This window comes from Cupriavidus sp. FW305-F7, assembly GCF_058782875.1.
Genome location: NZ_JBYSYC010000002.1, coordinates 1 through 113,049 on the forward strand (window position 1 = coordinate 1; position 113,049 = coordinate 113,049).

Consider the following 113,049-nt stretch of genomic DNA (forward strand, 5'->3'; position numbering starts at 1 on the left):
ACGCCCTGGGCGATCTCGCGCTCTTCATCGGTGAGGAAGGGCACGTCGAGGAACTTGGCGCCGAGCGATTCGATCTGTTCCTTGACCGCTGGGCGCACATCGGAGGCCTCGATCACCGCACCGAGCCGCTTGGCCGTGGCGATGGCCTGCAGGCCGGCGACGCCCGCGCCCAGGATCAGCACGCGCGCGGCCTTGACGGTGCCGGCGGCGGTCATCAGCATCGGCATGAAGCGCTGGTAGTGGTGCGCGGCCACCAGCACGGCCTTGTAGCCGGCGATGTTGGCCTGCGACGACAGCACGTCCATGCTCTGCGCGCGCGTGGTGCGCGGCGCGGCTTCCAGGGCAAAGGCGGTGATGTTCGCAGCGGACATGCGCGCGTTGTTCTCGGCGTCGAAGGGATTGAGCATGCCGACCAGTACGGCGCCTGGCTTCATCTGCGCCAGTTCGGCGGCGTCCGGCGCGCGCACCTTCAAAACCAGTTGCGCGCCCAGTGCTTCGGCTGCGGTGCCGATGGTGGCGCCGACCGCCTCATACGCGCCGTCGGGCTGGCTGGCGCTTACGCCGGCGCCGGCCTGCACGACCACCTTGTGGCCCTGGGCGACGTACTTCTTGACTGTCTCCGGGGTGGCGGCGACGCGAGTCTCGCCGGCCCGCGTCTCCTGCGGGATGCCGATGTACATCGTCAATTTCTCCTTTAGCTGGCGTCTTGTCTGGTTGGGCGGACCGACGGCTGGCCCGTGCGCGCCGCAGGCTTAAGCCGCAGCGCAACAATTTTTTCGCAGCTTACAGGAATCTGACGTTCAACGGTGACCGGCCGGTCGGCTTTTGCGGCGACCGCCAAAGGGTAGTTGCAGCCGGCAATTCAGCACCAGGCGGGCTCATCGGCCGGGGGCCATGGCGGGTCGGCGGCGCTGCACGATGGGCCCGCAACCGGTAGAATGCGGGATTGCCTAAAAATTGAGCATCATGTCAAGTGACTGGAATGCCAGCGTGACCGTTGCCGCCGTGATCGAGCGCGGTGGACGCTTTCTGCTGGTCGAAGAGGAAACCGCCGACGGGCTGCGCCTGAACCAGCCCGCCGGGCACCTGGACCCGGGCGAGAGCCTGATCCGCGCCGTGATCCGCGAAACCCTGGAAGAGACCGCGCACACCTTTGAGCCGCGCGCGCTGCTGGGCTGCTACATGGGCCGTTCGCTGTCGTCGCGCACCGGCACCGATGTGACCTATGTGCGCTTTGCCTTTACCGGCGACCTCGGCTCGCTCGACGCCGGCCGCCAGCTCGATACCGGCATCGTGCGCACGGTCTGGATGAGCGCGGAAGAACTGCGCGCCTGCCCGGAGCGTCACCGTTCGCCGCTGGTGATGGCCTGCGTCAACGACTACCTGGCCGGCAAGCGCTTTGCGCTGGACGCCTTGTACACGCACCCGTCGGCGCTGGCCGCGGCCGTCCCGCTGGGAGTGCAGCTGTGAGTGGTGCGGGAAAACGTGTCGTCGTGGGCATGTCGGGCGGGGTCGATTCATCGGTGACCGCGTGGCTGCTCAAGCAGCAGGGCTACGAGGTCATCGGCCTGTTCATGAAGAACTGGGAAGACGATGACGACAGCGAGTACTGCTCCACGCGCCAGGACTGGCTGGACGTGGTGTCGGTGGCCGACCTGATCGGCGTTGACGTGGAGGCGGTCAACTTTGCCGCCGAGTACAAGGACCGGGTCTTTGCCGACTTCCTGCGCGAATACTCCGCCGGGCGCACGCCCAACCCGGACGTGTTGTGCAATGCCGAGATCAAGTTCAAGGCCTTCCTCGACCATGCCATGTCGCTGGGGGCGGAAACCATCGCCACCGGCCACTATGCGCGCGTGCGGCAGAACGCGGCCGGCCGGTTCGAGCTGCTCAAGGCGCTCGACCATACCAAGGACCAGAGCTACTTCCTGCACCGGCTGAACCAGGCGCAGCTGTCGCGCACGCTGTTCCCGCTGGGCGAGATCCCCAAGACGCGCGTGCGCGAGATTGCCGCCGAGATCGGCCTGCCGAACGCGAAAAAGAAGGACTCCACCGGCATCTGCTTTATCGGCGAGCGCCCGTTCCGCGATTTCCTGAACCGCTACCTGCCGACCAAGCCGGGCCCGATGAAGACGCCCGAGGGCAAGGTCGTGGGCGAGCATATCGGCCTGGCCTTCTACACGCTGGGCCAGCGCAAGGGCATTGGCCTGGGCGGCAGCCGCGACGGCAACGGCGATGCCTGGTATGTGGCGCGCAAGGATATGGCGAACAATACGCTTTACGTGGTGCAGGGCCACGACCACCCGTGGCTGCTGACGCCGGTGCTGACCGCGTCGGACCTGTCCTGGGTGGCCGGCGAGCCGCCTGCCGCGGGCGCGCCGATGGCGGCCAAGACGCGCTACCGCCAGAGCGATGCCGCCTGCACGGTGCAGGCGGTGGACGGCGACGCGCTGACGCTCGGGTTTGCCGAGGCGCAATGGGCGGTTACGCCCGGCCAGTCGGCGGTGCTGTATGACGGCGACATCTGTCTGGGCGGCGGCATCATCCAGTAAGCGCTGCCGCTGCACGAAAAAACACCCGCTCGAGGCGGGTGTTTTCTTGTCGGCCGCTGCGGATCAGCCGCGCGGCGGCTCCGTATCGATAAACGACTGGCGTTTGGACAGCTTTTCCTCCAGCGCCGCCAGGTTGGGATGGCTCTCGCGCCAGGCGATCTCGGGGAAGCGGAAGTCCAGGTAGGACAGCGCGCAGCCCACCGCCACGTCGGCCAGCGAATAGTGCGTGCCAGTGCAGAAGGGGCGGTCGGCCAGGCCGTGCGCCATGGCCACCAGCGCCGCGTCGATCTTGCCGCGCTGGCGTTGCACCCAGCGCTCGCTGCGCTCGTGCGGCTCGCGCTGGGTTGCCTCCAGGCGCACCAGCAGCGCAGCGTCTAGCAGGCCGTCGGCGAGCGCCTCCCAGCAGCGGACTTCCAGGCGCTCGCGCCCGCCCTGCGGGATCATCCGGCCGACCGGCGTCAAGGTGTCGACATATTCGACGATCACGCGCGAATCGAAGATCGCGCCGCCGTCTTCCATGACCAGGCAAGGCACTTTGCCGAGCGGGTTGAACTGGCCGATCCTGGTCTCGGGCGACCAGACATCCTCTTCGATGAGCTGGCACTCGATCTTTTTCTCGGCCATCACCACGCGCACCTTGCGCGCGTAGGGACTGGTCCGGGACGCATACAGCTTCATGTTCTCCCCTTGAGCTTGTTATGAAGTGCATCGTCGCTCTGCGGCAGCGGCGGTGGGGCACGCGGCTTGCCCGATGCACTTCATAACAGGCTACTGGAACGGCGTGCGCGAGTATACCCGCGGTGCGTGGCGAATGCGGGCTTGCGCACCGATGCCCCGCGGCGGCGCTTTACCGCTGCCCGGAGCCGGGGCAGGGGTGGTAAAATCCCGCGTTGCGCAGCGCCGGCGGGCCTGCCGGCATTGCGTTTTGGACGCATCCGGCCGCATAAAGTCGCTTTTTCGATCCCTCCCGCCGCCAACGCTGACAGCGCCAGCCCCCGCGGCGCGCCTTGTTCGTCGCCTTCTTCCATTGCCTCCCTTTTCCCGGTTTCCAGCATGACCTCCTCTTCGCTTTCGCCGCTCACCGCCCTGTCCCCGATCGATGGCCGTTACGCCGCCAAGGCCGATGCGCTGCGCGAATGGCTGTCCGAGGCCGCTTTCATGCGCAACCGCGTCAAGGTCGAGGTGCACTGGCTGATCGCGCTGGCGCAGGCCGGCCTGCCCGACATGCCGAAGTTTTCGGCCGCCTCCGAGGCCGCGCTGCTGGCGCTGGTGGACAAGTTCAGCGAGGCCGATGCCGCCCGCATCAAGGAAATCGAAGCCGTCACCAACCATGACGTGAAGGCGGTCGAGTACTGGCTCAAGGAACAGGTCAAGGGCAACGCCGAGCTGGAAGCCGCCAGCGAGTTCATCCACTTCGCCTGCACCTCGGAAGACATCAACAACACCTCGCACGGCATGATGCTCAAGGGCGCCCGCGAGGGCGTGGTGGTGCCGGCGCTCAAGCGCGTGCACGCCCGCCTGGTCGAGCTGGCCAGGCTCAATGCCGCGCAGCCGATGCTGTCGCGCACTCACGGCCAGCCGGCCAGCCCGACCACGCTGGGCAAGGAAATGGCCAACGTGGCCGCGCGCCTGGCGCGCGCGATCCAGCGCATCGAGCAGGTCGAGCTGCTGGGCAAGATGAACGGCGCGGTGGGCAACTACAACGCCCACCTGTCGGCCTACCCGACCTTCGACTGGGAAGCCTTCTCGAAGCAGGTGATCGAGACCCGCCTGGGCCTGGCCTTCAACCCCTACACCATCCAGATCGAGCCGCACGACTACATGGCCGAGCTGTTTGACGCGATCGCCCGCGCCAACACCATCCTGCTCGACCTGAACCGCGACGTCTGGGGCTATATCTCGCTGGGCTATTTCAAGCAGAAGACCAAGGCCGGCGAAATCGGCTCGTCGACCATGCCGCACAAGGTCAACCCGATCGACTTCGAGAACTCCGAAGGCAACCTGGGCCTGGCCAACGCGGTCCTGCGCCACTTGTCCGAGAAGCTGCCGCTGTCGCGCTGGCAGCGCGACCTGACCGATTCGACCGTGCTGCGCAATATCGGCGTGGCCTTCGGCTACAGCCTGCTGGCCTATGAGGCCTGCCTGCGCGGCCTGGGCAAGCTGGAAACCAACCCCGAGCGCCTGGACGAAGACCTGGACAACTGCTGGGAGGTGCTGGCCGAGCCGGTGCAGACCGTGATGCGCCGCTTCGGCGTGCCCAACCCGTACGAGCAGCTCAAGGAGCTGACCCGCGGCAAGGGCATCTCGCGCGAGGCGCTGCAGACCTTCATCAACGGCCTGGCGATCCCCGACGACGCCAAGAAGCTGCTACTGGACATGACGCCCGCCAGCTATATCGGCAAGGCCGTGGTGCTGGCCGAGCGCATCTGACGCCACATTCCGCCCCCGAATCGGGGCGACGTGCTGCAAAAGCCATCCGTGAGGATGGCTTTTTGCTTTTCTGGCGCAGCGCGGCCGGCAGGTCGCTGCGGCTTTGTGCCGCTTGCGACAGAATGTCACTTCAAAGCATTTGAATAACTTAATGAAGGACTGTCCTTCATCGGCGCACAGCCCGCCGCAATAATGCGAGAATCGTAAGCGCACGGGCGGGTCCGCCCTCGCCGGTGCCTTCCCCAAAATTGTGAAACGCTCCTGCGCGAGCGAGAGGAATCCGATGCGTTCTACCGCCAATGCCCCCACCGGCTACGGTGCCACCGCGATCGCCTTGCACTGGGTCATTGCGCTGGCGATCTTCGCCGCGTTCGGGCTCGGCCTGTACATGACGGGCATTCCGGGACTGACGCCGACCAAGCTCAAGCTCTACTCCTGGCACAAGTGGCTGGGCGTGACGATCTTCGCGGTTGCCGTGCTGCGCGTGCTGTGGCGTGCAACCCATGCGGCACCGCCGGTGGCGCCCGGCACGCCGGCCTGGCAGGCCAGGGCTGCGGCCGGCGCCCATCACCTGCTGTACCTGCTGATCGTGATCGTGCCGATCAGCGGCTACCTCTACAGCTCGGCCGCGGGCGTGCCGGTGGTCTACCTGGGCCTGTGGAAGATGCCGGCGCTGCTGGAAAAGAACGACGAACTGAAAGAAGTACTGAAATTTGTCCATATCTGGCTGAACTACCTGATGGCGGCTGTGGTCGTTGTCCATGCAGCGGCGGCGGTCAAGCACCAGTTCGTCGACCGCGACGGCACGCTGGGCCGGATGCTGCCGTTCCTGCGCTGAGGCGCCGCCCCGGCCAACTTTTTCCGTACCGCGGCGCGCTGCGCCGACCCTGACAGGAGTTTTTTGAGATGAAACGCAATTCCCGCCGCGGCTCGCTCGTCATCGCCGCCGTCCTGGCCGCCTCCGGCATTGCCGCCAACCTGGCCTGGGCGCAGGTTGACGCCGCCAAGAGCTCGGTGACCGCGGTCGCGCGCCAGATTGGCGTGCCGATGGAAGGCAAGTTCAAGAAGTTCGATGCCGCGGTCAGCTTCGACCCGGCCAAGCTGGCGACCTCGTCGGCCAAGGTCGAGATCGATGTGTCCAGCTTCGAGATCGGCGACGCCGAGACCACCAAGGAAGTGAAGGGCAAGGACTGGTTTGACGCCGCCAAGTACCCCAAGGCCGTGTTCCAGTCCACCAGCATCAAGAACGGCACGCCGGGCAAGTACGACGTGGCCGGCAAGCTGACCATCAAGGGCAAGACCGTGGACGTGGTGGTGCCCGCCACCTACCGCCAGGAAGGCGCGGTCCAGGTGTTCGAGGGCGCGCTGCCGATCAAGCGCACGGTCTTCAATATCGGCGACGGCGAATGGAAGGACACTTCCGTGGTGGCCGACGACGTGCAGATCAAATTCCGTATCGTGCTGGCCAAGAAGTAGGAAGCAAGGCCGGTATTCCGCTGACGTACCCAATCGACGTTCCTGAGAACGTTCCGCCCCAACCTGATTTGTCGGGAGATTTCATGAAACTGCGTTTCCTCGTTGCCGCCGTCGCGGCCATTTCCGCAACTGCCGCTTTCGGCGTGGCTTCGGCCAATACCGTGACGTACAACCTCGATCCGACCCACACCTACCCGAGCTTCGAGGCCGACCACCTGGGCGGCCTGTCGACCTGGCGCGGCAAGTTCGACAAGTCCAGCGGCGTGGTCACGCTGGACCGTGCCGCCAAGGCGGGCTCGGTCGAGGTCAAGATCGACCCGGCTTCGATCGATTTCGGCAATGCCAAGCTGAACCAGCACGCCAAGGGCCCGGACATGTTCGACGTGGAAGCCTTCCCCGAGGCCGTCTACAAGGGCAAGTTCTCCAAGTTCAAGGGCGACGTGCCGACCGAGGTTGACGGCATGCTGACGCTGCGCGGCGTGTCCAAGCCGGTTAAGCTGGAAATCCGCGACTTCAAGTGCATCCAGCACCCGATGCTCAAGCGCGAAGCCTGCGGCGCCGACGCCGTGGGCCATTTCAACCGTGCCGACTTCGGCCTGGACTATGGCGTGAAAATGGGCTTCAAGCCCGAGGTCAAGCTCGCCATCCAGGTGGAAGGCGTGCGCGCGGACTGAGCGTGCCAGCCCGCTGCGCCGGGCTTCCAGGCAGTCAAGGCCGGCCATGCCGGCCTTTTTTGTTGTCCGGCATCATTCAGGCGCCTGCCAGGGCACTTGGTTGTACGACCCCCGACGGGCACAGTACAATGGCCCGCGGCAATTCCTCCTTGATCGGGGCAATGCTACTCCTGCCAAGGCGGGGGCAGCCATGCCCGCAACCGGCTAAAGCGCATCACTATGAGCATTCGCTGCATGTCCCGATACCGGTAGCCATCCCCGCGACCTCCTCGCCCCTCATGCTGTACCTGGCCGTTCCGCCTTGCCTGTACGGTCCGCAGCGTTTCTCGGTTTTCCCTGGCGCAATACCGTGTATTCCAAAACGCAAATCGATCCGGTAGTTGGTTTCCGCAACTCGCAGGGCGAGCAGGTGCGGGGCACGATCATCAATCTCCAGAGAAAGTCTCTGGTGATGGAAATCTACAATCCGTATTCGATCGTGCAGGTCAGCGAGGTGCTGAGCGAACTCAGCGTCCGCATGGGGGCCAAGAACGCCTACCTCGGCAAGGCCGTGGTGATGAGCCTGGTGAACACCGGCCTGACCGCCGTGGTGTCGCTGACGCTGATCGACGAGTGGCGCGAACTGACGGACCTGACCAACGAGCCCAAGTCAGTCGCGCGCGAAGCCGAGCTTTTTGTGCAGGACTGGGACACGCGCTTCAATATCCGGCGCGACTACCAGATCGTGGTCAACGAGATGCGCGCGTTCCTGTCCGAAGTGTCGCGCTGGGTCGAGCAGGTCGACATGACCGAATCGCTGCCAAAGATTGAAGGCAAGCTCCGCGAGGACGTCTTCTACGAGCTGGCCACGCCCATCATGGTCAAGACAAAGACCTACCTGGATTGGCTTGAGGGCGAGGCCCAGCGCGTGGATCCGGAGATCGCGCCGGTGCACCGCACTTACGCGCAGTCGGCGCTGCACCCGCTCTTGCTGCGGGCGCCGTTCGTATACCGCACCTTCACCAAGCCGCTCGGCTATGCCGGCGACTACGAGATGGTGAACCAGATCCTGAACGACCCGCAGCAGGGTCCCACCACCTATTTCCAGATCGTCAACACCGCCTTCCTCAAGGCGGCGGTGGCGACCGCGCACCGCAACCGCATCGAACTGCTGATCGATTTCCTGACGCGCCAAGCCGATCGCGCGCGCGCCGCTGGCCGGCCGTTCCGCGTGCTCAACGTGGGCTGCGGCCCTGCCTTCGAGATCCAGCGCTTCGTGCGCGAATACCCCAACCCCGAACTGCTGTCGTTCCAGTTGGTCGACTTCAGCGAAGAGACGCTGGAGTTCACGCGTAGCACGATCGAACGCTCGGCCACCAGCGCCGGGAGCAAGGTTGCCGTCGAGATGGTGCACCAGTCCGTGCATGAACTGCTCAAGCGGCGCATCTCGCCGGACGATACCAGTGCAAGGGAGTTCGACGCGGTCTATTGTGCGGGCCTGTTCGACTACCTGTCCGACAAGGTGTGTACGCGGCTACTCTCGTATTTCGCCTCCCGCTCGCGGCACGGAGGGCAGATTCTGGTAACCAACGTCCACGTCGACAATCCTGAGAAATTCGGCATGGAACACCTGCTGGAGTGGTACCTGATCTACCGCGACGACGCGGGCATGGCGCAGCTACTGCCTGAAAATTCGCACTCGCACCGCATTTACGGCGATGCCACCGGCGTCAACGTATTTGCGGAAGCCACCATTGACTGAAGCAGTCCTTGCGGGGCACGCCATGAGCACCAACCAACTCTACGCCGGCTACCAGTCCGAGCTGGCTGACTTTCGCCTGGCATTCAGCCGTGGCGGCGCCTATACCGCGATCGCGCTGGTTCTGCTCGGCGTCGGACTCGATTACGGCCAGTATCCGCAGCAGCAGCTTGCCTTCGGGGTGGCGCGCGTGCTGGTGTCGCTGTTGATCGCGGGCGTGGTGGTGGTGCTGTACAGCGCTGCGGGGCGCCGCTTCGCGCCATGGCTGACGCTGACGTGGCTGCTGCTGCCACAGATCATGATTGCGTGGATGATCTGGCAGACTGAAGGGGCGCAGTCGCCATACTACGTCGGGCTTAACCTCGCGATCTTCGCGTCGGGCATCGCGCTGCCGTTCGGCTTGTGGCAGAACCTGGTGTTCGGCGTGCTCTCGTACCTGCTGTACGTACTGGCATGCCTGTTCCACCCCGGCGGCATCGAGCCGGTGGGCGCTTTTATCGCCAATTCACTGTTCCTGCTGTTCGCCGCGGCGGCCAGCGGGGTCTATACCTTCTTCAACGAGCGGGCGCGCTTCATGTTGTTCCGTCTGAAGGACGAGGTCGCCGAGAAGAATACTGAGCTCGAGGTGATCAACCGCCGGCTGGCCGACATCAAGGGCCAGATGCTGCAGCAGGAGAAGATGGCCGCCATCGGTACGCTGGCGGCCGGGCTGCTGCACGAGGTGAACAACCCGGTCAACTTCTGCCTGATGGCGATCGAGGTGGCGATGGAAGAGCCGCAGGCCAAGGAGAACCCTTCGCTGGAAGAGTGCCTGGTCGACGCCAAGCAGGGGATGCAGCGCATCCAGCATATCGTCTCCGACCTCAAGACCTTTGCCTACCGCAAGCCGGGCGCCGAGGTGGAAGGCACGCCGTTCCTGTTCGAGAAGGCGCTCGATTCGTCGATCCGGCTGACCGCGCATGAGCTGCGCGGCGTCAGCCTCAGCCGCGAACTGCCTGCCGACACCCTGGTGCTGGGCGACGAGGCGGCCATCATCGGCGTGCTGATCAACCTGTTCTCGAATGCCGCGCTGGCCATGCGCAAGGCGGGCACGGCCGCGCCGGCGATCCATACCACGGCCCGGTGGGACAACCACCGCCTGCACATCATGGTGCGCGACAACGGCCCTGGCATCCCCCAGGAAAACCTGGCGCGCGTGTTCGAGCCGTTCTTCACCACGCGCGAGGTGGGGCAGGGGCTTGGCCTGGGCCTGTCGATCAGCTACGCGGTGGTGGAGCGCCACGGCGGGCAGCTGTATGCCGAGAGCGAACTGGGCCAGTGGACCGCGTTCAGCTTCGACCTGCCGCGTGCGGAGTAACCAGCCATGAGCGAAGTGAAGCAGGCACGGCTTGCCGTTCTCTATGTCGACGACGAGGAGATGGCGCGCAAGTATTTCGCCCGGGCCGCCGGCGGCGACTATGAGGTGCTGGTGGCAGACGGCGCCGACGAGGCTCTGGCAGTGCTGCGCGCGGACCCTGCCCGCGTGGCGGTGCTGGTGACCGACTTCCGCATGCCCGGGCGCGACGGCGGCCAGCTGCTGCGCCAGGTGGCGCAGGAATACCCGCAGATCGTGCGCATCCTGGTCACGGCCTATGCCGACAAGGATGTGCTGCTGGAAACGGTCAACAGCGGCGAAGTCTTCCGCATCCTGGAAAAGCCGCTGAGCGTGGCCGACCTGCGCGAGGTGCTGGCACGCGCCGCCGAGCGCCACCGCGAGCGCACCCTGCGCCAGCACCGGCTGATGGCGATCGACGAGACCCTGGCCTTTCTGGCGCACGAACTGAACACGCCGCTGGCGGCCATCGCCAACTTTGCCCACGGCATCCGCGGCCGTGTCGCCGGCGAATACAGCGCTGGCCGCCAGGCCGAGATCGGCCAGGCGGCCAGCGCCATGTACGACAACGCCCAGTATTGCCTGGCGGTGCTGTCATCGTTCCTGCAATCAGTGCGCAACAGTGCCGGCAGCATGCCGGCCCGGTCCGATGCCGGTACCGAGGTCAGCGCCGGCACGCTGGTCACTTCGCTGCTGGACAGCTACCCGTTCGCGGGCGACCAGCGCAGCTGGGTGCAGGTGGAGATGCACGGCGATTTCCCGGTGCAGACGCTGCCCAACTGCGTGGCGCTGGTGCTCTCCTCGGTGATGAGCAACGCGCTGCGGGCGCTGCGCAGTGTCGGCACGCCGGCGTTGCGCTTTGTGGTGGTGGCGCAGCCGCGCCCGGAAATCCGCATCTGCGACAACGGGCCGGGCATTCCGCCGGAAGTGATGGAGCGGCTGCTGGTCGATCCTGTCACCACCCACGCCAGTGCCGGCGGCAGCGGGCTGGGCATGATTTTTTGCAACCGCGTCATGCAGTCGTTTGGCGGCGGCATCCGGATCGAATCCGCATCCGGTGCCGGCACCACGGTGACGCTGGACTTTCCAAGTTTCAAGAGTCGAAAGCATAGGAGTGACCGATGACCGAACCGAATGCCACGCAGGCACCACCCCCGGCGATTCTGTTCGTCGATGACGAAGCGACTGCAGTCAAGTATTTCCAGCGTGCCATCGGGGCGCTGGCACCGGTGGCCACCGGCGGCTCCGTTGAAGAGGGCAAGGCATTGCTCGACGCCCACGCAGGCAGCCTGGCGGTGCTGGTGTCCGACCAGCGCATGCCGGGCGAGTATGGCAACGAACTGCTGCGCTACGCGCGCGAGCGCTACCCGCATATCGTGCGCATCCTGACCACCGCGTATTCGGAGCTCGACCAGACCGTCGAAGCGGTCAACCAGGGGCAGATCCACCGCTACATCAAGAAGCCGTGGGACATCACCGCGCTGCGCATGGAGCTGAAGCAGGCGCTGGAACTGGCCGGCCTGCGCAAGGAACGCGACCAGCTGCTGCGCGAGAAGCTGTCCGTGCTGCAGACCCAGACCGTGGCCTCGCGCATCGGCATGGTGCATGCGCTGTGTGCCAGCCTGATCGGGCCGGGCCGTTTCCAGCCGGTGGAGACCTACCTCGCGGCGGTCGACCTCGCCGGCGCGGGCAGCGTCGAGCCGGACTGGCAGCGCATGGACTACGCCGACCTGGTGCGCGCAGAGGCCGAGCGCAGCGGCAGCTTCGGCCATGCCGTGGCCACGCGCCTGGCGGGCCTGCGCAGCGCCAATGCCGGCCGGGGCGCTGCCGATGCCGCCGCGGTGATTGTCGATGCGCTGGGCAGCGAGGTGGTGCGCCGCGACGGCGACACCGTGGTGTGGACCGCTCCGGCCACGCTGGCGGAGTTCCTCGCGCAGCCGATCGGCGCACCCGTGTCCGCGCAGCACGCGGCCTGGCTGGCCAGCCTGCTGTGGCTGGAAGAGGCTGGCGGCGCGCTGCAGTTTGCGCGCGACGGCAACACCGTGGTGTGCCGCGCATGCCCGCGCAGCGAGGCCTTCGCGGCCGACCGGCTGGCCGCGTGGATCGAGCGGTTCTCGATGCCGGCCTGAATTTCCCAGACCTTGCAGCCATAAAAAAACGGCGCCCCGCGGGGCGCCGTTCTGTTTTACCGCAGGGCAGGGGTCAGGCCTGCGCGCCGTAGTTGGGGTCGTTGCGGTCGGTCGAGTCGGACTTCTTTTCACCCTTGACCAGGTCCTCGCGCTTGACGCCCAGCCACATCGCCAGCGCCGCGGCCACGAACACCGACGAGTAGATGCCGAACAAGATGCCGACCGTCAGTGCCAGGGCAAAGTAGTGCAGCGTGGGGCCGCCGAAGAAGAACATCGACAGCACCATCATCTGGGTCGAGCCGTGGGTGATGATGGTCCGCGAGATGGTGCTGGTGATCGCGTTGTCGATGATCTCGTGCGTGGTCATCTTGCGGTACTTGCGGAAGTTCTCGCGGATCCGGTCGAAGATCACCACCGATTCGTTGACCGAGTAGCCCAGCACCGCCAGGATCGCCGCCAGCACCGACAGCGAGAACTCCCACTGGAAGTAGGCGAAGAAGCCCAGGATGATGACCACGTCGTGCAGGTTGGCGATGATGCCCGCCACCGCGAACTTCCATTCGAAGCGGAACGACAGGTAGATCACGATGCCGGCCACCACGCACAACAGCGCCAGCAGGCCGTCGGTGGCCAGTTCCTTGCCCACCTGCGGGCCGACGAACTCCACCCGTTGCAGCTTCACGTCAGGCGAGGCCGCCTGCAGCGAGGCCAGCACCTGCTCGCTCTGCTGGGCCGAGGTGACGGGCTTGCCGTCCGGGCCCTTCTGCAGCGGCAGTCGGATCATCACGTCGCGCGAGGTGCCGAAGTTCTGCACCTGCACGTCGGTATAGCCCAGCTTGCCCACCTGGCCGCGGATCTTTTCCAGGTCGGCCGCCTGCTGGTAGCTGACCTCCATCACCGTGCCGCCGGTGAATTCGATCGACAGGTGCAGGCCCTTGTGCCAGAGGAAGAACACGGCCGCGGCAAACGTCAGGAAGGAGATCACGTTGAAGACCAACGCGTGCTTCATGAACGGAATGTCGCGCCGGATGCGGAAGAATTCCATGTTGAATCCTGTTCTGTACTGCTAGTTGTTGCTGCTCGCCTTACTTGGCGACCGGCGTGTCGGTGGTGTTGCCCGGCTTCCAGATCTGGCCGATGGCCACGCTCTGCAGCTTCTTCTTGCGGCCGTACCAGAGGTTGACCAGGCCGCGGTTGAAGAACACCGCCGAGAACATCGAGGTCAGGATGCCCAGGCAGTGCACCACGGCAAAGCCGCGCACCGGGCCCGAACCAAAGGCCAGCAGTGCCAGGCCGGCGATCAGCGTGGTCACGTTGGAGTCCAGGATGGTGGCCCAGGCGCGGTCGAAGCCGACCGCGATCGCCATCTGCGGCGACGCGCCCGCGCGTAGTTCTTCGCGGATGCGCTCGTTGATCAGCACGTTGGCGTCGATGGCCATGCCCAGCACCAGCGCGATGGCGGCAATGCCCGGCAGCGTCAGCGTGGCCTGCAGCATCGACAGCACCGCGATCAGCAGCAGCAGGTTCACGCCCAGCGCCACCACCGAGAACACGCCGAACAGCATGTAGTACAGGACCATGAACACGGCGATGGCGGCAAAGCCGTAGGCGACCGAGTCAAAACCCTTCTGGATGTTGTCCGCGCCCAGCGACGGGCCGATGGTGCGCTCTTCGATGATCTCCATCGGTGCGGCCAGCGAGCCGGCGCGCAGCAGCAGCGCCAGGTCGTTGGCGGCTTCGGTGGAGTAGGAGCCGGTGATCTGGAAGCTGGAACCCAGTTCGGACTGGATCGTCGCCACCGTCAGCACTTCGCCCTTGCCCTTTTCGAACAGCACGATCGCCATCGGCTTCTTCAGGTTCTCGCGCGAGACGTCGCGCAGCACGCGGCCGCCCTGGGCGTCGAGCTTGATGTTGACCGAAGGATGCTGGTTCTGGTCGAAGCCGGCCGAGGCGCTTTCAATGCGGTCGCCGGTGAAGATGACCTGCTTCTTGAGCACCACCGGGGCGCCGTTGCCTTGCGTGAAGAGCTCGCTGCCGAACGGGATCGGGTCGCCCGGGCGCGGGCTGCGCGGCGCGTCGTTGTCGACCAGGCGGGCTTCGAGCGTGGCGGTGCGGCCGATGATGTCCTTGGCCTTGGCGGTGTCCTGCACGCCCGGCAGCTGCACCACGATGCGGTCGGCGCCTTGCTGCTGGATCACCGGCTCGGCCACGCCAAGCTCGTTCACGCGGTTGTGCAGCGTGGTGATGTTCTGCTTGACCGCTGCGTCCTGCACCGCCTTGCGCGCGGCTTCGGTGAAGGTGCCGACGATATTGTTGCCGTCCATGGCGAAGGCCACTTCGCGCAGGTTGTCGGCCAGGATGGGACGCGCGCGGTTGGCGTCGTCTGCGTTGTTGAAGCGCACCGTCAGGCGCTCGCCGTCGCGGTCGATGCCGCCGTGGCGGATGCTCTTGTCGCGCAGCAGGGTGCGCGCGTCGCCGCCCAGGCTGTCGAGCTTCTTGTCGACGGCGCCCTTCATGTCGACCTGCAGCAGGAAGTGCACGCCGCCGCGCAGGTCCAGGCCCAGGTACATCGGCAGCGCATGCATGGCGGTCAGCCAGCGCGGCGAGCCCGACAGCAGGTTCAGCGCCACCACGTAGGTGGGGTTGGCCGCGTCCGGGTTCAGGGTGCGCGACAGCACGTCCTTGGCCTTGAGCTGCTCGTCGGTGGTGCGGAAGCGCGCCTTGACCGAGCCGGACTGGCCGGAAATATCAAAGAAGACGCCATCAGGCCGCAGCTGGTTCTGCGCCAGGATCTCTTCGACCTGCTTCTGCATCGCCAGGTCGACCTTGACCGTGGCCTTGCCCGAGGACACCTGCACGGCAGGCGCCTCGCCGAAGAAGTTCGGCAAGGTATAGATGATGCCGATGGCCAGGGCCACCAGGATCACGAGGTATTTCCAAAGCGGATAACGATTCATCTCGGGCCAGTCATTCTGCGGTTGGCGGGGCCGGCGCTGGCGTGGCGCACCACGTCGGCGGGGCCGAACCGGTTTGGCAAACAGCCGCCTGGCAGCCACGGATCGAAACCACGGGGGCTTCGTCGGGCTGGATCAGGCGGCTGCCGGGGCATGCGCGAACGGGCATGCCGGAAAAGACAAAGGCGGGAGTCGCGCGCGCGATCCGGAGATCAGAGCGCCTTGAGCGAGCCCTTGGGCAGCACGGTGGTCACGGCACTCTTCTGCACGGTGATTTCAGTGCCTTCGGCGATTTCCAGGCTGACGTACTGGTCGGTGACCTTGGTCACCTTGCCCAGGATGCCACCGGCGGTCACGACTTCGTCGTTCTTGGCCAGTGCTTCGAGCATTGCCTTGGCTTCCTTCTGGCGCTTCATTTGCGGGCGGATCATGATAAACCACAGCACGCCAAACATCAGGATGATGGGCAGGAAGCTCATCAGGCCGCCAGCCGCGCCGCCGGCTCCGGCGGTCTGGGCAAATGCGTTAGAAATCAGCACGTTGTTTCTCCGTCACAAAAGTCAGTCAAATAATCGATCATTCTACCATTCGCATTTCGCCCGCCCTTGGCATTCTAGGGCGGAATACGGGTTTGTTCGGGTGCGCCCGGGGCAACTTGCGGCAGGGGTCGGCATGGCCGGGCTCTCCGGCTCGCGGGTGGCTTCCGGATGACCCGGCTATTCGACCGCCGGCAGCGCAAAAGTTCGCGCCACCCGGCGTTGTCACTGCGTGCCGCGGGCGCGGTCGGCCGCAAACTGGCGGCGGAAGTCGGCAAAGCGGTGGTGCTCGATCGCTTCGCGCATCTCGCGCATCAGTTGCAGGTAGTAGTGCAGGTTGTGGATGGTATTGAGGCGCGCGCCCAGGATCTCGCCCACGCGGTGCAGGTGGTGCAGGTAGGCGCGCGAGAAGTTGCGGCAGGTGTAGCAGGCGCAGCTTTCATCGAGCGGGCGCGGGTCGTTGCGGTGCGCCGCGTTCTTGATCTTGACGTCGCCGAAGCGGGTGAAGAGCCAGCCGTTGCGCGCGTTGCGGGTGGGCATCACGCAGTCGAACATATCCACCCCGGCGGCGACGCCGGCGACCAGGTCTTCGGGCGTGCCCACGCCCATCAGGTAGTGCGGCTTGTTGGCCGGCAGGCGCGGCGCCACGTGCTCGAGCACGCGCATCATGTCTTCCTTGGGCTCGCCCACCGACAGCCCGCCGATGGCAAGGCCGTGGAAGTCCAGCTCGGACAGGCCGGCCAGCGATTCGTCGCGCAGGTCCTCGTACATGCCGCCCTGGACGATGCCGAACAGCGCGTTGGGGTTGGCCAGGCGCTCGAACTCGTCGCGCGAGCGCTTGGCCCAGCGCAGGCTCATGCGCATCGACTTGGCGGCTTCCTCATGCGTGGCGGGGCGGCCGTCGATCTCATACGGCGTGCATTCGTCGAACTGCATGACGATGTCGGAGTTCAGCGTGCGCTGGATCTGCATCGAGATCTCGGGCGACAGGAAGAGCTTGTCGCCATTGACCGGGGATGCGAAGGTGACGCCATCTTCGGTGATCTTGCGCAGATCGCCCAGCGAAAACACCTGGAAACCACCGGAATCGGTCAGGATCGGCTTGTCCCAGCCGATAAAGCGGTGCAGGCCGTCGTGGGCGTTGACCACGTCCAGCCCGGGGCGCAGCCACAGGTGGAAGGTGTTGCCCAGAATGATCTGCGCGTCGATTTCATTGAGCTCCAGCGGCGACATCGCCTTGACCGAGCCATAGGTGCCCACCGGCATGAAGATCGGCGTTTCGACCACGCCGTGGTTCAGCGTGACGCGGCCTCGGCGGGCGTTGCCGTCGGTGGTGATGAGTTCGAAGTTGAGCATGGCTTGTGATTCTGGATTCAGGCGCCGGGCTGGCGGGTCAGCAGCATGGCGTCGCCGTAGCTGAAGAAGCGGTAGCGCTGCTCGACCGCATGGCGGTAGGCGGCGCGGATGGCTTCCACGCCGGCCAGCGCCGACACCAGCATCAGCAGCGTCGACTTGGGCAGGTGGAAGTTGGTGATCAGGGCATCGACCAGGCGGAAGCGGTAGCCGGGCGTGATGAAGATATCGGTGTCGCCACTGCCGGCGGCAAGCGTGCCGTCGGCCTGCGCGGCCGATTCCAGCGCGCGCAGCGAGGTGGTGCCGACCGCGATCACGCGGCCGCCGCGCGCGCGGGTGTCGCGCACGGCCTGGGCCAGGTCTTCGGAAACGGCGTACCACTCCGAGTGCATCTTGTGCTCGGCCAGGTTCTCGGTGCGCACCGGCTGGAAGGTGCCGGCGCCCACGTGCAGCGTCAGAAAGGCGCGCCGCACGCCGGCGGCATCGAGCCGGGCGAACAGCGCATCGTCGAAATGCAGGCCCGCGGTGGGCGCGGCCACCGCGCCGGGGCTGCGCGCGTAGACGGTCTGGTAGCGGGTTTCGTCGTAGGCGTCCGGGTCGTGCGTGATATACGGCGGCAGCGGCAGGCGGCCATAGCGCTCAATCAGGTCCAGCGCCGGCTCGGGGAAGCGCAGCGTGAAGAACTGGTCCACGCGCGGGCCCACGGTGACGGCGAAGGCGTCGTCGGCCAGATGCAGCGTGCTGCCCTCGGCCGGGGTCTTGGAGGCGCGCACCTGGGCCAGCACGGTGTGGGTATCGACCACGCGCTCGACAAGCACCTCGATCTTGCCGCCGCTGGGCTTGTGGCCAAAGAAGCGCGCCTTGATCACGCGGGTGTCGTTGAAGACCAGCAGGTCATCGGAACGCAGGTAGTCGACGATGTCGCTGAAGGCACGGTCGACCATGCGCACCGCGTCGGCGGTGTCGGCCGGGGCCAGCCGTTCGACCACCAGCAGCCGGCTCGCGCTGCGGTCGGGCAGCGCGCTTTGGGCAATCAGTTCTGGTGGCAGCGGGAAATCGAAATCAGAAAGCGTCAACATCGTGGGAGCGGCGGGCTGCGCGATCCCATGCAGGCCGGAGCGGGGCACAAAACGGCACTCCGCTGCCCGTGGTGGCAGCCGGCATGGGTACAATCGGCGAATCCGATATTGTAAGGCCACGGGCGCGCTTGCCGCCGGGGCGGGCGTGATACCGGCTATTCGCCGGCGCCGCGCCAGCCAACCCCGCAGCACGAGAGCGACCGCTGCCAAATTTTTCGCCGATGCCCGGAACCGCCGCTGAACCGATCCACGACCCCGCCGACGCCGCCAAGGACACGGCGGCGCCCGCGCGCGGCAAGGCCGGCGAAGCCAGGGGCAAGGCCGCCGCCTCCGGCACGTCGACCGCGGCCGCGAGGCTGGCCAAGCTTGGCCTGCGCCGTCCCGTCGACCTGGTGCTGCACCTGCCTATGCGCTATGAGGACGAGACCACGCTGGCGCCGATCGCCGAGGCGATCCGCCGCGCCGGGCTCGGGCTGCCGGCGCAGGTGGAAGGCGAGGTCATCTCCAACGAAGTCACGTTCCGGCCGCGCCGCCAGCTGGTGGTCAAGATTGCCGACGACAGCGGCGAGCTGACGCTGCGCTTCCTGAACTTCTACGGCAACCAGACCAAGCAGATGGCTGAAGGCGTGCGCCTGCGCGTGCGCGGCGAGGTGCGCGGCGGCTTCTTCGGCGCCGAGATGGTCCACCCGACGGTGCGCCCGGTGGTGCCCGGCGAAGCGCTGCCCGACCGCCTGACGCCGGTGTATCCGTCCACCGCCGGCATCCCGCAGGCCTATCTGCGCAAGGCCATCGGCGGCACGCTGTCGCGCACGCCGATGCCCGAGACGCTGCCGCAGGCGGTGCTGGAGGGGCCGCTGGCACGCCTGCACCTGCGCCCGCTGGTCGACTGCCTGCGGCTGCTGCACGCGCCCCCGCCGCAGGAGAGCGAGGCTGCGCTGGCCGACCGCTCGCACCCGGCCTGGCAGCGCATCAAGTTTGACGAACTGCTGGCGCAGCAGATCTCGCTGCGGCGCGCGCACGCGGCGCGGCGCGAAAAAAATGCGCCGACCATGCCGCGCCGCGAGGGCGGGTTGCTCACGCGCTTCCTGGCCGCATTGCCGTTCCGGCTGACCGGTGCGCAGCAGCGCGTGGTCGAAGAGATCGCCGCCGACATGACGCGCCCGCACCCGATGCACCGTCTTCTGCAGGGCGACGTGGGCAGCGGCAAGACCATCGTTGCGGCGCTGGCGGCCTGCCAGGCCATCGACGCCGGCTACCAGGCCGCGCTGATGGCGCCCACCGAAATCCTGGCCGAGCAGCACTACCGCAAGCTGTCCGCATGGTTGGAGCCGCTGGGCGTGCCGGTGGCGTGGCTAGCCGGCAGCCAGAAGGCACGCGACAAGCGCGAGGCCGTGGCGCGCGTGGAATCGGGCCAGGCGCAACTGGTGATCGGCACCCACGCGCTGATCCAGGACACGGTGCGCTTTGCCAAGCTGGGGCTGTCAGTGGTCGACGAGCAGCACCGCTTCGGCGTGGCGCAACGGCTGGCGCTGCGCGGCAAGGCCGGTGCCGCCGATGCTACGGTGCCCGCGGTCGACGCCGTGCCGCACCAGCTGATGATGTCGGCCACGCCGATCCCGCGCACGCTCGCCATGACTTACTACGCCGACCTCGATGTGTCGGTGATCGATGAATTGCCGCCGGGCCGCACCCCCATCGTCACGCGCCTGGTCAACGACGAGCGGCGCGACGAAGTGATCGGACGCATCCATCACGCCGCCGCCGAAGGCCGCCAGGTCTACTGGGTCTGTCCGCTGATCGAGGAAAGCGAGGCGCTGCAGCTGCAGACCGCTGTGGAGACCTATGAAACGCTGGTGGCCGCACTGCCGGACCTGCGCGTGGGCCTGGTGCACGGGCGCCTGCCGCCGGCCGAGAAGGCCGCCGTGATGGACGACTTCAGCGCCAACCGCATGCAGGTGCTGGTGGCCACCACCGTGATCGAAGTGGGCGTGGATGTGCCCAATGCCTCGCTGATGGTGATCGAGCACGCCGAGCGCTTCGGCCTGGCGCAGCTGCACCAGCTGCGCGGGCGGGTGGGGCGCGGCAGCGCCGAATCGGTCTGCCTGCTGATGTACCAGGCGCCGCTGTCGCCCACCGCGCGTGAGCGCCTGGCGACCATGCGCGAGACAACCGACGGCTTCGAGATCGCCCGGCGCGACCTGGAGATCCGCGGCCCCGGCGAGTTCCTGGGAGCGCGCCAGTCCGGCGAAGCGATGTTGCGCTTTGCCGACCTGCAGACCGACGCATGGCTGGTCGACTACGCGCAGGAGGCGGCCGAGCTGATGCTGGCTCGCTATCCGGAAGCGGTCGAAGCACACCTTTCGCGCTGGCTGGGCGGGCGCGAGCACTACCTGAAAGCCTGAACGGCGCTGTCCAGGTGCGCGCTGCTTCGCATGCGTCGACACAATGCGTTGGCGCTCTGACAGAAGCGGCAATCGAAGGTAAAATCTATCGCCTACCGCAAATTGATAAGTCATGACGCTCACCGAACTCAAGTACATCGTCGCCGTGGCGCGCGAGCGCCATTTCGGCCGGGCCGCCGAAGCCTGCTTTGTGTCGCAGCCGACGCTGTCGGTCGCGATCAAGAAGCTGGAAGACGAACTCAACGTGCAGATTTTCGAGCGCGGCACCTCCGAGGTGTCGGTGACGTCGGTCGGCGAGCAGATCGTGGCGCAGGCCCAGCGCGTGCTTGAGCAGACCATGGCCATCCGCGAGATCGCCAAGCAGGGCAAGGACCCGCTGGCGGGCCCGCTGCGCGTGGGCGTGATCTACACCATCGGGCCGTACCTGCTGCCGTCGCTGGTCAAGCAGATGATCGAGACCGTGCCGCAGATGCCGCTCATGCTGCAGGAGAACTACACCCACAAGCTGATCGAGCTGCTCAAGCAGGGTGAGATCGACTGCGCGGTGATGGCCGAGCCGTTCGCGGATTCGGGCCTGACGGTGCGCCCGCTCTACGATGAACCCTTTGTCGTCGCCGTGCCGCGCGGCCACCAGCTGGCGCAGGCGCACTCCATCGACCCCGATGAACTGAAGCAGCAGACCATGCTGCTGCTGGGCAGCGGCCACTGCTTCCGCGACCATGTGCTGGGCGTGTGCCCGGAGCTGTCGCGCTTCTCGCAGGCGGCCGACGGCATCCAGAAGACCTTCGAGGGCTCGTCGCTGGAAACCATCCGCCATATGGTGGCCAGCGGGGTTGGCATCACCGTGCTGCCGCGCACCTCGGTGCCCGACCTGAAGGCCAAGGGTGACATGCTGTCCTATGTGCCGTTCTCCGATCCGGTGCCCGACCGGCGCGTGGTGCTGGCCTGGCGCAAAAGCTTCACCCGCCTGCCGGCCATGGAAGCGCTGGCCAACGCCGTGGCTGCGTGCGAGCTGGCCGGCGTGCGCAAGCTGGACGCCAAGGAGCTGGCCGAAGCGGCCTGATTGTCTTACCCCTGCAGTACCGGCAATTCCCACGGCCGCACCGGAGATTCCGCTGCGGCCGTCGTCATTTCCGGCCCCGCCACGGCGCTACCTGTCTTCGGGCGGAGTCTTCGGGCGGTCATTTTCCGCTGCGATAAGTTGCAGAAATCCCCGATAGATTTGACCTAATGCATAGGTACAAATAATTGAATTCTCAATTCGATAGATCATTGGTAGGCTGACTCGTGTCGGTGCAGATGGCATCGACCTGGGACAGGATCCGATGATGAGCACCAGCGTCCAGTTCTCTCGAACAACAACCAACAAGCGCCCGATTCCCCTCCGCATGGGGCGCTGCCTGCTCGATTGCCTTGCCTGCTATGCCGCCGCGCTCTGACGCAGCGATCCCTTTCAGCCTACCCACCAAGAGGAAAAGATGAGCAAGAAGGACACCCTTACCACTGCCGCCGGCGCACCCGTCGCCGATAACCAGAACTCGCAGACGGCAGGCCCGCGCGGCCCGATGCTGCTGCAGGATGTCTGGTTCCTCGAAAAGCTGGCCCACTTCGACCGCGAGGTCATCCCCGAGCGGCGCGTGCATGCCAAGGGCTCCGGCGCCTATGGCACGCTCAGGATCACCCACGACATCACCAGGTACACCAAGGCTTCGGTCTTTGCCCAGGTCGGCAAGGAAACGCCGCTGTTCATCCGCTTCTCGACCGTGGCCGGCGAACGCGGCGCGGCCGATGCCGAGCGCGACGTGCGCGGTTTCTCGATCAAGTTCTACACCGACGAAGGCAACTGGGACGTGGTCGGCAATAACACCCCAGTGTTCTTCGTGCGCGACCCGCTCAAATTCCCGGACTTTATCCACACGCAGAAGCGGAATCCGCGCACCAACCTGCGCGACCCGATCGCGGTGTGGGACTTCTGGTCGCGCCATCCGGAATCGCTGCACCAGGTCACCATCCTGATGAGCGACCGCGGCCTGCCGCAGAACTACCGCCAGATCCACGGCTTCGGCTCGCACACGTACTCGTTCATCAACGCCAACAACGAGCGCTTCTGGGTCAAGTTCCACTTCAAGTCGCAGCAGGGCATCGCCAACTGGACCAATGAAGAAGCGGCCAAGGTCGTGGCAACGGACCGCGAAAGCGCGCAGCGCGACCTGTTCGAGAACATCGAGCAAGGCAATTTTCCGCGCTGGAACCTGCGCGTGCAGGTCATGCCGGAGGCCGATGCGGCCAAGTACCACATCAATCCGTTCGACCTGACCAAGGTCTGGCCGCACAAGGACTACCCGCTGATCGACGTGGGCGTGCTCGAGCTCAACCGCAACCCGGACAACTACTTTGCCGAGGTCGAGCAGGTGGCGATGAATCCGGCCAATATCGTGCCGGGCATCGGCTTCTCGCCCGACAAGATGCTGCAGGGGCGGCTGTTCTCGTACGGCGACACGCAGCGCTACCGCCTGGGGATCAACCACAACCAGATCCCGGTGAATGCGCCGAAATGCCCGTTCCACAACAGCTTCCACCGTGACGGCGCGATGCGCGTGGACGGCAACCAGGGCGGCAAGCTCAACTATGAGCCCAACCGCGAAAGCGCCTACGCCGCCAGCGAACGCGCGATCGAGCCGCCGCTGGCACTGGATGGCGCCGCCGACCACTGGGACCACCGCGTCGACCCGGACTACTACAGCCAGCCCGGCGCGCTGTTCCGCCTGTTCGACGAGGGCCAGCGCCAGCGCCTGTTCGCCAATATCGCGGCGGCCATGCAGGGCGTGCCTGAGGCGATCGTGCGCGTGCAGCTGGAGCACTTCACCAAGGCCGACCCGGCCTACGGCGAGGGCGTGAAGCGCGCGCTCAATCTGAAGTAAGCGGCAGCCTGGCGCGGCGCCCCTGGCGGGCTGCCGCGCCGCGGAGAACGATGATGGCGATGATCCGGTTGTTTATCGACGAGTGGCGGCAGCTGTGGCACGACGGGCACGACCAGCCCGGGCGCGCCGACGCCGCGCGGCTGCGCCACAAGCTGTGGCGCAAGGAAATCGGCGCCGCCGTGATCGTGCTCGGCGCGGCCGTGATGTTCAGCGAGGTGGCCCGGGGTTTGGCCGGGATCGCCAGCTGATGCAATAATGCGGGTACTGCGCCGCCCGGCCCCGAAACATGGCAAGCCCGGCGGCGCCCCTCGTGGCTTTACCAGAACGGAGTGTATTTACCATGGCAAAGAAGAATGAGATGAGCGTGAATATCGGTATTTCCGACAAGGACCGCAAGAAGATCGCGGAAGGCCTGTCCAAGCTGCTGGCGGACACCTACACCCTCTACCTCAAGACCCATAACTTCCACTGGAACGTGACGGGTCCCATGTTCAATACGCTGCATCTGATGTTCGAGACCCAGTACACCGAGCTGGCGCTCGCCGTGGACTCGATCGCCGAGCGTATCCGCGCGCTGGGCTACCCGGCACCGGGCACCTACAAGGAATACGCCCGCCTGTCGTCGATCGCGGAGGAAGAGGGCGTGCCCGAGGCCACCGAAATGATCCGCAAGCTGGTCGAAGGCCAGGAAGCCGTGGTGCGCACCGCGCGCTCGCTCTTCCCGGTGATCGACGCCGCCGGCGACGAGCCGTCGGCCGACCTGCTGACCCAGCGCATGCAGACGCATGAAAAGACCGCGTGGATGCTGCGCGCGATGCTGGCCTGAGGCCTGCCGGCCACCTCCGGCTGCCCTTCAGTGGCGGCCGGCACTGCGCGTCGCAACCGTCCGGGCTGCGGCGCGTTTTCATTGAATCCTCCTTCCCGGATCCGCGCTGTGCAGACCCTCTCGCCGTTGCCGCCCACGCCCATGCTTGAACGCCTTTCCCTCTACGCGCGCCTGGTGCGCATCGACAAGCCGATCGGCACGCTGCTGCTGCTGTGGCCGACGCAGTGGGCCATGTGGATGGCCGCGGGCGGGCCGCCGGCATGGGGGCTGTTCTGGATCTTCGTGGCGGGCACCTTCCTGATGCGCTCGGCTGGCTGCGCCATCAACGACTGGGCCGACCGCGACTTCGACAAGCACGTCAAGCGCACCAGGGAGCGGCCGCTGACCGCGGGCAAGATCGCCGCATGGGAAGCGCTGGCCGTGGCCGCCGTGCTGGCGCTGGTGGCCTTTGCGCTGGTGCTGCCGCTCAATGCGCTGACCAAATGGCTGGCGGTGGTGGCGGCGGTGGTGGCGGGCACTTACCCGTTCTTCAAGCGCTTCTTTGCGATTCCGCAGGCTTATCTTGGCATCGCGTTTGGCTTTGGTATCCCGATGGCCTTTGCCGCGATCCAGGACCAGGTGCCGCCGGTGGCGTGGATGATGCTGCTGGCCAATGTGTTCTGGGCGGTGGCGTATGACACGGCGTATGCGATGGTCGATCGCGACGACGATCTCCTGATCGGCATGAAGACTTCAGCCATTACCTTTGGCCGCTTCGACGTGGCGGCGATCATGCTCTGCTACGCTGCCTTCCTGGCGCTGATGGCGTGGGCGGGGGTGCTGCTGGGGCTGGGGTGGCCTTACTGGGTGGGGCTGGTGGCGGCGGCGGGTTGCGCCGGGTATCACTACACGCTGATTCGCGATCGGGACCGGATGCGGTGTTTCGCGGCGTTCCGGCATAACAACTGGCTGGGGGCTTGTGTGTTTGCGGGGACGGCGGTGGCTTATGCGATTCGGTGATTAAATCCTGCCGGTTTGCTCCCCTCCCGCTTGCAGGAGAGGGAGCAAACAGTCGGGCAAGATAGGGCTCAATCCTTCCCGAACTCCGCCCCCATCTCCTTGCCCCGCGCCGCGGCGGCACGCATCGCGCGCACGAACGCGTCACCAATTCCCGAAGCCTCCATCGACGTCAGCGCCGCATAGGTGGTGCCGCCCTTGGACGTCACGCGCTCACGCAGCGTTGACACCGGCTCGGAAGACTGCCCGGCCAGGGTAGCAGCGCCACGGAAGGTCTCCACCGCCAGTTCGCGGCCTTGCTCCGCGGTAAGGCCCAGCTCCGTGGCAGCGCGTTCCATCGCCTCGATAAAGTAGAAGACATAGGCCGGCCCACTGCCGGAAATGGCGGTGACCGCATCGATCTGGTCATCCCCATCCACCCACACGCATTTGCCGACGGCCTCGGCCACGGCGCTGGCAATCGCGCGGTCTTCGGCCGACAGCCCGGCCGGGGCGGCCAGCCCCGTCATGCCCATGCCAGCCAGCGCCGGCGTATTCGGCATCGCCCGCACCAGCCGGGTGCGCCCGTCCAGCCAGCGCTGCATGTCCTGCAGCCGGATGCCGGCGGCCACGCTGATCACCAGGTTGCCCTTGCCGCTGGCCGGCAGGATCGGCAGCAGCTGCGCCGCGGCGTCGCGGAACTGCTGCGGCTTGACTGCCAGCACCAGCACGTCGCTGGCGCCGAAGGCGGCATCCGGCGCCCCGGCGGCATGCACGCCGAGGTCGCGCGCCAGGCGTTGTTGGGCCTCGGGGAAGGGGTCGACCACGCGGATCGAGCCGGCCGGCACGCCGCGGGCGATCAGGCCGCCGATCAGTGCGGTGGCCATGTTGCCGCCGCCGAGAAAGCCAAAGGTAAGGGTATCGAGCATGGGGATCCGTTGGGGCTTGAAGGGAATGGACTGGGCTTGCAGGGAAAATGACTGGGCTACGGGTACTGGCGCGCTCCAAAAATGGCGGTGCCGATCCGCACCAGCGTGGCGCCCTCGGCGATGGCGGCTTCCATGTCGCCCGACATGCCCATCGACAGGGTGTCGAGGTCCAGGCCGTCGGCGCGCAGCGCCTGCAGCATGGCGCGCATGGCCGCGAACGGGCGGCGCTGCGCGGCGAGGTCGTCCTCAGGCTCGGGGATGGCCATTAGCCCGCGCAGACGCAGGCCGGGCAGCGCGGCGACAGCATGTGCCAGGGCGGGTACCTCTGCCGGGGCGACGCCGCTCTTGCTGGCTTCGCCGCTGATATTGACCTGGATGCAGACCTGCAGCGCCGCCATGCCGGCCGGGCGCTGGGCCGACAGCCGCTCGGCGATCCTGAGCCGGTCGACGGCGTGCACCCAGTCGAAATGCTCCGCCACCAGCCGGGTCTTGTTGCTTTGCAGCGGACCGATGAAATGCCATTGCAGGCGGTGGCGCAGGTCGGCCAGCGCGGCGATCTTGTCGACGCCTTCCTGGACGTAGTTTTCGCCGAAGGCAAGCTGTCCGGCGGCGTATGCGGCCCTTATGCGGTCGGGGGAAACGGTCTTGGAAACGGCCAGCAGGGCGATGTCCGTGGGCTGTCTGCCGGCTTGTTGTGCGGCCGCCGCGATGCGCTGGTGAACGGCTTGCAAGTTGGCGGCAATTACAGACATAATCCGGCGAACATACAAAAGAAAGTACGCAAAGTACTGATAACTCAGGGTGGGGTCATTATAGATGGACATCGCGCAGCTATTGGCTTTCGCTGTCAAGAACAAGGCGTCTGATCTTCATCTCTCCGCGGACATGCCGCCGATGGTGCGGATCCACGGCGACATGCGCCGGATCAACGTCGCCTCGATGACGCACAAGGATGTCCACGCCATGGTGTACGACATCATGAGCGACACCCAGCGCAAGGCCTACGAAGAACGCCTCGAAATCGATTTCTCGTTCGAGATCGCCGGCCTGTCCCGCTTCCGGGTCAATGCCTATAACACCCAGCGCGGCGCCGCCGCGGTGTTCCGTACCATTCCCTCCAAGGTGCTCACGCTCGAAGAGCTGCGCGCGCCCGCGGTGTTTGCCGACCTGTGCATGAAGCCGCGCGGGCTGGTGCTGGTAACGGGCCCGACCGGCTCGGGCAAGTCCACCACGCTGGCGGCGATGGTCGACCATCGCAACGAAAGCGACATGGGCCACATCCTCACGGTGGAGGACCCGATCGAATTCGTGCACAGCTCCAAGAAGAGCCTGATCAACCAGCGCGAGCTGGGGCCGCATACGCATTCGTTTGCCAACGCGCTGCGCTCGGCACTGCGTGAAGACCCGGACGTGATCCTGGTGGGTGAGCTGCGCGACCTGGAAACCATCCGCCTGGCGCTGACCGCGGCCGAGACCGGCCACCTGGTCTTCGGCACGCTGCACACCAGCTCCGCGGCCAAGACCATCGACCGGGTGGTCGATGTGTTCCCGCCCGAAGAGAAGGACATGGTGCGCACCATGCTGTCGGAATCGCTGGAGGCGGTGATCTCGCAGACGCTGCTGAAGACGCGCGACGGCAATGGCCGCACCGCCGCGCACGAGATCATGATCGCCACGCCCGCGATCCGCCACCTGATCCGCGAGAACAAGATCGCGCAGATGTACTCGATGATGCAGACCAGCAGCGGGCTGGGCATGCAGACGCTGGACCAGTGCCTGTCTGACCTGATCAAGCGCAGCGTCATCAGCTACAACGACGCGCGCGCCATCGCGAAGAACCCCGACGCGTTCATGGGCTGAGGCCCGCTCCCTAGCAGGACACCGCCATGCTCGATCGCGAATCCGCCGCCAAGTACATCAACGACCTGCTGGAGCTGATGGTCAGCAACCGCGGCTCTGACCTGTTCATCACTTCTGACTTCCCGCCGGCGATCAAGGTCGACGGCAAGATCAAGCCGGTGTCGCAGCAGCCGCTGAACCCGACCCAGGCGCTGGGCCTGGTGCGCTCGGTGATGAACGAGCGCCAGGTGCAGGACTTCGACACCAGCCGCGAATGCAATTTCGCGATCACCGCGCCCAAGGCCGGGCGCTTCCGCGTGTCGGCCTTTATCCAGCAGGGCAAGGCCGGCATGGTGGTGCGCACCATCAATACGCGCATCCCCTCGGTGGCCGACCTGGACCTGCCGGCTACGCTGCATGAGGTGGTGATGGCCAAGCGCGGGCTGGTGATCGTGACCGGTGCCACCGGCTCGGGCAAGTCGACCACGCTGGCGGCAATGCTGGATCACCGCAACGCGCATTCGTACGGCCATATCATCACCATCGAGGATCCGATCGAGTACGTGCACGCGCACCAGAACTGCATCGTCACGCAGCGCGAGGTCGGCATCGATACCGAGTCCTGGCACGTGGCGCTGAAGAACACGTTGCGCCAGGCGCCCGACGTGATCCTGATCGGCGAAATCCGCGATCGCGAGACCATGGAGTACGCGATGCAGTACGCCGAGACCGGCCACCTGTGCCTGGCCACGCTGCACGCCAACAACGCCAACCAGGCGATCGACCGCGTGGTCAACTTCTTCCCCGAGGAAAAGCGCCAGCAGCTGCTGATCGACCTGTCGCTGAACCTGAAGGCGATGATCTCGCAGCGCCTGCTGCCGCGCGCGGGCCGCAAAGGGCGGGTGCCGGCGGTGGAGATCATGATCGGCACGCCGCTGGTGGCCGACCTGATCTTCAAGGGCGAGATCCACGAGCTCAAGGAAGTCATCAAGAAGTCGCGCGAGCAGGGCATGGTCTCGTTCGACCAGGCGCTGTTCGACCTGTACGAGGAAGGCAAGATCACCTACGAGGACGCGCTGCGCAACGCCGACTCGCTCAACGACCTGCGCCTGATGATCAAGCTGCACAGCGCGAGCGCCAAGGATACCGACCTGGGTGCCGGCACCGAGCATCTCAACGTCATCTGATTCGTGCACGCCAGTGCGCATGGCGGTATGCTTGGGCTACCTAGAGGAGTCTGCCATGAGCAATGTCTACCAGTTCGAAGCCAACTCGCTGGCCGGCCAGCCGGTACCGCTGTCGCAGTTCCAGGGCAAGGTGATGCTGGTCGTCAACACCGCCAGCGAATGCGGGTTCACGCCGCAGTACGAGGGCCTGCAGAAGCTCTATGACGAATACCACGGGCGCGGCCTGGAGGTGCTGGGCTTCCCGTGCAACCAGTTCGGCAAGCAGGAGCCGGGCGATGCGCAGCAGATCGGCCAGTTCTGCGAAACGCGCTTTGCGGTGCGCTTCCCGATGTTCGCCAAGATCGACGTGAACGGCGCCGACGCCCATCCGCTGTACCAGTGGCTGACCACGGAAAAGCGTGGCGTGCTCGGTACCCAGGGCATCAAATGGAACTTCACCAAGTTCCTGCTGCGCCGCGACGGCACGGTGTTCAAGCGCTATGCGCCGACCACCAAGCCCGATGAGCTGCGCGCCGATATCGAGAAGCTGCTGTCCGACCCGGCTGCCTGAGCAGGACTAGGTGCCGCTGGCGCGCACCGCGCGCAAAAAGCCGTTGAGCGAGCGGTCGGGCGTTTCGTGGAAATGGTCGTCCAGCATGCGGATGGCGCGGCAGCGGTCCAGCCGGAAGCTGCGGTAGTCCGAGCGCGTGGTGCACCACGCCGCCAGCAGCCAGGCATTGCCCCAGAAGAACAGGCCCAGCGGCATCACCACGCGTTCGGTGATGCGCTGCTGCACGTCGCAGTAGTCGAGCAGCAGCAATTTCTGCTCGCCCAGCGCGCCGTGCACCACGTCGAAGACTTCGCGCACATGCGCCTGGTTGACGTATTCCGGCGCGAACACGCGGCTTTGCTGCGCTGCCAGCCGGCGCGGCGGCGGCAGCGCAGCCATCAGTTTTTCCAGCGCGGGATCGGCCGCGGCGGCCAGCGCGCCGCCGCCCCAGGCTTTCAGGAGGCGCAGGCCGGCCACCAGCGCTTCCACTTCCATGGCGGTGAACATCAGCGGCGGTACATCGAAGTCGGCGCGCAGCCGGTAGCCGATGCCGGCCTCGCCCTCGACCGGCACGCCTGACAGCGACAGCGCCTGGATATCACGGTAGACGGTGCGTTCCGACACCCCGAGCCGCTGCGCCAGCAGTGCCGCCGTGGTCAGGCGGCGGCCGCGCAGCACCTGCACGATCTGGAACAGGCGGTCGGCGCGGCGGCTCATCGGGGGTGGCTAGCCATCGGGGTCAACCGGCCACGGGCTCGTGCAGCCCGATGCGGTTGCCTTCGCTGTCGGTGATATGGGCGATGCGGCCGATCTCGCCCGGCAGGCGCAGCGGCCCGAACACGGTCTTGCCGCCGGCGCGCGCGGCGCGCTCCAGCAGCACATCCAGTTCCGGCGCATGCAGGTATGGCACCGCGCCGTAGTAGTTGCTGGGGCGGTAGCCTTCGCCGGCCACCAGCGCGCCGCCCGGGTCGGGGTGGGGGAACACGGCCATGTCGACCTGGCTCATGGTCTCGCGGCGCAGCTGGATATCGAACACCTGCTCGTAGAAGCCGACCGCGCGGTTCATGTCGACGACGGGGATTTCCAGCCAGTTGATCAGACGGTTGCTCATGACAGACTCCTTGGTTCCAAGTGAAGGGGAGTGAGGAGTTCGCATCATGCGCGGGGGCTGCTGACAGCGTCCTGTCAGGAGCGTGTCAGTGCGGCATCCACGCCGCCATCACCGGCACCATGATTGCCGTCAGCACGCCGTTCAGGCCCATGCCCAGCGCGGCAAAGGCGCCAGCTTCCTGGTTGACCTGGAAGGCCCGCGCGGTGCCGATGCCGTGCGCCGCCACGCCGGTGGCGAAGCCGCGCACGCTGTAGTCGCGGATGCGCAGCAGGTTCAGCACGCTGGTGGCGCTGATCGCGCCGATGATGCCGGTCGCCATCACCAGCACCGCCGTCAGCGACGGCAGCCCGCCGATCTTCTCGGCCACGCCCATGGCGATTGGGATCGTCACCGACTTGGGCGCGAGCGAGCGCACGGTCTCGGGCGATGCGCCCAGCAGCCAGGCAATGCCCACTGCCGACACCACGGCCACCACCGAGCCCGCCACCAGCCCCGCCAGCAGCGGGAACACATGGGTGCGCAGCTTGGGCAGTTGCAGGTACAGCGGCACCGCCAGCGCCACCGTGGCCGGTCCCAGCAGGAAGTGCACGAACTGCGCGCCGTCGAAGTAGGTCTTGTAGGGCGTGCCGGTGACGGTCAGCACCGTGACCAGCAGCGCCACCGCGATCATCACCGGGTTGGCCAGCGGCGAGAAGCGCGAACGCTCATAGATGCGGAAGGCAAAGACGTAGGCCAGCAGCGTAGCGGTCAGCCCGACCAGCGGGCTTGCGGCCAGGTAGACCCAGATCTCGTTGAGGCGGGGCGTCATCATGCCTGCTCTCCTTTCGCATCGGCGGGCGGGACATCGGCGCGCTTGCGCATCAGCATGCGCGTGACCACGGCGGTGGTGGCGATGGCCAGCCAGGTGGACACCACTAGCGCCACCAGGATCGGCATCCATTCGCCCTCGATGCGGTTGGCATGGACCATGATGCCGACGCCGGCCGGCACGAACAGCAGCGACAGGTGCTTGAGCAGTTCAGATGTGGTGCCCTGGATGATGGGCAGCAGGCGGTCATCGAAGACGAGCCAGCCGAACAGCAGGATCATGCCCAGCACGGGGCCGGGCACCGGCAGGGTCAGCGCGTAGCTGATCACCTCACCGACGGACTGGAAAACCAACAGGATTGCAAAGGTCTGGAGCATGGGGCGTGGCGTTTGGTCGCAGGTGCGCGGCGCGCGTCCGGAAGGATGCGCGCTGCCGCCCATGCTGCCCGCCCGCGCTAGCCGAGCATCTTGTCGACCAGTTCGATCCAGTGCATCACCGGGGTGCCGGTGCCGCTCTGCAGGTGCGAGATGCAGCCGATATTGGCCGAGACGATGGCTTCGGGCTGCGTGGCCTGCAGTTTGGCGAGCTTGTCGTCGCGCAGGCGGTAGGCCAGTTCCGGCTGCAACACCGAATAAGTGCCTGCCGAGCCGCAGCACAGGTGGCTGTCAGCGCAGAGTTTGACTTCGACGCCGAGGCCGGTCAAGAGCGCTTCGACTTTGCCGCGGATCTGCTGGCCGTGCTGCAGCGTGCAGGGCGGGTGGTAAGCCACGCGCCGGTTGTCGCGCGGGACCGCGCCGGCCAGGCTGTGCAGCTCGTCGGCAAAGTCCGGCAAGACTTCGGACAGGTCGCGCGTCAGCGCCGATACGCGGCGGGCGCGCTCGGCGTACTTCGGATCGTCGCGCAGCAGGTGGCCGTAGTCCTTGACCATCGCGCCGCAGCCCGAGGCGGTCATCACGATGGCTTCGGCGCCGTCCTCGATATGCGGCCACCAGGCGTCGATATTGCGGCGCATATTGTCGAGGCCGCCGTCGTGGTCGCCGGTGTGGAAGCGGATCGCGCCGCAGCAGCCGGCTTCGAGCGCCACCAGCAGTTGTACGCCGACACGGTCGAACACGCGCGCGGTGGCGGCATTGATGTTGGGCGACATTGCCGGCTGCACGCAGCCGTCGAGCAACAACATCTTGCGTGCATGCACATTGCGCGGCCACGTGCCGGGCGCGGCGGTGCTGGACTGCGCCGGCACCTTGTTGCGCAGCGTGCCCGGCAGCAGCGGCCGCACCATCTGGCCCAGGCGCAGCGCCGTGCCGAACAGCGCCGGGCGCGTCAGCCCCTCGCGCAGCACCCAGCGCGCGATGCGCTCGCGGGCGGGGCGCCGCACGCCTTCGGCCTCGAGCTTGTCGTCGACCAGCTTGCGGCCGATATCGACCAGGCGGCCGTAGCGCACGCCCGACGGGCAGGTCGATTCGCAGTTGCGGCAGGTCAGACAACGGTCCAGATGCAGGCGCGTGCTTTCGGTGATGGCATGGCCTTCCAGCACCTGCTTCATCAGGTAGATGCGCCCGCGCGGGCCGTCCAGCTCATCGCCGAGCAACTGGTAGGTGGGGCAGGTGGCGGTGCAGAAGCCGCAATGCACGCAATTGCCGACGATGGATTTGGCTTCCTCGCCTTCGGGCGTGTTGCGAAGAAAATCGGCCAGGTTCGTTTGCATGGTGTGGGGAGGTTGTGCCTGGGGTTGTCTGGACCTGCCGGATCAGAGCCCGGGGTACATGCGCTGCGGGTTGAAGATGCCGGCCGGGTCGAAGGTCTCTTTCAGGCGGCGGTGGATCGCGGCCAGCGGCGTGGCCAGCGGCGTGAACACGCCCACTGACTTGTCGCCGTTGCGGAACAGCGTGGCATGGCCGCCGGCGGCTTGCGCCACGGCGCGCACGCTTTCGGCATCGGTCTTGTCAGTGCCGTCCTCGGGCAGCCACCAGCGCTGGCCGCCGCCCCATTCGATCAGTTGTGAACCGGGCAGCTCCAGCGGCGCGGCGATGGTGGGCACCGCCAGGCGCCACAGCGCGCGGCCCGCCTGGGCGGGGGCGAAGAACGGGTGGGTCTGCTCGCGCAGCGTTTGCCACAGCGCCGCGGCTTCTGCAGCGTCCACGCGCTCGCCGCCCAGCCTGGCGCACGCGGCACGCACCGCGGCGGTGGCGCCGGCCAGGCGCACATGCAGCACGCCCGCGTGCCAGGCCGAAGACGCCAGCGGCAGCGGCTGGCCGCCCCACTGGTTCAGTTGCCGGATGGCATCGGCCTGCGCCAGCTCGAAGCGCAGCGTGGCCTCGTCGAACGGTGCCGGCAGCACCTTGACCGATACCTGCAGGATCAGCCCGAGCGTGCCGAGCGAGCCCGCCAGCAGCCGCGACACGTCATAGCCTGCCACGTTCTTCATCACCTGGCCGCCGAAGTCCATCACCTCGCCGCGGCCGTCCATCAGCTGCGCGCCCAGCATGAAGTCGCGCAGCGCGCCCACCGACTGCCGGCGCGGGCCCGACAATCCCGCGGCCACGGCGCCGCCCAGCGTCGCGGTGCTGGGCTGGCCCGGCAGTGCGAAATGGGGCGGCTCGAAGGCCAGCATCTGGCGCTTTTCGGCCAGCGCCGCCTCGATCTCGGTCAGCGGCGTGCCGCAGCGCGCGGTGATCACCAGCTCGGCCGGGTCGTATTCGACGATGCCGGCATAGGCGCGCGTGTCCAGCAGCTGGCCCGCGGCGGGCTGGCCGTAGAAGTCCTTGCTGCCGCCGCCGCGCAGCCGCAGCGCGGTGCGGGTCTCGGTGGCTTGCCTGACGGCGTCGCGGATGGCGTCGAGGGTGGCTTGCATATGCGTCGTGGGGTAGGGAAGGCCGGCTCAGGAGCCGGCAGGTCCGCCGGGCACTTCCGGCCGGTCGTTCTGGTATTCGGGCAGCTGGCTGCCGCAATGCTTGCAGTAGCCGGCGTCGGGTTCGTGGCCCTCGGTCAGGCAATGGGTGCAGGTGCGCGTGGTGAGCGGCCGCTTCAGGATGCTGGCGGCCAGCTCGGCGCCGACGATGCCGGTGGGGAAGGCGATGATGCCGTAGCCCAGCAGGATGGTCAGCGAGGTGATGAACTGCCCCAGCGGAGTCTTGGGCACCATGTCGCCGAAGCCCGTGGTGGTCAGCGTCACCACCGCCCAGTACATGCTGACCGGGATGCTGGTGAAACCGTGCTGCGGACCTTCCACCACGTACATCACCGTGCCCAGGATCACCGTGATGATGAACACCGTGCCCAGGAACACGAAGATCTTGCGCCGGCTGTTGACCAGCGCGCGGTACAGGATCTCGGCTTCCTCGAAGTACACGGTCAGCTTCAGGATCCGGAACACGCGCAGCAGCCGCAACAGGCGCACATCGATCAGGAAATGCAGCTCGGGCAGGAAGAAAGCCAGCCAGGTTGGCATGATCGAGACGAAGTCGATGATGCCGTAGAAACTGAACACATAGCGCCACGGCCGGCGCACCACCAGGATGCGCATCATGTACTCGGCCGTGAAGAACAGCGTGAACATCCATTCCAGCACGGTGAACAGCTGCCCGAGGCGGTTGTTCACCGCGGGCAGGCTGTCGAGCATCACCACCATCACGCTGGCGACAATGGCCAGCAGCAGCGCGACATCGAAGAGCCGGCCTTCGCGGGTATCGGCCTCGAAGATGATGGTGTACCAGCGCTGGCGCCAGCCGGTCTCGGGCTGGCCCAGGCGCTGGCGGATGAACGCTTCCTGCTGCTGGCGTCGGCGTGGGCTGGACATGGCGTGGCTCAGAAGCGCGGCAGTTCCGGGTGCGGCAGCAGGCCGCGCTTCACATGCATCTTGCCGTACTCCGCGCAGCGCGCCAGCGTGGGGATGGCCTTGTCCGGGTTGAGCAGCCGCGCCGGGTCGAAGGCGGCCTTGACGCCGAAGAAGGCGTCGCGCTCGGCGGGCGAGAACTGCACGCACATCGAGTTGAGCTTCTCCACGCCCACGCCGTGCTCGCCGGTGACGGTGCCGCCCAGCTCGACGCAGGTTTCCAGGATGTCGGCGCCGAACAACTCGGCGCGGTGCCATTCGTCCTGGTCCGAGCCATCGAACAGGATCAGCGGGTGCATATTGCCGTCGCCAGCATGGAACACGTTGATGCAGCGCAGGCCGTACTTGCGCTCCATCTCCTCGATGCGCTTGAGCAGCGTGCCGATGTGCTTGCGCGGGATGGTGCCGTCCATGCAGTAGTAGTCGGGCGAAATCCGGCCCGCGGCGGGGAAGGCGTTCTTGCGGCCGCTCCAGAAGCGCAGCCGCTCGGCCTCGTTCTGCGAGACCACGATGCGGGTGCAGCCCGAAGCCTTCAGCACTTCGCTCATGCGCTCGATTTCCTCGGCCACTTCTTCCGGGGTGCCGTCGGACTCGCACAGCAGGATGGCGGCGGCATCGAGGTCATAGCCCGCATGCACGAATTCCTCCACTGCCGCTGTGGCGGGCTTGTCCATCATCTCCAGTCCCGCCGGGATGATGCCCGCGGCGATCACGTCGGCCACGGCGTTGCCGCCTTTCTCGACATCGTCGAAGCAGGCCATGATCACCTGCGCCAGCTGCGGCTTGGGGATGAGGCGCACCGTGACCTCGGTGACCACGGCCAGCATGCCTTCGGAGCCGATCAGCACGGCCAGCAGGTCCAGGCCCGGCGAGTCGGGGGCCTCGGAGCCGAACACCACCACCTCGCCCTCCATCGTCACCGCGCGCACGCGCAGCACGTTGTGCACGGTCAGGCCGTACTTCAGGCAGTGCACGCCGCCGGAGTTCTCGCTGACGTTGCCGCCGATGGTGCAGGCGATCTGCGAGGACGGGTCCGGTGCGTAGTACAGGTTGTGGGGTGCGGCGGCGTCGGAGATCGCCAGGTTGCGCACGCCCGGCTGGACCACCGCGGTGCGCGAGTACGGATCGACCGACAGGATGCGCTTGAACTTGGCCAGCGACAGCACCAGGCCCTCGGCGATTGGCATGGCGCCGCCCGACAGGCTGGTGCCGGCGCCGCGCGGCACCACCGGCACGCCCAGCTTGTGGCACAAGCGCAGGATCGCGCAGACCTGTTCTTCAGTGTCGGGCAGGGCCACGGCCATCGGCACCTGGCGGTACGCGGCCAGGCCGTCGCATTCATAGGGGACGGTGTCTTCCGGCTTCCACAGCAGCGCGGCATCCGGCAGGATCTGCGCCAGGCCGGCCAGCAGCGCGCTGCGGCGGCCTTCGGCCGTGGCATGGGCGCCGTCGGGGGCGATGGTTTGGGCTTCGTGCGGGGCATTCATGAACGACTCCTCTGGGGCCTCCTGGATGGCGGCCGGTGCGCGGCCTGCCGGTCGCGGCAATGCAGGGCCTGCCGCGGGGGACGGGTGACTATAGCGCAGGGCACCTGGCGCGGGCACCATGGGAGACGTGAATTCCGCATGGCAGGCCGATCAAAAATGCTCATCATGGCTGCGCGGGAAATCACGCCTGGCATGGGACGCAAGTCCAGCGTACACCGCGGCGCGGGTGCAGGGAAGGCGGCCCGTCTGGACTCAGCGTGCCGGCGGCTGCGGCAGGAAGCAGACCATATCGAGCTTGTCGTGGAAGTGCGGCGCGACGTACAGCGCATCCGGCTCCAGCCCCGTGCGCACGAAGCCGAGCGACTCATACAGCTGCACCGCGCCCGCGCTGCCGGCATTGACGCACAGCGTCACCTGGCGCACGCCCGGCATGGCGGCGGCCTGTTCCATGGCCCGCTCCATCAGCGCGCGGCCGAGCTTGCGGTCGCGCCAGCCCGGGGCCACGTACATGCCCCAGATAAAGGCCTTGTGCCGGTGCTTGGCGTTTTCCTCGCGCATCACCCCGACCACCCCGGCCAGCGCGGTGTCATCGGTGCCGTCAACGAAGGCGCCGAACACGGCCTTGCCCTCGGTCGCGGCCAGGCGCGCGGCGACGACTTCCAGCGGCCGGTCCTGTTCCTCCTCCAGGCTGGAAGCGAAGGCCTCCGGCGCTTCGGCCAGGCCTTGCAGCCGCAGCGCCTGGAAGGCGGCGGCATCGGCGGGGGTCAGCAAACGGATTTCCATGGGGTCGGTCTCCTACCAGTCCAGGCTCAGCAGCCAGTCGACGAAATAGCGCGCCTCGGGCTTGAGCGGAGCCTGTTCGCGCTCGACGATGTAGTAGCCGTGCGGCGAGACCGATTCCACATCCAGCAGCCGCACCATCTGCCCCAGCGACAGCCAGTGCCGCGCCATGCGCTGGCGCACCAGCGCCACGCCCTGGTTGGACGCGATCGCCTCCAGCATCAGGCCGATGTCATTGAACTGCGGCCCGGTCTGCGGCTCGGCCCAGTCCAGCCCGGCAGTCTCGAACCACGGCTTCCACGGCTCCAGCGGGCTGCGCAGCAGCACCAGGCCGTGCAGGTGCTCGGGCTTGGTGATGGCGCGGCCGTTGACGCGCTCGTAGTATTCGCGGCCGCACGCCGGGAACACCGGCTCGACCAGCAGCCGGGTGGTCTTCAGGTCGGGGTAGCGGCCGGTGCCGTAGCGGATCTCGACATCGGTGTCCTCGGCCTTGACGTCCAGGAATGGGATTGCCAGGTGCAGCTCGAGGTCGATATGCGGATACAGCGCGCCGAATTCAGGCAGGCGCGGCACCAGGTGCTGGCGCCCGAAGGTGGGCGGGATCGCCACCCGCAGCCGGGTGCGCAGCTTGTTGTACTCGGGCCGCGCCAGCTCGTTGAGCGACTTGAGCGCGTCCTGCACGTTGCGCAGGTAGCGCGTGCCGGCGGCGGTCAGCCGCAGCGCGGCGTTGGCGCGCACGAACAGGTCTTCGCCCCACAGCTCCTCGAGGTTCTTGATGCGGTGCGAGACCGCGCTGGGCGTGACCGACAGCTCTTCGGCCGCGCGCGCGAAGCTGCCCAGGCGCGCCGCGGCCTCGAAGGCGATCAGCAGGTGCAGCGGCGGGACGCGGTTGAACATGGAGGCCATCTGCCCGGTACGCCTTACTGCGTGCCCGCGCGCGTGGCGCTGAAGATCTTGCCCGGGTTCAGGATGTGGTTGGGGTCCAGCGCGTCCTTGATCGCGCGCATCAGGTCGAGCGCGTCCTCGCCGTGTTCTTCCACCAGGAAGCGCTGCTTGTGCAGGCCGACGCCGTGCTCGCCGGTGCAGGTGCCGCCCATCGCCAGCGCGCGTTCGACGATGCGCTGGTTGATGGCCTCGGCCTCGGCCATCTCTTCGGGCTTGCCGGGGTCGACCAGGATCGCCACGTGGAAGTTGCCGTCGCCGACATGGCCGACGATGGGGCAGGGCAGCGCCGAGGCGTTCAGGTCCTTCTCGGTCTCGGTAACGCAGTCGGCCAGGCGCGAGATCGGCACGCACACGTCGGTAGTCACCGACTTGCAGCCCGGCTTGAGCTGCAGCATGGCGAAGTACGCGGTATGGCGTGCGTTCCACAGCCGGCTGCGGTCCTCCGGGCGCGTGGCCCATTCGAAGCCCTGGCCGCCGTGCTCGGCGGTGATGTGCTGCACGGTCTCGGCCTGCTCACGCACGCCGGCCTCGGTGCCGTGGAATTCGAAGAACAGGTGGGGGGTCTCGGGCAGGGTCAGGTTGTCGTGGCGGTTGATGGCGCGGATCGCCAGCGCATCGACAAACTCCACGCGCGCCACCGGCACGCCCAGCTGGATGGTCTGGATCACGGCCTGCACCGCGCTGCCCATGCTGGGGAAGGCGCACACCGCGGCGGAGATCGCTTCCGGCTGCGGGTAGAGCCGCACCGTCACCTCGGTGATGATGCCGAGCGTGCCTTCGCTGCCGATAAAGAGCCGGGTCAGGTCATAGCCCGCCGCCGACTTGCGCGCCTGCGTGCCGGTGCGGACCACGCGGCCGTCGGCGGTCACCACCGTCAGCGCCAGCACGTTCTCGCGCATGGTGCCGTAGCGCACCGCGTTGGTCCCGGAGGCGCGCGTGGCGCACATGCCGCCCAGCGAGGCATCGGCGCCCGGGTCGATCGGGAAGAACAGGCCGGTGTCCTTGATTTCCTGATTCAGCTGCTTGCGCGTGACGCCGGGCTGCACGGTCACGGTCAGGTCCTCGGGCTGCACCGCCAGCACGCGGTTCATCTGCGACAGGTCCAGGCTGATGCCGCCTGCCACGGCCAGCAGATGGCCTTCCAGCGATGAGCCGGCGCCGTACGGGATCAGCGGCACGCCATGCTGGTTGCACAGGCGCGCCACCTCGGCCACTTCCTCGGTGCTGTGGGCGAAGACCACGGCGTCGGGCACGGCCGGCGGGAACGGGGATTCGTCGCGGCCGTGGTGTTCGCACACGCCGGCGGAGGTGGTGAAGCGGTCGCCAAAGCGAGCCGCCAGGGCGTCGCTGAAGGCGGGCGGCAGCGGACGGCGGGCGAGCGTGGCGGGCGGCGTGGGGTGGTTCATGCGGGTCTCCGGCGGGTCGGCGCGACGTTGGTGCCGGCGGCGGCGCTCCGGAGCAAGCTCCGGTCTGGCCGGCAGGGGCGCGACCCGGTGATCGAATGGACGATGAATAAGGGCTACCGGCATTCTACGCCGCGCGGCGGCTCATGCACCCTGGCGGGGCGCCGCGGCGGTCGGCGGCCGGCTGGTACTGGCCGATAGCCGCACAGCCAGCGCCGGGACACAAGAGCTTGGCCCGCCGAGGCGGTCCGGCGCGATAATGCGTCTTTCCCCCTGGCGCCCGCGTTGCAGGGCGGACCACGACTACCACACGCTTACGAGGAGACCGGCATGGGCAACCGCCTGTCCAAGATTGCCACCCGCACCGGCGACGCCGGCACCACCGGCCTGGGCGACGGCAGCCGCACCGGCAAGGACAGCCTGCGCATCGCCGCCATCGGCGACGTCGACGAACTCAACTGCCACGTCGGCGTGCTGCTGACCGAGGCCCTGCCGGACGACGTGCGCGCCGCGCTGCTGCATATTCAGCACGACCTGTTCGACCTGGGTGGCGAGCTGTCCATCCCGGGCTACACCCTGCTCAAGCCTGAGCAAGTGGCGCAGCTCGACACCTGGCTGGCCGACTACAACGCCAACCTGCCGCGGCTGGCCGAATTCATCCTGCCGGGCGGCAGCCGCGCCGCGGCGCAGGCCCATGTCTGCCGCACCGTGTGCCGCCGTGCCGAACGCGCGCTGGTGGCGCTGGGCGCGGCCGAGCCGCTGAACGAGGCCCCGCGCCAGTACCTGAACCGGCTGTCGGACCTGATGTTCGTGCTGGCGCGGGTGCTGAACCGGGCCGGGGGCGGTTCGGACGTGCTGTGGCAGCGCGACCGCGACGCGCCAGAAGGTATGGAATAAGCCACTTTCGGCGACCGCGCCGCGCCGCCGGCTTAACCTGCGGCGGCGGATGCCGTTGAAAGCGTGCATAAACCGAGAAAATTACTCGGATTTGCCGGTTATGCCCTTGAAAAGCCCCCGGACGGCCACATTTCGGCCTCAGGTTGAATTGCAGCCGCGCGGATAGCGCTGGCTCAAGAGGAGAGAATAATGGGTAAGATCATCGGTATCGACCTCGGTACCACCAATAGCTGCGTCGCGATCCTGGAAGGCAACACCCCCAAGGTCATCGAAAACTCGGAGGGTGCCCGCACCACCCCGTCGATCATCGCCTACATGGAAGACGGCGAAATCCTGGTCGGCGCGCCGGCCAAGCGCCAGGCCGTCACCAATCCGCGCAACACGCTGTACGCGGTCAAGCGCCTGATCGGCCGCAAGTTCGAAGAGAAGGAAGTCCAGAAGGACATCGGCCTGATGCCGTATTCCATCGTCAAAGCCGACAACGGCGACGCATGGGTGTCGGTGCGCGACCAGAAGCTGGCGCCGCCGCAGGTGTCCGCCGAAGTGCTGCGCAAGATGAAGAAGACGGCCGAGGACTACCTCGGCGAGCCGGTGACCGAAGCCGTGATCACCGTGCCGGCCTACTTCAACGACTCGCAGCGCCAGGCCACCAAGGACGCCGGCCGCATCGCCGGCCTGGACGTCAAGCGCATCATCAACGAGCCGACCGCGGCCGCGCTGGCGTTCGGCATGGACAAGAACGAGAAGGGCGACCGCAAGATTGCCGTGTATGACCTCGGCGGCGGCACCTTCGACATCTCGATCATCGAGATCGCGGACGTGGACGGCGAGAAGCAGTTCGAGGTGCTGTCGACCAACGGCGATACGTTCCTGGGCGGCGAAGACTTCGACCAGCGCATCATCGACTACATCATCAGCGAGTTCAAGAAGGACCAGGGCGTGGACCTGTCCAAGGACGTGCTCGCGCTGCAGCGCCTGAAGGAAGCCGCTGAAAAGGCCAAGATCGAACTGTCGAGCTCGCAGCAGACCGAGATCAACCTGCCGTACATCACGGCCGATGCCTCGGGTCCGAAGCACCTGAACCTGAAGATGACCCGCGCCAAGCTCGAATCCCTGGTGGAAGAGCTGATCACGCGCACCATCGAGCCGTGCCGCATCGCTATCAAGGATGCGGGCGTCAAGGTCAGCGACATCGACGACGTGATCCTGGTCGGCGGCATGACCCGCATGCCCAAGGTGCAGGAACAGGTCAAGGAGTTCTTCGGCAAGGAAGCGCGCAAGGACGTGAACCCGGATGAAGCCGTGGCCGTCGGTGCCGCGATCCAGGGCTCGGTGCTGTCGGGCGACCGTACCGACGTGCTGCTGCTGGACGTGACGCCGCTGTCGCTGGGTATTGAAACCCTGGGTGGCGTGATGACCAAGATGATCACCAAGAACACCACCATCCCGACCAAGCATGCGCAGGTGTTCTCGACCGCCGACGACAACCAGCCGGCGGTGACCATCAAGGTGTTCCAGGGCGAGCGTGAAATGGCCTCCGGCAACAAGCTGCTGGGCGAGTTCAACCTGGAAGGCATTCCGCCCGCAGCGCGTGGCACGCCGCAGATCGAAGTGTCGTTCGACATCGACGCCAACGGCATCCTGCACGTGGGCGCCAAGGACAAGGCAACCGGCAAGGAAAACCGGATCACCATCAAGGCGAACTCGGGCCTGTCGGAAGACGAGATCCAGCGCATGGTCAAGGACGCCGAGGCCAACGCCGAGGAAGACAAGAAGGCCCGTGAGCTGGCTGACGCCCGCAACCAGGCCGACGCGCTGATCCACTCGACCAAGAAGGCGCTCACCGAATACGGTGACAAGCTGGAAGGCGGCGAGAAGGAAAAGATCGAAGCCGCGATCAAGGAACTGGAAGACGCCGCTCGCGGCGGCGACAAGGCCGAGATCGACGCCAAGGTCAACGCGCTGTCCGAAGTCAGCCAGAAGCTGGGCGAGAAGGTCTACGCGGACATGCAGGCCAAGGCCGGCGAAGGTGCCGCGCCCGGTGCTGCCGGTGCCGGCGCGGCCGGTGGCCAGCAGGCGCAGCCGCAGGACGACAACGTTGTGGACGCCGAATTCAAGGAAGTCAACGACAAGAAGTAATCGGGACACGCGGGCGGCGGTGCAGGCACTGGCCGGCACCGCTCCCGCCCCGACGCCGGGCGCGGCCATCGGACCCAGCGGGAAACCGCCGTCGGATGCCTCGCTCGGCTTTTTTGCTATTCGCCGGTATCGCGCCGCATGCGCGTGCCGGCCAAAAGGGTTTGAGCCACCATGGCAAAACGTGACTATTACGAAGTGCTCGGGGTAGGCAAGAACGCGAGCGACGACGAGATCAAGAAGGCTTATCGCAAGCTCGCGATGAAGTACCACCCGGACCGCAATCCGGAGGGCAAGGACGGCAAGATCGCCGAGGAAAAATTCAAGGAGGTCAAAGAGGCCTACGAGATGCTTTCCGACCCGGAGAAGAAGGCAGCTTACGACCAGTACGGCCATGCCGGTGTGGATCCGAACATGGCGGGCGGCTTTGGCGGCGCGCAGGGCTACGGCGGTTTCGCCGAGGCCTTCGGCGATATCTTCGGCGACATCTTCGGCCAGCAGGCCGGTGGCCGCCGCGGTGGCGGCGGCGGTCCGCAGGCCTATCGCGGCGCCGACCTGCGCTACAGCATGGAGATCTCGCTGGAGCAGGCCGCGCACGGCCACGAGGCGCAGATCCGCGTGCCGCACTGGGACGACTGCGACCACTGCCACGGCAATGGCGCGGAGCCGGGCTCGAGCGTGGAAACCTGCCCGACCTGCCACGGCGCCGGCCAGGTGCGCGTGTCGCAGGGCTTCTTCACCATGCAGCAGACCTGCCCGAAGTGCCACGGCAGCGGCAAGTTCATCCCCAAGCCCTGCACCAAGTGCCACGGCCAGGGCAAGCTGAAGTCGCAGAAGACGCTGGAAGTGAAGATCCCGGCCGGCATCGACGAAGGCATGCGCATCCGCTCATCGGGCAACGGCGAGCCGGGCATCAACGGCGGCCCCCCGGGCGACCTGTATGTGGAAGTCCACATCAAGGCGCACCCGATGTTCGAGCGCGACGGCGACGACCTGCACTGCCAGATGCCGATCTCCTTCGCCACCGCGGCGCTGGGCGGCGACCTGGAAGTGCCGACGCTGAGCGGCAAGGCCACCTTCCCGGTGCCTGAAGCCACCCAGTCGGGCAAGACCTTCCGCCTGCGCGGCAAGGGCATCAAGGGCGTGCGCTCGGGCTATCCGGGCGACCTCTATGTGCATGTGAATGTGGAGACGCCGGTCAAGCTGACCGAGGCGCAGAAGGATATGCTGCGCCAGTTCGACCGCTCGGTGCATGAGGGCGGCTCGCGCCACAGCCCGCAGGAGCAATCCTGGCTGGACAAGGTGAAGAGCTTCTTCAGCTGACCGGGTTTGCAGTATCGGACCGGCCACGTGCGAGCGTGGCCGGTTTTGTTTTTGGCGCGGCGCTCCGCGTCTGCGAACCGCTGGTTTGCTCCCCTCTCCCGCCTGCGGGAGAGGGGCTGGGGGAGAGGGCAGGCGCGCCCATCGCCCACCACGCTTGCGCCGCGCGATAATGCATCACTGCCTTCCATGCCGGCGGCGCCGGCAATCCTGTTTTTCCTGACGATTTCCCGTGGTAGCAAGCATCCAGCCCCCGCCCTCTCCCCCGGCCCCTCTCCCGCAAGCGGGCGAGGGGAGCACGCCGCCAGCAAGCGGAGAGGCCTTCGTCCTTCTCGACGACGCCACGGCCCCGGCGGCGCAAGCCGCATCACGCCTCTACACCGGCCTCATTCGCGAAGACGTGCTGCCCGCCGGCAGCGACATCGCGCAGCTCGACACCGTGCTTGCCGACGGCTGGCGCCAGGGCTGGCATGCCACTCTGTTTGCCCCCTACGAATTCGGCGGCGCACTGGTCGACGCCCCGGTGCATACCGGTAACGAGATGCCGTTCCACAACGGCGCGCTGCGCCTGCTGTGGTTCCGCAACCTGCGCCGGCTCGATGCCGCGGCGGTCACGGCGTGGCTGCAATCGAAAGCCGACCCCAAGCCAGCGGGCCTGATGGAGGTGGCCTCCGATACCTCCCGCGAGGCCTTCGACGACGCCATCGCCCGCATCCACCAGTGGATCGAAGCCGGCGACACCTACCAGGTCAACTATACCCAGCGCCTGCACTTCGATGCCTTTGGCGACCCGGTGGCGCTGTACGCCGCGCTGCGCGCCGCGCAGCCGGTGCCGTATGGCGTGCTGGCCAGCCTGCCGGATGGCGCCACGGTGCTGTCGCTGTCGCCCGAGCTGTTCGTGCGCCACGACGGCCAGGGCCACCTGCTGACCCGGCCGATGAAGGGCACCGCGCCGCGCTCGGGCGATGCCGTGCGCGATGCGCAGGCCGCCGCCGCGCTGGCCGCCGATGCCAAGAACCGCGCCGAGAATGTGATGATCGTCGACCTGCTGCGCAACGACCTGGGGCGCATCGCGCAGCCGGGCAGCGTGGCGGTGCCGGAGCGCTTTGCGGTGCAGCCGTTTGGTGCGGTGCTGCAGATGACCTCTACCGTCACCGCGACGGCGCGGTCCGGCACGCGCTTTGGCGCGCTGATGGCGGCGCTGTTCCCGTGCGGCTCCATCACTGGCGCGCCCAAGCGGCGCACCATGGAGATCATCGCCGAGCTGGAAGGCGCGCCGCGCGGGCTGTACACCGGCGCGATCGGCTGGATTGATGCGCCAACTGACGAAAGCACCGCGGGACCGTTCGCGCTGTCGGTGGCAATCCGCACGCTGGTACTGGCGCCTCTCGCGGACACCGGCCTGCTCGCGGGTGAAATGGGCGTGGGCGGCGGCATCGTCCATGACAGCGTCGCGGCGGAGGAATTCGATGAATGCGGCTGGAAGGCGCGTTTCCTGACGCGGCACGATCCCGGCTTGACGCTGTTCGAAACCATGCGCGTGCAGGACGGCGAGTGCCTTTACCTGGCGCGGCACCTTGCGCGCATTGGCGCTTCGGCGCATACGTTCGGCTTCGCTTTCGATGCCGATGCGGCACGCACCGCAGTGGCCGCGCAGGTAGCGCAGCTGGGCGCGGGGACATGGCGCCTGCGTATGAGCGTGGACAAGTGCGGCGCGCTCGCATTTGCCAGCGGCGCGGTGGCACCGATGCCGGCCGGTCCGGTCAGGATCGACATTGCCCCCGAGCCACTACCCGCCGCCGACCCGCTGCGCCGCCATAAGACCAGCGCGCGCGCAGTGTTCGATGCGGGCTGGCAGGCCGCCGAGCGTGCCGGCGGCTTTGACCGGCTGTTCTTCAACACGCGCGGTGAACTGCTGGAAGGCGGGCGCAGCTCGGTCTTCGTCCGCATCGATGGCCGCTGGCTGACGCCGCCGCTGTCGGCCGACATCCTGCCCGGCGTGATGCGCGCGGTGGTGCTGGACGAGGGTGGGGCGACGCTGGGCGCCCCCGGCGAAGCGGTGACGGAAGCCGTGATCACGCGCGCGATGCTCGCGCGCGCCGAGGCCATCGTCCTGGTCAACGCCTTGCGCGGCGCGATGGCGGCGACGCTGAGTCAGAAAGCCTGAAGACTAAGGGTGGTGCGTGTCCAGCACGCCGTCGCCCAGCTTCCAGCGCACCACGCCCGGCAGGTTGATCAGCTCGCGGTCGTGGCAGATCATCACCACGGTGCGGCCTTCGGCGGCCAGGTCGCCGACCAGCCCAATCACCTGCTCGCGCGCATGGCCGTCCAGGCTCGAGGTGGGCTCATCCAGCAGCAGCAGCTCCGGCTCCAGCACCTTGGCGCGCGCCAGTGCCACGCGCTGGATCTCTCCGCCGGACAGGTATTCGGGCGCGGTGTCCTGCAGGTGCGACACGCCGGCCCAGCCCAGCGCCTCACCAACGCGGCGGGCGATCTCGTCGCGCGGCATCCCGCGTGCATGCAGGCCGTAGGCAATATTTTCGCGCACCGAGGTGCGGAACAGGTAAGGGTGCTGATGCAGGTAGGCGATGCGCTGGCGCAGCGCCGGCGGCAGCGGAGTGAGGGGGGCGTCGTGTGCCTGGCCCCGGGCGTCGGTCCACTGCGCGCTGGCGCCGGGTGCCGGCTCCAGCCCGGCCAGCATGCGCAGCAGCGTGGTCTTGCCGGCGCCGTTCATGCCGGTCAGCACGATCGCCGTGGCGCGCGGGATCACCAGCCTGTCGATGGCAAAGAGCTTGCGCAGGCCGATGGTGCGCGCCAGCCCGCGCACGGTCAGCAGCGGGCTGTGGTCATGGGCAACTGAGGGAGTCATCGGCGGAAGCCTCCGGCACCCTGCAGCCAGGCCATGCCGATATTGACCAGCAGCGCCAGCGCCACCAGCACGATGCCCAGCGCAATGCCCTCCGCGAACTCGCCCTTGCTGGTTTCCAGCGCAATGGCCGTGGTGATGGTGCGGGTGGAGCCTTCGATATTGCCGCCGATCATCAGCGCCGAGCCGACCTCGGCAATCACGCGCCCGAAGCCGGCGACCACCGCCGCCATCAACCCGAAGCGCAGCTCGCGGATCACGGTCAGGAAGGTGCGCCAGCGCCCTGCGCCCAGCACCCAAGCGGTCTCGCGCAGGCGCACGTCGGCGCCCTGCAGGGTTGACAGCGCAAACGCCAGCACCACCGGGAAGCCGATCACCGCCTGCCCCAGCACCATGCCCGCCGGCGTGAACAGCAGGTGCAGGCTGCCCAGCGGGCCCTGGCGCGTCAGCAGCAGGTAGAGGATCAGCCCGACCAGCACGGTCGGAAACGACAGGAAGGCCTGCGCCACCACCACCACTGCGCGCCGGCCCGGGAACTGCCGCGTGGCGATCAGCCAGGCGGCGGCGATCGCCGGCACCGTGGCCAGCGCCAGCCCCAGCACCGCCACCATCAGCGAGGTCCAGACGATGAACCACAGGCCGGCGTCGCCGCTGGCCAGCAGGCGGAAGGCGTCGGCGGTGGCGGTGCCGATCTCCACCGGGTCAGGCGGAGAAGGTGTGCTCGGCGGCGGGGAAGCTGCCGTCCTTGACGGCGGCCACGTAGGCGCGCACGGCTGCCTCGATCGAGGTCTGGCCGTCCATGAAGTTGCGCACGAACTTGGCCTTGCGCCCCGGGTAGATATTGAGCATGTCCTGTAGCACCAGCACCTGGCCGGTGCAGTCCGCGCCCGCGCCGATGCCGATGGTGGGTACCGTCAGCGATTGCGTGATCTCGCCGGCCAGCGCCGCGGGCACAGCCTCCATCAGCACCACCTGCGCGCCGGCGGCCTGCAGCGCCAGCGCGTCGCGCTTGAGCTGGGCCGCGCCGGCGTTGGTCTTGCCCTGCACCTTGAAGCCGCCCAGCGCGTGCACCGACTGCGGCGTCAGGCCGATATGCGCGCATACCGGGATGCTGCGCTCGACCAGGAACTTGACGATCGGCGCCAGCCAGTCGCCGCCCTCGAGCTTGACCATCTGCGCGCCGGCCTTCATCAGCGTGACCGCACTGGCAAACGCGGCCTCAGGCGTGGGATAGGTGCCGAACGGCAGGTCCGTCAGCAGCAGCGCGGTCTGGTTGCCGCGCGCCGCGCATTCGGTGTGGTAGGCCATCTGTTCCAGCGTGACCGGCAGCGTGGTCTGCTGGCCCTGCATCACATTGCCCAGCGAATCGCCGACCAGGATCATTTCCACGCCGCAGTAGTCGAGCAGCGCGGCGAAGCTGGAGTCGTACGCAGTCAGCATGGCGATTTTCTCGCCGGCGTCACGCATCGCCTGCAGTTTGGGAATCGTGATGGTCTTGCGGGAGGGATCGAGGAGGTAGCTCATGGCAGTGCCCATATAGGACGGCTTTGCCGGTGCCGGGAGGGCCGCCCGCACGGCAACGACAGCCGTCGTTATTGTGTTGGGTCTGGCAGGCGGAGCCTGTCAGGGCGCAGCGAGATTGAGAAAGGCCTTGCGGCCGCGCATGTTTTCGATGCGCGACAGTAGTGTACGGAAATCGTCATCATTGTCCACCGGATTGAAGTGGGCGGTGTCGACGACCAGCACCGGGGCGTCGTCGTACCGGTGGAACAATTCGCCGTAGGCGCCGGCCAGGCGCTGCAGATAGTGTTCGTCGATGCCGGCCTCGCCAGGCTCGCCGCGGCGCACGATGCGCTCGCGCAAGAGCGACGGGGCGGCCTGCAGCACGATCACCAGGTCGGCGCGCTGCGGCGGCAGGTCAAGGCGTGCGGCGATGGCGTCGTAGAGCGCCAGTTCGTCGTCGGACAGCGTCAGCGCCGCGTGCAGCCGATCCTTGGCCATCAGGAAATTGGTGACCATGCGTTGGCCGGCCAGCACCCCCGCCTGCCATTGCTGCAGCTGCACCGCGCGCTGGGTCAGGCACCACAGCTGCAGCGCCAGCGCATGGCGCGCGGGATCGCGGTAGAAGGGTTCGAGGAAGGGGCTGCGGCGCGCGCTGTCGGGCAGTTCCTGGGCCTGCAGCGTGCGCGCCAGGCGCTGGGCCAGCGAGGTCTTGCCGGATCCGACGGGGCCTTCGACGACGATGCGGCGCAGGTGATCGAGCATGGCGCTCCGGGCTTCAGTGGGGTGGATGGCAGCGCCGCGGGCGCCGCCGGGCGGGGTCAGCCAGGGGAGCCGCCATCGCCGGTCCCGCCGGCGGCGGCCTGCATGCGCAGGCACTTGCAGGTGGACACCTTCTCGATGCGCTGCGCGCCCACGCCGGCCAGGTAGTCGGCGGCGCGTCCGCGCCCGGGGATGGCCAGCGCGGCATCCAGCTCTAGCAGCGGCACCAGCGTGAAGGCGCGCTCGGTCAGGCGCGGGTGCGGCACCGTCAGGTGCTCGTGGTCGTGCTGCTCGTCGCCGAACAGCAGCAGGTCCAGGTCCAGCGTGCGCGGCGCGTTGCGGAACGGCCGCTCGCGGCCGAACTGGTCTTCGATGTGGTGGCAGATGCGCAGGAGCTGCGCCGCGGTGAACGAGGTCTGCACCTTGACCACCGCGTTGTAGTAGTCGTCGCCGCCGGCATCGACCGGGGCGGTGCGGTAGAGCGATGAGCGCGCCAGCACCGTGATGCCGACCTGCTGGGCCAGACACACGATGGCGTCCTTGATGGCCTGGCGGGCATCGCCAAGATTGGCCCCGATGCCGATGAAGGCAAGCGTCATTTAGGTTTCCTCCGGCTGGCCGGGGCCGGCATGTGCTGCCTCGCCCGCGTCCGTGTCGCTCCGGGAAGACACTTTATCCGATTTCCGCGGACCGCGCCGGCGGCGCTTCTTGCGTGCCGGGCCTTCGCCCTCGGCGCCCTGGCCACCTTGACTGCCCTGGCCGCCTTGACCACTCGGGCCGCGCGCGCCGCGTACCGCGTCGATCAGGTCCTCGCGCTCGCCCGGGTCGGCGTCCTGGAAGTCCTGCCACCAGGCGGCCAGTTCCTCGGGCAGCTCGCCCGACTGGCAGCGCAGGTGCAGGAAGTCGAAGCCGGCACGGAAGCGCGGCGATTCCAGCAGCCGGAACGGCATGCGGCCCACGCGCTTTTCAAAGCGCGGCTGCATGCCCCAGATATCGCGCATGTCGGTGACAAAGCGGCGCTGGATCGCCAGCTGGCCGGTCTGCTTTTCCAGCACCATGTCCATGGCGGTGTTCAGCGCGGCGATGGCGTGCTCGCCTTCCTCGCGCAGCCTGGTCCAGCGCTGCAGCACGTGGTGCCACAGCAGCGCGGCGAACAGGAAGCCCGGCGAGACCGGCTTGCCGGCCTGCACGCGGCGGTCGGTGTTGTCCAGCGCCAGCTGCACGAAGCGCTGGCCCATGGGCTGCTCCAGCGCCACGTCCAGCAGCGGCAGCAGGCCCTGGTGCAGCCCGGCCTTGCGCAGCTCCTGCAGCGAGGCCCAGGCGTGGCCGGACATCAGCAGCTTGAGCATCTCGTCGAACAGGCGCGCGCTGGGCACGTTGTGGATCAGCGAGGCCAGGCCGGCGATCGGGTGGCGCGTGGCCTCGTCGATGTCGAAGCCGGTCTTGGCGGCGAAGCGCACAACGCGCAGCATCCGGATCGGGTCTTCGCGATAGCGCGTGACCGGGTCGCCGATCATGCGCAGCGTGCGCGCGCGGATGTCTTCCATGCCGTGATGGTAGTCATGCACGGTCTGCGCGGCCGGGTCGTAGTACATCGCATTGATGGTGAAGTCGCGGCGTTCCGCGTCTTCGGCCTGCGAACCCCACACGTTGTCGCGCAGCACCCGGCCCGAGGCATCGATCGCATGGGTCTTGCTGTCGAGCTCGGCGCGCTTCAGGCGGCGGCCTTCGGGCAGGGTCTCGCTGGCGATGGCGTCGACCAGCGCGCGGAAGGTCGAGACCTCGATGATTTCCTGCTCGCGCCCACCGTAGAAGGTCACGTGCACGATCTGGAAGCGCCGCCCGATGATGCGCGAGCGCCGGAACAGCGCCTGCACCTGGTCGGGCGTGGCGTTGGTCGCGACGTCGAAATCCTTGGGCTTGATGCCGAGCAGCAGGTCGCGCACCGCGCCGCCCACGATGTAGGCCTGGTAGCCGGCCTGCTGCAGCGTGGAGGTGACCTTGACGGCATTGCGCGACAGCAGCGCGGGGTCGATCTGGTGTTCGTCGGCGCCGACAATGCGCGGCGTATGGGCATGGCCGGTGCGGCGCAGCTTGGGGCCGGGTTTGCCCAGCAGCCGGGTAATTAGCTTCTTGATCACGTCAGAACAGATCCATGATGCGCCAGCCTGCCGCGGCGGCGTGGTGGCGCAGGCGATCGTCCGGGTTGGTGGCGATCGGCTCGGAGACTTTTTCCAGCAAGGGCAGGTCGTTGGCCGAGTCGCTGTAGAAGGTGGTTTTCTCGAAATGGTCCCACTGCGCGCCCTGGCTCTTTAGCCAGGCCTCGACGCGGGTGATCTTGCCTTCGCGGAAGCTGGGCACGCCCTCGACCTCGCCGGTGTACTGGCTCTCGGGCTTGCCGTCGACGGTGGCCGGCTCGGTCGCGATCAGGTGCTTGATGCCGAAGGCCGTGGCGATCGGCGCGGTGACGAAGCTGTTGGTGGCGGTCACCACGGCGCACAGGTCGCCGGCTTCCAGGTGCTTGTAGACCAGCGCGCGCGCCTGCGGCGTGATCACGGGGTCGATCACCTCGTGCATGAAGCGCACCCGCATGGCATCGAGCCGGTCGCGCGGGTTGGCCGCCAGCGGCGCCAGCGCAAAGCGCAGGAAGGCCTGGATATCGAGGGTGCCGGCCTTGTAGTGGCCGTAGAACTCGTCGTTCTTCTGCCTGTAGATTTCCTCGTCGACGACGCCCAGGCGGACCAAGAAGCGGCCCCATTCATGGTCGCTGTCGGTTGGGATCAGGGTGTGGTCGAGATCAAAGAGTGCCAGATTCATGGGCGGCGATTTTACCTTAAGGCGAGAGGTCGGGCGGGCAGGCAGGTGCCGTGGCCGCGTTGGGTGTGGTTTGGGCGCCGATGCCGCCGCTAATCCCGGAATTCAGCAAACATTTCACGCAGCAGCGGCAGTGTCACCGGCCGCTTGCGTTCCAGCGAGTAGGTGTCGAGCGCGTCCAGCAGCGCCATCAGGCTTGGCATGTCGCGGTAATGCCGCGTCACCAGCCAGTGCGTGATCTCTGGCGACAGCTGCAGGCCGCGCTCGCGTGCTGCATGCAGCACAGCGGCCTTCTTGTCGTCGTCCGACAGCGGCGCGACCTGGTACACCAGGCCCCAGCCCAGGCGCGTGCGCAGGTCTTCGCGCACCGGCATCGCGCGCGGGGCCAGGCCGCCGGCCACCACCAGCGCGGTGCGCACGTGGGCGCGCACCTCGTTGTAGAGCGAGAACACCGCGATCTGGCGCGCTTCATCCAGCAACTCGACGTCATCGACGGTGTAGAGCTGGCACCAGGGATCGAACAGGAAGTCCGACAGCGGGTGGTGCGGGCTCAGGTAGCGGCTGCGGATGCCGTGCTGCGGCCCGGCCTCGCATACCGCGTGCAGCAGGTGGGTACGGCCGCAGCCGACCTCGCCCCACAGGTAGACCAGCCGGTCGCTGGCGTGCTCCTGGGCGAGCGCGGCGGGCAGCTCGCGCAGGCGCTGCACCGCCTCGCGGTTGGATGCCACCACGAAATTCTCGAAGGTCGAAGGCGGCGGGCTGCCCAGCTCGAGCGACAGTTGCTTGGGACGCGGGGACATGACGTATGGCTAACTTGCAGGTGTGGGCAGCAGTGGGGCAGCCGTTATTTTCGGTACAGGTCGCTGGCCAGGTAAACCCGCCGCAGCTGCCGCGCGCCGACCAGCAGCACGGCACAGGTCGGCAGCGCCAGCAGCACGCCGAAGAAGCCGAACAGCTGGCCGAAGGCGAGCAGCGCGAAGATCACCACCAGCGGGTGCAGGCCGATGCGTTCGCCCACCAGGCGCGGGGTCAGATAAAAGCTCTCGATAAACTGGCCGAAGCCGTAGACCACCGCCACCGCGGCCAGCCCGTACCAGTTGCCGAACTGCAGCAGCGCGGCCAGCACCGCCATGACCAGCCCGACACCAAAGCCAATATACGGGATAAACACCGCCAGCCCCGTGAAGACCCCGACCGGCACGCCGATATCGAAGCCGGCGATGGTCAGGCCGATCGAGTAGATTGCCGCCAGGATCACCATCACCAGGATCTGGCCGCGCAGGTATTGCGACAGCAGCGCGTCGGTCTCGTTGGTCAGTTCGCGCACCTTGGGCACCCAGCGGCGCGGCACCACGCCCTCGATGCGGCGCATCACCATGTGCCAGTCCATCATCAGGTAGAACATGACGATGGGCACGATAAAGACGATGCCGGCCACCGTGATCAGCGCGGAGCCCGACATCTTGACGTAGTTCAGCAACACCACCAGCAGGTCTTCCGGGCTGGCCGAGAAGCGGTCCGACAGCATGTTGCGCAGGCCGGGGAAGTCAAAGCGCACGCGTACGCCGAACTCGGCCAGGCGGGGCGAAACCACCGAATTGAGCTTCTTCAGCAGGATCGGCAATTGCTCGCGCACCTGCGGGATCTCGCGTTGCAGCACTGCGATCGCCAGCAGTACCAGCATCACGCAGATCACCGTCAGCAGCAGGATCATCAGCGTTACGCCCACCGCGCGCGGCACGCGGCGGCGCTGCAGCCAGTCAACGCCCGGGTTCAGGATATAGGCGAAGATGAACGCGAACAGGAACGGCGTCAGCACCGGCGCCAGCGCGATGATGGCGGCGAACAGCGCGACGGCCACGACGATCCAGAGCAGGATGCGCTTGGCCTCTTGGTTCAACAGCGGGGCATTCATCAAATAGTTGGGGGGAACGGGCGACAGCGCTGTTTGCGGCGGAATCTCGCCGGAAACTGGAAGCGGGGGGCCTCTATCCGTTAAAATTGCAATTCTACTGGACTCGCGTCCGCCTTCCGATGCCAAGCAACGGAAGCCGCGCTGACCCGAGCGCCGAATTCCTCACTTTATTTCCTCCAGGACAAGCAGGTTCCCATGAGCGCATCCCCGACCGCCGGCCAGGCAGGCCTTTCCTACCGCGACGCCGGTGTTGATATCGATGCCGGCGACGCACTGGTCGACCGCATCAAGCCGTTTGCCAAGCGCACCATGCGCGAGGGCGTGATGGCGGGCATCGGCGGGTTCGGTGCGCTGTTCGAACTGTCGAAGAAGTTCCAGGAGCCGGTGCTGGTGTCGGGCACCGACGGCGTGGGCACCAAGCTCAAGCTCGCCTTCCAGCTCAACCGCCATGACACCGTCGGCCAGGATCTGGTCGCCATGAGTGTCAACGACATCCTGGTGCAGGGTGCCGAGCCGCTGTTCTTCCTCGACTACTTCGCCTGCGGCAAGCTGGACGTGGACACCGCCGCCACCGTGATCCAGGGCATCGCCCGCGGTTGCGAACTGGCCGGCTGCGCGCTGATCGGCGGCGAAACCGCCGAAATGCCGAGCATGTACCCGGACGGCGAATACGACCTGGCCGGCTTTGCCGTCGGCGCGGTCGAAAAGAAGAAGATCATCGACGGCAGCACCATCACCCCGGGCGACGTGGTGCTGGGCCTGGCTTCGTCGGGTGCGCACTCCAACGGCTACTCGCTGGTGCGCAAGATCATCGAAATGGCCAAGCCGGACCTGAATGCCGACTTCCACGGCCAGCGCCTGCAGGACGCGATCATGGCGCCGACGCGGATCTATGTGAAGCCGCTGCTGTCGCTGATCGAAACCCTGCCGGTCAAGGGCATGGCGCATATCACCGGCGGCGGCCTGACCGAGAATGTGCCGCGCGTGCTGGCGCAGGACGTCACCGCCGTGCTCAAGCGCGATGCCTGGACGCTGCCGCCGCTGTTCCAGTGGCTGCAGGCGCAGGGCCGCGTGGCCGACGACGAAATGCACCGCGTGTTCAACTGCGGCATCGGCATGGTGGTGATCGTGGCCAAGGAAGACGCTGAGCGCGCTATTCGTCACCTGCAGGCGGCTGGTGAGGCGGTGTGGGAGATTGGTGAGATCCGCGCACGTGCGGAAGGCGAGGCGCAGACGATCGTGGTCTGATCTGTTTCTGTGGTTTTGCTGTGAGAGCGGCGCATGCCTTTGGGTATGCGCCGTTTTTGTTTATGGCCTGGCGCCATGCGGCCGCATCGCCCCAACCCAAACAACACCCATCCTGGTGCATTGCACCAAAACCCCCCATGCACGCGCACCAAATCTGACAAACAAAATTCAACTTGATTGTATGGCGGTTTATATCCTAATGTACTGAGCAAAGACGCCGCACACGCATGCCGCGTCGGAGACAACGCCCGAATGCGACGCCGGGGACCATCACCGCGCGCCAGGGCAGGCCAGGGACCATCGGAGGATCCACCATGCAAGCAGTCAGCATCGACGCACCTGCCAAGAACGGCGCGTCGCCCCAGAAGCAATCCGTCGCGCGTGTCGCCGGGGCCAGCCTGGCCGGCACCACGCTCGAGTTCTACGACCACTTCATCTACGGATCGGCCGCCGCGCTGGTTTTCCCCAAGCTGTTCTTCCCGCAGAGCGATCCGCTGACCGCGACACTGCTATCCTTTGCCAGCTACGGCGTGGCCTTCGTGGCGCGGCCGCTGGGTGCGGCGATCTTTGGCCACTTCGGCGACAAGATGGGCCGCAAGTCGATCCTGATCATCACGCTGCTGATGATGGGCCTGGCCACCTTCGGCATCGGCCTGCTGCCGACCTATGCCGCCGCGGGCGCGCTGGCGCCGGCGCTGCTGGTGCTGCTGCGCGTGGTGCAGGGCCTGGCCCTGGGCGGCGAGTGGGGCGGGGCGGCGATCATGGTCAACGAGCTGGACCCTGAAGGAAAGCGGCGCGGCATCCTCGGCAGCCTGGTGCAGCTGGCGGCGCCGATCGGCCTGCTGCTGGCCAACGGCGTGTTCGCGCTGGTGACCTGGCAGGTTTCGGAAGAAGCCTTCCTCAGCTGGGGCTGGCGCGTGCCGTTCCTGCTGTCGGCGCTGCTGGTCGGCGTCGGCCTCTACATCCGCGCCAACGTGCGTGAATCCGGGATGTTCGAGAAGCTCGAGGAATCGCATGCGGAAGCGCGCGCGCCGATCATGGAAGTGCTGCGCAACTACAAGAAGCAGCTGCTGATCGCCTTTGGCGCGCGGCTGGGCGGCGACATCGCCTTCTATGTGTTCACCCTGTTCCTGCTGTACTTCGTGCCGACCAAGCTGGGCCTGCCCAAGAGCATCGCGCTCAATGCCGTACTGCTGGGCGCGCTGGCGCAAATCCTGTTCATCCCGATCGCCGGCCTGCTGGCGGACCGCATCGGGCGCCGCCCGGTGCTGATGATCGGCGGCGTCGGCGGCGCGGTGTGGGCCTTTGTCTTCTTCGCGATGATCAAGACCGGCAGCCCGGCGCTGATCATGCTGGGCTCGTTCGTCGGCATGGTGCTGGTGTCGTTCATGTTCTCGCCGCTGGCCTCGTTCCTGCCCGAGCTGTTCGCCACCCGGGTGCGCGTGACTGGTGCCTCGCTCGGCTTCCAGTTTGCCGGCGTGTTCGGTGGCGCGCTGGCCCCGCTGATCGCGGTGGGCCTGCTCGACCGCTTCGGTAGCACCACGCCGGTGGCCCTCTACCTGGCGGCGGTGTGCGCGCTGATCGCAGTGGCCGCTGCCGCCGCGCGCGAAACCGCACACATGCACCTGTCCGACGCGGACCACTGAGCGCCGCCGTCCCAACCTTTTCGTGAGCAGTATCGTGAAACAGTTCGACCTGATCATCCGCAACGGCACCGTGGTGACCGCCAGCGACACCATGCAGTGCGATATCGGTATCGCCGGCGGCCGCATCGTGCAGCTTGGCCTTGACCTGGGCGAGGCGGCGCAGACCATCGACGCCAGCGGCAAGCTGGTGCTGCCGGGCGGCGTCGATGCGCACTGCCACCTGGACCAGCCCATGCCGGATGGCCTGAAGATGGCTGATGGCTTCCGCACCGGCTCGGTCTCGGCGGCGTGCGGCGGCACCACCACGGTGATTCCGTTTGCCGCGCAGGAGAAGGGCCATTCGCTGCGCGCGGCGGTCACCGACTACCATCAGCGCGCCGGCGGCCAGGCCGTGGTCGACTACGCCTTCCACCTGATCGTGGCCGACCCGACCGAGGCGGTGCTGAACGACGAGCTGCCTGGCCTGATCCGTGAGGGCTATTCGTCGTTCAAGATCTACATGACCTACGACGACCTCAAGCTGAACGACCGCGAGATCCTTGAGGTGCTGTCGGTGGCGCGCCAGGAGGGCGGGCTGGTGATGGTGCACGCCGAGAACTCGGACTGCATCGCCTGGCTGACCGAGAAGCTCGGAGCGGCGGGCAACACCGCGCCGAAGTTCCACGCGCTGGCGCGCCCGATGGCGATCGAGCGCGAGGCCACGCACCGCGCCATCACGTTCTCCGAGCTGGTCGACGTGCCGATCCTGATCGTCCATGTATCGGGCAAGGAAGCGGTGGAGCAGATCCGCTGGGCGCGCAACCGCGGCATGAAGATCTTTGCCGAGACCTGCCCGCAGTACCTGTTCCTGACTGCGGAAGACCTCGACCAGCCCGGCTACCACGGCGCCAAGTGCGTGTGCAGCCCGCCGCCGCGCGACCGCGGCAACCTGGAAGTGATCTGGGACGGCCTGGCCGACGGCCTCTTCACCATCTTCTCGTCCGACCATGCACCGTTCCGCTACGAAGACGCGCAGGGCAAGAAGCCTGGCGGCAAGGAGGTCCCGTTCCAGTACATCCCCAACGGCATCCCCGGGCTGGAAACGCGGCTGCCGCTGCTGTTCTCGGCTGGCGTGGTGGGCGGCCGCATCTCGGTCAACCAGTTCGTCGCGCTGACCTCGACCAACCCCGCCAAGCTCTACGGCCTGCATCCGCGCAAGGGCACCATCGCCATCGGCGCCGATGCCGACCTGGCGATCTGGGATCCGCAGCGTGAAGTGACGATCCGCAACGCCGACCTGCACCATGCGGTCGACTACACCCCGTACGAAGGCGTGCGCGTGACCGGCTGGCCGGTGACCACGCTGGTGCGCGGCAAGGTGGTGGCGCATGAGGGCGAGGTGCTGGCCGAGGCCGGCCACGGCCAGTTCCTGCCGTGCGGCCTGCCGGAGATGGCCAGGCCGCGCTATCGCACCTCGGGCGGCAGCCTGTGACGGCAGCCTTGCCGATGCTTTGACTGAAACGACTGACATGGAACTGACCAACCGCCTGGACGCCACCACTATCGCGGCCCGCGTCGCCGCCGGCCGCCTCGATCCCGCCGAGGTGGTCGCCGCCTTCCAGGCCCGCATCGCGGCGCGCAATGACCAACTCAACGCCGTGTTCGAGCTGCGCCAGGAGCTGGTCGATGCCGACCTGGCGCAGCTGCGCGCGCGCCTTGCGCAGGGGGAGCGCCCGCTGCTGGCGGGCGTGCCGGTGATCGTCAAGGACGTGATCTGGAGCCAGGGCCGCCGCGTCACGCAGGGTTCGCAGCTGTACCGCGACTTCATTGCGCCCGCCGACGCGATTGCGGTCGAGCGCCTGCGCCAGGCCGGCGCGATCGTGCTCGGCATGGGCAATACCTCGGAGTTCGCCTGCAAGGGCCTGACCACCAACAAGGTTTACGGGCTGACGCGCCATCCGCTCGATGCCACGCTGACTGCGGGCGGCTCGTCTGGCGGCTGCGCGGTGGGGGTGGCGGCCGGCATGGCGCCGCTGGCGCTGGGCACCGACGGCGGCGGTTCCAGCCGGCGCCCGCCCGCGCATGCGGGCGTGGTCGGCTTCAAGCCTTCTTACGGCGCGATTCCCGATTCAGTCGGCTTTCCCCATGCCTTCAACGGCATCCAGGTGATTGCGCCGATCACGCGCACGGTGGCCGATGCCGAACTGATGTTCGAGGCGCTGGCCGGCGCCGATCCGCGCGATCCCGATACGCTGGGTTTCTCGCTTGGCGCCGCGCGCCCGCTGCATACGCTGAAGATCGCGGTCAGTCCGCGCCTGGGCCTGGACACCCCGGTCGACGATGACGTCGCGCAGGCCTTCGAGCAGGCCGTGACCCGGCTGCAGGCCGCGGGCCTGACCATCGAGCGTGCCGACCCGGCCTGGCCGAAGGGCGCCGACGAGGCCGCGCTGATGCCGCTGCAGCATGTCGGCCTGGCCAATCTCTACGGCGAGGCCTGGCGCCGCGACCCGGAGGTGTTCGATCCCGACGTGGCGCGCCAGATCGAGCGCGGTCTGGCCTGGAGCGGCGCCGACGTGGCCCGCGCGCGCGAAGCCAGCCACCAGATCGCGCTGGCCGTGGCCGGGTTCTTTACCCGCTATGACCTGCTGCTGTGCCCGACCACCCCGTGCGTGGCGTGGCGCAACGACCGGCTGGGGCCGGAGCGGATCGGCGGCGTGGCGGTGGAGCCGCGCGCCCATGCGGTGTTCACGCCCTTCTTCAACCATGCGCTGGCACCGGCCATCTCGGTGCCCTGCGGCCACGGCCGCGAAGGGCTGCCGGCGGGCCTGCAGATCGCCGGCCCGCGCGCTGCCGACCGCAACGTGCTGGCCGCGGCCAGGCTGGCCGAAAGCGTGCTGGCGCCGCTGCTCAACCCTGCCGGATAACCGTCATGCGAATCCTTGTCCTGAATCCCAATACAAGCGAAGGCATCACCGCGCGGCTGATGGCGGCGGCCACCGAGGCCGCGGCCCCCGGCACCGAGCTGGTGCCGCTGACCGCCAGCCGCGGCGTGCCCTATATCGCCACGCGCGCCGAGGCGCAAATCGGCGGCGCCATCGCGCTGGAGATGCTGGCCGAGCACCATGGCCAGTTCGATGCGGCCATCATCGCGGCCTTTGGCGACCCCGGCCTGATGGGCGCGCGCGAACTGTTCGACCTGCCGGTGGTGGGCATGGCCGAGGCGGCGATGCTGTCGGCCTGCATGCTGGGCCGGCGCTTTGCCATCGTGACTTTTGCGCGGGCGCTGGGGCCCTGGTATGAGGAGTGCGTGGACATGCATGGCCTGCGCAGCCGGCTGGCCGGCATCCGCATGCTGGACGGCAGCTTTGCCTCGGTGTCGGATGTGCAGGAAGAGAAGGAAGCCGTGCTGGTGGAACTGGCCAACCGCGCCGTGGCGGAGGATGAAGCCGATGTGGTGATCCTGGCCGGCGCGCCGCTGGCCGGCCTGGCCGCGCGCGTGCGCGACCGCATTCCGGTGCCGGTGGTCGACCAGATGGCCGCCGCCGTCAAGCAGGCCGAGGCGCTGGTCGCGCTGCAGCCGCGCAAGGCCACCGCGGGCACGTTCCGCCGCCCGGATGCCAAGCCCACGCTGGGTTTGCCCGCGGCGCTGGCGGCGCGCATCGAGCACCGCTAAGCCGCTTCCCTTCCGATGACGCCGCGGCTCAGACCGCGGCGAATACCGCTTCCAGATCGACCTTTTCCTCGGCCGGCGCCTGCAGCCGCAGCGTGCTTTCGACATGGCCGAGGTGCTCGGTCATCAGCCGCGCGGCGCGCTCGCCGTCGCCGGCTTCCAGTGCATCGACGATGTCGTCGTGTTCATGGTGCGGGCACGACGGCACGCCCGGCGCGTCATAGAGCGCGATGATCAGGCAGGTCAGCGAGCACAGCTCGCGCATGTACTTGCCCAGGTACTGGTTGCCGGTCATTTCCGCCAGCTTGCAGTGGAACTCGCCCGACAGCCGGATGATGGCGCGGCGGTCGTTGCTGTCTCGCGCCTGTGCTTCCTGGCGCGTGGTCTCGCGCAGCGCGCGCACGCCCGGCGCGCCGATGGCGCTGGCGAGGTCGCGCACCAGCGCGGGTTCCAGCAGGTGGCGTGAATGCAGCACCTGGCGCGCTTCGGCCACGCTCGGGCTGGAGACGAAGGTGCCGCGGTTGGGATGCACCGTCAGCACGCCCTCATGCGCCAGCTTGGCGAAGGCCAGCCGCACCTTGGTGCGGCTCACGCCGAACACGCCGCCCAGCTTTTCCTCGACCAGCTTGGTGCCCGGCGGCAGCCGGTGCTCCCAGATCGCGGTCAGGATGCGGTCGGCGATGGCCTCGACCGACGCGCCGCGCGCGCTGTCCGCGTCGGTCTCATTGATACCGTCGGTAGCGGGCAGGTCGGCTTTGGTTCGTGGCATGGCGGTCGGCGTTGGCGGCCCGGAAAAAAGACAGTCGGTGTCGTTATTGTATGGCGGTTCGCCATCAAGTGTATAACACTGGCGTCGGACTGGTTGCCGTCTTACTGCGCGCCGAGCTTGTCCAGCGCCTCGCCGGTCACGCGGCAGATGCGCCAGTCGGGCAGCACGTCGGCGCCCATAGCCTGATAAAAGTCGATCGACGGCTGGTTCCAGTCCAGCACCGACCATTCGAAGCGGCCACAGCCGCGCTCGACCGCCAGCGCCGCGAGGTGCTTGAGCAGCGCCTTGCCCAGGCCGTGGCCGCGCCATGCCGGATCAACATACAGGTCTTCCAGGTACAGGCCGGGCCTGGCCAGGAAGGTCGAGAAATTGTGGAAGAAGAGGGCAAAGCCGACGGCTTGCCGGCCGCCAGCGGTGTCGACTTCGACCAGCACCGCTTCGGCATGCGGCGTGGCGCCGAACAGTGCATCCTGGATCTTCTGCGGCGTGGCTTCGACGATATGCGTCAGCTTTTCGTATTCTGCCAGCGCCAGGATCAGGTTGAACAGCGTCTCGCTGTCGGCGGCGGTGGCGGGGCGGAGCGTGAAGGCGGGCTTGGACATGCTGGGTCGGCTTTCCGGAAAACAGGGATTCGGAATTATCGCCTGTGCGTCACTTGCCGCGCCAGTTTGCATGCCATCGGGTCAGTGCCCGAAGTCCGCCAGCTTGCGCACCTGGTCGACATACCCGGGCGCCAGGCAATCCACCACCAGCCGCTCCGGCGTGCTGCGCAGCCAGGTCAGCTGGCGCTTGCACAGCTGGCGCGTGGCGGCGACGCCGCGCTCGCGCATGGTGGCGAAATCGGCGTCGCCGTCCAGGTACTCCCATACCTGCCGGTAGCCGACGCAGCGGATCGACGGCAAGCCCGGATGCAGGTCGCCGCGCCTGCGCAGCCGCTCGACTTCCTCGATAAAGCCGTTGGCCAGCATCGCGTCATAACGCTGCGCGATGCGCGCGTGCAGCGCCAGGCGGTCCGATGGCTCCAGCGCAATCACGCGGAAGCGCTGGTCCGCCGCGCCGGCAAAGGTGCGGCCCTCGGCCTGGCGCGCCAGCAGCGCCGACATCGGCTGGCCGGACAGGCGATGGATTTCCAGCGCGCGCTGGATGCGCTGCGCGTCATTGGGCGCGAGCCGCGCCGCGGTGACCGGGTCGACCTCGGCCAGCATCGCATGCAGCGCCGGCCAGCCGCGCTCGGCGGCAAGCTGGTCCAGCTCCGCGCGCAGCGCGGCATCGGCCTGGGGCAGGTCATTGAGCCCCTGCGTCAGTGCCTTGTAGTACAGCATGGTGCCGCCGACGATCAGCGGCACATGGCCGCGTGCGCGGATCTGTGCGATCAGCCGTTCGGCATCGGTGACGAACTGCGCCGCGGAGTAGCTGTCGGCCGGGTCGATGATGTCGATCAGGTGGTGCGGCGCGGCTGCAAGTTCTTCGCGCGTGGGCTTGGCGGTGCCGATATCCATCTCGCGGTACACCAGCGCCGAATCCAGGCTGATGATCTCCACCGGCGCGTCGGCCGCCAGCGCCAGCGCGGCCGCGGTCTTGCCCGAGGCGGTGGGGCCGAGCAGGCAGACCACGGGCGGATGCGTGGCGGAATAGTGGGGTACGGCGGACATCGAAAGCCTTGGATGAATCGTGGGGCGAGCGGCTTATTGCCCGCGCAGGAACAGCCGGTCCAGCTCGGTCACGGTCAGTTGCACCCAGGTGGGGCGGCCGTGGTTGCACTGGTCGGCGCGCTCGGTCTGCTCCATCTGGCGCAAGAGCGCGTTCATTTCCTCGAGCGTGAGCTTGCGGTTGGCGCGCACCGCGCTGTGGCAGGCGAGGGTGGCCAGCAGTTCATTGCGGCGCTCGGCCAGCACGCGCGAGCCGCCATAGGCATGCAGGTCGCGCAGCACGTCGCGCGCCAGCGCTTCGGCATCGGCCTGCTGCAGCAGCGCCGGCACCGCTCGCACCGCCAGCGTGGTGGGCGACACGGGGGCGATATCGAAGCCCAGCAGCGTCAGTGTCTCCTGGTGTTCTTCGGCCACGCCGATCTCGACCGGGCTGCCGGGCAGCGTGACTGGGATCAGCAGCGGCTGCACCGCCAGGTCGCGCGCGTCCAGGCCGGCCTTGATCTGCTCGTACAGGATGCGTTCGTGCGCCGCATGCATGTCCACCAGCACCAGCCCGCGCGCATTCTGCGCCAGCACATAGATGCCATGCAGCTGGGCGATGGCGTAGCCGAGCGGGTGGTCGTCGGGGGCGTCGGCAGGATCGGCAAAGCCGGCGCGCGCGGCTGGCGGCAGACGGTCCAGCAGGCCGGGCGGGTCGTCGGCGCGTGCCGCCTGGGCGTCGGCCAGCCAGGCAGGCGGTTGCGCCGGGGTGCCGGGCATGGCGCCATAGGGCCGCGCTGCCGGTGCGGCGGCATCGCGCACCATGCCCAGGTAGGCCTGGCGCGGCTGGGCGATGCCGAGTTCGGTCTGGCGTGCAGCGGAATAGTTGATCCACTGGCCGCCGCCGCCGCCACCATAGCCCGGCCGTGCGCCGCCCGCCGGTATCGCACCGCCAGGCGGAAGGGTGATCTCGCCGTCGGCGTCGGTATGCAGGCTGTCGCCGTTCCCGCCGGCCTGCCGCGCCAGGCAGCGCTGCACCGCGTGGTAGACGAGCTGGTGCACGGCGCGCGATTCACGGAAGCGCACTTCGATCTTCGACGGATGCACGTTGACGTCGACCATCTCCGGCGGCAGGTCCAGGCACAGCACATAGGACGGGAAACGGTCGCCGTGCAGCACGTCCTGGTAGGCGCTGCGCACCGCGTGGTTGAGCAGCTTGTCGCGCACGAAGCGGCCGTTGACAAAGAAATACTGCTGGTCCGGCCGCCCGCGCGAGGCGGTGGGCAGCCCGGCAAAGCCATACAGGTGCAGCGTATCGGCCTCTTCGTCCACTGGCAGGCGGGCGCGGGCAAAGTCAGTGCCCAGCACCTGCGCGGTACGGGTGGCGACGTCGCCGGCATTCCAGTGTTCCAGCGGCTTGCCGTTGTGGTGGACCGAGATGGTCACGTCGGGCCGCGCCAGCGCCGCGCGCCGCACCATCTCCAGGCAGTGTCCCAGCTCGGTTTGCTCCGATTTGAGGAACTTTCGGCGCGCTGGCGTGTTGAAGTAGAGATGCTGCACGTCGACGGTGGTGCCGACCCCGCCCGAGGCAGGCTGCACCGTGCCGGTATCGGCGCTGACCTGGGTGGCATGGGCATCGGCCGCGGTGCGGCTGGTCAGGGCCAGCTGGGACACCGAGGCGATCGAGGCCAGGGCCTCGCCGCGGAAGCCCAGCGTCAGCACCGATTCCAGTTCGTCGAGCGAAGCAATCTTGCTGGTGGCGTGGCGCATCAGCGCGACCGGCAACTCGGCAGCAGGGATGCCGCAGCCATTGTCCGTGATGACGATGCGCCGCACGCCGCCTTCTTCCAGCCGGATGCCGAGCTGCGTGGCGCCGGCGTCGAGCGCGTTTTCCAGCAACTCCTTGACCACCGAGGCCGGTCGTTCCACCACTTCGCCGGCGGCGATCTGGCTGATGAGCTGGTCCGGCAGCGGCCGGATCGGGCGCGGCTGCTGGGTGGTGCGCAGGGCGGTGCTGGAGGCGGAGGCAGGCATCCGGCGATTATACGTGGACGCTCGCACGGAGTCGGACGCACAAAGGCGCCGCAGGTGACGGATTGGAGCGGTGGCTCTTGTATGATTCAGGCCAGGGCGGCCCGGGCCGCATCGGACCGAACGCAGTCAACCAAACCAACAATGGGGAACGACTTGGATCTCGCTTTGCAGCTCATCGACATGCTGGTGCATGTCGACAAATATCTCGGCACGGTCATCGACCAGTACGGCCACTGGGTCTATGCCATCCTGTTCCTGATTGTGTTCGCGGAAACGGGGCTGGTGGTGGTGCCGTTCCTGCCGGGCGACTCGCTGCTGTTTATCGCGGGCGCCTTCTGCGCAACCGGCGCCATGAACGAGTGGGCACTGATCGGCCTGCTGCTGGTGGCGGCGATTTCCGGCAATACCGTCAACTACCTGGTGGGCAGCTGGATCGGGCCCAAGGTGTTCGACCACCAGTGGCGCTTCCTGGACCAGGATGCGCTGCGCCGCACCCATGACTTCTATGAGCGGCACGGCGGCAAGACGCTGGTGATGGCGCGCTTCGTGCCGATCGTGCGTACCTTCGCCCCGTTCGTCGCGGGCGTGTCGCAGATGACCTTTGCGCGCTTCCAGATGTTCAACGTGGTCGGCGCCGTGGCCTGGGTGGTGGGCCTGGTGTTCGCCGGCTACTTCTTCGGCAACCTGCCGTTTATCCGCCAGTACCTGAACCTGATCGTGCTGGCCGGCATCGGGGCGGCCGTGGTGCCGCTGGTGCTGGGCGGGCTGTGGAAGCTGGTGCGCGGCAATCGCCGCCGGCCTTCGCGCGTGGAGCGCTAAGCCAGTGAGGTCACGCAGCCTTTGCGCCCCTTTTTCACTATGAAACGGGTTCTTAGTTGAGGCTGCGGCTCATCATCCGCAGCGCGGGCATGCGCTCGCGGATCTGGCCGATATCGGCCGCATCGGGCCGGGCCAGGACATAGGCTTCCAGGTCGGCCAGCGCGGGGCGGAAGCACTCTAGGTTGGCATAGGCCAGGCCCCGGTCGCGCACTTCCTCGATCGAACCCGGCAGCAGGATCACCAGGCGGTTCTGCACCGCCAGCAGCCGCTGCCAGCGCGACTCCTGCAGGTAGATCGCCTTCAGGTTGCGCAACATGCGCGCGACGATCTCGCGGTGGCTGGCCGCGCGCAGGAACAAGCCCAGCGGTACCTGGCTGGCATCGCTGATGCCTTCACGCTCTAGGTACGGATCCAGCATTTCCTGCAGCTGTTCCTTCGACAGGGTCTCGCCGGTGAGCGGGTCCAGTATCACCTCGCCGGCCGGAATCGTCATGCGCAGCAGGAAATGATTGGGGAACGACACGCCCTTGAGCGGCAGGCCGATCTGCTGGCCCAGCTCCATGAACAGCACCGCAAGCGAGATCGGGATGCCGCGGCGCTGGCGCAGCACCACGTTCAGGTAGGAGTTGTCGGGGTCGTAGTAGTCGTTCGCGTTCGGGCCGAAACCGAGGTCGCGATAGAAGAAATGGTTCAGCAGGCGCAGCCGCTGGATCGCGGGGGTGCCTTCGGCGATCCGGCGCTTCAGGCGCAGCGCCAGCACGTCCAGCGCCGCAAGCTCGGCCTGCAGGTCCAGGTCGGGGTAGGCGTCCTGCGCGATGGACAGCGCGGTTTCGGTCAGCGGGATGCCGTTTTCGTCGGCCACAAGGCTGGCGAAATAATCCAGGACTTTGGTGGATGTCATGTCGGTTTCCCGGTGCAGCCGCCGGCACCGCGCGCAGCGTGGGTCACCATTGCCGGCTCATTAGGTGGCCCATGCGTTGGCAGATTCGCTGGCCCATCAGCCGGCGCGGCGCCTGAAGGCAGAGTAGCGCAGTCCCATGAGCCACAGTGTACCGAAGTAGACCACCGCTGCAAGTACCAGGCACGAAGCCAGCAGCGCGATGCGCAGAAGCGGCGTCGCGCCCAGCCCGATCCAGTCGAAGTTGCGCGCGAACCAGAGCAGCATGCCGGACAGCAGCAGCACCGAGGCGCCCAACTGCGCCAGGAACAGCCACCAGCCCGGCGCCGGCCGGTACAGGCCGCGCCGGCGCAGGCCGAAGAACAGCAGCAGCGCGTTGATGGTGGCGCCGGCACTGATCGACAGCGCCAGCCCGGCATGGCTGATCCACGGCACGAACGCATAGTTGCAGGCCTGCGTGATCACCAGCACCAGCAGCGCGATCTTCACCGGCGTGCGGATATCCTGGCGCGCATAGAAGCCAGGCGCCAGGATCTTGATCGAAATCAGCCCCATCAGGCCGACGCCGTACGAGACCAGCGCCTGGCGCGTCATCTCGACCGCGTGGGCGTCGAACTTGCCGTAGTTGAACAGCACGGCGGTCAACGGCGCGCCGAACACGAACAGCCCTACCGCGCAGGGCACCGCCAGCAGGAAGGTCAGGCGCAGGCCCCAGTCGAGCAGGCTCGAGTACTCGGCATGGTCGCCCGAGGCGTTGGCCTTGGACAGGCTCGGCAGCAGGATCGTCCCCAACGCCACGCCCAGCAGCGCGGTCGGGAACTCCATCAGCCGGTCGGCATAGGTCAGGTAGGAGACGCTGCCCGCGGCCAGCCGCGAGGCGATATTGGTATTGATGATCTGGCTGATCTGCGCCACCGACACGGCCAGCAGCGCCGGCCCCATCTGCCGCAGGATGCGGCGCACGCCGGGATCGGACCACGCCGCGCGCAGGTTGAAGCTCAGCCGCGGCATCACGCCCAGGCGCCGCAGCGCCGGCACCTGGATCGCCAGTTGCAGCACGCCGCCAACCAGCACGCCCCACGCCTGCGCGTAGATCGGCTGGTCCATGTGCGGGCCGACGAACAGGGCCGCGATGATCAGGCACAGGTTCAGCAACACCGGCGTGAAGGCCGGCACCGCGAACTTGCGCCAGGTATTGAGGATGCCGGACGCCAGCGCCACCAGCGAGATCAGGCCGATATACGGGAACATCACCCGCGTCATGAACACGGCCGCGGTATAGGTCTCGCTTTGCCCGCGGAAGCCGGTGGCGACCGCGGTCATCACGAGCGGCGCCCCGATCACGCCAAGCAGTGACACGCCCATCAGCACCCAGGTCATGACCGTGGCGACGGCGTCGATCAGTGCCTTGGTCGGCTCGTCGCCGCGCTTGGCGTGGTATTCGCCCAGGATCGGCACGAAGGCCTGCGAGAACGCGCCTTCGCCGAAAATGCGGCGCAGCAGGTTGGGAATGCGGAAGGCCACGTTGAACGCGTCGGTCATCTCCGACGCGCCAAAGGCGCGGGCGATCAGGATCTCGCGCACGAGGCCGGTGATGCGCGAGAGCATCGTCAGGCTGCTGATGGTGGCGAGCGCTTTGAGCAGGTTCAAGGTGCGGGTCGGTGCGGGACGGTGGATCGGTGCGGGCGCACCGCATGCCGGGGACGCCTCTGAGACGCGGTCCGGGCGATAAAGTTGCCGGCGCGCCACGTGCCCCGGCACAATGTGGCGCTTATTATACGGATCGGCCCGGCGCCCGCCCGGCCCGAGCTGGCAAAGTGTCCGTCGTGTTGCTTTGTGTGCCGGCATCTGTGTATAATTGCCGATTCACAAGGACAGTTGCGTTCCGGATTCGTGTGTCAGTGCATCCCGGGTCGCTCGATATGACTTAATTGTTGTGTCCCCCGCGGCACGCATCTGAATTCAGGATATTTTTACATGGCAAATTCCGCACAAGCTCGCAAGCGCGCCCGCCAGGCCGTTGCCCAGAACGCTCACAACTCCAGCCTGCGTTCGCGCCTGCGCACCGCCGTCAAGGCCGTCCGCAAGGCCATCGACGCTGGCGACAAGGCCGCTGCCGCCGAGATCTTCAAGAACTCGCAAGCCGTGATCGACAGCATCGCCGACAAGAAGATCGTGCACAAGAACAAGGCTGCACGTCACAAGTCGCGCCTGTCGGCCGCCATCAAGTCGATGGCTGCCTGATCACTGCCCGGGCCGCCCCGGCGGTCCAGCAGAGGCGGGTGCCCAGGCATCCGCCAACAAAAAAGCTCGTCATCCGACGAGCTTTTTTGCTTTCCGGCGCCAGGCCGGCAGGCTTATTCCAGCGAACAGGCTTCAACCAGCTGCAGGTTGTTGTCGCGCGCAAAATTCAGCACGAAATCCAGCGCCTTCGGTTCAATATCGCGCAGCCGCACGTCCACCACCACGCATTTGACGTTGCCGGCGAAGATCGGCCGCACGTAAGGGGAGTAGGTCAGGCGCGGGTCGCCGCTGTCGCCCTCGGGGCGGAACTGCGCCATCACGCCGCACAGCCGTTCGGCCCAGTCGCTCGGGCGGAAGGTCTTGCCTTCCTTGGTAATGCCTTGGATAAAGTATTCGCGAACGTTGGGGTTCATGAGGCTGGACACTGCGGGTGAGGCGGATGACTCGACGGTAAACCCGCTGGACGGGCGCCCGTTTGACGCGGCCGGGGCGCGTTTGGTTCGCGCTGGTTCCAGCCGGAAGGCGGGGCGTCGGTGTCTTGCGGGGGCACTTTTGATGCCGGCGGCGGGCAGCGGCATGGGTGTGCCGGGCCCCGCGTGAATCAGCGGGTATTATATCTTATATAAGAGTTGCGCATAAGGGCGAAATCCTGTCGGGAACCTGTCAGCGGCACCGCGCCGGGGCAGGGCGCGAGTTCGTGCCGGGTTGTCCCGGACTCGCCAAAGCAGAAATAATCCCTTATGATTCTTGCAGTTAAATTGCGTATGCGACGCGAAAGGCGGCTCCGCGGCGCGCTTGAGTCATGAACACTTCGTGACGGCGCGTCCCCACCGAGCCGCCTTCTTTGTTTTATGAGCTCAACCCCGATCAAGCATTACCTCCAGTTCAGCGACTTCACTCCCGACGAGTATGAGTACCTGCTGGATCGCGCGCGGATCCTGAAGGCCAAGTTCAAGAACTACGAGACCTGGCACCCGCTGCACGACCGCACGCTGGCCATGATCTTCGAGAAGAATTCCACGCGTACGCGCCTGTCGTTCGAAGCCGGCATCCACCAGCTGGGCGGCCACGCGGTGTTCCTGAACACGCGCGACTCGCAGCTGGGCCGCGGCGAGCCGATCGAGGATGCGGCGCAGGTGATCTCGCGCATGGTCGATATCATCATGATCCGCACCTTCGGCCAGGACATCATCGAGCGCTTTGCCGCGCATTCGCGCGTGCCGGTGATCAACGGCCTGACCAACGAATACCACCCGTGCCAGGTGCTGGCCGACGTCTTCACCTACATCGAGCAGCGCGGCAGCATCCGCGGCAAGACCGTGGCGTGGATCGGCGATGCCAACAACATGGCCTACACCTGGATCCAGGCCGCCGAGCGTCTGGGCTTCTCCTTCCATTTCTCGGCGCCGCCGGGCTACCAGCTCGATCCGGCCATGGTGCCGGCGTCTGCCGCCGGCCTGGTCAAGGTCTTCGACGATCCGCTCACGGCCTGCCAGGGCGCCAGCTTGGTCACCACCGATGTCTGGACCAGCATGGGCTTCGAGGCCGAGAACGACGCCCGCAAGCGCGCTTTCAAGGACTGGATGGTCACGACCCCGATGATGGACCGCGCCGAGTCCGACGCGCTCTTCATGCACTGCCTGCCGGCGCACCGCGGCGAGGAAGTCGAGGCCGCCGTGATCGACGGCCCCAAGAGCGTGGTCTGGGAAGAGGCCGAGAACCGCCTGCACGTGCAGAAGGCGCTGATGGAATACCTGCTCTGCGGCCGCTACTGAACCAGCGCGGCGCGGAGTGAACAGGGGAGGGGCCGCGATGGCCCCTCTTTTTACGTCTTTCGGACAGAAACCCAAGGAGATGGAAGTGAGCCAGTTCGACAACGTGTCGGTCGTCAAGAAAGCCAACCTGTACTTTGACGGCAAGTGCGTCAGCCATACCGTGCTGTTCCCGGACGGCACCCGCAAGACGCTGGGCGTGATCTTCCCGGCCGCGCTGACCTTCAACACCGGCGCGCCCGAGATCATGGAAATCAATGCCGGCACCTGCCGCGTGCGCCTGGCCGGTTCGGAAGACTGGCAGACCTACGGCGCGGGCCAGCAGTTCAGCGTGCCGGGCAACAGCAGCTTCGATATCGAGGTGCAGGAAACGCTGGACTACGTCTGCCACTTCGCGTGACAGGCGCGGCGGGTCAGTCCTGGCCCGCCTGCTTTACAGCACCACCGGTTCCGGTTCGATGCGCACGCCAAAGCGTGCCTGCACCGCATCGGCGATGCGGTTGGCCAGCGCCAGCAGCATCGCGCCGGTGCCGCCGCCGTGGTGCACCAGCACCAGCGCCTGCTTGCCATAGACGCCCACCGGGCCGTCGCTGACGCCCTTGAAACCACAGCGGTCGATCAGCCAGCCGGCGGCCAGCTTGTAGCTGCCGTCCGGCTGCGCGTAGCTGACCAGGTCCGGATTGGCCTGCAACAGCGCGTCGCGCTGTGCCGCGCTGACCAGCGGGTTCTTGAAGAAGCTGCCGGCATTGCCGACTTGCGCCGGGTCGGGCAGCTTGCGCGAGCGGATCGCGACCACGGCGTCGCGAATCGTGGCCGCATCGGGCGCAGCCCGGCCATCGAGTTCGCGGGCCAGCTCCCCGTACGACAGCACCGGTTGCCACGCCTTGGGCAGGCTCAGCGTCACCGCCGTGATGATGTAGCGGCCGGCGCCGGCGCGCTTGAACAGGCTGTCGCGGTAGCCGAAGCCGCACGCCCGCAGGTCCAGCCAGACGAATGCGCCGGTGTGGCGATCATAGGCGCGCACGCCTTCGAAGCGCTCGCGCAGCTCCACCCCGTAGGCGCCAATGTTCTGGATCGGCGCCGCGCCCGCGGTGCCGGGGATCAGCGCCAGGTTTTCGAGCCCGGGCATGCCGTCGGCGATAGTGCGGTTGACCAGTCCGTTCCAGTTCTCGCCGGCGCCGGCGGTGACCAGCCAGGCATCGCCAGTCTCCTCCGGCTGGTAGCCGGGTATTTCCATCAGCAGCACCAGCGCGTCCAGGTCGCCCGTCAGCACCACATTGCTGCCGCCGCCCAGGACCACCAGTGGCAGGCCGTCGGCACGCGGGTCGGCCAGTGCCGCGGTCAGGTCGGCTTCGCTGCGCACATGCACCGCAAAGCGCGCGCGCGCGTCGAATCCGAATGTATTGTGGCGACGCAGGGGATAGAATTCGTGGAAATCTGCCATGCAAGGAAAAGGTGACGCGGCCGCCGCTGGTAGGCAAGCGACCCGGAACTGCGAGGTAGGCTGGATTATACGGAAGGCGCCGCGCGCGGCCGGCTTCCGGGCATACGGATCACAAGGAGAATGCAATGCCGTCGTTTGATGTAGTGTGCGAAGCGAACATGGTCGAGGTGAAGAATGCCGTCGAGCAGGCTAACAAGGAAATCTCGACGCGCTTCGATTTCAAGGGCTCGGACGCCCGGGTCGAGCAGAAGGAAAATGAACTGACTGCCTTTGCCGACGATGATTTCAAGCTGAGCCAGGTCAAGGATGTGCTGATCAACAAGATGGCCAAGCGCAACGTGGACGTGCGCTTCCTGGACTACGGCAAGATCGACAAGATCAGCGGCGACAAGGTCAAGCAGGTGATCACGATCAAGAAGGGCGTGACCGGCGACCTGTCCAAGAAGATCGTGCGCATCATCAAGGACAGCAAGATCAAGGTGCAGGCCAGCATCCAGGGCGACGCGGTGCGCGTGTCGGGCGCCAAGCGCGACGACCTGCAGAGCGTGATGGCGATGCTGCGCAAGGATGTGTCCGAGGCGCCGCTGGACTTCAACAACTTCCGCGACTGACCCTTGCCCTCCGCGCCGGCGCCCCCTGGCGCTGCCGCCCTCAGCGAGGCTGCGGCAGTCCGCCGATTTTCGCGCCGGCCTTGATGCCTTTCTGCGTGAACCATCCCTTGTTCATTTCCAGCGCATAGCGGATCGCCGCCTTCGGGCAATGGTTGCTCTCCGTGCGCGGCGCCATGTCCTCGATATTCACGATGGTGCCGTCATCGGCCAGGAAGGCGATTGACAGCGGCAGCTCGGTATTGCGCATCCAGAAGCAGTGGCCCGCCTTCTGCTCGAACACGAACAGCATGCCGGCGTTGGGGGCCATGGTCGTGCGGTACATCAGTCCCTGCTCGCGTGCCGCCGGCGTGGCGGCAACCTCCGCCTGGATCGCAAACATGCCCGCAGTGAGCGGCACCATCGGCAGCGCGGCCTGCGCGTGCGCGATCCCGGCGCTCAGCGCGAGCAGGCCGGCAAGGGAGGAGCATTGTGACAACAGCGTCTTGGACAGGAAGGACATGGTGTTCAGTCTGAAATGGCGCGGGCCGCGGCAGCCGCAAGCATAGCGCACACGCGGCATGCTGATGTGCGGCCGACGGTACGCCGCACCTCGACAATCCTATACCGGCAATAAAAAAGGCAGGCGCCTGGCGGCAGCCTGCCATTTCTTTCCTGCCTCGCGCACGCACGGGGCAGGGAGGGCGCCAGCAATTACTGGGCAGCCGGGGCCGACGCGGCGGCCTTCTTCTTGCTGTGCTTCTTGGTGGTGGTCTTCTTCTTGGCGGCCTTCGGGGCTTCCTTGGTGGCCGCGGGCGCTGCAGTGTCGGCAGCAGCAGGTGCCGAAGCCTGGGCGAAGGCGCCGGTGGCGAACAGGCCAACAACCAGAGCAGCGATCAGTTTTTTCATGGCGTATTACCTCGAAGGATAAGAAAAGTCGGAAATGATGACGCGCGATAGGACGTGTCCCCGACAAGAACGAGGCCGTTGCCGTCAGGGTTGACCCGCGATTTGTTTTTTTTTGTAACGAGAGCGGCGCTTGGTGTCATCCGTCCTGGCTTTCGATACATCGGGCCGCCGCGCCAGATCCGGCCGGGCATGCCGAGCAACGGCCGCCAGTCCCAGTTGGGCGGCGAACACCTCGCAGCTTTCGCCGGGCGCCAGCCCCAGGGCGCGCAGGTCAAGCGGGCCGATCCCGACCCGCACCAGCCGCAACGTGGGAAAGCCGACCGCGGCGGTCATGCGGCGCACCTGCCGGTTCTTGCCCTCGCGGATCTTCAGTTCCAGCCACGCGGTCGGGATCGCTGCGCGAAAGCGCACCGGCGGCTGGCGCGGCCACAGCCAGTCGGGCGCCTCGATCGCGCGTACCCTGGCCGGCTGCGTGACGAAGTCGCCCAGGTCTACCCCGGCGCGCAGCCGGGCCAGCGCGGCGGCATCGGGAATGCCTTCGACCTGTGCCAGGTAGGTCTTCTCCAGCTTATGGCGCGGGTCGGCGATGCGGGCCTGCAGCGCGCCGTCGTCGGTCAGCAGCAGCAAGCCCTCGCTGTCGGCATCGAGCCGCCCGGCCGGGTAGACGCCGGGCATGCTCACGCACGCGGCCAGCGTCGGGCGCGTCGGGTGTTCCGAGAACTGGCTCATGGTGCCAAACGGCTTGTTCAGGGCAATCAGGGTCATGGGGCGCAAGTATGCCGCAGTGGCGCGCAGGGGCGGGGGAGAGGATCTGGGGTCCGGCCCGATTGGCGGATGATGAAAAATTGCTGCATAATACGAAATTAGTCTTGTGTCTTATATAAGACTGAAGGCAGCGCAGGGTGGCGCCAGGGTGATGCAATGCAGCACGGGTGTGCGGTAAGGCCCGCTACAATGCGTCAGCGCCCTCTCCCCGAATCTCGCCGACCGGCCACGAACCGGCGGCAGTCACAACCGTTCCGTACTGGAGACGTCATGTACCAACATATCAAGGTTCCGGCCGGCGAAAAGATCACGGTCAACCAGGATTTTTCGCTGAATGTCCCGGACAATCCGATCATTCCTTATATCGAAGGCGACGGTACGGGCCTCGATATCACTCCGGTGATGATCAAGGTGGTCGACGCGGCCGTGGCCAAGGCCTATGGCGGCAAGCGCAAGATCGCCTGGATGGAGATCTACGCCGGCGAGAAGTCGACCAAGGTCTACGGCCCGGACGTGTGGCTGCCGGACGAAACCCTGGAGGTGCTCAAGGACTATGTGGTCTCGATCAAGGGCCCGCTGACCACGCCGGTGGGCGGCGGCATCCGCTCGCTGAACGTGGCGCTGCGCCAGCAGCTGGACCTGTACGTCTGCCTGCGCCCGGTGCGCTACTTCAAGGGCGTGCCCTCGCCGGTGCGTGAGCCGGAAAAGACCGATATGGTGATCTTCCGCGAGAACTCGGAGGACATCTACGCCGGCATCGAATGGGCGGCCGAGAGCGACCAGGCCAAGAAGCTGATCGCCTTCCTGCAGAACGAGATGGGCGTGAAGAAGATCCGCTTCCCGGCGACCTCGGGCATCGGCATCAAGCCGGTCTCGCGCGAGGGCACCGAGCGCCTGGTGCGCAAGGCGATCCAGTACGCCATCGACAACGACAAGCCGTCGGTGACGCTGGTGCACAAGGGCAACATCATGAAGTTCACCGAAGGTGGCTTCCGTGACTGGGGCTACGAGCTGGCGCAAAAGGAATTCGGCGCCGAGCTGGTCGACGGCGGCCCGTGGTGCAAGTTCAAGAACCCGAAGACCGGCAAGGACATCGTGGTCAAGGACGCCATTGCCGACGCCTTCCTGCAGCAGATCCTGCTGCGTCCGGCCGAATACTCGGTGATCGCCACGCTGAACCTGAACGGCGACTATGTCTCCGACGCGCTGGCCGCGCAGGTCGGCGGCATCGGCATTGCCCCGGGCGCCAATATGTCTGACTCGGTCGCCATGTTCGAGGCCACCCACGGCACCGCGCCGAAGTACGCCGGCAAGGACTACGTCAACCCGGGCTCTGAAATCCTGTCGGCCGAAATGATGCTGCGCCACATGGGCTGGACCGAAGCCGCGGACCTGATCATCTCGTCGATGGAGAAGTCGATCCTGTCCAAGAAGGTGACGTACGACTTCGCCCGCCTGCTGGAAGGCGCGACGCAGGTGTCGTGCTCGGGCTTTGGCCAGGTGATGATCGACAATATGTAAGCACGGACTCCCGCTGCAGCGGGCGACCTGCCAAGGAAAACCCCGGTGCCGCCTGGTCGGCGCCGGGGTTTTTTTCTTGCCCCGGGCGCCAGTGTTGCCTAGAACGTCAGGGGTTGGACTGACGGGCCTGGCGGCCCGAGGAGACAGGCATGGACGATCCCTTCCGCCGCACCGCGTTCGGTGCGGCCCTCTTCTACAAGGACCCGCTGGCGGCCCTGGACTGGCTGGAGCGCGCCTTCGGCTTTGAGCGGGTCATGGTGATCCGCGACCAGCAGGACCAGCTGGTGCATTCTGAAATGCGTTTCGGCGACAGCTACCTGATGGTGGGCAGCGAGTGGGCGGACTTTACCGCCAGCCCGGCCTCGATCGGAGGCAAGAATACCCAGACCCTGCACGTGCATCTGCAGGAAGGGCTGGACCAGCATTGCGAGCACGCGCGCGCCGCCGGGGCCGTGATCCTGCGCGAGCCGCAGGACGAGTTCTACGGCGACCGGACCTACACGGCCCGGGACACGGAGGGACATGTCTGGACCTTTGGCCAGACTGTACGCAAGGTCACCAGGGAAGAGGCCGAGCAGGCCAGCGGGCTGAAGATCGACGGCTGGGCCTGATGGCCCGGACCCTGGGGCCCAAAAAGCAGAAAGCCCGGCGCGAGGCCGGGCTTTCCGTCGGATGTGGTGCGTGCAGCTGATCCGAGCCGGCACCCGCCGCGCCGCCGTGGCGGCAAGGCGGGGAGCTGGCATCGATCCCGTCCCGGGGGAGCCCCCCCACACCCTGGTTGACCGCTCCGCGGCTCTGCGGCCGGGATGCGGTCGCGGCGCGCTTTAGCTGGCGTCCTGGATATTGGTGGCTTGCTTGCCCTTGGGGCCCTGGACCACCTCGAACGAGACGCGTTGACCTTCCTTCAGCGTCTTGAAGCCGGACATCTGGATAGCCGAAAAGTGCGCAAACAGTTCTTCTTCGCCCTCGTCCGGCTTGATGAACCCGAAGCCCTTGGCGTCATTGAACCATTTGACGATACCGCTTGCCATATACTCCCCCACGAAATAGCAGATTTCAAAGCGGGGAAGCCTTGCCGGCCAGACGGCACGGACTGCGGCGCCATGACCTGCCGCGTCCTGAGGTGCGGCAGGCGATGACGCGCGGCGAGGTGCAATCGCGTGGCGGACAGTCTCGATGCTGACTCGCCGCCGCGGCGGCCGTGGCCTCCCTGCTCACGGATCACCTGCCTCGGCTGTTGCTTTGGCTCGTTGGCCGTCGGCAGGTGTGCGAACGATTCTTCTGGCAAAGCCGGATACTGTCAAGTTGGCGGATTCCCCACTGCCAGCAGGGTGTGGCGGGAATCGGACGGCACCTGGTGGTACCTTGGCGGCATACGCCAGGGCTGCCGTGGATGCAGTCCCGCCGCGCCGGCCACGTGCCTTGCAATGCCTCCCGCGTGAAATCCCGCGTCCTTCCACCACCGGAAACAGGTGACCCGGCTCTTGAATCCGGCGCCTTTTCCCCAAATTGCAGAGTTGCGAGTAAGGGTTAGAATAAAGCCATGGCTACACGGCTTGCGAATGTTCCACAACGCGAAGCGGGCACCATCCTGGAGCGGAAAGAGCAGGCGCTTAAACCGCCCGCCATGTTCAAGGTGGTGCTGCTTAATGACGACTACACTCCGATGGAGTTTGTAGTGATGATCCTGCAGCAGTATTTCAGCAGGGACCGGGAAACGGCGACGCAGATCATGCTCACCGTGCACCGGGAAGGAAAGGGCGTCTGCGGTATCTACACCAGGGATATTGCAGCGACCAAGGTCGAGCTGGTGTCAACGCACGCGCGGCAGGCGGGGCATCCCCTGCAGTGCGTGATGGAGGAAGCATGATTGCGCAAGAATTGGAAGTGAGCCTGCATATGGCGTTTGTCGAAGCCAGGCAGGCACGCCACGAGTTCATTACCGTGGAGCACCTGCTGCTGGCATTGCTCGACAATCCCACGGCAGCGGAAGTCTTGCGCGCCTGCGCGGCCAATATAGAAGACCTGCGCACCAGCCTGAAGAACTTCATCGCGGATAACACGCCGGTGGTGCCGGGTACCGACGAGGTCGATACCCAGCCCACGCTCGGTTTCCAGCGCGTGATCCAGCGCGCGATCATGCACGTCCAGTCCACTTCCAACGGCAAGAAGGAAGTGACGGGTGCCAACGTGCTGGTCGCGATATTCGGCGAGAAGGATTCGCACGCGGTCTATTACCTGCAGCAGCAGGGCGTAACGCGCCTGGACGTGGTCAATTTCATCAGCCATGGCATCCGCAAGGACCAGTCCGAGCCCGCCAAGCATGGCGATGCCGCCGGCGAAGGCGAGGGCGGCGACGGCAAGGAAAGCCCGCTCGAGCAATACACCCAGAACCTGAACACGCTGGCCAAGGCCGGCAAGATCGACCCGCTGATCGGCCGCGAGAGCGAAGTCGAGCGCGTGGTCCAGGTGCTGTGCCGCCGGCGTAAGAACAACCCGCTGCTGGTCGGCGAGGCCGGCGTCGGCAAGACCGCGATCGCCGAGGGCCTGGCGTGGCGCATCACCAAGAACGAGGTGCCGGACATCCTGGAAAAGGCCACCGTCTACTCGCTCGACATGGGAGCGCTGCTGGCCGGCACTAAGTACCGTGGTGACTTCGAACAACGCCTGAAGGGCGTGCTGAAGTCGCTCAAGGACAATCCGAACGCGATCCTGTTCATCGACGAGATCCACACGCTGATCGGCGCGGGCGCTGCCTCGGGCGGGACGCTGGACGCCAGCAACCTGCTCAAGCCGGCGCTGTCGTCGGGCCAGCTCAAGTGCATCGGCGCGACCACCTTCACGGAATATCGCGGCATCTTCGAGAAGGACGCGGCGCTGTCGCGGCGCTTCCAGAAGATCGACGTGGTCGAACCTTCGGTGGACCAGACCGTGCAGATCCTGCGCGGCCTGAAGTCGCGCTTCGAGGAGCACCATGGCGTCAAGTACGCGGCCTCGGCGCTGACTGCGGCAGCGGAGCTGTCGGCCCGCTTCATTACCGACCGCCACCTGCCCGACAAGGCGATCGACGTGATCGACGAAGCCGGCGCGGCGCAGCGCATCCTGCCGAAGTCCAAGCAGAAGAAGACCATCGGCAAGGGCGAGATCGAAGACATCGTCTCGCGCATTGCGCGCATCCCGCCGCAGAGCGTGAACCAGGACGACCGCAGCAAGCTGCAGACGCTGGACCGCGACCTGAAGTCGGTGGTGTTCGGCCAGGACCCGGCGATCGAGGCACTGGCCTCGGCGATCAAGATGTCGCGCGCCGGCCTGGGCAAGACCGACAAGCCGATCGGGTCGTTCCTGTTCTCCGGCCCCACGGGCGTGGGCAAGACCGAGGTCGCCAAGCAACTCGCCTTCATCATGGGCATCGAGCTGCTGCGCTTTGACATGTCCGAGTACATGGAACGCCACGCGGTGAGCCGCCTTATCGGCGCGCCGCCGGGATACGTCGGCTTTGACCAGGGCGGCCTGCTGACCGAGGCTGTCACCAAGAAGCCGCACTGCGTGCTGCTGCTGGACGAAATCGAGAAGGCGCACCCGGATATCTTCAATATCCTGCTGCAGGTGATGGACCATGGTTCGCTGACCGACAACAACGGCCGGCGCGCCGACTTCCGCAACGTGATCATCATCATGACCACCAACGCGGGGGCGGAGACCATGAACCGCGCCTCCATCGGCTTCACCAGCTCGCGCGAGCAGGGCGACGAGATGGCCGACATCAAGCGCATGTTCACGCCGGAATTCCGTAACCGCCTGGATGCCATGATCAGCTTCCGGTCGCTGGATGAGGAGATCATCCTGCGCGTGGTCGACAAGTTCCTGATGCAGCTGGAAGAGCAGCTGCACGAGAAGAAGGTGGAGGCCAGCTTTACCGAGAAGCTGCGCAAGTTCCTGGCGCACAAGGGGTTCGATCCGCTGATGGGCGCGCGCCCGATGCAGCGCCTGATCCAGGACATGATCCGCAAGGCCCTGGCCGACGAGCTGCTGTTCGGCCGGCTGGTTTCGGGCGGCAAGGTGGTGGTGGACCTGGACGAGCAGGACCAGATCAAGCTCGATTTCTCCGAGATCGAGCCGGAACCGCCCGAGGCGCCCGAGGAACAGCGCGCCGAAGCCTGAGCGGTTATCGGCCGCGTTGCCTGCAACGTGGCCGGTCATCGGGCAAAATACGGGGGTGGCAGTCATGCCGCCCCTTTTCTTTTGTCCCGGCGGCCGCCGGCCATGCCCGTCGGGGCACGAGTTTGCGGCCGCGGCTGGCCGCGCAACCGGCCAGGAATCCAGCCTGAAAACCCTGATGTCCTCTGCCGAACGCACGCGGCGCCGCCGCCTGCTGCTCAAGATCCTGCCGCTGGGCGCCATGCCCGTCCCGATGCTTCACGCCGCTGCCGCCACCGGCGCCGAACCGCCGGCGGGCAACCGCCCGATCGCGCTGGTGCTGCCGTTCCCGCCTGGCGGGAGCGTCGACATCGTGGCCCGGCAGCTGCAGCCCGGGCTGAAGGCGGCGCTGGGGCAGACCGTGGTGGTCGACAACAAGCCGGGTGCCGGCGGCCTGATCGCATCGAGCACCGTGGCGCGCGCGAAGCCGGACGGCACCACTCTGTTGATGGCCTTCGACACCCACGCCATCAACCCTTTCGCCTACAAGCAGCTGCCCTACGACACCTTCCGCGATTTCTCGCCAATTTCGCAGCTGGTGCGCTTTCCGCTGGTGATTGCCGCCAATCCCGCGCTGCCGGTGGCCAATGTGCGCGAACTGGTGGCGCTGGCCAAGGCCAGGCCCGACGGCGTGCGCTATGCCTCGTCCGGCATCGGCAGCCTGAACCAGCTGGCGGCCGAGGCGCTGGCGACCGAAGCCGGCGTGCGCATGCTGCATGTGCCCTACAAGGGCGGCGGCCCGGCCGTGCAGGCGGTGCTGTCCAACGAGGTCGATATCTTCTTCAGCAGCTATGCCGCGGTGCAGGCGCACGTCGCCGCCCGCACCATCAAGGTGCTGGGCGTGACCGGCACCAGCCGGCTGCGCCAGCTGCCGCAGGTGCCGACGGTGGCCGAGCAGGGGCTCAAGGGCTTCGAGGCCTACTCCTGGATCGGCGTGTTCGGCCCGGCCGGCCTGCCGGCATCCACGGTCACGCGCATCCACGACGCGCTGGTCGAATCATTGCGCCAGCCGCGCGTGGTCGATGCGCTGGCTGCGCAGGGCTTCGAGATCGTGGGCGGCAGCCCGGCCGACCTCGGCAACCTGGTGCGCCGCGAGCATGACAAATGGCAGGCCGTGGCGCACAAGGCCAATATCCAGTTCGAATGACGATGTCCGGCGCCGGTGCGCCGTGAAACCGAGAGGACGCCGATGGTAACGCAAGCGGAAATGTTCGACCACGCCGTGGTGGTGTGCCCAGACCTCGATGCCGGGGCCCAGGCCTGGCGCCGGCTCGGCTTTACGCTGACGCCGCGCGGCTACCACACGCTTGGCTCGCAGAACCACTGCATCATGCTGCGGCGGGACTACGTTGAGCTGCTGCACGTGACCGCGCCCAGCCCCAGCCGCCAGTACTACTGGGATGCGCAGGCGCACGGCGGCGGCTGCGCGGCGATGTCGTGCAAGAGCGCCGATGCCTTTGCCACCGCGGCACGGCTGCGCGCGGCAGGCTGGCACACCTCGGACCCGATCGAGTTCTCGCGTCCGGTGCGGCTGGATGACGGCAGCGAGCATCCGGCCACCTTTCGCGTGACCGCGCTCGACGATGCGCCGGGCGCGCGCTACTTCGTTTGCGAGCACCGTACGCCCGAACTGCTGTGGCGGCCCGAATGGACCCGCCATGCCAACGGCGCGCAGAGCATCGCCACCATGTTCCTGGTGGTGGCGCCCGCGCTGGTGGACGCCGCCGCGCGCGCCTACGCGGAGCTGACCGGCGGCGAGCTGACGCAGCTGAGCGAACATGTCTGCAGCCTGGCGCTGGACGATGCCACGCTGGTGGTCAGCACGCCGCAGGCGCTGGCTTCGGCCACCGGCACCGCGCATATCCGGCGCGAGGGGCCGGGCTACGCGGCGATCCGCCTGCGCACCAATGACCTGGCGGCGGCGCGTGCCGGGTGGCGCGAACAGGGTGTGCCGACCCACGATCTGGGCCCGCGCGAGACCCTGGTGCTGGCGGATGCCGCCAGCGGCGTGGCGCTGCTGTTCGAGCAGCAGGGCTGAAATGCAAACTGGCGCCCCGCGGGGCGCCAGTGTCTTGTGCGGCCTTAGGCTGCGTCAGGCGCTGGCCTTGGCGTGATGTACGCCGGTCGAGCCAAAGCCGCCCGCGCCGCGTTCGCTATCTTCGCTGAATTCTGCCACTGTCGAAAACACCGGCCGCAGCACCGGCACGAACATCATCTGCGCGATGCGCTCGCCCGGCTGGATCACGATCGGCTCGGTGCCGGGCGCATTGCGGTTCCACACGCTGACCATGATCTGGCCCTGGTAGTCGGCATCGATCACGCCGATCGAATTGCCCAGCACCAGGCCCTTCTTGTGGCCCAGGCCCGAGCGCGGCACGATGGTCGCGGCCATGTACGGGTTGCCCATGTGCACGGCGATGCCGGCCGGCACCAGTTGCGCGGGCGTGCCCGGCGCGATCGATACCGGGGCGTCGACGCAGGCATGCAGGTCGATGGCGGCGGCCATTTCGCTCTGGTAGGCGGGCAGGCCCCATTCATTCAGGCGCGCATCGAGCACCTTGATTTCGACGGTCGGGTTCAGTGGCTGGGTCATGGGAATCCTGGGGAAAATCGGTTCAACGGAATAGGTGGCAGCCGCGCATGATACCGGACGCGCGCGCGCCATCAGGGCCGTGCGCGCCCGGGCAGGCGCTGGCCGATCGCCGCCACCAGCTGGCGCGCCAGCGACAGCTTGTCGGCGCGCGGCAGCCGCGTCATGCCGGCGGCGTCGAACAGCACGATCTCGTTGTCGTCCAGGCCGAAGGTATGGTGGCCGATATTGCCGACCAGCAGCGGCACGCCCTTGCGCTGGCGTTTCTGCTCGCCGTACTGCTCCAGGTTCTCGCTCTCGGCGGCGAAGCCGACGCAGTAGGGTGCGTCAGCCCGCGCCGCGACCGAGGCCAGGATGTCGGGGTTCTGCACGAACTGCAGCGTGGGGGTGTCGGTATCGTTGGCCTTCTTCAGCTTCTGCTGTGCGACTTCAGCCGGGCGCCAGTCCGCCACCGCGGCCACGGCGACAAAGACATCCACGCCGTGCAGCTGCGCGATCACCGCGTCATGCATCTGCTGCGCGCTGCGCACGTCGGTCCGGACCACGCCGCGCGGGGTGGGCAGGCCGGTGGGGCCGGCCACCAGCAGCACCTCGGCTCCGGCCTCGCGCGCCGCGCGCGCGATCGAGAAGCCCATCTTGCCGGACGACAGGTTGGTGATGCCGCGCACCGGGTCGATCGCCTCGAAGGTCGGGCCGGCGGTGATCAGCACGCGCTTGCCCTGCAGCGGCTTGGGCTGGAAGAAGGCGATGATGTCGTCGAGCAGCTCTTCGGGTTCCAGCATGCGGCCGTCGCCGACCTCGCCGCAGGCCTGGTCGCCGCTGCCAGGGCCCAGGATCATCACGCCGTCGGCGCGCAGCTGCGCGGCGTTGCGCTGGGTGGCGGGGGCAGCCCACATCTGGCGGTTCATCGCCGGCGCCACCAGCAGCGGGCAGTCGCGCGCGATGCACAGGGTGCTGAGCAGGTCGTCGCACAGACCGTTGGCCAGGCGCGCCATGAAATCGGTCGAGGCCGGGGCGATGACGATGGCATCGGCCTCGCGCGACAGGTCGATGTGCGCCATGTTGTTGTCGATGCGGGCATCCCACTGCGACAGGAAGACCGGCCGGCCGGACAAGGCCTGCATCGTCACCGGCGTGATGAAATGCGTCGCCGCCTCGGTCATGGCCACCTGCACGGTGGCGCCGGCCTTGGTCAGCAGGCGGACCAGTTCGGCCGACTTGTAGCAGGCGATGCCGCCGGTCAGGCCGAGAACGATGTGCTTGCCGCGCAAATCCATGGTAAGGCTCGTCAAAGGGTGGGAAACGGCATGATACCGGCTGAGCGTGCTCGCTGCTGCCGGCAGCGGCACCGGATGGCATCAGGGCCGCATTCGCGGCCCTGGCATCACCTGCTGTGGTCTGGCGGCGCTCAGTGGCGCCGCACCCGCCGCAGCTCGTCCACGATCAGCAGTACCGCGCCGACCGTGATCGCGCAGTCGGCCACGTTGAAGGCAGGCCAGTGGTAGTTGCGCACATAGAAGTCCAGGAAATCGACCACGTGCCCGTAGACCACGCGGTCGATCACGTTGCCGACCGCGCCGCCCAGGATCAGCGACACCGCGAAGCAGAACATGCGCTGGCCGGTATGGCGGTACAGCAGCCAGACGATGAACGCGCCCACCACGAGGCCAAGACCGGTGAAGAACCAGCGCTGCCAGCCGCCGGCATCGGCCAGGAAGCTGAACGCCGCGCCCTTGTTGTAGACCAGCACCAGGTTGAAGAAGCTGGTCACCGGGCGCGATTCACCATAGGTGAAGGTGCGCACAATGACGATCTTGAAGAACTGGTCGAGCACTACCACCAGCAGCGCGAAGGCCATCCACAGCAGCGGGGTGGTGCTGCCGGCGGCCTTGTTGTTGCGGCGTGCCGGGCGGGCGGAACGGGACGTGGTCGATGCCATCAGGCATGGCTCCTGTGTTCACCGGCGCCGAACAGGTTGCTGTCGCAGCGCCCGCAGAGGGTCGGATGGTCCGGGTTGTGGCCGACATCGGCGCGGTAGTGCCAGCAGCGCTCGCACTTGGCATGGGCCGACGGGGTCACCGTGACCAGCAGGTCGCCGGCCTCGGGCGCGTGCGTTACCTTGGCCGAAGAGGTCAGCAGCACGAAGCGCAGGTCGTCGCCCAGGCTCTGCAGCGCGTCCAGCACGGGGCCGCCGGCCTGGATGGTCAGCTCGGCCTGCAGCGACGAGCCGATCTCGCCTTCCACGCGCACCGCTTCCAGCTGCTTGGTGACCTCGGCGCGCACTTCGCGCAGCGTGTGCCACTTCTGCAGCAGGTCGTCGGCGCCGTCGTCGACTTCCGGCACCGCGTAGTAGGTGCTGGTGAAGATGGTGTCGGTGTGCTCGGTGCCGTGGGCGAAGATCTGCCACGCTTCCTCGGCGGTGAACGACAGGAACGGCGCCATCCAGTGCAGCATCGCCTGGGTGATGTGGTACAGCGCGTTCTGCGCCGCGCGGCGGGCCTTGGAGTCCGGCGCGGTGGTGTACAGGCGGTCCTTCAGCACATCGAGGTAGAAGCCGCCCAGGTCCTCGGAGCAGAACGTCTGCAGCTTGGACGCCACCGGGTGGAATTCATACGACTCGTAGTGCGACAGCACTTCCTGCTGCAGTTGCGCGGTCAGCGCCACGGCGTAGCGGTCGATCTCCAGCCATTCCGACGCCGGCAGCGCATGCCTGGCGTGGTCGTAGTCGGACAGGTTGGACAGCAGGAAGCGCAGCGTGTTGCGGATGCGGCGGTAGCTTTCCACCACGCGCTTGAGGATCTCGTCCGAGATCGACAGCTCGCCGGAGTAGTCGGTCGAGGCCACCCACAGGCGGATGATCTCGGCGCCCATCTTGTTGGTGATGTCCTGCGGCGCCACGGTGTTGCCGACCGACTTGGACATCTTGCGGCCCTCGCCGTCGACGGTGAAGCCGTGCGTCAGCAGCGCCTTGTAGGGCGGCTTGCCGTACAGCATCGACGCCGTCAGCAGCGACGAATGGAACCAGCCGCGGTGCTGGTCCGAGCCTTCCAGGTACAGGTCGGCGAGGCGGCCATCGGGCGTATCGGCTGACGGATCGTACAAGTCGTCGCGGTGCGAGCCGCGGACCACGGTCCAGTGCGTGGTGCCGGAATCGAACCAGACGTCCAGCGTGTCGCGATTCTTTTCGTACTGGCTGGCCTCGTCGCCGAGCAGCTCCTTCGGATCCAGCGTCTGCCAGGCCTCGATACCGTGCTGTTCGACGCGTTTTGCCACTTCTTCCAGCAGCTGCGGCGTGCGCGGGTGCAGCGCACCGGTTTCCTTGTGCAGGAAGAAGGCCATCGGCACGCCCCACTGGCGCTGGCGCGACAGCGTCCAGTCCGGCCGGTTGGCGATCATGTTGTGCAGGCGCTGCTTGCCCCAGGCCGGGAAGAACTCGGTGGCGTCGATGCCGGCCAGCGCGGTCTCGCGCAGGGTGGGGCCGGTCTTGCCGTTCTCGTCGGCCGGGTCCACGTCCATGCCCGCGAACCACTGCGAGGTGGCGCGGTAGATGATCGGCGTCTTGTGGCGCCAGCAGTGCATGTAGCTGTGGGTGTACTTGTGCGAATTGAACAGGTTGCCCGAGGCCTGCAGCACCTCGACGATCTTCGGGTTGGCGTCCCAGATCGACAGCCCGCCAAAGAGCGGCAGCGTGCCGGCATAGACGCCGTTGCCCATCACCGGGCTGATGATGTCCGAATCGGCCATGCCGTGCGCCTTGCACGACTGGAAGTCTTCCACGCCGTAGGCCGGCGCCGAGTGCACGATGCCCGAGCCGGTGTCGGTGGTGACGTAGTCGCCCAGGTAGACCGGCGACAGGCGGTCATAGCCCGCGTCCATCTTCGCCAGCGGGTGGTGGAAGCGGATTTCCGACAGTGCCGCGCCGGTGGTGGTGGCCACGACCTTGCCTTCCAGGCCGTAGACCTTCAGCTGCTCCTCGACGCGCTCGGTGGCCAGGATCAGGTAGCCGCGCGGGGTCTCGACCAGCGCGTATTCCACTTCCGGGTGCACGTTCAGCGCCTGGTTGCTCGGGATGGTCCACGGCGTGGTGGTCCAGATCACGATCCAGCCGGGCTTGCCGTCGAGCTGCTCGAACGGCACCTTGAACGCGTGCGCCAGCTTGTCGGCTTGCGCGAACGGGAAGCCCACGTCGATCGACAGGTCGACCTTGTCCTTGTATTCGACCTCGGCCTCGGCCAGCGCCGAGCCGCAGTCGAAGCACCAGTTCACCGGCTTCAGGCCGCGGAACACATAGCCCTTCTCCATGATCTTGCCGAGTGCGCGCAGTTCATCCGCCTCGTTGCTGTAGTTCATGGTCAGGTAGGGGTGGTCCCAATCGCCCAGCACGCCCAGGCGCTCGAAATCCACCATCTGGCGCTTGATCTGCTCGGTGGCGTAGGCGCGCGCCTTGGCCTGGACCTCCTGCACCGGCAGGCCCTTGCCGAACTTCTTCTCGATCTGGATCTCGATCGGCATGCCGTGGCAGTCCCAGCCCGGCACGTAGACGGCGTCCAGCCCGGTCAGGCCGCGCGCCTTGATGATCATGTCCTTGAGCACCTTGTTGACGGCGTGGCCGATATGGATGTCGCCGTTGGCATACGGCGGGCCGTCATGCAGCACGAACTTCTTCGCGCCCTTGCGCGCCGCGCGGATCTTCTTGTAGAGCTGCTTGTCCTGCCACTGCTTGACCCACTGCGGCTCGCGCTTGGGCAGGTCGCCACGCATCGGGAAGGGCGTGTCGAGCAGGTTGACCGGATACTTGCTTTTCTCGGGCTTGGCGCGTTTGTCGTCAGACATTTCGATTCTCAGGGCAATTCGGGTTGGGCGCGCGGGCGGCGGCAGGCCGGCGGGCGCGCGGAAAGACTGGGGCAGGCGGCGTGCGTGCCGGGCCCGCGCCACTGGCATGCGGGCAGGCGCCGGCCGCTACCTAATTCGGTCGGTGGCGGAGGTGGCGAAGTCGCGCCCGCCGCTGCCTTCGGCCGCGCCCGGGGCGGTCAGGCCGAAGAAGGCGCGCGCATCGGCGCTGTCCTTGGCGATGGCGGCGGTGAGCTGGTCCAGGTTGTCGAAGCGCGCTTCGTCGCGCAGCTTCTTCATGAATTCAACCCGCACCAGCTTGCCGTACAGGTTCTCTTTGAAATCGAACAGGTGAACTTCCAGCAGCACCCGGCCGGCGTCCTCGATGGTGGGGCGCACGCCGATGCTGGCCACGCCCGGCAAGGGCTGGTCGGCGATGCCATGCACCTGCACCACGAAGATGCCGCTGACTGCCGGCCGCTTGTGCGAGATGCGCAGGTTCAGCGTCGGGAAGCCCAGGTCGCGGCCCAGCTTGCGGCCGTGGATCACGTGGCCGCTGATGGCATAGCCGTGGCCAAGCAGGCGCCGGGCATGCTCCAGGTCGCCGTCAGCCAGCGCCTGGCGCACCGCCGAGCTGGAGATGCGGATGCCGCCTTCGGACACCGAGCCCATCTGCTCGACATCGAAGCCGTAGCGACGCCCGGCTTCCTGCAGGTAGGTAAAGTCGCCGGCGCGCTTGGCGCCGAAGCGGAAGTCGTCGCCGACCAGCACCCAGCGCGCGTGCAGGCCATGCCACAGCACGTTCTCGACGAACGCCTGCGGCGACTGGGCGGCAAAGTGGGCGTTGAAGTGTTCCACCACCACCCGGTCCACGCCGTTGCGGCGCAGGCTTTCCAGCTTGTCGCGCAGCAGCGCGATGCGGGTGGGGGCCTTGTCCGGGGTGAAGAACTCGCGCGGATGCGGCTCGAAGGTCATCACGCACAGCGGCAGGCCGCGTGCGTCGGCCGCTGCGCGCGCACGCGCGAGCAGCGACTGGTGGCCGCGATGCACACCGTCGAAATTGCCGATGGTGAGCGCGCAGGGCGCCCGGCTTTCGGCGTTGGGCAGGCCGCGGAAGACTTTCACGGGGACGGCGGGAAACGTTTCAGGTAAAGCGAGCATTATAAGGCGAATGGGTCCGCTTGCCGCTCCCGCCGCCCGCGGCCGGTGCCGCGCTGCTGTTTTTGTGCCGCAACCGGCCCTCGCGGCATGGCGCGATGCCGCAAAAGGCGGCATGATATGGCCCACTTCGGCTCCACTTCGGCCCTGGCACCTGCTGCCCCCGATATCCGCCCATTCCAAGCCAGCCACACTTGAAAGCGCTGCCCAACCGGTTCTTTTCCCGGCTCCTGCCCCGAGTCCTGCCTCAGGCGACCGCCCAGCTCGACGTCGAGACGCGCGCCAAGCTGATGGCCATCGTGCACAAGAACTCGCCTACGGCAATCGTGGCCTCGGTGCTGCTGCCCGCGCTGACCACACTGGGATTCTGGAACGACGTGAGCCACTCGGCCTTGCTCGGCTGGTGCGCGGTGATGCTGCTGCTGACGGCCGGCGGCCTGTGGTTCTACGTCGGCTACCAGCGCGACCATGCCTCGATGAGCCGTTCCGCGCACACGCGCAAGTGGTGGAACAATATGCGCGCGGTTGCCTTCCTGACCGGCGTGACCTGGGGCAGCTCGGCACTGCTGCATTTGTATACAGGCTCGGCGGTGTTCTCAAGCGTGCTGTACCTGCTGACCCTTGGGGTACTGGCTGGCGGCGCGGTGTCGCAGGCGCCGGTGCCGTCGAACCTGGTCTATGCCGGCGTGCCGATCCTGGTGCCCAACATCCTGATGGCGGAATTCGCCTTCCCCGGCCATGGCGCCTATGTGCAGGGACTGCTGGTGATCTACGGGGGGATGCTGTCGCGCCATGCCTTCAACCTGCAGGTCACGCTGGTGCGCGCCATCCAGCTCGAGGGCGACAGCCGCCGCCTGGCCAAGCAGTTCCAGGAGGAAAAAGAGCGCGCGCTGCATGCCAGCGAGGAGAAGTCGCGCTTCCTGGCTGCCGCCAGCCACGACCTGCGCCAGCCGGTGCATGCGCTGGTGATGCTGGTGGAGGCGCTGCGCGCGCGCAACCAGTCGTCGGCGCTGCATCCGCTGGTGGAGCAGGTGGCGGCGGGCACCCAGACCATCGACCTCTTGTTCCGTTCGCTGCTGGACCTGTCCAAGCTGGAAGGGCGCAAGGTGCTGCCGACGCTGGAGCCATGCGAGCTGGGCGCGCTGATCCGCGACGTGATGAGCCAGTTTGCCGCCGATGCGCGCGAAAGCGGCCTGACCCTGACCCCGCGCGTGCCCGACGAGCTGTACGCCATGGCCGAGCCGGTGCTGTTGCGCCGGGCCCTGTTCAACCTGGTGCAGAACGCGCTGCGCTACACCCAGCGCGGCGGCGTGCTGGTGACCGCGCGCCAGCGCCGCAAGAGTGTGCGGCTGGAAGTCTGGGATACCGGCGCCGGCGTGACACCGGAGCACCTGCCCGACATCTTTTCGCCGTACTACCAGGTCCATAACCCGCAGCGCGACCCGTCGCAGGGCCTGGGCCTGGGGCTGGCCATCTTCAAGGAATGCGTGCGCCTGATGCGCGGCACCTATGGCGTGCGCTCGGTGCCGGGCAAGGGCTCGGTGTTCTGGTTCGCGCTGGCGACGGTGCCGGCCGAGACCGTCGCCAGCGTGCGCGAGATGCGCGCGATGGCACAGGCAGAAGAGGCCAAGCCCGACCGCCTGCAGGGCACGGTGCTGGTGGTCGACGACGACAGCCAGATCCGCAAGGCCTGGATCGCGCTGATGGAGGCCTGGGGCATCCGCGTGGCCTGCGCCGCGCACGGCGCCGAGGCTGACAAGCTGTTTGCCAAGGGCCTGCGCCCGGACATCATCTTCTGCGACCTGCGCCTGCCCGGCAGCGAGAACGGACTGGATTTGCTCGAGCGCTGGCAGAACACGCAGCCGCAGGCGCGCAGCGCGCTGCTGACCGGCGACCTGAAATCCGCCGCGCTGGCGGCGGCGGAAGAGGCGGGGTATTTCGTGCTGCCCAAGCCGGTGGACCCGGCTTCGCTGCGGCTGTTGCTGCGCCGCTGGCTGCGGCCGGCGTAGGGCGGGGGGAGGACGGCAAAGGGTGCCGGCCTGCGTTACTGGCGCAGGCGGAACCGCTCCATGCGCGACATCACCTGCATGCGCGTGCGCACGCCCAGGCGCTGCAGGATGGCCGACACGTGTTCCTTGACGGTGTTCTCGGTCAGCCCCAGGCGGCGCGCGATCACCTTGTTCGGCAGGCCTTCCAGCACCAGCGCCAGCACCGAGCCCTGGCGCGGCGTCAGGCCGAGTTCGGCCGGCGTGACCGGAATGCCGTGGGCGGGCCCGAACGACTGCGCGCGGCCGTTCAGGGCCTCATCGGTGGGGAAGGAGGTGTCGCCTGCCAGCACCTTGCGCACCGCGGCGGTGAAGGCATTGGCATCAAGGTGCTTGCCGACGAAGCCGCAGGCCGACAGCGCGCGGGCGCGACCGACGATCTCGGGGGTGGCCTCGGCGGACATGAAGATGAAGCGTGCGCCAGGAATGACGGTCTTGAACGACTGCATGGCGTCGAAGCCCGTGCCATCGTTCAGCCAGATATCGAGCAGCACGATATCGGGGCGCAACCCCTGCTGCAGGCTTGTCAGGGCTTCGCGGGCACTGCCGGCGGCATGGACAGCCACATCCGGCATGACTTCGGCGAGAAAAGCCGTAGTGCCTGACAAAGCCATAGGATGATCATCGACCACCAACAACGTCGGTGCAGCGTTCGACATGCGAATTCCCGTTCAAATTCCCGTTTCGTCCTTGTTGTCACCAGCTCTTGGCGAGCACTGTGTCAGGCACAGGGTTGGCGCGTGGACGTAGCGCCCACTCTAGCAGAGGGGGCGAAGCGTCACAATCCATCAATCGGGGGTATACGGTCACGCCGTCACATGTTAGAGACATCGCGCCCTGTCCGATTCTCGTGAATTAAGCACGTAATGCGTTGGCTTTACCGGAGTTTAGCGCCTTGCCTTGGTAGAATTGCGCGATGAAAAAAATTGTCATCTTGATTTCCGGGCGAGGCTCCAATATGGAAGCCATCGTCCGTGCCTGCGCGGGGGGCGGCTGGCCTGCCCGGGTGGCGGCAGTACTGTCGAACCGGCCGGATGCCGCCGGGCTGCACTTCGCGCAGCAGCAGGGCATCGAAACCGGCGTGGTCGACCATCGCCAGCACCCTGACCGTGCTGCTTTCGACGCGGCTTTGGCCGAGGCCATCGACGCCTACGCGCCCGACCTGGTGGTACTTGCCGGTTTCATGCGTATACTCACGCCCGGCTTCGTCGACCGCTATGCGGGCCGGCTGCTGAATATCCATCCGTCGCTGCTGCCGTGCTTCCCGGGCCTGAACACCCACAAGCAGGCGCTGGACGCCGGCGTCAAGCTGCATGGCGCCACCGTGCACTTTGTCACCCCTGAACTCGACCATGGCCCGATCGTGATCCAGGCTGCACTTGATGTGCAGCCCGCGGACACGCCCGAGAGCCTGGCCGCGCGCCTGCTCGAATGCGAGCACGTGATCTATCCTCGCGCCGTGCAATGGTTCGTCGAGAACCGCCTGCAACTGCAGGACGGCGTAGTCAACGTTATCAACCCGGCCGAATCGCAATTGCTGATGGCCATCTCCGCCAATACCCCGGCGGGAGGAGTCAAGGCATGAGTCGCACCCAGGCAGGAACCCGATCCCCGCGCAGCGAAGGACGCGCCCCCGTGCGCAGCAAGGGCAAGGGCAGCCCCATCCGCAAGTCGCCCAATGCCGACGGCGCCGCGGTCCGCTCGCACGGCGGCCTGCATGCCACCCATATCCAGCATATCGACCGCCTGCTCGGCAAGGTCATGCTGTTTGCGCGCCCGGCCGATGCCGTGGTGAGCTACTACTTCCGCGAGAACAGCAAGCTTGGCCACCGCGAGCGCGGCATCATCGCCGAGGCCATCTACGCGGTGCTGCGCCGGCGCGTCGAGTTTGCGCAGTTTGCCGAAAGCGGCACGGGCGCGACCTCGCGCCGGCTGGCGCTGCTGGGCCTGGCCGCGACCCTGGGCCGCGACACGCTGACCCCGTTCCTGCATCCCGAAGAAGCCGAGTGGCTGGACCGACTGACCACGATCGAGCGCTCCAGCCTGGCGCCGCGCGTGCGCGCCAACCTGCCCGAGTGGCTCTACGATGAACTGGTGCGCGGCCACGGCGAGGCCTTTGCGGCGGCCCTGGGCGACGCGCTGCTGCGTCCGGCGCCACTGGACCTGCGCGTCAACCTGGCCAAGACCAGCCGCGAGGCCGCACTGGCCGAGCTGCAGGCCGCCGGCCTGGGCGCCGAGCCCACGCCGATGGCGCCGGCCGGCATCCGCATGGCCGGCAAGCCGGCGCTGAACCAACTGCCGATCTTCGTCAACGGCCTGGTCGAGGTGCAGGATGAGGGCAGCCAGCTGCTGTGCAACCTGGTCGCACCCAAGCGCGGCGAGATGGTGGTCGACTTCTGCGCCGGCGCGGGCGGCAAGACCCTGGCGCTCGGCGCGGCGATGCGCTCCACCGGCCGGCTCTATGCCTTTGACGTATCGGAAAAGCGCCTGGCCAACCTGAAGCCGCGGCTGGCGCGCAGCGGGCTGTCCAACGTCCACCCGGTGCTGATCGACTCCGAGCGCGACGCCAAGATCAAGCGCCTGGCCGGCAAGGCCGACCGCGTGCTGGTCGACGCGCCCTGCAGCGGGCTGGGCACGCTGCGCCGCAACCCCGACCTGAAGTGGCGGCAATCGCCGGAGTCGGTGCTGGAACTGACTGCCAAGCAGAGCGCGATCCTGGACTCGGCCGCGCGGCTGGTGAAGGGCGGCGGCCGCGTGGTCTACGCGACCTGCAGCGTGCTGGAAGCTGAAAACGAGCAGATCGTGCGCGACTTCCTGGCTGCGCACCCCAACTTCCGCCTGGTGCCGGCCGCCGAAGTGCTGGCCGAGCAGAAGATCGAAGTGACCGGGCTGCCGGACAACGGCATGTTTGCCCTGTATCCGCACCTGCACCAGACCGACGGCTTCTTTGCCGCGGTGCTGGAACGCACCAGCTGAGCGGCGGTGCCTGCCGGGCCGCCCGCCGATCGCGCGGGCGGCCGCGCCAACCCTGAGTTTCCTCCATGAACGGTGAGACCCTGTCCGACCTGGGCGGCCTGAAGGACCTGAAGGCCTCCCATTCCATGTTCGGCAAGATGCTGGACGACCTGATCCGCGACGCAGGCGGGCCGGGCTTCTTCTGGCAGCTGCTGGTACTGGCCGGCTGCCTGCTGGTGGCGTGGCCGCTGGCGCGCTTCGTGGTGCGGCGCCTGGAAGCGCGCTACGAAAGCTCAAGCTTCTCCGTGCGCTTTGCCGCCGCCAGCCTCGAGCGCGCCATGTTCCCGCTCGCCGGCTGGGTGCTGGTGCTGATCGCCCGCTTCGCGCTGGCGCCGCTGATCCCGATCAGCGTGCTGCGCCTGGCGCTGGTGCCGCTGTTCGGCATCACCTTCCTGAATTTCACCTTCTATGTGCTGCGCCGGGTAATGTCGGGCAGCGGCCAGCTGCACGGCATGCTGCTGCTGGTGGAGAAGGTGCTGACCACGCTGGTGTGGGCCGGCATGGCGCTGTACGTGCTGGGTGTGCTGGCGGACGTGGTGGCGTGGATGGAGGGCGTGCGCTTCTCGATCGGCGGCAAGCAGAAGATCAACCTGGCCGACACCCTGATGGCGGTGGTCTGGATCCTGCTGACGGTGCTGGTGGCGCTGTGGTTCGGTTCCTGGCTGGAAGAGCGGCTGATGCGCTCGACCAACCTCGACGGCAACCTGAAGGTGGTGCTGACGCGCATCTCCAAGGCCTTGCTGCTGCTGGTGTCGCTGCTGCTGAGCCTGTCGCTGGTGGGGATCGACCTGACCGTGCTGTCGGTGTTCGGTGGCGCGCTGGGCGTGGGCCTGGGGCTGGGTTTGCAGAAGATCGCCAGCAACTACATCTCCGGCTTCATCATCCTGCTGGACCGCTCGGTCAAGCTGGGCGACCAGATCACGGTGGACAAGTACACCGGCATCGTGTCGCAGATCCGCACCCGCTACACGGTGGTGCGCAACGGCGATGGCGAAACCCTGGTGCCGAACGAGCAGCTGGTGGCGCAGCCGGTGCAGAACCATTCGTTCTCCAACACCAATGTGCGCGTGGCTACCCGGGTGCAGGCAGACTACAACGCCGATCCGGAAACGGTGATCGCGCTGCTGACCGCGTGCGTGCGCAACCTGCCGCGCGTGCTGCCCGAACCGGAGCCCGCCGCTTTCCTGGTGCTGTTTGCCGACAGCGGCATCGAGTACGAGGTCGCGGTCTTCGTGGCCGATCCGCAGAACGGCAAGCTGGGCGTGCAGTCCGCGATGAACCGCGCGATCTGGCGCACGCTCCGCGAGCATGGGATTTCCATCCCCTATCCGCAGCGCGAACTCCGCGTGCTGGGGGGAGCACCCTTGCCCGGTGCCGATCTGCCCCCATCTAACATCGTAGCGGAGGCGAATGCGGCGAGTGCCGCATAGGCCGCCAGGCGGGCGCAGCATGCGCCACCCACGGAACGAAAACCGTTGCACCCCGTCAAAATCCGGGAAATAGCGTATGCTTGCGCGTCGCGCGATCCGGTAGAATGCCGGGTTGTCGCGGGTTGCAGCTAAGGTTGCAGCGCACGCTCCCACATCAGACAGCCGCCAGATTGCAGCGGCTCGTACCTTGTCCCGCCCGCGGAGGGTCATCCCAGCGCCGGCGCGAGACTCGTGTGCCTGGGAGCCCGGAATGACTTCGGGTCCCGTGGCAGGCGCCAGAAAGCTATCGCAATCACTTGGATTCGCAGCCTTTTTTCTGCGCATTGCGTGCACCGGCCCCGCCGGGCTGCACGGGAAAGTCCCTGTTTAACTGACGGAGAACAGTTTGTTCGACACTATTCTTGACTGGGCCGCCAACGGCCTTGCCAACTGGACCTGGTGGGAGATCGTCATCTACACGCTCGTGATGACGCATATCACAATCGCCGGCGTCACCATCTTCCTGCACCGCTGCATGGCGCACCGGTCGCTGGATCTGCACCCGATCGCCCAGCATTTCTTCCGCTTCTGGCTCTGGCTGACCACGGGCATGGTCACGCGCGAGTGGACCGCCATCCACCGCAAGCACCACGCCAAGTGCGAAACCGAAGAAGATCCGCACAGCCCGCAGACCCGCGGCATCCGCAAGGTGCTGCTGGAGGGCGCGGAGTTGTATCGGGCCGAATCCAAGAACAAGGAAACCATCGCCAAGTTCGGCCATGGCTGCCCCAATGACTGGGTCGAGCGCAATGTGTACTCGCGCTTCGGCTGGCAGGGCGTCGGCCTGATGCTGATCATCGACCTGGCGCTGTTCGGCGTGATCGGCATGACCGTGTGGGCGGTGCAGATGCTGTGGATCCCGATCCATGCCGCCGGCATCATCAACGGCCTTGGCCACTGGTGGGGTTATCGCAACTACGATTGCGAGGACGCCTCGACCAATGTATCGCCGTGGGGTCTGATCATTGGTGGCGAAGAACTGCACAACAACCACCACACCTACCCGACCTCGGCCAAGTTCTCGATCAAGTGGTATGAGTTCGATGTGGGCTGGGGCTATATCCGCGCGATGCAGGCAGTCGGCCTGGCCAAGGTCAAGAAGACCCCGCCCAAGGCGCGCCTGGTGGAAGCCCGCCCGGTTGACCACAACACGCTGGAAGCGATCATCGCCAACCGCTATGACGTGATGGCGCGCTACGCCAAGGCCGTCAAGGGCGCGTTCCGCCAGGAACTGGACAAGCTCAAGGAAGGCGGCGTGGCCGAGTACCGCAGCTTCAAGCCGGCCAGCAAGTGGTTCCACCGCGAGGAAACCAAGCTGGCCGCGCCGCAGCGCGAACAGCTCGCCAGCATCGTCGAACAGAACAAGGCGCTGCAGACCTTCGTCGAAATGCGCCGTGAACTGGCCGCCATCTGGGGCCGTTCCAACCTGACGCGCGAGCAGCTGCTGCAGCAGCTGCAGGCCTGGTGCCATCGTGCCGAGGCCAGTGGCATCCAGGCGCTGCAAGATTTCTCGCTGCGCCTGCGCCGCTACGCCTGATACAATTCGGCCGCGCCGTATGGTTTGACAAAGCCCCGCCCATGGCGGGGCTTTTGTTTTAGATAAACTCCCCAATATTCTGGCCGGGCCGCACCCTTGCTGGCGGAGGTCTAGAGGAGTACCGGAGATGACCCCACAATCGATCAAGACCGTCGAGTTCGAAAAGCCGAACCTGTCGGATGCCGAAAACGCCACTGGCGGTAGCTGCGTGGCCCATGCCTGGGCCAAGGTGCCGCCGGTGCTGACGCCCGACGAGCGCCAGTCCCTGAAGACACGTATTCGCCGCCTGCTCAAGGAGCGCAATGCGGTGCTGGTGGCGCACTATTACGTCGACGCCGACCTGCAGGACCTGGCCGAGGAAACCGGCGGCTGCGTCTCCGACTCCCTGGAAATGGCCCGCTTCGGCCGCGACCACGAGGCCCAGACCCTGGTGGTGGCGGGCGTGCGCTTCATGGGCGAGACCGCCAAGATCCTGAGCCCCGAGAAGACCGTGCTGATGCCGGACCTGGACGCGACCTGCTCGCTCGACCTGGGTTGCCCGGCCGACGAGTTCGCCGCCTTCTGCGATGCGCACCCGGACCGCACCGTGGTGGTCTACGCCAACACCAGCGCCGCCGTGAAGGCGCGCGCGGACTGGATGGTGACCTCCAGCATCGGCCTGAAGATCGTCGAGCACCTGCATGCGCAGGGCAAGAAGATCCTGTGGGCGCCGGACAAGCACCTGGGCAGCTATATCCAGAAGCAGACCGGTGCCGACATGCTGCTGTGGCAGGGCTCGTGCCTGGTGCACGACGAGTTCAAGGGCATCGAGCTGGACCTGCTGCGCCGCGAATTCCCCAACGCCAAGATCCTGGTGCATCCGGAATCGCCGGAAAACGTGGTGGCGCAGGCCGACGTGGTCGGCTCCACCTCGCAGCTGATCGAGGCCGCACAGAAGCTGGACGCGACCGAGTTCATCGTCGCCACCGACAACGGCATCCTGCACAAGATGCGCATGGCGGCGCCCGGCAAGCACTTCATTGAAGCGCCCACGGCCGGCAACAGCGCCACCTGCAAGAGCTGCGCGCACTGCCCGTGGATGGCCATGAACGCGCTCACCAACCTGGCCGAGGTGCTGGAAACCGGCCGCAACGAGATCCATGTCGACCCGGTGACCGGGCGCCAGGCGGTGACTTGCATCAACCGCATGTTGGACTTCGCCGCCGCGCAGAAGCGCAATGTGCGTCCGTCGGCAGACCTGGCCAAGGAACAGGCGCTGTTCCAGGGGATTGGCCCGGCATGAGCGTGAACCCGATTTTCGACAGCTATGGCCCGGCGCTGCAGGCCGCGCTGCAAGCCAATGTGCAGGCCGCCATTGCCGAGGATGTCGGCAGCGGCGATCTGACCGGCCTGCTGGTACCTGCGGCCAAGGCGGCGCGCGCACGCGTGATCGTGCGCGAGTCCGCCGTGCTATGCGGCCAGCCCTGGTTCGATGCCTGCATGCGTGCAGTCGACCCGGCGCTGGAAGTGCGCTGGCTGCAGCAGGAAGGTGCCCGCATGGCGCCCGATTCGGTGGTCTGCGAGATCACCGGTCCGGCGCGCTCGCTGCTGACGGCGGAGCGCCCGTCGCTGAATTTCCTGCAGCTGCTGTCGGGCGTGGCCACCGCCACGCGCCGCTATGCCGACCTGATCGCCGGCACCCGTGCGCGCGTGCTGGATACGCGCAAGACGCTGCCGGGCCTGCGCCTGGCGCAGAAGTACGCGGTCCGTATCGGCGGCGGCGAGAACCAGCGGCTGGCGCTGTACGATGGCATCCTGATCAAGGAAAACCACATCGCCGCGGCTGGCAGCATCAGCGCGGCCATGCAGGCGGCGCTGGCGCTGGATACCAGCGCGTCGGTGCAGATCGAGGTGGAATCGCTGGCCGAGCTGGAAGAAGCGCTGGCGGCCGGCGCGAAGTCGGTGCTGATCGACAACTTCACCGTGCCGATGATGCAGGATGCGGTCAGGCTCAACCGGGGCAGGGCGCTGCTGGAGGTGTCGGGCGGCGTCAATGCCGACACCATCCGCACCTTTGCCGAAACCGGCGTGGACCGGATCTCGGTCGGTGCGCTGACCAAGGACGTGCGGGCGACGGACTATTCGCTGCGGATCATCGGCTGACGCTTCGCGCGATACCAGAAAAACGGGGTGGGGCCTTGCGGCGCCACCCCGTTTTTCTTTGCCTGGCCGCCGTCAGCGCTTCCTTGCGGCTGGCGGCTGCATCACCGTCGGCAGCGCCTTGGGCAGTGCATCCGGATAGTCCCGGCTGAAATGCAGTCCCCGGCTTTCATGGCGCGAGTAGGCGCTGTCCACGATCAGCGAGGCCACCTCGACCAGGTTGCGCAGCTCCAGTAGGTCGCTGGTGACACGGAAGTGGGCGTAGTACTCGGCGATCTCCTCGCGCAGCAGGCCGATGCGGTGTTGGGCGCGTTCCAGGCGCTTGCTGGTGCGCACGATGCCGACGTAATTCCACATCATGCGGCGCAGCTCGTCCCAGTTGTGCGACACCACCACTTCCTCGTCGGCATCGGAGACGCGGCTTTCATCCCAGGCCGGCAGCGCGATGTCCGGCAGGCCGGCCTTGTCCTTGGACGAAATGTCCTCGGCCGTGGCGCGGCCGATCACCATGCATTCGAGCAGCGAGTTGGAGGCCAGCCGGTTGGCGCCGTGCAGGCCGGTGCACGCGGTTTCGCCGACGGCGTACAGGTTGCCGATATCGGTGCGCCCGGCGGTGTCGGTGACCACGCCGCCGCAGGTGTAGTGGGCGGCCGGCACCACGGGAATCGGCTCGCGCGTGATGTCGATGCCGAACTCCAGGCAGCGCGCGTGGATGGTCGGGAAGTGTTCCTTCAGGAAGGACTCGGGCTGGTGGCTGATGTCCAGGTAGACGCAGTCCAGGCCGCGCTTCTTCATCTCGAAGTCGATCGCGCGCGCCACCACGTCGCGCGGCGCCAGTTCAGCGCGCGCATCGTGTTCGGGCATGAAGCGGGTGCCGTCGGGCAGCTTGAGCAGGCCGCCTTCGCCGCGCACCGCTTCGGAGATCAGGAAGGACTTGGCGTAGGGGTGGTACAGGCAGGTCGGGTGGAACTGGATGAATTCCATGTTCGACACCCGGCAGCCCGCGCGCCAGGCCATGGCGATGCCGTCGCCGGTGGCCGTATCCGGGTTGGTGGTGTACAGGTAGACCTTGCCGGCACCGCCCGCGGCCAGCACGGTGTGCGTGGCGGTGAGGGTATGCACTGCGCCGGTGCTGTCGTCCAGCACGTACAGGCCGTAGCAGCGGTTGCCCGGCAGGCCCAGCTTGCGCGAGGTGATCAGGTCGATCGCGAAGTGGTCTTCCAGGATGGTGATGTTCGGATGCTGCGTCGCCTGCTGCAGCAGCGTGCTGACCACGGCGTGGCCCGTGGCGTCGGCGGCGTGGATGATGCGCCGGCGGCTGTGGCCGCCCTCGCGCGTCAGGTGGAAGCCCAGTTCGGCCTGCTCGTCGCGCGTGAACGGCACGCCGCGGTCGATCAGCCACTGGATGGCCTCGCGCCCGTGCTCCACGATGAAGCGCGTGGCCTCTTCGTCGCACAGCCCCGCACCGGCGACGAGCGTGTCCTGCGTATGCTCGTCATGGCTGTCGCCGGAATCCAGCACAGCGGCAATCCCGCCCTGCGCCCAGTCGCTGGCGCCCTGGGTCATGGCGCGCTTGCTGAGGATGGCCACCCGGTGGGTGTCGGCCAGTTGCAGTGCGACCGTAAGGCCGGCCAGGCCGCTGCCGACGATGGCGACGTCGAAATTCATGATGCGGAGATGCGCCGGGGGGCGCTTGGCAGATGGGGGAAACGGGAAAGTCTACACCTGCCCGCCATGCCGTGCATCAGTGCCGCGGGTGCGGTGGTCGCCTATCGCACCAGCACTGCATGGACAAAACAAAAAGCCCCGCGGCATGGCGGGGCTTTCTGGCGGGAACCGGGATCAATTACTTGATCTTGGTTTCCTTGTAAGCGACGTGCTTGCGGGCGACGGGATCGAACTTCATGATCTCCATCTTTTCCGGCATGGTGCGCTTGTTCTTGGTGGTCGTGTAGAAATGACCCGTACCTGCGGTCGATTCCAGCTTGATCTTGTCGCGGCCGCCCTTGCTTGCCATGATGTGCTCCTAATTAGACTTCGCCGCGTGCGCGCAGGTCGGCGAGCACGGAGTCGATGCCTTTCTTGTCGATCAGGCGCAGGCCGGCGTTCGAGACGCGCAGGCTCACCCAGCGGTTTTCGGATTCAACGAAGAAACGACGATTCTGCAGGTTGGGCAGAAAACGGCGCTTGGTCTTGTTGTTTGCGTGGGAAACGTTGTTGCCGACCATCGGCGCTTTCCCGGTCACTTGACAGACGCGTGCCATGAAGCACTCCTAAATCTTCTATTCGTGGACAATGTTCGCAACAGATCAACAAAAGGCGCGCGGGCCCGGACTGCAGCGGTTGAGACTTCAGCAAAACGGGCATTATAGACCGGATTCCCTCGCCGAATCAATGCCTTCTGTGCTTTGACGTTATCTGGTGTTGCTGCGCTGCCGGTGCCGTGGCGTTGGCGTCACAGCCCGGGCGGGCGGTCGCAGCAGTCGGCCAGCGGTGGTGCCGCGCGGGTGGTTGTGCGCGCCGATGATGCCGGCCGCATTATGCACCAGCGCCTGGCGCGCCACCTCGCGCGGGTAGACGGCGGTGCGCGTCAGGGTGCCGCGGAACAGCTCCTCGCTGGCCACCATGCGGTTGGGCGGATCCAGGAACAGGCACAGGAACACCTCGTGCGGCAGCGATGCCAGCGTCAGGCGCAGGTAGTTGCGCACCGCCGCCGGGGAGTCGAAGCGGGTGGGCAGCCGCAGCGATTCGGCCAGCGCGCGCCGTGCCAGCTCCGGAATGGCCTGCAGCTAGGCATACTTGGTCTCGCCCATGCCGCGGATGCTGGTCAGCGCGCGCCCCTCGGCCGCGAACAGGGCTGTCAGCGAGCCGAAGCGGTGCAGCAGCTCGCGTGCCAGGTCCACGGCACTTTTGCCGGCCGCGCCCACGCGCAGCAAGATGGCCAGCAGCTCGGCGTCGGACAGGGCGGCGGCGCCGCTTTCCAGCAGTTTCTCGCGGGGCCGCTCGCAGGCGGGCCAGTTGGCAATGGTCATGAGCACTCCAGGGTAGTCACGCCGTGATGAGGGTGAGGCCGGGCCCGGGGCGGCGGGCGATGGGCCAGTCGAATACAATACGGGTTGTTGACCGGTTGATCACCCATGAATTTGCAAACTTTCGCGTCGGAAACCGACGGCGGCACGGCTGGCCGCAAGACTGTCCAGGCTGACTCTTTCCTGACCCTGCACTACAGCATCGCGCTCGAGAACGGCACCGAGGTTGTCAGCACGTTCGAGGAGAAACCCGCCACGCTGCTGCTCGGCCAGGGCCAGTTCGCGCCGACGCTGGAGCAGGCGCTGTTCGGCATGCCCGAAGGCGAGCGTATGACCTACCGGCTAGCGCCGGAGCAGGCCTTTGGCCCGCGCAACCCCGAGCTGCTGCAGTGGGTGTCGCTGGCCACGCTGCGCGAGAACAGTTCGTTCGAAGAGGACTACAGCCCGGGCGACCTGGTGGAGTTCAACGCGCCCGGCGGCGGCAAGTACGCGGGTGTGCTCAAGGAGATCGGCGAGACCGCTGCGCTCTTTGACTTCAACCATCCGCTGGCCGGGCAGACCATCCTGTTCGACGTGCAGCTGATCGGCATTCTCTGAGCACGCCGCACGCGTGCCGAACCATCCTGATACCGCAGCATGCCTGACCTGACCCTCGCACCCGACGCAGAAATCCTGATGGCGCAGCCGCGCGGCTTCTGTGCCGGCGTGGACCGTGCCATCGAGATCGTCGAGCGTGCGCTCGAGCGCTTCGGCGCGCCCATCTACGTGCGCCACGAGATCGTCCACAACGCCTATGTGGTGGCCGACCTGCGCCGCAAGGGCGCGGTGTTCGTGCGCGAGCTCGACGAGGTGCCCGCGGGCGCCACCGTCATCTTCAGCGCCCACGGCGTGTCGCGCGAAGTGCGCGCCGACGCCGCCGCGCGCGGGCTGCACGTGTTCGATGCCACCTGCCCGCTGGTGACCAAGGTGCATGTCGAGGTGAGCAAAATGCGCGCCGAGGGCTGCGAGATCGTGATGATCGGGCATCGCGGCCATCCGGAAGTGGAGGGCACCATGGGCCAGGCCAGCGGCGGCATGCTGCTGGTGGAGTCGGTGGCCGACGTCGCCACGCTGCAGGTTGCCGACCCGTCGCAGCTGGCCTACGTGACCCAGACCACGCTGTCGGTGGATGAGACCCGCGAGATCGTGGCCGCGCTCAAGGCGCGCTTCGCGCAGATCCGCGAGCCCAAGAAGCAGGACATCTGCTATGCCACGCAGAACCGCCAGGACGCGGTGAAGTTCATGGCGCCGCAGGTGGAGGTGGTGATCGTGGTGGGCAGCCCCAACAGTTCCAACTCCAACCGCCTGCGCGAGCTGGCCGAGCGCCTGGGTGTGCCGGCCTATATGGTGGATGCCCCCGAGCAGGTGCGCCCCGAATGGATCGCCGGCAAGCGCCGTGTCGGCCTGACCGCCGGCGCTTCGGCGCCCGAGGCGCTGGCCCAGTCCATCGTTGACCGCCTGCGCGAACTTGGTGCGCGCCAGGTGCGGCCGCTCGACGGCATTCAAGAGAACATGGCGTTCCCGCTGCCGCGCGGACTGCTGCCAACCAGCGCCGCCGCCTGATGGGTGCGGGCTGCGCCCGCCTGCCAGCCTTGCCTTGAACAAGGGCGCCGCTTGATGCGGCGCCCTTTGTCTTTGGTGCGCCCGAATTGCAGCCGGCCGGTGCGAATAATGCACGAGGATGGTGCCGGTAATAACATGGCTGTCCTGCTGACCAGACAAATCAGGGTAATCCCCGGGTCTGGGGTTTTCCCTATTATGGTGCGGCGCTACATTCTGCACATTAGAGATGGGCGCAACTGAATTTAAATGAAACACCTAATTAATAAAGGCGCATTATAGGTGGTGCTGGCGATGCTTATACGCCTCACCGGGCGGCGCAGGCACGATTCTTGTAAGTAGGTGAGGCGGCCGCGTCATGTGAGCGGGAATTGCCGCAATCTGTGCATTGGGGAAATTCCCTAGCTCATTTGGTCGGTAAATGGTTAAGGATGTTGCGTCGCGTATTGCATCGACTAAGAAAGGGGATACAATGCGCGCGTTTCAAATTGAAACTAAACAAAGGCGGTCCAGGGAAACGTCCGGGAGGCGTTGAAAATCCCTGTCTTCGTGAATCCTAGGAGATCACTCATGCAAATCACGTTTGCCAAGATTCTGCCGATTGCGGCCGCAGTGGCGCTCGTAGCAGCTTGCGGCAAGAAGGAAGAGAAGCCGGCTGATGCGGCGTCTTCGGCGCCGGCTGCAGCAGCTCCTGCAGCGGGCGGCGGCGAAGTCGTCGTCAAGATCGGCCATGTGGCACCGCTCACCGGCGGCATTGCGCACCTTGGCAAGGACAACGAAAACGGCGCCCGCCTCGCCGTGGAAGAAGTCAACAAGACCGGCCTGGAAATCGGTGGCAAGAAGATCAAGCTGGAACTCGTCGGCGAAGACGACGCAGGCGATCCGAAGACCGGCACCGCCGTGGCGCAGAAGCTGGTCGACACCAAGGTGGTGGCGGTGGTCGGCCACCTGAACTCGGGCACCTCGATCCCGGCCTCGAAGATCTACAGCGATGCCGGCATCGTGCAGATCTCGCCGTCCGCGACCAACCCCGACTACACCAAGCAGGGCTTCAAGACCACCTTCCGCGTGGTGGCCACCGATGCCCAGCAGGGCCCGGCGCTGGCCAACTACGCCACCAAGAGCCTGCACGCCAAGAGCGTGGCGATCGTCGACGACGCCACCGCCTACGGCAAGGGCCTGGCCGACGAGTTCGAGAAGACTGCCAAGGCAGCCGGCGTGAGCGTGGTGGCGCGTGAAGCCACCAACGACAAGGCCACCGACTTCAAGGCCATTCTGACCAAGATCAAGGGCAAGAAGCCGGACGTCATCATGTACGGCGGCATGGACGCCACCGGCGGCCCGTTCGCCAAGCAGGCCAAGGAACTCGGCATCGGCGCCAAGATCGTCGGCGGCGACGGCGTATGTACCGACAAGGTGGCCGAACTGGCCGGCGATGCGGTCTCCAACATCATCTGCTCCGAGGCAGGTCTGGCGCTGTCGAAGATGGAGAAGGGCGCCGAGTTCGAGAAAAAGTATCAAGCCCGCTTCAATGCGCCGGTGCAGATTTACGCCCCGTTTACGTATGACGCGGTGATGGTCATCGTCGACGCCATGAAGCGCGCCAACTCTGCCGAGCCGGCCGCCATCCTGGTCGAGATGCCCAAGACCAACTACAAGGGCCTGATCGGCAACATCGCCTTCGACGAGAAGGGCGACATGAAGGAAGGCACCATCACGCTGTACGAGTACAAGGACAAGAAGAAGTCCGTGCTTGACATCGTGAAGATGTAATTCGGGCTTACCCGCCCGAATGTATGGACGGCACCGTGAGTACCTTGCGGTGCCGTTATTTTTAGCCTAGCCATATGTAATAGCGCCCTTACCATGGGCGGAACGCGGCAGGCCGCTTACCAGCAACCACCTTACCCACCACACCACTCATAAACACCAACGCCCACCCTGGCATCTACACTATGCCGAGCGGTCGGGGCAGAAGCAGGAGTTTTCATGGATATCTTTATCCAACAGATCGTGAACGGCCTGGTGATTGGCAGCATCTATGCGCTGATCGCACTGGGCTACACCATGGTCTACGGTATTCTCGGCATCATCAACTTCGCCCATGGCGACGTACTGATGATCGGCGCGCTGACCGCCCTGTCAGCCATCCTTGGTCTGCAGAAAATTGCCCCGGGGCTGCCCGAATGGCTGACGCTGGTCATCGCCACGCTGGTCGCCATGCCGGTCTGCGCCATGCTTTCGTTCACTATCGAGCGGGCCGCCTATCGACCGCTGCGCAATGCGCCGCGACTGGCCCCGCTGATTACCGCGATCGGCGTTTCCATCATCCTGCAGACAGTGGGGATGATGATCTGGTCGCGCAATCCGCTGACCTTCCCGCAACTGCTGCCTTCCGCGCCGATCGATATCGGCACGACCGGCGCCACCATCACCGGTAAGGAGATTGCGATCATCGCAATGGCAGTGCTGGTGATGGGAGGCCTGCTGCTGCTGGTCAACCGCACCAAGCTCGGCCGCGCCATGCGCGCCACCGCCGAGAACCAGAAGGTGGCCGGCCTGATGGGCGTCAACCCGAATTTCGTGATCTCCGCCACCTTCATGATCGGCGGCACGATGGCCGCGCTGGCTGGCGTGATGATGGCCACCAACTACGGCAACGCCCACTTCTACATGGGCTTCATCCCGGGACTGAAGGCGTTTACCGCCGCGGTGCTGGGCGGCATCGGCAATCTGGCCGGCGCCATGGTCGGCGGCATGCTGCTTGGCCTGATCGAAGCACTGGGCGCCGGCTACATCGGCGACCTTACCGGCGGCATCTTTGGCTCTAACTACCAGGATGTGTTTGCCTTCATCGTGCTGATCACGGTTCTGGTGTTCCGTCCGTCCGGCCTGATGGGCGAACGTGTTGCCGAGCGCGCCTGAGGAGAGAGAATCCATGAATACCCCGATTCCATCCACGGCGGTGGTTGCAGCACCGTCCCGAGTACCGGCCAAGACCCTGGCCGCGCTGCTGTCCTTCCTGGTGGTCGCCATGTGCGCGCCGTTCCTCGTGCAGACGCTGGGCGGCAATTACTGGGTGCGCGTGCTCGACTTTGCAATGCTGTACATCATGCTGGCGCTTGGCCTGAACATCGTGGTGGGCTTTGCCGGCCTGCTCGACCTGGGCTATATCGCGTTCTACGCGGTGGGCGCTTATCTGATGGCCTTGCTGGGCTCGCCCCATCTGGCCAACCAGTTCGAGGCAATCCACGCCCTGTTCCCGCAGGGGTTGCACCTGAGCATGTGGTTTGTGCTGCCAATCGCTGTGCTGGTGGCAGCCACGTTCGGCGTGCTGCTTGGCGCACCGACGCTCAAGCTGCGCGGCGACTACCTGGCTATCGTGACACTGGGCTTCGGCGAGATCATCCGTATCTTCCTGAACAACCTGGACCGTCCGGTGAACATCACCAACGGCCCGAAGGGCGTCACGGCGATCGACCCGGTCCATATCTTCGGCTTCGACTTTTCCAAAACGCACGAGATCTTTGGGCTCAAGTTGACGCCGGTGTTCATGTACTACTACCTGCTGGTCGCGCTGGTGATCGTCATCGTGTTCGTCTGCCTGCGCCTGCAGAACTCGCGTATCGGCCGTGCCTTCGTGGCGATTCGCGAAGATGAGATCGCCGCCAAGGCGATGGGCATCAATACCCGCAACATCAAGCTGCTGGCCTTCGCCATGGGGGCCTCCTTCGGTGGTTGCTCGGGTGCCGTGTTCGGCGCTTTCCAGGGTTTCGTCTCGCCCGAATCGTTCACGCTGTGGGAGTCCATCTACGTGCTGGCGATCGTTGTGCTGGGCGGCATTGGCCATATCCCGGGCGTGATCCTGGGCGGCATCTTGCTGGTCGGCTTCCAGGAGCTGCTGCGCGTGGTGGCCGAGCCGGTCCAGCACGCCATCTTCGGTCATGTAGTGGTCGATGCCGAAGTGCTGCGCCAGCTGCTGTTCGGCCTGGCCATGGTGGTGGTGATGCTGTACCGCCCGGCCGGCTTGTGGCCGTCGCCGCGCAAGGAAGACCGGCCGGTGGTGCGCCGTGCCGGCACCGTGGGCCGTTTCTGAGCAAGAGGACGAATAATGAGTAATGACAACTTCCTCCTGTCGGTACAGGGGGTCAACAAGCGTTTCGGTGGGCTGCAGGCCCTGTCGGAAGTGGGCCTGCAGATCAAGCAGGGCGAGATCTACGGCCTGATCGGGCCGAATGGCGCGGGCAAGACCACCTTCTTCAATGTGATCACGGGCCTGTACACACCGGACTCTGGCGAGTTCGTGCTGGACAGCAAGCCTTACCAGCCCACCGCGGTGCATGAAGTGGCCAAGGCCGGCATCGCCCGCACCTTTCAGAACATCCGCCTGTTCGGCGACATGACCGCGCTGGAGAACGTGATGGTGGGGCGCCACGTGCGCACCAAGGCCAATCTGCTGGGCGCGGTGTTTCGCCCGCCCTCGGTGCGGCGCGAGGAAGAGGCCATCGAGGACATGGCGCACGACCTGCTCGAATATGTCGGCATCGGCAAGTACGCCAACTTCACCTCGCGCAACCTCTCGTATGGCCACCAGCGCCGGCTCGAGATTGCCCGCGCGCTGGCCACCGAGCCCAAGCTGCTGGCGCTGGACGAGCCCGCGGCCGGCATGAACGCCACCGAGAAGGTTGAGCTGCGCGGCCTGCTCGACAAGATCCGCTCCGATGGCAAGACCATCCTGCTGATCGAGCACGACGTAAAACTGGTGATGGGCCTTTGCAATCGCATGACCGTGCTCGACTACGGCAAGGTCATCGCGCAGGGCCTGCCGCATGACGTCCAGAACAACCCGGCGGTGATCGAGGCCTACCTCGGCACTTCGGCCCACTGACGGGGGAGCCGCAAATGAATGACATAGTATTGAAGATCTCGGGCCTGAAGGTCGCGTATGGCGGCATCCAGGCAGTCAAGGGCATCGACCTCGACATCAAGGACGGCGAGTTGGTCACGCTGATCGGCGCCAACGGCGCCGGCAAGACCACCACCATGAAGGCCATCACCGGCCTGCAGGGCTGGGGCGGCGGCGATGTCGAGTACATGGGCAAGTCCATCAAGGGCGTACCCAGCTATGCGCTGCTAAAGCATGGCATGGCGATGGTGCCGGAAGGGCGGGGCGTGTTCGCCCGCATGACCATCACCGAGAACCTGCAGATGGGCGCCTACACGCGCAACGACGAGGCCGGCATCAAGGCTGACATCGACCGCATGTTCGGCATCTTCCCGCGCCTGAAGGAGCGTGCCAACCAGTTGGCCGGTACCATGTCCGGCGGTGAGCAGCAGATGCTGGCAATGGCGCGCGCGCTGATGAGCCAGCCGAAGCTGCTGCTGCTGGACGAGCCGTCGATGGGCCTGTCGCCGATCATGGTCGAGAAGATCTTCGAGGTCGTGCGCGACATCTCGGCGCAGGGCGTGACCGTGCTGCTGGTGGAGCAGAACGCGCGCCTGGCGCTGCAGGCTGCGCACCGCGGCTACGTGATGGAGTCGGGCCTGATCACCATGAGCGGGGACGCCAAGGAGATGCTGGACGATCCGAAGGTGCGGGCGGCTTACTTGGGCGAGTAAGGGGCTAACGGTTTTGGGTGCTCCAAAGCCATTCGAACCCGCCTAAGCAAGGTGTTCTCCCTCTCCCCTCATGGGGAGAGGGTTGGAGTGAGGGGTGGTCTAGCCAGGAACCACATCAAGCAGGGCCAACGGTTTTTATAAGCCCGTAGCGCTGGCAAACGCCTGCCCTCACCCCCACCCCTCTCCCGCAAGCGGGAGAGGGGTGCCTGCTGCGAGCGTCATCGACGCATCGGCACGCAGTGCTCAACAGTAGCCCTCACGCCTCGCCCCCGCGAGGCTTTTTTGTCAGGCCAGCTTCTTCAGCAGCGTGCGCAGCATGCCGGTCATCTGGTCGATCTCTTCACGCGTCACGTTCAGCGCCGGCATGAAGCGCAGCAGGTTCGCGCGCGGCGCGTTCAGCAGCAGGCCTTGCGGCGCCATGTCGCGGGCTTCTTCCACTAGTTGCGGGCCGATGTCCTTGCCCAGCATCAGCGCGCGCAGCAGGCCGTCGCCGCGTTCGCCGCCCAGGCCAAACTCGGCCGACAGCGCCAGCAGCTGTTCCCGCAGGTATTCGCCCTTGGCCTTGACGTCGTCGAGGAAGCCCGGCGCGGTCAGCTGCTCGATCACGGCGCTGCCCACCGCGGTCATCAGCGGGTTGCCGTTGTAGGTGCCGCCCTGGTCGCCGGCCTCGAAGCAGGCGGCCTCGGCCTTGCACAGCAGCGCCGACAGCGGCACGCCGCCGCCGATGCCCTTGCCCAGCGTCATGATGTCCGGCTCCACGCCCGCCAGCTCGTAGGCGAACAGGGTGCCGCAGCGTCCGCACCCGGTCTGCACTTCATCGACGATCAGCAGCAGCCTGTGCTTGTCGGCCAGTGCGCGCAGGCCCTGCATGAACTCGCGCGTGGCGGGGAGCACGCCGCCTTCGCCCTGCACCGGCTCGAGCATGATGCCGACGGTCTTGTCGGTGATCAGCTTCTCCACCGAAGCCAGGTCGTTGAGGTCGGCCTTGGGGAAGCCCGACACCTGTGGCGCGAAGATGGTGTCCCAGCCGGCCTTGCCCGACGCGCTCATGGTGGCGAGCGTGCGGCCATGGAAGCTGTGGTCCATGGTGATGATCTCGAAGGCGCCGTCCTTGTGCTTGCGGCCCCATTTGCGCGCCAGCTTGATCGCGCCTTCGTTGGCCTCGGCGCCGCTGTTGGCGAAGAAGACCTTGTCGAAGCAGCTGTGGTCGGTCAGCTGCCGGGCCAGCTTGAGCATCGGCTCGTTGTAGAAGGCCGGGCTCGGGTTGATCAGCCGGTGCGACTGGGCCACCAGCGCGTCGATCATGCCCTGGTTGGAATGGCCCAGGCAGTTCACTGCCCAGCCCTGCACGAAGTCCAGGTATCGCTTGCCGTTGTGATCCGTCAGCCAGGAGCCCTTGCCCTCGGTGAACACGAGCTCGGGCCGGTTGGTGATGTACATCAGGGATTGGACGGGATACTCAGCAAATGCCATGGCGGACTCCAGGGGTCGGCTTTAAACGATGGACGGACGGGCGTAACAACCGGGATAAAAACAAAAAGCCACGGGGGTTGCCCGTGGCTCGTTGACATGAACAGACGCAGTCGACGGTCAGCCGCGCGGCACCCCAGTGGGGAGCGACGTACGGAAGCTGCGGCGTCGGTTGAAGGTCATGTGCATGCGGGCAAATATAAGGCGCATGCGCCCGGGTGTCAAAACGAATTTTGGCAGGCCCGGGCATTGTTGCGCTGACGGAACGGCTGGCGGCGGCTTGCGCCTCAGGCCGCCGGGGCCGAGCCGGCCGGGTGCATGTCGGCCTCGGAAGTGAACGAGTCGGCGAAGAACGCGTCCTCGTGCAGCTTGCACTGGCGGGTGAAGTCGCCGCGCGCGGCATTGATCATCACCGGGGCGCCGCAGGCATAGACCTCGTGGCCCGACAGGTCGGGATGGTCGGCGATCACGGCCTGGTGGACAAAGCCGGTGCGGCCTTGCCAGTTGTCGTCAGGCAGCGCGTCGGAGACCACCGGCACGTACTGGAAGTTGGGCAGCTCGCGCGCCCACTGCTCGCACAGCGCGTGCATGTACAGGTCCTTGGGCCGGCGGCCGCCCCAGTACAGGGTCATCGGGCGCTCGATGCCGGTGTAGGCAGCGTGCTCGACGATGGCCTTGATCGGCGCGAAGCCGGTGCCGGAAGCCAGCAGGATGATCGGGGCCTCGGATTCCTCGCGCAGGAAGAAGCTGCCCAGCGGGCCCTCGAAGCGCAGGATGTCGCGCTCCTTCATGACCGGCTGGCCTTCCTTAGCGCCGAACACGTAGTCGGTGAAGGCGCCGCCCGGCATATGGCGGATATGCAGCTCGATCGGGCCGTCTTCATGCGGCGGCGTGGCGATCGAATAGCTGCGGCGCTTGCCGTCGCGCAGCAGGAATTCCACGTACTGGCCGGCCAGGTACTGCATGCGCTCGGTCGCCGGCAGCTGCAGCTTGATGGCGATCACGTCGTCGGCCAAGCGCTCGATCGCGGTCACGCGGCACGGCACCTTCTTGATCGGGATGTCGCCCGCGCCGTGGACTTCGCGGCACTCGATGGTGACGTCCGAGGCGGCGTTGGCGCAGCAGAACAGGGCGCGGCCCTCGGTCTTCTCCTGCGCGGTCAGTGCCGCCGGGGCGTGGTCGCCCTGCACGATGGTGCCTTCGAGCACGCGGCCCTTGCATGAGCCGCAGGCGCCGTTCTTGCAGCCATAGGGCAGTCCGATGCTGTGGCGCAGGGCTGCGCCGAGGATGGTTTCGTCCGCTGCCACTTCAAACTTGTGGCCGCTGGGCATGACGGTTACTTGATAAGCCATAATCGGTCTATGAGCCAAATTCTGTCGAAGCTGCAGCCCTCGCGCCTCCCACAAGCTCCGCGGCTGCCGGCACCTTCGCGCCGGCTGGGCCGCCCGCGCCTGTTGATCGTCGGCTGCGGGGATGTGGGGACGCGCTGCCTGCGAATCCTGTCGTCGCGCATGCGTGTCTTTGCCGTGACTTCACAGCCGGCGCGCCGCGCTGAACTGCGTGCCGCCGGCGCGGTGCCGCTGGTGGCGGACCTGGACCGGCCGGCCACGCTGGCACGGCTGCACGGGCTGGCCACGCAGGTGCTGGACCTGGCGCCGCCGCCCGGGCAGGGCGAAGGCGATCCGCGCACGCGTGCCTTGCTCGCCGCCTTGCGCCGGGCGGCCTGGCGCAAGGCCAGGACGTCGGCCGGCATGCTTCCCGGCGAGCCCGCCATTCTACCCGACCGGGGCAGGCCCCGCGCTGCGTTTGTCTACGCCAGCACGTCGGGTGTGTATGGCGACCGGCAGGGGGCCCGGGTCTCGGAATTCCACGCCGTTCGGCCCCAGACCGCCCGCGCGCGCCGCCGCGTGGCCGCCGAGCAGGCAGTGCGCGGCTTCGG

The 113,049-nt window shown here is 66.8% G+C and carries 106 protein-coding genes and 2 pseudogenes (1 of these 108 only partly in view); 54 read left to right on the top strand and 54 right to left on the bottom strand.

Annotation, left to right across the window (positions count from 1 at the left end):
• Positions 1–680, bottom strand: a 680-nt coding sequence (locus tag AC3WL8_RS01770) for a Rossmann-fold NAD(P)-binding domain-containing protein (protein ID WP_492377797.1), incomplete at its 3' end; no start/stop codon positions are given.
• A 286-nt stretch (positions 681–966) separates the two neighbouring features.
• On the opposite strand from AC3WL8_RS01770, the gene AC3WL8_RS01775 reads away from it, so the two are divergent.
• Positions 967–1,470, top strand: coding sequence for an NUDIX hydrolase (locus AC3WL8_RS01775; protein WP_013957956.1), 504 nt, complete (start codon positions 967–969; stop codon positions 1,468–1,470).
• Positions 1,467–2,552 carry a tRNA 2-thiouridine(34) synthase MnmA gene (gene mnmA, locus AC3WL8_RS01780; RefSeq protein WP_211980281.1) on the top strand — a complete coding sequence of 362 codons (1,086 nt, stop codon included), beginning with the start codon at positions 1,467–1,469 and terminating at the stop codon, positions 2,550–2,552. The genes AC3WL8_RS01775 and mnmA overlap by 4 nt, the downstream gene beginning before the upstream one ends.
• 63 nt (positions 2,553–2,615) lie before the next feature.
• Here mnmA and AC3WL8_RS01785 read toward each other — a convergent pair whose 3' ends face one another.
• Complete coding sequence (locus AC3WL8_RS01785) at positions 2,616–3,230, bottom strand: glutathione S-transferase C-terminal domain-containing protein (protein WP_013957954.1); 615 nt, start codon at positions 3,228–3,230, stop codon at positions 2,616–2,618.
• Between the two features lie 375 nt (positions 3,231–3,605).
• On the opposite strand from AC3WL8_RS01785, the gene purB reads away from it, so the two are divergent.
• The 8 genes from purB to AC3WL8_RS01825 all read left to right on the top strand — a co-directional run bounded on the left by purB (position 3,606) and on the right by AC3WL8_RS01825 (position 12,371).
• Positions 3,606–4,982, top strand: a complete 1,377-nt coding sequence (purB, locus tag AC3WL8_RS01790) for an adenylosuccinate lyase (RefSeq protein WP_013957953.1) — start codon at positions 3,606–3,608, stop codon at positions 4,980–4,982.
• Between the two features lie 283 nt (positions 4,983–5,265).
• The gene (locus tag AC3WL8_RS01795; RefSeq protein WP_114133767.1) at positions 5,266–5,820 is read left to right on the top strand and encodes a cytochrome b; all 555 of its coding nucleotides are present in this window, start codon (positions 5,266–5,268) and stop codon (positions 5,818–5,820) included.
• A 68-nt stretch (positions 5,821–5,888) separates the two neighbouring features.
• Positions 5,889–6,458, top strand: a complete 570-nt coding sequence (locus AC3WL8_RS01800; RefSeq protein WP_013957951.1) for a YceI family protein — start codon at positions 5,889–5,891, stop codon at positions 6,456–6,458.
• Positions 6,459–6,541: 83 nt separating this feature from the next.
• A complete protein-coding gene (locus tag AC3WL8_RS01805; protein WP_013957950.1) occupies positions 6,542–7,132 on the top strand; it encodes a YceI family protein in 591 nt (196 codons plus the stop codon).
• A gap of 349 nt (positions 7,133–7,481) precedes the next feature.
• A complete protein-coding gene (locus tag AC3WL8_RS01810; RefSeq protein WP_211980280.1) occupies positions 7,482–8,873 on the top strand; it encodes a class I SAM-dependent methyltransferase in 1,392 nt (463 codons plus the stop codon).
• Between the two features lie 22 nt (positions 8,874–8,895).
• The gene (locus AC3WL8_RS01815) at positions 8,896–10,227 is read left to right on the top strand and encodes a sensor histidine kinase (protein WP_013957948.1); all 1,332 of its coding nucleotides are present in this window, start codon (positions 8,896–8,898) and stop codon (positions 10,225–10,227) included.
• Positions 10,228–10,233: 6 nt separating this feature from the next.
• Positions 10,234–11,367, top strand: a complete 1,134-nt coding sequence (locus AC3WL8_RS01820) for a hybrid sensor histidine kinase/response regulator (protein WP_013957947.1) — start codon at positions 10,234–10,236, stop codon at positions 11,365–11,367.
• Entirely contained in the window at positions 11,364–12,371 is a 1,008-nt protein-coding gene (locus tag AC3WL8_RS01825; RefSeq protein WP_013957946.1) for a response regulator, read from the top strand. Before AC3WL8_RS01820 ends, AC3WL8_RS01825 begins: the two co-directional genes overlap by 4 nt.
• A 73-nt stretch (positions 12,372–12,444) precedes the next feature.
• On the opposite strand, the gene secF is transcribed toward AC3WL8_RS01825, so the two are convergent.
• The 5 genes from secF to queA all read right to left on the bottom strand — a co-directional run bounded on the left by secF (position 12,445) and on the right by queA (position 18,293).
• The gene (gene secF / locus AC3WL8_RS01830) at positions 12,445–13,416 is read right to left on the bottom strand and encodes a protein translocase subunit SecF (protein ID WP_013957945.1); all 972 of its coding nucleotides are present in this window, start codon (positions 13,414–13,416) and stop codon (positions 12,445–12,447) included.
• Positions 13,417–13,456: 40 nt separating this feature from the next.
• Positions 13,457–15,328, bottom strand: a complete 1,872-nt coding sequence (secD, locus tag AC3WL8_RS01835; RefSeq protein ID WP_041228125.1) for a protein translocase subunit SecD — start codon at positions 15,326–15,328, stop codon at positions 13,457–13,459.
• Positions 15,329–15,537: 209 nt separating this feature from the next.
• Positions 15,538–15,864 carry a preprotein translocase subunit YajC gene (gene yajC / locus AC3WL8_RS01840; RefSeq protein ID WP_013957943.1) on the bottom strand — a complete coding sequence of 109 codons (327 nt, stop codon included), beginning with the start codon at positions 15,862–15,864 and terminating at the stop codon, positions 15,538–15,540.
• A gap of 222 nt (positions 15,865–16,086) precedes the next feature.
• Entirely contained in the window at positions 16,087–17,217 is a 1,131-nt protein-coding gene (gene tgt / locus AC3WL8_RS01845; protein WP_013957942.1) for a tRNA guanosine(34) transglycosylase Tgt, read from the bottom strand.
• Positions 17,218–17,234: 17 nt separating this feature from the next.
• The gene (gene queA, locus AC3WL8_RS01850; RefSeq protein WP_013957941.1) at positions 17,235–18,293 is read right to left on the bottom strand and encodes a tRNA preQ1(34) S-adenosylmethionine ribosyltransferase-isomerase QueA; all 1,059 of its coding nucleotides are present in this window, start codon (positions 18,291–18,293) and stop codon (positions 17,235–17,237) included.
• Positions 18,294–18,514: 221 nt separating this feature from the next.
• Between queA and recG the strand changes: the two genes are divergently transcribed.
• The 6 genes from recG to ubiA all read left to right on the top strand — a co-directional run bounded on the left by recG (position 18,515) and on the right by ubiA (position 25,441).
• Positions 18,515–20,695 (top strand): ATP-dependent DNA helicase RecG, encoded by a 2,181-nt coding sequence (gene recG, locus AC3WL8_RS01855; RefSeq protein WP_211980275.1) that lies wholly within the window; start codon positions 18,515–18,517, stop codon positions 20,693–20,695.
• A gap of 112 nt (positions 20,696–20,807) precedes the next feature.
• Positions 20,808–21,758 (top strand): LysR substrate-binding domain-containing protein, encoded by a 951-nt coding sequence (locus AC3WL8_RS01860; RefSeq protein WP_013957939.1) that lies wholly within the window; start codon positions 20,808–20,810, stop codon positions 21,756–21,758.
• Positions 21,759–22,173: 415 nt separating this feature from the next.
• On the top strand, positions 22,174–23,616 hold the full coding sequence (locus AC3WL8_RS01865; protein WP_211980274.1) for a catalase: 1,443 nt from the start codon (positions 22,174–22,176) through the stop codon (positions 23,614–23,616).
• Between the two features lie 50 nt (positions 23,617–23,666).
• Complete coding sequence (locus AC3WL8_RS01870) at positions 23,667–23,864, top strand: hypothetical protein (protein WP_153953725.1); 198 nt, start codon at positions 23,667–23,669, stop codon at positions 23,862–23,864.
• A 92-nt stretch (positions 23,865–23,956) separates the two neighbouring features.
• Positions 23,957–24,442, top strand: coding sequence for a Dps family protein (locus AC3WL8_RS01875; RefSeq protein WP_010815054.1), 486 nt, complete (start codon positions 23,957–23,959; stop codon positions 24,440–24,442).
• A 141-nt stretch (positions 24,443–24,583) separates the two neighbouring features.
• The gene (gene ubiA, locus AC3WL8_RS01880; RefSeq protein ID WP_211980273.1) at positions 24,584–25,441 is read left to right on the top strand and encodes a 4-hydroxybenzoate octaprenyltransferase; all 858 of its coding nucleotides are present in this window, start codon (positions 24,584–24,586) and stop codon (positions 25,439–25,441) included.
• Between the two features lie 68 nt (positions 25,442–25,509).
• Here the strand turns inward: ubiA and proC are convergent, their stop codons facing one another.
• A complete protein-coding gene (gene proC / locus AC3WL8_RS01885) occupies positions 25,510–26,346 on the bottom strand; it encodes a pyrroline-5-carboxylate reductase (RefSeq protein ID WP_013957934.1) in 837 nt (278 codons plus the stop codon).
• A 56-nt stretch (positions 26,347–26,402) separates the two neighbouring features.
• Positions 26,403–27,098, bottom strand: coding sequence for a YggS family pyridoxal phosphate-dependent enzyme (locus tag AC3WL8_RS01890; protein WP_211980272.1), 696 nt, complete (start codon positions 27,096–27,098; stop codon positions 26,403–26,405).
• 64 nt (positions 27,099–27,162) lie between these two features.
• Here AC3WL8_RS01890 and AC3WL8_RS01895 point away from each other — a divergent pair, with 64 nt between their 5' ends.
• Genes AC3WL8_RS01895 through AC3WL8_RS01905 form a run of 3 tightly spaced genes read left to right on the top strand, consistent with a single transcriptional unit; the run spans position 27,163 to position 29,922 of the window.
• Positions 27,163–28,206, top strand: coding sequence for a type IV pilus twitching motility protein PilT (locus AC3WL8_RS01895; protein ID WP_013957933.1), 1,044 nt, complete (start codon positions 27,163–27,165; stop codon positions 28,204–28,206).
• Positions 28,207–28,232: 26 nt separating this feature from the next.
• Positions 28,233–29,372 carry a PilT/PilU family type 4a pilus ATPase gene (locus tag AC3WL8_RS01900; protein WP_013957931.1) on the top strand — a complete coding sequence of 380 codons (1,140 nt, stop codon included), beginning with the start codon at positions 28,233–28,235 and terminating at the stop codon, positions 29,370–29,372.
• A 55-nt stretch (positions 29,373–29,427) separates the two neighbouring features.
• Positions 29,428–29,922, top strand: a complete 495-nt coding sequence (locus tag AC3WL8_RS01905) for a glutathione peroxidase (protein ID WP_018311516.1) — start codon at positions 29,428–29,430, stop codon at positions 29,920–29,922.
• On the opposite strand, the gene AC3WL8_RS01910 is transcribed toward AC3WL8_RS01905, so the two are convergent.
• The 12 genes and pseudogenes from AC3WL8_RS01910 to AC3WL8_RS01965 all read right to left on the bottom strand — a co-directional run bounded on the left by AC3WL8_RS01910 (position 29,850) and on the right by AC3WL8_RS01965 (position 40,273).
• Positions 29,850–30,089 carry a zinc finger domain-containing protein gene (locus tag AC3WL8_RS01910; RefSeq protein WP_455423814.1) on the bottom strand — a complete coding sequence of 80 codons (240 nt, stop codon included), beginning with the start codon at positions 30,087–30,089 and terminating at the stop codon, positions 29,850–29,852. The two genes, AC3WL8_RS01905 and AC3WL8_RS01910, sit on opposite strands and share 73 nt — an antisense overlap.
• Positions 30,019–30,618 (bottom strand): annotated as a pseudogene (locus AC3WL8_RS01915) (helix-turn-helix transcriptional regulator); the annotation flags it as partial. The pseudogene AC3WL8_RS01915 and the gene AC3WL8_RS01910, both read right to left, overlap by 71 nt.
• Positions 30,619–30,640: 22 nt before the next feature.
• The gene (locus AC3WL8_RS01920; RefSeq protein WP_018311518.1) at positions 30,641–31,012 is read right to left on the bottom strand and encodes a VOC family protein; all 372 of its coding nucleotides are present in this window, start codon (positions 31,010–31,012) and stop codon (positions 30,641–30,643) included.
• Positions 31,013–31,097: 85 nt separating this feature from the next.
• Positions 31,098–31,823: an LrgB family protein gene (locus AC3WL8_RS01925; protein ID WP_013957927.1), complete on the bottom strand. Its 726-nt coding sequence runs from the start codon at positions 31,821–31,823 to the stop codon at positions 31,098–31,100.
• Complete coding sequence (locus tag AC3WL8_RS01930) at positions 31,820–32,197, bottom strand: CidA/LrgA family protein (RefSeq protein ID WP_010815044.1); 378 nt, start codon at positions 32,195–32,197, stop codon at positions 31,820–31,822. The genes AC3WL8_RS01925 and AC3WL8_RS01930 overlap by 4 nt, the downstream gene beginning before the upstream one ends.
• A 77-nt stretch (positions 32,198–32,274) precedes the next feature.
• Positions 32,275–33,528 carry a glycolate oxidase subunit GlcF gene (gene glcF, locus AC3WL8_RS01935; RefSeq protein ID WP_492377798.1) on the bottom strand — a complete coding sequence of 418 codons (1,254 nt, stop codon included), beginning with the start codon at positions 33,526–33,528 and terminating at the stop codon, positions 32,275–32,277.
• Positions 33,529–33,570: 42 nt separating this feature from the next.
• The gene (gene glcE, locus AC3WL8_RS01940; RefSeq protein ID WP_013957925.1) at positions 33,571–34,674 is read right to left on the bottom strand and encodes a glycolate oxidase subunit GlcE; all 1,104 of its coding nucleotides are present in this window, start codon (positions 34,672–34,674) and stop codon (positions 33,571–33,573) included.
• A 27-nt stretch (positions 34,675–34,701) separates the two neighbouring features.
• The gene (locus AC3WL8_RS01945) at positions 34,702–35,619 is read right to left on the bottom strand and encodes an ion transporter (protein WP_153953728.1); all 918 of its coding nucleotides are present in this window, start codon (positions 35,617–35,619) and stop codon (positions 34,702–34,704) included.
• Between the two features lie 8 nt (positions 35,620–35,627).
• Positions 35,628–37,142 (bottom strand): FAD-linked oxidase C-terminal domain-containing protein, encoded by a 1,515-nt coding sequence (locus AC3WL8_RS01950; RefSeq protein ID WP_153953729.1) that lies wholly within the window; start codon positions 37,140–37,142, stop codon positions 35,628–35,630.
• Between the two features lie 252 nt (positions 37,143–37,394).
• Positions 37,395–37,925 (bottom strand): GNAT family N-acetyltransferase, encoded by a 531-nt coding sequence (locus tag AC3WL8_RS01955; protein ID WP_013957922.1) that lies wholly within the window; start codon positions 37,923–37,925, stop codon positions 37,395–37,397.
• Between the two features lie 12 nt (positions 37,926–37,937).
• Positions 37,938–38,828, bottom strand: coding sequence for a LysR substrate-binding domain-containing protein (locus AC3WL8_RS01960; protein WP_114133744.1), 891 nt, complete (start codon positions 38,826–38,828; stop codon positions 37,938–37,940).
• A gap of 14 nt (positions 38,829–38,842) precedes the next feature.
• Positions 38,843–40,273: an FAD-binding oxidoreductase gene (locus tag AC3WL8_RS01965; protein ID WP_492377799.1), complete on the bottom strand. Its 1,431-nt coding sequence runs from the start codon at positions 40,271–40,273 to the stop codon at positions 38,843–38,845.
• Positions 40,274–40,600: 327 nt separating this feature from the next.
• Here AC3WL8_RS01965 and AC3WL8_RS01970 point away from each other — a divergent pair, with 327 nt between their 5' ends.
• The 4 genes from AC3WL8_RS01970 to pabB all read left to right on the top strand — a co-directional run bounded on the left by AC3WL8_RS01970 (position 40,601) and on the right by pabB (position 46,790).
• The gene (locus AC3WL8_RS01970) at positions 40,601–41,167 is read left to right on the top strand and encodes a cob(I)yrinic acid a,c-diamide adenosyltransferase (RefSeq protein WP_492377800.1); all 567 of its coding nucleotides are present in this window, start codon (positions 40,601–40,603) and stop codon (positions 41,165–41,167) included.
• Positions 41,168–41,356: 189 nt separating this feature from the next.
• Positions 41,357–43,306, top strand: a complete 1,950-nt coding sequence (dnaK, locus tag AC3WL8_RS01975; RefSeq protein ID WP_013957918.1) for a molecular chaperone DnaK — start codon at positions 41,357–41,359, stop codon at positions 43,304–43,306.
• Between the two features lie 171 nt (positions 43,307–43,477).
• Positions 43,478–44,626 carry a molecular chaperone DnaJ gene (dnaJ, locus tag AC3WL8_RS01980; RefSeq protein ID WP_211980268.1) on the top strand — a complete coding sequence of 383 codons (1,149 nt, stop codon included), beginning with the start codon at positions 43,478–43,480 and terminating at the stop codon, positions 44,624–44,626.
• Between the two features lie 229 nt (positions 44,627–44,855).
• Complete coding sequence (pabB, locus tag AC3WL8_RS01985; protein ID WP_492377801.1) at positions 44,856–46,790, top strand: aminodeoxychorismate synthase component I; 1,935 nt, start codon at positions 44,856–44,858, stop codon at positions 46,788–46,790.
• A 3-nt stretch (positions 46,791–46,793) separates the two neighbouring features.
• On the opposite strand, the gene AC3WL8_RS01990 is transcribed toward pabB, so the two are convergent.
• The 9 genes from AC3WL8_RS01990 to AC3WL8_RS02030 form a co-directional block, all read right to left on the bottom strand.
• Positions 46,794–47,492 carry an ATP-binding cassette domain-containing protein gene (locus AC3WL8_RS01990; protein ID WP_013957915.1) on the bottom strand — a complete coding sequence of 233 codons (699 nt, stop codon included), beginning with the start codon at positions 47,490–47,492 and terminating at the stop codon, positions 46,794–46,796.
• On the bottom strand, positions 47,489–48,187 hold the full coding sequence (locus tag AC3WL8_RS01995) for an ABC transporter permease (protein ID WP_013957914.1): 699 nt from the start codon (positions 48,185–48,187) through the stop codon (positions 47,489–47,491). The genes AC3WL8_RS01990 and AC3WL8_RS01995 overlap by 4 nt, the downstream gene beginning before the upstream one ends.
• Before the next feature lie 4 nt (positions 48,188–48,191).
• The gene (gene panB / locus AC3WL8_RS02000) at positions 48,192–49,013 is read right to left on the bottom strand and encodes a 3-methyl-2-oxobutanoate hydroxymethyltransferase (RefSeq protein ID WP_114133772.1); all 822 of its coding nucleotides are present in this window, start codon (positions 49,011–49,013) and stop codon (positions 48,192–48,194) included.
• 99 nt (positions 49,014–49,112) lie between these two features.
• Positions 49,113–49,754 (bottom strand): deoxynucleoside kinase, encoded by a 642-nt coding sequence (locus AC3WL8_RS02005; RefSeq protein WP_013957912.1) that lies wholly within the window; start codon positions 49,752–49,754, stop codon positions 49,113–49,115.
• A gap of 56 nt (positions 49,755–49,810) precedes the next feature.
• The gene (folK, locus tag AC3WL8_RS02010; RefSeq protein ID WP_492377802.1) at positions 49,811–50,350 is read right to left on the bottom strand and encodes a 2-amino-4-hydroxy-6-hydroxymethyldihydropteridine diphosphokinase; all 540 of its coding nucleotides are present in this window, start codon (positions 50,348–50,350) and stop codon (positions 49,811–49,813) included.
• On the bottom strand, positions 50,351–51,892 hold the full coding sequence (gene pcnB, locus AC3WL8_RS02015) for a polynucleotide adenylyltransferase PcnB (protein ID WP_013957910.1): 1,542 nt from the start codon (positions 51,890–51,892) through the stop codon (positions 50,351–50,353).
• Between the two features lies 1 nt (position 51,893).
• Entirely contained in the window at positions 51,894–52,568 is a 675-nt protein-coding gene (locus AC3WL8_RS02020; RefSeq protein WP_153953730.1) for a histidinol-phosphatase, read from the bottom strand.
• Between the two features lie 89 nt (positions 52,569–52,657).
• On the bottom strand, positions 52,658–53,365 hold the full coding sequence (gene hda, locus AC3WL8_RS02025; protein WP_013957908.1) for a DnaA regulatory inactivator Hda: 708 nt from the start codon (positions 53,363–53,365) through the stop codon (positions 52,658–52,660).
• A 44-nt stretch (positions 53,366–53,409) separates the two neighbouring features.
• Positions 53,410–54,480, bottom strand: a complete 1,071-nt coding sequence (locus AC3WL8_RS02030; protein ID WP_211980266.1) for an AI-2E family transporter — start codon at positions 54,478–54,480, stop codon at positions 53,410–53,412.
• A gap of 195 nt (positions 54,481–54,675) precedes the next feature.
• Here AC3WL8_RS02030 and purM point away from each other — a divergent pair, with 195 nt between their 5' ends.
• The 5 genes from purM to AC3WL8_RS02055 all read left to right on the top strand — a co-directional run bounded on the left by purM (position 54,676) and on the right by AC3WL8_RS02055 (position 61,026).
• Positions 54,676–55,728: a phosphoribosylformylglycinamidine cyclo-ligase gene (purM, locus tag AC3WL8_RS02035; protein WP_211980265.1), complete on the top strand. Its 1,053-nt coding sequence runs from the start codon at positions 54,676–54,678 to the stop codon at positions 55,726–55,728.
• 314 nt (positions 55,729–56,042) lie between these two features.
• Positions 56,043–57,374 (top strand): MFS transporter, encoded by a 1,332-nt coding sequence (locus AC3WL8_RS02040; protein WP_013957905.1) that lies wholly within the window; start codon positions 56,043–56,045, stop codon positions 57,372–57,374.
• A gap of 34 nt (positions 57,375–57,408) precedes the next feature.
• Positions 57,409–58,845, top strand: coding sequence for a dihydropyrimidinase (hydA, locus tag AC3WL8_RS02045; RefSeq protein WP_492377803.1), 1,437 nt, complete (start codon positions 57,409–57,411; stop codon positions 58,843–58,845).
• A gap of 37 nt (positions 58,846–58,882) precedes the next feature.
• The gene (locus AC3WL8_RS02050) at positions 58,883–60,277 is read left to right on the top strand and encodes an amidase (protein WP_211980263.1); all 1,395 of its coding nucleotides are present in this window, start codon (positions 58,883–58,885) and stop codon (positions 60,275–60,277) included.
• 5 nt (positions 60,278–60,282) lie between these two features.
• Positions 60,283–61,026: an aspartate/glutamate racemase family protein gene (locus AC3WL8_RS02055; protein ID WP_010815018.1), complete on the top strand. Its 744-nt coding sequence runs from the start codon at positions 60,283–60,285 to the stop codon at positions 61,024–61,026.
• Positions 61,027–61,054: 28 nt separating this feature from the next.
• On the opposite strand, the gene AC3WL8_RS02060 is transcribed toward AC3WL8_RS02055, so the two are convergent.
• The 4 genes from AC3WL8_RS02060 to mutL form a co-directional block, all read right to left on the bottom strand.
• Positions 61,055–61,792 carry a GntR family transcriptional regulator gene (locus AC3WL8_RS02060; RefSeq protein ID WP_492377804.1) on the bottom strand — a complete coding sequence of 246 codons (738 nt, stop codon included), beginning with the start codon at positions 61,790–61,792 and terminating at the stop codon, positions 61,055–61,057.
• Positions 61,793–61,893: 101 nt separating this feature from the next.
• Positions 61,894–62,394: a GNAT family N-acetyltransferase gene (locus tag AC3WL8_RS02065; protein WP_211980261.1), complete on the bottom strand. Its 501-nt coding sequence runs from the start codon at positions 62,392–62,394 to the stop codon at positions 61,894–61,896.
• An 81-nt stretch (positions 62,395–62,475) separates the two neighbouring features.
• Positions 62,476–63,444, bottom strand: coding sequence for a tRNA (adenosine(37)-N6)-dimethylallyltransferase MiaA (miaA, locus tag AC3WL8_RS02070; protein WP_211980260.1), 969 nt, complete (start codon positions 63,442–63,444; stop codon positions 62,476–62,478).
• A gap of 33 nt (positions 63,445–63,477) precedes the next feature.
• Complete coding sequence (mutL, locus tag AC3WL8_RS02075) at positions 63,478–65,454, bottom strand: DNA mismatch repair endonuclease MutL (protein ID WP_492377805.1); 1,977 nt, start codon at positions 65,452–65,454, stop codon at positions 63,478–63,480.
• 180 nt (positions 65,455–65,634) lie between these two features.
• Between mutL and AC3WL8_RS02080 the strand changes: the two genes are divergently transcribed.
• The gene (locus AC3WL8_RS02080) at positions 65,635–66,273 is read left to right on the top strand and encodes a VTT domain-containing protein (protein ID WP_319609863.1); all 639 of its coding nucleotides are present in this window, start codon (positions 65,635–65,637) and stop codon (positions 66,271–66,273) included.
• Positions 66,274–66,325: 52 nt separating this feature from the next.
• Here AC3WL8_RS02080 and AC3WL8_RS02085 read toward each other — a convergent pair whose 3' ends face one another.
• Positions 66,326–67,174 carry a SirB1 family protein gene (locus AC3WL8_RS02085; protein ID WP_013957897.1) on the bottom strand — a complete coding sequence of 283 codons (849 nt, stop codon included), beginning with the start codon at positions 67,172–67,174 and terminating at the stop codon, positions 66,326–66,328.
• Between the two features lie 96 nt (positions 67,175–67,270).
• Entirely contained in the window at positions 67,271–68,821 is a 1,551-nt protein-coding gene (gene murJ, locus AC3WL8_RS02090) for a murein biosynthesis integral membrane protein MurJ (RefSeq protein ID WP_153953734.1), read from the bottom strand.
• A gap of 327 nt (positions 68,822–69,148) precedes the next feature.
• Here murJ and rpsT point away from each other — a divergent pair, with 327 nt between their 5' ends.
• Complete coding sequence (gene rpsT / locus AC3WL8_RS02095) at positions 69,149–69,415, top strand: 30S ribosomal protein S20 (RefSeq protein ID WP_010815010.1); 267 nt, start codon at positions 69,149–69,151, stop codon at positions 69,413–69,415.
• Between the two features lie 113 nt (positions 69,416–69,528).
• Here the strand turns inward: rpsT and AC3WL8_RS02100 are convergent, their stop codons facing one another.
• Positions 69,529–69,828 (bottom strand): DUF3579 domain-containing protein, encoded by a 300-nt coding sequence (locus AC3WL8_RS02100; protein WP_012353767.1) that lies wholly within the window; start codon positions 69,826–69,828, stop codon positions 69,529–69,531.
• Between the two features lie 438 nt (positions 69,829–70,266).
• Here AC3WL8_RS02100 and argF point away from each other — a divergent pair, with 438 nt between their 5' ends.
• Positions 70,267–71,190, top strand: a complete 924-nt coding sequence (argF, locus tag AC3WL8_RS02105) for an ornithine carbamoyltransferase (protein ID WP_013957893.1) — start codon at positions 70,267–70,269, stop codon at positions 71,188–71,190.
• Positions 71,191–71,275: 85 nt separating this feature from the next.
• Positions 71,276–71,587 (top strand): pyrimidine/purine nucleoside phosphorylase, encoded by a 312-nt coding sequence (gene ppnP, locus AC3WL8_RS02110; protein WP_010815007.1) that lies wholly within the window; start codon positions 71,276–71,278, stop codon positions 71,585–71,587.
• Between the two features lie 33 nt (positions 71,588–71,620).
• Here ppnP and murB read toward each other — a convergent pair whose 3' ends face one another.
• Positions 71,621–72,631, bottom strand: coding sequence for a UDP-N-acetylmuramate dehydrogenase (gene murB / locus AC3WL8_RS02115; protein WP_013957891.1), 1,011 nt, complete (start codon positions 72,629–72,631; stop codon positions 71,621–71,623).
• Between the two features lie 125 nt (positions 72,632–72,756).
• On the opposite strand from murB, the gene AC3WL8_RS02120 reads away from it, so the two are divergent.
• The gene (locus AC3WL8_RS02120; RefSeq protein ID WP_013957890.1) at positions 72,757–73,242 is read left to right on the top strand and encodes a YajQ family cyclic di-GMP-binding protein; all 486 of its coding nucleotides are present in this window, start codon (positions 72,757–72,759) and stop codon (positions 73,240–73,242) included.
• A 40-nt stretch (positions 73,243–73,282) separates the two neighbouring features.
• On the opposite strand, the gene AC3WL8_RS02125 is transcribed toward AC3WL8_RS02120, so the two are convergent.
• From AC3WL8_RS02125 to AC3WL8_RS02135, 3 genes are all read right to left on the bottom strand, one after another.
• Positions 73,283–73,741: a DUF192 domain-containing protein gene (locus AC3WL8_RS02125; protein WP_041228459.1), complete on the bottom strand. Its 459-nt coding sequence runs from the start codon at positions 73,739–73,741 to the stop codon at positions 73,283–73,285.
• 191 nt (positions 73,742–73,932) lie between these two features.
• On the bottom strand, positions 73,933–74,127 hold the full coding sequence (locus AC3WL8_RS02130) for a hypothetical protein (RefSeq protein WP_013957888.1): 195 nt from the start codon (positions 74,125–74,127) through the stop codon (positions 73,933–73,935).
• An 84-nt stretch (positions 74,128–74,211) separates the two neighbouring features.
• Complete coding sequence (locus AC3WL8_RS02135) at positions 74,212–74,892, bottom strand: pseudouridine synthase (protein ID WP_492377806.1); 681 nt, start codon at positions 74,890–74,892, stop codon at positions 74,212–74,214.
• Between the two features lie 270 nt (positions 74,893–75,162).
• On the opposite strand from AC3WL8_RS02135, the gene icd reads away from it, so the two are divergent.
• Together icd and AC3WL8_RS02145 are read left to right on the top strand one after the other, a co-directional pair.
• A complete protein-coding gene (gene icd / locus AC3WL8_RS02140) occupies positions 75,163–76,413 on the top strand; it encodes an NADP-dependent isocitrate dehydrogenase (RefSeq protein WP_013957886.1) in 1,251 nt (416 codons plus the stop codon).
• A 149-nt stretch (positions 76,414–76,562) separates the two neighbouring features.
• Positions 76,563–77,024: a VOC family protein gene (locus AC3WL8_RS02145; RefSeq protein ID WP_013957885.1), complete on the top strand. Its 462-nt coding sequence runs from the start codon at positions 76,563–76,565 to the stop codon at positions 77,022–77,024.
• Between the two features lie 213 nt (positions 77,025–77,237).
• On the opposite strand, the gene AC3WL8_RS02150 is transcribed toward AC3WL8_RS02145, so the two are convergent.
• A complete protein-coding gene (locus tag AC3WL8_RS02150) occupies positions 77,238–77,444 on the bottom strand; it encodes a cold-shock protein (RefSeq protein ID WP_010814999.1) in 207 nt (68 codons plus the stop codon).
• Between the two features lie 512 nt (positions 77,445–77,956).
• On the opposite strand from AC3WL8_RS02150, the gene clpS reads away from it, so the two are divergent.
• The 4 genes from clpS to AC3WL8_RS02170 all read left to right on the top strand — a co-directional run bounded on the left by clpS (position 77,957) and on the right by AC3WL8_RS02170 (position 82,648).
• Complete coding sequence (clpS, locus tag AC3WL8_RS02155; RefSeq protein ID WP_010814998.1) at positions 77,957–78,283, top strand: ATP-dependent Clp protease adapter ClpS; 327 nt, start codon at positions 77,957–77,959, stop codon at positions 78,281–78,283.
• Complete coding sequence (gene clpA, locus AC3WL8_RS02160; protein ID WP_013957884.1) at positions 78,280–80,574, top strand: ATP-dependent Clp protease ATP-binding subunit ClpA; 2,295 nt, start codon at positions 78,280–78,282, stop codon at positions 80,572–80,574. Before clpS ends, clpA begins: the two co-directional genes overlap by 4 nt.
• A gap of 175 nt (positions 80,575–80,749) precedes the next feature.
• The gene (locus AC3WL8_RS02165; protein ID WP_211980257.1) at positions 80,750–81,757 is read left to right on the top strand and encodes a tripartite tricarboxylate transporter substrate binding protein; all 1,008 of its coding nucleotides are present in this window, start codon (positions 80,750–80,752) and stop codon (positions 81,755–81,757) included.
• A gap of 42 nt (positions 81,758–81,799) precedes the next feature.
• Complete coding sequence (locus AC3WL8_RS02170) at positions 81,800–82,648, top strand: VOC family protein (protein ID WP_211980256.1); 849 nt, start codon at positions 81,800–81,802, stop codon at positions 82,646–82,648.
• A 54-nt stretch (positions 82,649–82,702) separates the two neighbouring features.
• Here the strand turns inward: AC3WL8_RS02170 and dut are convergent, their stop codons facing one another.
• The 5 genes from dut to AC3WL8_RS02195 form a co-directional block, all read right to left on the bottom strand.
• Positions 82,703–83,203, bottom strand: a complete 501-nt coding sequence (gene dut / locus AC3WL8_RS02175; protein ID WP_011615967.1) for a dUTP diphosphatase — start codon at positions 83,201–83,203, stop codon at positions 82,703–82,705.
• 71 nt (positions 83,204–83,274) lie between these two features.
• Complete coding sequence (gene coaBC / locus AC3WL8_RS02180) at positions 83,275–84,477, bottom strand: bifunctional phosphopantothenoylcysteine decarboxylase/phosphopantothenate--cysteine ligase CoaBC (protein ID WP_013957881.1); 1,203 nt, start codon at positions 84,475–84,477, stop codon at positions 83,275–83,277.
• A 131-nt stretch (positions 84,478–84,608) separates the two neighbouring features.
• Positions 84,609–85,139: a signal peptidase II gene (lspA, locus tag AC3WL8_RS02185; protein ID WP_013957880.1), complete on the bottom strand. Its 531-nt coding sequence runs from the start codon at positions 85,137–85,139 to the stop codon at positions 84,609–84,611.
• A complete protein-coding gene (ileS, locus tag AC3WL8_RS02190) occupies positions 85,139–88,033 on the bottom strand; it encodes an isoleucine--tRNA ligase (RefSeq protein WP_013957879.1) in 2,895 nt (964 codons plus the stop codon). The genes lspA and ileS overlap by 1 nt, the downstream gene beginning before the upstream one ends.
• A 126-nt stretch (positions 88,034–88,159) precedes the next feature.
• Entirely contained in the window at positions 88,160–89,155 is a 996-nt protein-coding gene (locus AC3WL8_RS02195; protein ID WP_211980255.1) for a bifunctional riboflavin kinase/FAD synthetase, read from the bottom strand.
• 227 nt (positions 89,156–89,382) lie between these two features.
• Here AC3WL8_RS02195 and AC3WL8_RS02200 point away from each other — a divergent pair, with 227 nt between their 5' ends.
• Positions 89,383–91,197: a hybrid sensor histidine kinase/response regulator gene (locus tag AC3WL8_RS02200; RefSeq protein ID WP_211980254.1), complete on the top strand. Its 1,815-nt coding sequence runs from the start codon at positions 89,383–89,385 to the stop codon at positions 91,195–91,197.
• Positions 91,198–91,232: 35 nt separating this feature from the next.
• Here the strand turns inward: AC3WL8_RS02200 and AC3WL8_RS02205 are convergent, their stop codons facing one another.
• Positions 91,233–91,892 (bottom strand): response regulator, encoded by a 660-nt coding sequence (locus AC3WL8_RS02205; RefSeq protein ID WP_011615962.1) that lies wholly within the window; start codon positions 91,890–91,892, stop codon positions 91,233–91,235.
• A gap of 257 nt (positions 91,893–92,149) precedes the next feature.
• Between AC3WL8_RS02205 and purN the strand changes: the two genes are divergently transcribed.
• The 6 genes from purN (at position 92,150) to nadC (ending at position 99,396) form a co-directional block, all read left to right on the top strand.
• Entirely contained in the window at positions 92,150–92,818 is a 669-nt protein-coding gene (gene purN, locus AC3WL8_RS02210) for a phosphoribosylglycinamide formyltransferase (RefSeq protein WP_492377807.1), read from the top strand.
• Positions 92,815–94,209, top strand: a complete 1,395-nt coding sequence (locus AC3WL8_RS02215) for an RsmB/NOP family class I SAM-dependent RNA methyltransferase (protein ID WP_013957875.1) — start codon at positions 92,815–92,817, stop codon at positions 94,207–94,209. The genes purN and AC3WL8_RS02215 overlap by 4 nt, the downstream gene beginning before the upstream one ends.
• Positions 94,210–94,274: 65 nt before the next feature.
• Complete coding sequence (locus AC3WL8_RS02220) at positions 94,275–95,678, top strand: mechanosensitive ion channel family protein (RefSeq protein ID WP_013957874.1); 1,404 nt, start codon at positions 94,275–94,277, stop codon at positions 95,676–95,678.
• A 385-nt stretch (positions 95,679–96,063) separates the two neighbouring features.
• Positions 96,064–97,254 carry a DesA family fatty acid desaturase gene (locus AC3WL8_RS02225; protein ID WP_013957873.1) on the top strand — a complete coding sequence of 397 codons (1,191 nt, stop codon included), beginning with the start codon at positions 96,064–96,066 and terminating at the stop codon, positions 97,252–97,254.
• 127 nt (positions 97,255–97,381) lie between these two features.
• On the top strand, positions 97,382–98,536 hold the full coding sequence (gene nadA / locus AC3WL8_RS02230) for a quinolinate synthase NadA (protein ID WP_013957872.1): 1,155 nt from the start codon (positions 97,382–97,384) through the stop codon (positions 98,534–98,536).
• Entirely contained in the window at positions 98,533–99,396 is an 864-nt protein-coding gene (gene nadC / locus AC3WL8_RS02235) for a carboxylating nicotinate-nucleotide diphosphorylase (protein ID WP_211980252.1), read from the top strand. Before nadA ends, nadC begins: the two co-directional genes overlap by 4 nt.
• 72 nt (positions 99,397–99,468) lie before the next feature.
• Here the strand turns inward: nadC and nadB are convergent, their stop codons facing one another.
• From nadB to radC, 4 genes and pseudogenes are all read right to left on the bottom strand, one after another.
• Entirely contained in the window at positions 99,469–101,061 is a 1,593-nt protein-coding gene (gene nadB, locus AC3WL8_RS02240; protein ID WP_492377808.1) for an L-aspartate oxidase, read from the bottom strand.
• Positions 101,062–101,239: 178 nt separating this feature from the next.
• The gene (gene rpmG / locus AC3WL8_RS02245; protein ID WP_010814980.1) at positions 101,240–101,410 is read right to left on the bottom strand and encodes a 50S ribosomal protein L33; all 171 of its coding nucleotides are present in this window, start codon (positions 101,408–101,410) and stop codon (positions 101,240–101,242) included.
• A 13-nt stretch (positions 101,411–101,423) separates the two neighbouring features.
• A complete protein-coding gene (rpmB, locus tag AC3WL8_RS02250; RefSeq protein ID WP_006575661.1) occupies positions 101,424–101,657 on the bottom strand; it encodes a 50S ribosomal protein L28 in 234 nt (77 codons plus the stop codon).
• Between the two features lie 150 nt (positions 101,658–101,807).
• A pseudogene (gene radC / locus AC3WL8_RS02255) lies at positions 101,808–102,425 on the bottom strand (RadC family protein).
• Between the two features lie 105 nt (positions 102,426–102,530).
• Between radC and AC3WL8_RS02260 the strand changes: the two are divergent.
• The 7 genes from AC3WL8_RS02260 to AC3WL8_RS02290 all read left to right on the top strand — a co-directional run bounded on the left by AC3WL8_RS02260 (position 102,531) and on the right by AC3WL8_RS02290 (position 109,640).
• Entirely contained in the window at positions 102,531–103,019 is a 489-nt protein-coding gene (locus AC3WL8_RS02260; RefSeq protein ID WP_013957868.1) for an FKBP-type peptidyl-prolyl cis-trans isomerase, read from the top strand.
• A gap of 39 nt (positions 103,020–103,058) precedes the next feature.
• Positions 103,059–104,024: a 4-hydroxy-3-methylbut-2-enyl diphosphate reductase gene (gene ispH / locus AC3WL8_RS02265; protein WP_492377809.1), complete on the top strand. Its 966-nt coding sequence runs from the start codon at positions 103,059–103,061 to the stop codon at positions 104,022–104,024.
• 567 nt (positions 104,025–104,591) lie between these two features.
• Positions 104,592–105,794: a branched-chain amino acid ABC transporter substrate-binding protein gene (locus AC3WL8_RS02270; protein ID WP_013957866.1), complete on the top strand. Its 1,203-nt coding sequence runs from the start codon at positions 104,592–104,594 to the stop codon at positions 105,792–105,794.
• Between the two features lie 216 nt (positions 105,795–106,010).
• A complete protein-coding gene (locus tag AC3WL8_RS02275) occupies positions 106,011–106,946 on the top strand; it encodes a branched-chain amino acid ABC transporter permease (RefSeq protein ID WP_013957865.1) in 936 nt (311 codons plus the stop codon).
• A 13-nt stretch (positions 106,947–106,959) separates the two neighbouring features.
• On the top strand, positions 106,960–108,117 hold the full coding sequence (locus tag AC3WL8_RS02280; RefSeq protein ID WP_211980248.1) for an ABC transporter permease subunit: 1,158 nt from the start codon (positions 106,960–106,962) through the stop codon (positions 108,115–108,117).
• Between the two features lie 15 nt (positions 108,118–108,132).
• Positions 108,133–108,909, top strand: coding sequence for an ABC transporter ATP-binding protein (locus tag AC3WL8_RS02285; RefSeq protein WP_013957863.1), 777 nt, complete (start codon positions 108,133–108,135; stop codon positions 108,907–108,909).
• 14 nt (positions 108,910–108,923) lie between these two features.
• Complete coding sequence (locus AC3WL8_RS02290; protein WP_013957862.1) at positions 108,924–109,640, top strand: ABC transporter ATP-binding protein; 717 nt, start codon at positions 108,924–108,926, stop codon at positions 109,638–109,640.
• 285 nt (positions 109,641–109,925) lie between these two features.
• Here the strand turns inward: AC3WL8_RS02290 and AC3WL8_RS02295 are convergent, their stop codons facing one another.
• Positions 109,926–111,113 carry an acetylornithine transaminase gene (locus AC3WL8_RS02295; RefSeq protein ID WP_492377810.1) on the bottom strand — a complete coding sequence of 396 codons (1,188 nt, stop codon included), beginning with the start codon at positions 111,111–111,113 and terminating at the stop codon, positions 109,926–109,928.
• Between the two features lie 284 nt (positions 111,114–111,397).
• On the bottom strand, positions 111,398–112,462 hold the full coding sequence (locus AC3WL8_RS02300) for a CDP-6-deoxy-delta-3,4-glucoseen reductase (protein WP_211980247.1): 1,065 nt from the start codon (positions 112,460–112,462) through the stop codon (positions 111,398–111,400).
• A 9-nt stretch (positions 112,463–112,471) separates the two neighbouring features.
• Between AC3WL8_RS02300 and AC3WL8_RS02305 the strand changes: the two genes are divergently transcribed.
• Positions 112,472–113,049, top strand: partial view of an NAD-dependent epimerase/dehydratase family protein gene (locus AC3WL8_RS02305; protein ID WP_013957859.1) — the 5' portion only. It continues 430 nt past the right edge of the window; only the first 578 of its 1,008 coding nucleotides appear in the window; its start codon is at positions 112,472–112,474; its stop codon lies off the right edge, out of view.

Coding starts and splice junctions, on each gene's coding strand:
- AC3WL8_RS02285 (WP_013957863.1), top strand. CDS start 108,133: ATGAGTAATGACAACTTCCTCCTGTCGGTACAGGGGGTCAACAAGCGT.
- AC3WL8_RS01930 (WP_010815044.1), bottom strand. CDS start 32,197: ATGCTCCAGACCTTTGCAATCCTGTTGGTTTTCCAGTCCGTCGGTGAG.
- AC3WL8_RS02295 (WP_492377810.1), bottom strand. CDS start 111,113: ATGGCATTTGCTGAGTATCCCGTCCAATCCCTGATGTACATCACCAAC.
- AC3WL8_RS01785 (WP_013957954.1), bottom strand. CDS start 3,230: ATGAAGCTGTATGCGTCCCGGACCAGTCCCTACGCGCGCAAGGTGCGC.
- AC3WL8_RS01820 (WP_013957947.1), top strand. CDS start 10,234: ATGAGCGAAGTGAAGCAGGCACGGCTTGCCGTTCTCTATGTCGACGAC.
- AC3WL8_RS01955 (WP_013957922.1), bottom strand. CDS start 37,925: ATGGAAATCCGTTTGCTGACCCCCGCCGATGCCGCCGCCTTCCAGGCG.
- AC3WL8_RS02060 (WP_492377804.1), bottom strand. CDS start 61,792: ATGCCACGAACCAAAGCCGACCTGCCCGCTACCGACGGTATCAATGAG.
- coaBC (WP_013957881.1), bottom strand. CDS start 84,477: ATGGATTTGCGCGGCAAGCACATCGTTCTCGGCCTGACCGGCGGCATC.
- rpmB (WP_006575661.1), bottom strand. CDS start 101,657: ATGGCACGCGTCTGTCAAGTGACCGGGAAAGCGCCGATGGTCGGCAAC.
- glcE (WP_013957925.1), bottom strand. CDS start 34,674: ATGCAAGCCACCCTCGACGCCATCCGCGACGCCGTCAGGCAAGCCACC.
- ileS (WP_013957879.1), bottom strand. CDS start 88,033: ATGTCTGACGACAAACGCGCCAAGCCCGAGAAAAGCAAGTATCCGGTC.
- AC3WL8_RS01870 (WP_153953725.1), top strand. CDS start 23,667: ATGATGGCGATGATCCGGTTGTTTATCGACGAGTGGCGGCAGCTGTGG.
- AC3WL8_RS02050 (WP_211980263.1), top strand. CDS start 58,883: ATGGAACTGACCAACCGCCTGGACGCCACCACTATCGCGGCCCGCGTC.
- AC3WL8_RS01900 (WP_013957931.1), top strand. CDS start 28,233: ATGCTCGATCGCGAATCCGCCGCCAAGTACATCAACGACCTGCTGGAG.
- AC3WL8_RS01895 (WP_013957933.1), top strand. CDS start 27,163: ATGGACATCGCGCAGCTATTGGCTTTCGCTGTCAAGAACAAGGCGTCT.
- AC3WL8_RS01925 (WP_013957927.1), bottom strand. CDS start 31,823: ATGATGACGCCCCGCCTCAACGAGATCTGGGTCTACCTGGCCGCAAGC.
- clpS (WP_010814998.1), top strand. CDS start 77,957: ATGGCTACACGGCTTGCGAATGTTCCACAACGCGAAGCGGGCACCATC.
- AC3WL8_RS02165 (WP_211980257.1), top strand. CDS start 80,750: ATGTCCTCTGCCGAACGCACGCGGCGCCGCCGCCTGCTGCTCAAGATC.
- AC3WL8_RS01945 (WP_153953728.1), bottom strand. CDS start 35,619: ATGTCCAGCCCACGCCGACGCCAGCAGCAGGAAGCGTTCATCCGCCAG.
- AC3WL8_RS01775 (WP_013957956.1), top strand. CDS start 967: ATGTCAAGTGACTGGAATGCCAGCGTGACCGTTGCCGCCGTGATCGAG.
- AC3WL8_RS02040 (WP_013957905.1), top strand. CDS start 56,043: ATGCAAGCAGTCAGCATCGACGCACCTGCCAAGAACGGCGCGTCGCCC.
- rpsT (WP_010815010.1), top strand. CDS start 69,149: ATGGCAAATTCCGCACAAGCTCGCAAGCGCGCCCGCCAGGCCGTTGCC.
- AC3WL8_RS01910 (WP_455423814.1), bottom strand. CDS start 30,089: ATGCCTGGCTGCTGGCGGCGTGGTGCACCACGCGCTCGGACTACCGCA.
- AC3WL8_RS01875 (WP_010815054.1), top strand. CDS start 23,957: ATGGCAAAGAAGAATGAGATGAGCGTGAATATCGGTATTTCCGACAAG.
- panB (WP_114133772.1), bottom strand. CDS start 49,013: ATGAGCTACCTCCTCGATCCCTCCCGCAAGACCATCACGATTCCCAAA.
- AC3WL8_RS02260 (WP_013957868.1), top strand. CDS start 102,531: ATGAATTTGCAAACTTTCGCGTCGGAAACCGACGGCGGCACGGCTGGC.
- dnaK (WP_013957918.1), top strand. CDS start 41,357: ATGGGTAAGATCATCGGTATCGACCTCGGTACCACCAATAGCTGCGTC.
- secF (WP_013957945.1), bottom strand. CDS start 13,416: ATGGAATTCTTCCGCATCCGGCGCGACATTCCGTTCATGAAGCACGCG.
- folK (WP_492377802.1), bottom strand. CDS start 50,350: ATGACGCTTGCCTTCATCGGCATCGGGGCCAATCTTGGCGATGCCCGC.
- AC3WL8_RS02150 (WP_010814999.1), bottom strand. CDS start 77,444: ATGGCAAGCGGTATCGTCAAATGGTTCAATGACGCCAAGGGCTTCGGG.
- AC3WL8_RS02205 (WP_011615962.1), bottom strand. CDS start 91,892: ATGTCGAACGCTGCACCGACGTTGTTGGTGGTCGATGATCATCCTATG.
- AC3WL8_RS02145 (WP_013957885.1), top strand. CDS start 76,563: ATGGACGATCCCTTCCGCCGCACCGCGTTCGGTGCGGCCCTCTTCTAC.
- AC3WL8_RS02005 (WP_013957912.1), bottom strand. CDS start 49,754: ATGCTCGATCACCTGCGCCGCATCGTCGTCGAAGGCCCCGTCGGATCC.
- murB (WP_013957891.1), bottom strand. CDS start 72,631: ATGGCAGATTTCCACGAATTCTATCCCCTGCGTCGCCACAATACATTC.
- nadB (WP_492377808.1), bottom strand. CDS start 101,061: ATGAATTTCGACGTCGCCATCGTCGGCAGCGGCCTGGCCGGCCTTACG.
- recG (WP_211980275.1), top strand. CDS start 18,515: ATGCCCGGAACCGCCGCTGAACCGATCCACGACCCCGCCGACGCCGCC.
- AC3WL8_RS01865 (WP_211980274.1), top strand. CDS start 22,174: ATGAGCAAGAAGGACACCCTTACCACTGCCGCCGGCGCACCCGTCGCC.
- tgt (WP_013957942.1), bottom strand. CDS start 17,217: ATGCTCAACTTCGAACTCATCACCACCGACGGCAACGCCCGCCGAGGC.
- purM (WP_211980265.1), top strand. CDS start 54,676: ATGAGCGCATCCCCGACCGCCGGCCAGGCAGGCCTTTCCTACCGCGAC.
- AC3WL8_RS01860 (WP_013957939.1), top strand. CDS start 20,808: ATGACGCTCACCGAACTCAAGTACATCGTCGCCGTGGCGCGCGAGCGC.
- AC3WL8_RS02030 (WP_211980266.1), bottom strand. CDS start 54,480: ATGAATGCCCCGCTGTTGAACCAAGAGGCCAAGCGCATCCTGCTCTGG.
- purB (WP_013957953.1), top strand. CDS start 3,606: ATGACCTCCTCTTCGCTTTCGCCGCTCACCGCCCTGTCCCCGATCGAT.
- icd (WP_013957886.1), top strand. CDS start 75,163: ATGTACCAACATATCAAGGTTCCGGCCGGCGAAAAGATCACGGTCAAC.
- miaA (WP_211980260.1), bottom strand. CDS start 63,444: ATGTCCGCCGTACCCCACTATTCCGCCACGCATCCGCCCGTGGTCTGC.
- AC3WL8_RS01965 (WP_492377799.1), bottom strand. CDS start 40,273: ATGAACCACCCCACGCCGCCCGCCACGCTCGCCCGCCGTCCGCTGCCG.
- AC3WL8_RS02290 (WP_013957862.1), top strand. CDS start 108,924: ATGAATGACATAGTATTGAAGATCTCGGGCCTGAAGGTCGCGTATGGC.
- secD (WP_041228125.1), bottom strand. CDS start 15,328: ATGAATCGTTATCCGCTTTGGAAATACCTCGTGATCCTGGTGGCCCTG.
- AC3WL8_RS02275 (WP_013957865.1), top strand. CDS start 106,011: ATGGATATCTTTATCCAACAGATCGTGAACGGCCTGGTGATTGGCAGC.
- AC3WL8_RS02120 (WP_013957890.1), top strand. CDS start 72,757: ATGCCGTCGTTTGATGTAGTGTGCGAAGCGAACATGGTCGAGGTGAAG.
- AC3WL8_RS01815 (WP_013957948.1), top strand. CDS start 8,896: ATGAGCACCAACCAACTCTACGCCGGCTACCAGTCCGAGCTGGCTGAC.
- AC3WL8_RS02100 (WP_012353767.1), bottom strand. CDS start 69,828: ATGAACCCCAACGTTCGCGAATACTTTATCCAAGGCATTACCAAGGAA.
- proC (WP_013957934.1), bottom strand. CDS start 26,346: ATGCTCGATACCCTTACCTTTGGCTTTCTCGGCGGCGGCAACATGGCC.
- clpA (WP_013957884.1), top strand. CDS start 78,280: ATGATTGCGCAAGAATTGGAAGTGAGCCTGCATATGGCGTTTGTCGAA.
- AC3WL8_RS02020 (WP_153953730.1), bottom strand. CDS start 52,568: ATGAATCTGGCACTCTTTGATCTCGACCACACCCTGATCCCAACCGAC.
- AC3WL8_RS02215 (WP_013957875.1), top strand. CDS start 92,815: ATGAGTCGCACCCAGGCAGGAACCCGATCCCCGCGCAGCGAAGGACGC.
- glcF (WP_492377798.1), bottom strand. CDS start 33,528: ATGCAAACGAACCTGGCCGATTTTCTTCGCAACACGCCCGAAGGCGAG.
- AC3WL8_RS02065 (WP_211980261.1), bottom strand. CDS start 62,394: ATGTCCAAGCCCGCCTTCACGCTCCGCCCCGCCACCGCCGCCGACAGC.
- rpmG (WP_010814980.1), bottom strand. CDS start 101,410: ATGGCAAGCAAGGGCGGCCGCGACAAGATCAAGCTGGAATCGACCGCA.
- AC3WL8_RS02135 (WP_492377806.1), bottom strand. CDS start 74,892: ATGACCCTGATTGCCCTGAACAAGCCGTTTGGCACCATGAGCCAGTTC.
- queA (WP_013957941.1), bottom strand. CDS start 18,293: ATGTTGACGCTTTCTGATTTCGATTTCCCGCTGCCACCAGAACTGATT.
- ispH (WP_492377809.1), top strand. CDS start 103,059: ATGCCTGACCTGACCCTCGCACCCGACGCAGAAATCCTGATGGCGCAG.
- AC3WL8_RS02170 (WP_211980256.1), top strand. CDS start 81,800: ATGGTAACGCAAGCGGAAATGTTCGACCACGCCGTGGTGGTGTGCCCA.
- AC3WL8_RS02280 (WP_211980248.1), top strand. CDS start 106,960: ATGAATACCCCGATTCCATCCACGGCGGTGGTTGCAGCACCGTCCCGA.
- AC3WL8_RS02055 (WP_010815018.1), top strand. CDS start 60,283: ATGCGAATCCTTGTCCTGAATCCCAATACAAGCGAAGGCATCACCGCG.
- AC3WL8_RS01905 (WP_018311516.1), top strand. CDS start 29,428: ATGAGCAATGTCTACCAGTTCGAAGCCAACTCGCTGGCCGGCCAGCCG.
- AC3WL8_RS02125 (WP_041228459.1), bottom strand. CDS start 73,741: ATGTCCTTCCTGTCCAAGACGCTGTTGTCACAATGCTCCTCCCTTGCC.
- hda (WP_013957908.1), bottom strand. CDS start 53,365: ATGTCCCCGCGTCCCAAGCAACTGTCGCTCGAGCTGGGCAGCCCGCCG.
- dut (WP_011615967.1), bottom strand. CDS start 83,203: ATGACCCAGCCACTGAACCCGACCGTCGAAATCAAGGTGCTCGATGCG.
- AC3WL8_RS02085 (WP_013957897.1), bottom strand. CDS start 67,174: ATGACATCCACCAAAGTCCTGGATTATTTCGCCAGCCTTGTGGCCGAC.
- nadA (WP_013957872.1), top strand. CDS start 97,382: ATGACCCCACAATCGATCAAGACCGTCGAGTTCGAAAAGCCGAACCTG.
- AC3WL8_RS01990 (WP_013957915.1), bottom strand. CDS start 47,492: ATGACTCCCTCAGTTGCCCATGACCACAGCCCGCTGCTGACCGTGCGC.
- argF (WP_013957893.1), top strand. CDS start 70,267: ATGAGCTCAACCCCGATCAAGCATTACCTCCAGTTCAGCGACTTCACT.
- AC3WL8_RS01970 (WP_492377800.1), top strand. CDS start 40,601: ATGGGCAACCGCCTGTCCAAGATTGCCACCCGCACCGGCGACGCCGGC.
- purN (WP_492377807.1), top strand. CDS start 92,150: ATGAAAAAAATTGTCATCTTGATTTCCGGGCGAGGCTCCAATATGGAA.
- ubiA (WP_211980273.1), top strand. CDS start 24,584: ATGCTTGAACGCCTTTCCCTCTACGCGCGCCTGGTGCGCATCGACAAG.
- AC3WL8_RS01950 (WP_153953729.1), bottom strand. CDS start 37,142: ATGAATGCCCCGCACGAAGCCCAAACCATCGCCCCCGACGGCGCCCAT.
- AC3WL8_RS02130 (WP_013957888.1), bottom strand. CDS start 74,127: ATGAAAAAACTGATCGCTGCTCTGGTTGTTGGCCTGTTCGCCACCGGC.
- AC3WL8_RS02270 (WP_013957866.1), top strand. CDS start 104,592: ATGCAAATCACGTTTGCCAAGATTCTGCCGATTGCGGCCGCAGTGGCG.
- mutL (WP_492377805.1), bottom strand. CDS start 65,454: ATGCCTGCCTCCGCCTCCAGCACCGCCCTGCGCACCACCCAGCAGCCG.
- AC3WL8_RS01890 (WP_211980272.1), bottom strand. CDS start 27,098: ATGTCTGTAATTGCCGCCAACTTGCAAGCCGTTCACCAGCGCATCGCG.
- AC3WL8_RS02220 (WP_013957874.1), top strand. CDS start 94,275: ATGAACGGTGAGACCCTGTCCGACCTGGGCGGCCTGAAGGACCTGAAG.
- dnaJ (WP_211980268.1), top strand. CDS start 43,478: ATGGCAAAACGTGACTATTACGAAGTGCTCGGGGTAGGCAAGAACGCG.
- AC3WL8_RS01805 (WP_013957950.1), top strand. CDS start 6,542: ATGAAACTGCGTTTCCTCGTTGCCGCCGTCGCGGCCATTTCCGCAACT.
- lspA (WP_013957880.1), bottom strand. CDS start 85,139: ATGGCATCGACCACGTCCCGTTCCGCCCGCCCGGCACGCCGCAACAAC.
- AC3WL8_RS01800 (WP_013957951.1), top strand. CDS start 5,889: ATGAAACGCAATTCCCGCCGCGGCTCGCTCGTCATCGCCGCCGTCCTG.
- AC3WL8_RS02300 (WP_211980247.1), bottom strand. CDS start 112,462: ATGGCTTATCAAGTAACCGTCATGCCCAGCGGCCACAAGTTTGAAGTG.
- AC3WL8_RS02080 (WP_319609863.1), top strand. CDS start 65,635: ATGCTGGTGCATGTCGACAAATATCTCGGCACGGTCATCGACCAGTAC.
- AC3WL8_RS01960 (WP_114133744.1), bottom strand. CDS start 38,828: ATGGCCTCCATGTTCAACCGCGTCCCGCCGCTGCACCTGCTGATCGCC.
- nadC (WP_211980252.1), top strand. CDS start 98,533: ATGAGCGTGAACCCGATTTTCGACAGCTATGGCCCGGCGCTGCAGGCC.
- AC3WL8_RS01920 (WP_018311518.1), bottom strand. CDS start 31,012: ATGAGCAACCGTCTGATCAACTGGCTGGAAATCCCCGTCGTCGACATG.
- AC3WL8_RS01795 (WP_114133767.1), top strand. CDS start 5,266: ATGCGTTCTACCGCCAATGCCCCCACCGGCTACGGTGCCACCGCGATC.
- AC3WL8_RS01825 (WP_013957946.1), top strand. CDS start 11,364: ATGACCGAACCGAATGCCACGCAGGCACCACCCCCGGCGATTCTGTTC.